The following is a 115,340-nucleotide window of genomic DNA, read 5'->3' as shown; positions in this document are numbered from 1 at the left end:
AGGGCAGAGGTGGAAGCGCAGTAATGCGTGAAGCTGACTGTTACTAATAGGTCGAGGGCTTAACCAAGAGGTTTAGGGTAAAGGTTTTGGAAAGAAAAAGTATTGACTGTATGCAGTTTTGAAGGTACAATATCTTCATATTCCTCGATAGCTCAATGGTAGAGCACACGGCTGTTAACCGTGGTGTTGTAGGTTCGAGCCCTACTCGGGGAGCTGGTTTTTAAAACTATTAAAATTTTATATTCGGCTCCATGGTCAAGCGGTTAAGACACCGCCCTTTCACGGCGGTAACAGGGGTTCAAATCCCCTTGGAGTCATTGCCTATAATAAGGGCTGAAATATGCCGATGTGGCTCAATTGGCAGAGCAGCTGATTTGTAATCAGCAGGTTATCGGTTCGAGTCCGATCATCGGCTTCTTGGACCCATAGCTCAGTTGGTTAGAGCTTCCGGCTCATAACCGGATGGTCCCGGGTTCGAGTCCCTGTGGGTCCACTTATAATGAACCTGTAAGAACTTGAAGAGCATATTTTATATGGCCTGGTGGCTCAGCTGGTTAGAGCGCCGCCCTGTCACGGCGGAGGTCGTGGGTTCGAACCCCATCCGGGTCGTTTGAAGCGTATGCTTCATTTAATTGCATATGGGATCTTAGCTCAGCTGGGAGAGCATCTGCCTTACAAGCAGAGGGTCATAGGTTCGAGCCCTATAGGTCCCATTTTACAGAGTAATCTGTAGATGCCGGCGTGGCGGAACTGGCAGACGCACAGGACTTAAAATCCTGCGGGACTTACCTCCCGTACCGGTTCGATCCCGGTCGCCGGCACTTGCGTGAGTTTCCATCATGCAGATATCTACTTACTAAATTATATATGTGCGCGTAGCTCAGCTGGATAGAGCGTCTGACTACGGATCAGAAGGCCGGGAGTTCGAATCTTCTCGCGCACGTTTAAGACCATTTGGAATTGACCAGATGGTCTTTTTTTTGTATAATCGGCCTATGAGAAGGAGATTGATATGAACAGACAGACATTTATTGACACTTTAAGACGTGCATTATATGGAAGAGTCAGCGACTATGAGCTGGCGGATCATATACGATATTACGAAGATTATATTCAACAGGAGATCATGAAAGGAAGAAGTGAGCAGGAGGTTCTGGGAGAGCTGGGTGATCCAAGGCTGATTGCCCGGACGATTCTTGAGACTTCCGGTTTGGAAACTCCGAATGTGGAATACACCATTGACGAAGACGGCAGAGAGGATTCCGGCTATACGTCATCAGATGGACAGATAAAGGTTCATGCATTTACCGGATGGAAAGCGGGGCTGGTAATGGCGCTGATTGCTGTGGTGATTATTGCGATTATTGTGATGGCACTGGGGCTGTTTATTTATCTGTTACCGGTACTGTTGATTTTCCTGGCCATCTCCTGGTTTGTGAAAAAGTTTTTGAGATAAAACGACGTATAATTTGACTGAAGAAGACTCATACTACTGCTGTAAATCATATTACAGGAGGAAATGATTATGAGTTATGAGAGTGATTCCAGAGACAAGAGCAGCAATGCGAAAAATGCCAGAAACTGCAGCAATGCAAAAAATTCTTCCAAGAGCAAGTCTCAGAACAAATCTATGGACAAATCTGAGAACAGAACAGAAAACAAATCAGAAGATCGCGAATATTAAGGAAAGAAAAGAGAGGGTGCGGCCATGTGGCGTACCCTCTTATACGTAACACGGACAGAAGAGCGGCTGCATAGACTGAATATAAGAGAGAGCGTAATCAGAAAGGAAAATGTCTATGGAGACAATTTCAGCCAGGGAAATTGACCGTTATATTTTTGACCGGAACTACCTTCTCGTGGATGTGAGGCAGCCGGCAGACTATCGTAGAATGCATGTCCGTGGGGCTGTCTGCATTCCATATGAGACACTGAAAGCACGGATCCGGGGACTTGGATCAACGATTCCAATCCTGTATTGTGAGAGAGGCGGACTGAGCATGCAGGCGGCGAGAGAACTGGAAAAAGAGGGATATCGGGCACTGTCTGTTGTAGGAGGAATCAGAGCCTACCGCGGAAAATATCTTGAGGGCAACAAATCCTGAGAAGGGATTGACAGGCTTTCACGGGACAGATAAGATAGAGGAGAAATGAGGAGAACGGAAAGGACATAAGATGAGCAGAATAGAACTGGTAGCGCCATGCCACTTTGGCCTGGAGGCAGTATTAAAGAAGGAAATCGTGGATCTTGGGTATGAGATCGTACAGGTGGAGGATGGCAAGGTAATCTTTGCCGGGGATGAGGCGGCTGTCTGCAGAGCCAATATTTTTCTCCGTACGGCAGAGCGTGTATTATTAAAAGTAGGAAAATTCAGAGCTGTTACTTTTGACGAGCTTTTTGAGAAAATTAAAGCCCTTCCATGGGAAAACTATATACCGTCGGACGGAAAATTCTGGGTGGCTAAGGCTTCTTCTGTGAAGAGTAAACTGTTCAGTCCGTCCGACATTCAGTCCATTGTGAAAAAAGCCATGGTGGAACGTCTGAAAGGTGTATATGGCCTTCAGTGGTTTCCAGAGACCGGTGCAGAGTATCCAATCCGTATTTCCTTTATGAAGGATGAAGCACTGGTGTGCCTGGATACGACGGGACTCTCCCTTCACAAGAGAGGGTATCGTACTATGGTGAGCAAAGCGCCGATCAAAGAGACGCTTGCAGCGGCTCTGATTCTGCTGACACCATGGAAGAAGGATCGGATACTGGTAGACCCGTTCTGCGGAAGCGGTACGTTTCCTATCGAGGCAGCAATGATTGCAGCCAATATGGCGCCGGGCATGAACCGGTCATTTACCGCCGAGAAGTGGACGAATTTTCTGCCAAGAAAAGGCTGGTATGAAGCGGTGGACGAGGCCTTTGATCTGGTAGACGACCAGATTGAAACCGATATTCAGGGATATGATATTGACGGAGAGATTATCCGTGCAGCCAGACAAAATGCTGAGGCAGCGGGTGTGGATCATTTGATTCATTTCCAGCAGCGGCCGGTGAGCGAACTGTCTCATCCGAAAAAATATGGATTTATTATCAGTAACCCGCCTTATGGAGAACGTCTGGAAGAAAAGGAAGCACTGCCGGGATTGTACAGCCAGATTGGAGAGCGGTTCCGTACACTGGACAGCTGGTCTATGTATCTAATTACCAGTTACGAAGATACGGAAAAATATATCGGGAAAAAAGCGGATAAGAACCGGAAGATTTATAATGGAATGCTGAAGACATACTATTATCAGTTTCTTGGGCCGAAGCCACCGAAAGGAAATCGACAGGAGAGAGACAAATGAAGATAGAGAAGATGATATTTGCTACCGGAAATGAAGGAAAGATGAGAGAGGTCCGTATGATTCTCGGAGATCTTGGAGCTGAGATTCTGTCACTGAAGGAAGCCGGGATTCAGGCAGAAGCGGAAGAGAACGGAACAACATTTGAAGAAAATGCTGTGATCAAGGCGAAAGAAATTATGGAGAAAACCGGTGCGCTTGTGCTGGCGGATGATTCCGGACTCGAAGTGGATGCGCTGAACGGTGAGCCAGGTATCTATTCCGCACGCTATATGGGACATGAGACTTCCTATCATATTAAAAATAAAAATCTCATTGAACGGCTGGAAGGAAAGACAGGTGAGGAGAGGAGTGCCCGTTTCGTGTGTGCCATAGCTGCATGTTTTCCGGATGGCAGAGTACTGACCACCAGAGGAACAATGGAAGGACAGATTGGTTATGAGGAAAAAGGAGAGAACGGGTTCGGATATGATCCCATCTTCTACCTGCCAGAATATCAGTGTTATTCCGGTGAACTTCCGCTGGAGGAAAAAAATAAATTAAGCCACAGAGGAAAGGCGCTTCGTCTGATGAAGGAGCAGCTGGAGGCTTTATGAAAGTTCTGATTGTAAGTGATACCCACGGCCGGGAACAGAATCTTGCGGAAGCACTGGAACAGACCGGCTCCATCGACCAGCTCATTCATCTGGGGGACGTGGAAGGTGGAGCAGAGCATATCCGGGAGCTTGCCGGAGACGCGCCTGCCGCGATCATTGCCGGAAATAACGATTTTTTCTGTGATCTTCCGAATGAGCGGATCTTTACACTTGGCGGACACCGGATTTTTATGACGCATGGCCACGGCTACTTCGTCCACAGTGGAACTCTGTATCTGAAACGGGAGGCCAGAAAGAAGGGCGCAGATATTGTTATGTTCGGCCATACCCATAAGCCATATATGGAAGAAGATAACGAACTCTTAGTCCTGAATCCGGGCAGTCTGTCCCTGCCGAGACAGGAGGGACACCGTCCGACTTACATCGTCATGGAGATTGCTGACGATGGTCAGATCTCATATGAACTGTGTTATCTCTAATAGAAAACTGGCCTAAAAATGTGATCGAAAAAAGTTTGAAAAAAATTAAAAAAGTTGTTGACTTTTCCCGTCTAAGTGTATATAATACTGTTTGTGTCCGAACGAGGGCAACGGGAACGGGGTGTGGCTCAGCTTGGCTAGAGCGCCTGGTTTGGGACCAGGAGGCCGCAGGTTCGAATCCTGTCACCCCGATTAGCATACAATTTAAAAACACCTTGCGGGTGTAGTTCAATGGTAGAACACTAGCCTTCCAAGCTAGATACGTGGGTTCGATTCCCATCACCCGCTTTGGATAGCAATTATCCATAAAATGTGTCCGTAGCTCAGCTGGATAGAGCAACGGCCTTCTAAGCCGTGGGTCGGGGGTTCGAATCCCTTCGGGCACATTTGAAGCTTTGCTTCATGAAAAAGTTGATATGGTGGGTATAGCGCAGTTGGTTAGCGCGCCAGATTGTGGCTCTGGAGGCCTAGGGTTCGAATCCCTATATCCACCCTGAATCAAAGATAATGGGCTATCGCCAAGCGGCTAAGGCACAGGACTTTGACTCCTGCATTTCGCTGGTTCGAATCCAGCTAGCCCAGTTGGGTAGAAGAAATGCTACATAAGAATGGGATATTAGCTCAGTTGGTAGAGCACTTGACTTTTAATCAAGTTGTCCGGGGTTCGAATCCCCGATGTCTCACTGATCAGACACTGGTTTTCCAGTGTCTTTTTTGTTTCTGGCATGCTGACGAAAAATGACGGATCAGGAGGCAATCCGTTGACAGGACAAGGCAGTATTTGGATCTTTTGTTTGGAAAAAAGTCTAAAAATGTCGAAATTTTATGTGTTTTGTCAATGTACATATGCCCGTCAGGGACGTATAATAGGTTCAACAAGTGAGAACGATACCACAACAGTTTGGTTTCCTTTCTTACCTGTTCAATTAAATATTTATAGATGGTACCGTACCCCCCTTAATCCCCCTTAATGAATAAACCCTCCCTTTTTTGATTATTCTTTAATTGCGGTAGCATCATAAATATACGAAAAGTTGTTATAGAAAGACCAGAGGTCCCCCGCCTCTGGTCTTTCTGTGTCTGAAAAAATTTTACATAAATTTTACATTTCTATCTTTCTGCCTTTACATTCCACGAATAATATGTTAATAGATAAATTAGGTTTATAAGGTAGATGAAAGGCAGAGGTTTGGTGTATGGCATTGATTTATATTGTGGAGGATGACCAGAACATCCGGGAGATTGAAAGTTTTGCTTTGAAAAACAGTGGTTATACGATAATGGATTTTGAATGTGCGAAAGATTTTTACCATCAGTTGGCGGAAAAAGTTCCGGATTGTATTTTGCTGGACATTATGCTTCCAGATGAGGATGGTCTGGAGATACTGAAAAAGATAAGATCGATTCCGGATACCAGAAAGGTTCCGATTATGATGATTACGGCCAAGACTACAGAACTTGACAAAGTCAAAGGACTGGATCTGGGAGCAGATGATTATATTACCAAGCCTTTCGGAATTATGGAGCTGATTTCACGTGTAAAAGCACTTTTGCGTCGCAGCATGAATATGGAAGATGAGAAGTTCCTTTCTGCAGGAGATATTTTCCTGGACGGTGAGAAGCATATGGTATATGTGAAGGACGAGCCGGTAGATCTTACTTTTAAAGAATATGAGCTCTTGAAACTGCTTATTCAGAATCAGGGAATTGTTATGTCCAGAGATGTAATCATGGAGCGAATCTGGGGAATTGATTTTGAAGGAGAGTCAAGAACTCTGGATGTACATATCAAGACATTGCGCCAGAAGCTGAAAAATACAGGTACGCTGATTAAAACCGTGAGAAATGTGGGGTATATGATCGAGTGAAAAAGAAGATACGCCGGGAATTTATATTAGTTGCTCTCTTTACGATTACGCTGACTACCCTGCTGGTAACAGCGGTTTTCTATGAATTTTTTAAAAAAGAAGTGATGGATGAGCTGGATATCGATATACAGGTGCTGCAGGAAACAGGGGTTTTCGAAACGGCAGACATAGAAAATGGTCTGCGGGAAATGCCTCTGGATGATTTGAGAATTTCATTAATTGCCCAGGATGGTTCTGTCCTTTATGATAATGATGCGAATGTGGGAAATCTTGGTAATCACGGAGACCGTCCGGAAGTGTCGCAGGCCTTACGGAGTGGAGAAGGACAGTCCGTCAGACGTTCAGATACCATGGATGAGAGTGCTTTTTATTATGCAGTCCGGCAGGAGGATGGAACAGTTCTTCGTGTAGCCAGAGAGACTTCCAGTATCTGGAGAATGTTTAAAGATGCTTTTCCGATGGTGTGTGTGATGGCGCTGGCTATTTTTTGCATGTGCTATGTGCTGGCGACCCGTGCAACAAAAACATTGATGAAACCAATTGACTATCTGGGGTGTCATCTGGATGAATGCGGCGAGATAGAGACATACGAAGAACTGGTGCCCTTTGTGCAGACCATTAAGAAACAGCATGATGATATTATGAAAAATGCTCAGATGCGGCAGGATTTTACAGCAAATGTTTCTCATGAGTTGAAAACACCGCTGACATCGATATCGGGTTATGCAGAACTCATTGAGCACCGTATGGCTTCTGCTCAGGATGTGCCGCGTTTTGCGGGGGAGATTCACAGAAGTGCCAATCGGCTTCTGAGCATGATTAATGATATTATCCGGCTGTCAGAGTTGGATGTGATGGAGACAGAGGATATGGTATTTGAGAGGGTGCCTCTCTATGTTCTGGCAGAAAGCTGTGTGGATATGCTGCAGTTAAAAGCGGAAAAGCATAATGTAACGCTGGAATTGAAAGGCACACCCTGCCATATGGCCGGAAATCGGGAGATGGTGGAAGAGATACTTTATAATTTATGTGATAATGCCATTCGTTATAATAATCCGGGTGGAAGTGTGACCGTGACGGTGGTGCCAAAAGGAGAAAAGGTAATGCTTCAGGTGGCAGATACAGGAATCGGTATCTCCAAAGAGCATCAGCAGAGAGTCTTTGAACGTTTTTACCGAGTGGACAAGAGCCGCTCCAAAGCAACCGGAGGTACCGGGCTTGGTCTTGCCATCGTAAAACATATGGTAGCGCAGCATCATGCAGAGCTTACGTTAGAGAGTGAGGAAGGAAAAGGAACGACCATCACGATTCTGTTTGAAAAAGCAGATTAGTCTGCTATAATGGAACATAAGTAGATGCAGAACGAATGTGAGGAAAAGATTATGAACTATATCCATCAGGCACAGTATTATGAAACAGACCAGATGGGCATCATCCATCACTCCAATTATATCCGGTGGATGGAGGAAGCTAGGATTGCCTATATGGATGAACTGGGATTTCCGTATAAAAAGGTAGAGGAAGCTGGCATTATCAGCCCGGTTTTAAGTGTGCAGTGCGATTACAAAGCCATGACATATTTTGGTGACCGGGTGTGTATTGATGTAAAACTATCTTCTTTCCGCGGAGTAAAATATGAGATTTCCTATGAAATGAGGGATGAGAAGACCGGTGAACTGCGGGCATCTGCTACATCTGCTCATTGCTATCTTGGCAAAAATGGAAGACCATCTAACATTAAGAAAGAGCTTCCGGAACTGTATGCAAAAATGATGGAAGAATTGCAGAAGGTGGAAAAGAAATAGTGAAAGAACGATATGTCCTTCTGGACAGTATCAGGGGGATCACTCTGCTCAGTATGATTTTGTATCATGGCATGTTTGATCTGGTAGAGATTTATGGACTGTATGTTCCATGGTTTGTGGAGAGACCGGGATATATCTGGCAGCAGAGTATCTGTTGGATTTTTATTCTGCTGTCCGGCTTTTGTTGGAATCTTGGAAAAAGGCATCTGAAACGGGGGCTTGTGATTTCAGCGTGGGGTCTTCTGATCACTGGGGTGACGTATGCGTTTATGCCATCGGAAAAGATTCTGTTTGGAATCCTGACTTTTACCGGAACGGCTATGCTGCTTCTGATCCCGCTGTCAAAAGTGTTGGAACGGATTCCATCATGGATGGGATTCGCAGGAAGCTTCCTGCTTTTTGGACTGACAAGAAATGTGAACAGAGGAATTTGGGGCTTTGAATTACTTCATTTTGGAAGGGTGCCGAAAGTCCTGTATCGGGGACTCTTTATGACGTTTCTTGGTTTCCCGGATCCTGAATTTTTTTCCGGAGATTACTTTCCTTTGTTTCCATGGATTTTTCTTTATCTGACCGGATATTTCCTGTATGGAATGTTTATGAAGTTTCCAGAAGTGAAGAATGCTCTGAGGATACATTTGCCGGTTCCTTTTTTGGAGGCAGCAGGCAGACATAGTCTGCTTTTGTATCTTTTGCACCAGCCATTGCTTATGCTGGTATTTACAGCGGCAGATGTGTTGAAAATTCTGTAATTGACTTTTTGGAGTGCAGATGATAACATATGGGACATGAGCGGAACTGATGGAATTGGCAGACATGCAAGATTTAGGTTCTTGTGCCGTGAGGCGTGTGGGTTCAAGTCCCACGTTCCGCACTGAAATTAAGCAAAGAAAAGGAGAATCCCAATTTCGGATTCTCCTTTTTGCAATCATGATTATTTCATCAACCCTTTTTGTTTCAGGTACAGTTTGATCTGTTCAGCAGCTTCCTCGATGGTCATGTCACCGGTATTCAGGCACAGATCATAATTGGATGCGGTATCCCAGGTTTTCCCGGTATAGTAGTTGTAATATTTATGACGCTGTTTATCTGTCTCACGGATCCGCTCCTCGGCCACCTCTTTTTCCAGAGAAAATGTCCACATCATTCGATGAATTTTACTCTCCATATCACCACATACAAAAATATTCACCACATTATCGTAATCCTTTAATACATAATCTGCGCATCGGCCGATGATGATGCAGGATTCGTTTTCTGCCAGTTCTTTGATCAGTTCAGACTGGAAGCGGAAGAGGTTATCCGGGGAAACGATATCTTTTCCAAGAGATGGTTTCTGACTGGCCGGTTTCAATTCTTTGATCAGTTTGTACAGCAGGTTGTTTCCAGGGCGCTCATCATTTACATGAAAAAATTCTTCCAGAACACCGCTTTTGTCAGAGACCATGCGGAACATGTCTTTGTCATAGTAGGGAATGTCAAGTTCTTTGGACAGAAGCTTTGCAATGTTGGTAGCGCCTGCGCCGCATTCACGGTTTAATGTAATGATAAAATTTTTTGACATGAACACCACTCCTTCAGATTGTGCAATATAATCTAGTTTTTTCTTTATTATAGCATAGGAACTGTGCAGAAACAACAAAAAATACGAGCAGATTTAACTGCTAGCACTCAACTTTGATGAGTGCTAAAAAATCCTTGACTTTTGGAAAGAGTGGGATTATAGTACATAGTAATGAAATTATTTGAAAGAAAGGCAGTGTATAATATGAGCGAAAAACATGGATCACTTTCCATTAACAGCGACAATATTTTCCCGATTATTAAAAAATGGTTGTATTCTGACCACGATATTTTCTTCCGTGAACTGATTTCCAACGGATGCGATGCTATCACCAAGCTGAAGAAGCTGGATATGATGGGTGAGTATACACTTCCGGAGAAATATAAACCGCAGGTACAGGTTCTGGTGAACCCGGATGAGAAGACTCTGAAGTTCATCGATAACGGACTTGGCATGACCGCAGATGAGGTGGAAGAGTATATCAACCAGATTGCATTTTCCGGCGCAACGGATTTCCTCGCACAGTATAAGGACAAGACAAATGAGGATCAGATCATCGGTCATTTTGGACTGGGATTCTATTCCGCATTCATGGTAGCAGATGAGGTGCATATTGATACTCTTTCTTATAAGGAGGGAGCAGAGCCGGTACACTGGGAGTGCGACGGTGGTACAGAGTTCTCCATGGTAACCGGCGAGAAGAAGACCGTTGGTACCGAGATTACCCTGTTCCTGAATGAGGAGAGCCTCGAGTTTGCCAACGAGTACCGTGCCCGTGAAGTCATCAGCAAATACTGTTCCTTTATGCCGGTCAACATTTATCTGGCAAAAGAAAATGGGGAACAGGAATACGAAACCATCGATGAGAGTGAACTGACCGAGGATGATGTAGTTGTAGAACATATTCATGAGGATGCCAAGACGGAAGAAGTCGAAAAAGAAGATGGCACCAAGGAAACGAAAGAAGTTTCTCCTGCCAAAGAACTGGTGAAGATTAACAAACGTCCGGTTTCCTTAAGTGATCCGCAGCCGCTGTGGACCAAACATCCCAATGAGTGTACCGAAGAAGAGTATAAAGAGTTCTACCGCAAGGTATTCAACGACTATAAGGAGCCGCTGTTCTGGATTCACCTGAACATGGATTACCCGTTCAATCTGAAGGGAATTCTTTATTTCCCGAAGATCAATATGGAGTATGAGTCCATTGAGGGAACTATCAAACTGTATAACAATCAGGTATTTATCGCTGATAATATCAAAGAAGTCATTCCGGAATTCCTGATGCTCTTAAAAGGTGTCATCGACTGTCCGGATCTGCCGTTGAATGTATCCAGAAGTGCGCTGCAGAACGACGGTTTTGTAAAGAAGATTTCTGATTACATTACCAAGAAAGTAGCGGATAAGTTAAGCGGTATGTGTAAGACAGACCGTGAGAACTATGAGAAATACTGGGACGATATCAGTCCGTTTATCAAATTCGGCTGCATCAAGGACGAAAAATTCTGTGAGCGTATGATGGAGTATGTACTGTTCAAGGATCTGGATGGTAAATATACGACCATGAACGAGTATCTGGAAGCAGAGAATCCGACTGATGGTGATGCTGACAAGGTGGAAGAAAAGACCGAAGAGAAGACGGAAGAAAAGGCTGACAGCGATGAGAAGGAAACTCCGAAGACCACCATCTACTATGTAACGGATGAGATCCAGCAGAGCCAGTACATCAACATGTTCCGTGAGCAGAAGATGAATGCAGTCATCCTGAAAGACAACATTGATAATCCGTTTATCAGCCATCTGGAAGCAAAGAATGAGAAAGTCAAATTCCAGCGTATTGATGCTGATGTGACCGATTCCATGAAGGAAGAAGTATCTGAGGAAGAGCTGAAAGGGGAAACCGATGCATTGACTGCACTGTTCCGTAAAGCACTGAACAATGACAAACTGGAAGTAAAAGTGGAAAAACTGAAGAATGAAAAGGTTTCTTCCATGATCACGCTCTCTGAGGAGAATCGGAGAATGCAGGAAATGATGAAGATGTACAATATGTACGGTATGGATCCGTCCATGTTCGGCACAACTACGACTCTGGTTCTGAATGCAAACAATGCTCTGGTGAAATATCTGTTCCAGAATCCGGAGGGTGAGCACAGCAATATGATCTGTGAGCAGCTCTATGATCTGGCCATGATCAGCCACCAGCCTCTGAATCCGGAAGCCATGACCAGATTTGTGAACCGCAGCAATGAAATTATGATGCTTCTGACAAAATAAAATACCTACATCTGCTGGAAAGGAATTTCCTGCTGATGAAAATATTTCCGGACCATGTCATCCCAGGCATGGTCCAGTTTTTTGTCCAGAGTAAAGACAGAAAGAGATGTTCCTGTGGTGCAGGTGAGCGTATGCCCGTCATAACGAAGATTCATGAGCAGACCGCGGATCTGCTCAGGTGGAAGGTCAATCCCTGTTTGGGCAAGCAGACGGATTACATTGGAGGCGGCCAGCTGAAAGGTGAAATGAAAAGCGAGGGGCGTCTTCTTACCCTTGATGAGTTCAAAGCAGAAAGGACGTACTTCACTCCAGAGAGAAAGAGAGCGGTCTCCTATCTGGTCCTGTTCTTCGGCAGAATAGTATGCTTTTTGAAGGGTACCGTCTATTTCAAATGTATTAAAAGTAGTAATGCTGCCTTCCAGAAGAAGAAAACGGTCAAAGGTTTCACTGAGCAGCAGTTTTTTCATAAAGACCCGGATATCGGCGATCTGAAGTGCAATCATAAAAAACCTCCATGGATAAGATAGCTTTATTATAGAAGAAATGGAAAGGATTTGCTATACTAGATTTATAAAGATACAAAGGAGCGTTCGATGGAATTGAGGATAAAAAACAGAACCGAAGAGTTGAAAGATTTTATTATGAAAGGAACCTCTCCGTTCCATGTGACGGCAGAGGCTGCCCGGAAATTAAAAGAGGGTGGATATGAAGAACTGAATTTCCATTGTCCATGGCAGCTGGAGAGGGGCGGACGTTATTATGTGATGCACCGGGATTCGACACTTATTGCATTTTCTGTGGGAGAGGACTGGGATGGTCAAAATGATTTCCGGATGGCAGCAGCTCATACAGATTTTCCAAATCTCCGGATCAAGCAGAATGCAGAGATGCAAAAAGAAGGCTACGGTCTTCTGAATGTGGAAGTTTACGGAGGGGCCATCTTAAATACATGGCTTGACCGGCCATTGTCTGCAGCTGGCCGCGTAGCCCTGAAGAGTGATGATGTATTTCGGCCGCAGATGCGCCTCATTGATCTGAAAGATCCCATGTTTATCATTCCGAATCTGGCAATCCATCTGAACCGGGAGGTAAATAAGGGAACAGAGCTGAATAAACAGAAGGAACTGCTTCCGATTGCAGGAGTGTCCGGAGCAGGATTTTCGGAACATTTCTTCAGGGAACTTCTGGCGGAGCGGTTATCTGTCCGTCCGGAGGAGATTCTGGATTATGAGATTGGTCTTTATAATGCAGATCAGCCGGTCTATACAGGAATGAACAAAGAATTGTTCAGTGCGCCGCGAATTGACAATCTGTCCAGTGTGCTGGCTATTCTGAACGGACTTATGGAAGGAGGACGGGATGCTGTGAATGTGGCAGCGTTCTTCGACCATGAAGAGATCGGCAGCAGAACCAAGCAGGGAGCCGGTTCTATGGTGCTCTCCATGGTACTGGAGAAAATAAGCAGTGGTCTCAACCTTGACAGAACCCAGTTTCTGCAAGGGCTTTCCGAGAGTATGCTGCTTTCTGTGGATGTGGGACACGCATTTCATCCGAATTATGCAGAGAAGATGGATCCCACCAACCACAGCCCGCTGAACGGTGGATTTTGTATCAAGGAGGCGAGCGCTCAGTCTTATGCCACAGACTGCGGTGCAGTAGCCATCATTGAGCAGATCTGTATGCAGGAGGGAATTGCCTATACGAAATTCTTTAACCGTTCGGATGGAACGTCCGGAAGTACGCTTGGTTCCATTGCATCCAGCCTCGTTCCGGTACCGACGGTAGATGTGGGACTTCCGTTGCTGGCTATGCATTCTTCCCGGGAACTGATGGGTGTGAAGGATCTGGATGCTCTGACGGATATGATCCGGGCTTATTATACCTTATAGTTGAGGGATTTTCATATTGCATATAATATCATAGTGTGGTAATATTATCTGGTATTAAAAACTACGTCGAAAAAGATGATATGGCTGAAAAGCTGTTTTTATAATCAAGAGAAGGAACAAAGGTGGTATCAGATATGAGTTATCGTATAGTAGTTGACAGTTGTGGGGAATTTACGGAGGAGATGGCAAAGGATTCGCATTTTGTGCATGCGGCTCTGAATCTGGAGATTGACGGAAATCATTTTGTGGATGATGAGACGTTTGACCGGCTTCGTTTTCTGGATCTGGTGGAGAAAAGCCCGAACTGCCCGAAATCAAGCTGTCCGTCTCCGGAAGTCTACAGGAGTGCATTCGACTGCGGAGCTGACCACCTGTATGCAGTAACTCTTTCAGCAGAACTGAGCGGCTCTTATAACAGTGCAGTCTTAGGACAGAATCTGTATCTGGAAGATCATCCGGATGCAAAAATCCATGTATTTAATTCCTGTTCCGCATCTGTAGGAGAGACGCTTCTGGCAAAGAAAATTCAGGAATGCGAAGAAGCAGGCATGGAGTTTGAGGAAGTTATCAAAGCGGTGGAAGCATATCAGGCAGAACGTCAGACTTTTTTTGTACTTGAATCTCTGGATCATTTAAGAAAGAATGGGCGGTTAAGTGCGGTGAAAGCGTTCGTGGCATCCGCCCTTAATATTAAGCCTGTCATGGAAGGCAATAAACAGGGTATCATTGAGCAGGCGGGTCAGGCGAGAGGTATGCAGAAAGCACTTCGCATGATGGTGGAACTCTTAGTGGAACGTATGAACAAACCGGAGGAGAAGACCGTGGCGATCGTCCACTGCAACAATGAAGCGCGTGCGCAGTTCGTAAAGGAAGAGATCGAGAAGCGGACGAAGGTAAAAGAGATCATCATTCTTCCAAGCTCAGGAGTCAGTACGTTGTATGCTGCTCAGGGTGGAATTATTCTGGTAGGTTAAAATAATGAAAAGGAGACTTTCAAAGTCTCCTTTTTGTGTTATAATGAATAAAGAGACTATTAACAGGATGGTGTATTGCGAATGGCCAGAGAACAAATGAGAATTCAAAGTCCGAACGGAATTGACCTGCGTTCTGCAGGAATGCTGGTAGGGGAAGCCAATAAATTCCAGTCATATATTATGATGTATCATGGTGAGTATAAAATGAACTGCAAAAGCCTGATGAGTATGCTAGCATTTCCGGTAGGACCGGAGGCAGATGTGGTAATCGAGTGCGAAGGAGAAGACGAAGAAGAGGCTTTGAAGCATATAACCGAATTTATTAAAAATCTGAAACAGTAGAAGCGTAGAGATACGCTTCTTTTTGCTTTTTAAAATCATACATTCTGTATTGACAAAATGATAATATTCAGTATACTGGAAGTATCTTAAAAATTATTCATCAGTTGCATTTCAGCAGCTAAAAATCCCAGTTTTTAGTATAATAAGAGTGGTTCGTATCGCGCGGAAAAGGATGAGGGAGGAAACGCTATGATACAAAAGGAAGATCGATGGATTATGGAGGAGATTTTTCGACTGTCGGACCAGGCATTGGTCAGGATGATCAACGGACTTTTTGGTACGGAATATCAGGATGAGGAGAAAATCTGGAAAGAATGGCGGGATCAGGAAGCATTGAGTGTCTGCCTGAAAGTAGGGGGCATGAATCGTTATGAGTTTTCGCTGCGGAGGCTGGATGGATGCCTTCAGATCTGTGCAGAAAACAGAGGAAATATATTTGTATATGAGAAAATGGCGGTCGGAGATGTGATGCAGATCCGGGAGCCGCAGATCCTGTATTTTGGGAAAAATCATCGGGAAGAGTACAGCAGGACATTGGAATTTCCGGGAAAAGAGCGGGTAGAACTGCCTATCAGAGTGATTACTCTGGAAGACTGCTCAGCCAGAAAACTGGAAGAAAATGGGATGATTCTTTTCCTGCCATTTTTGTTTTATTGTATCTGTGAGCTGGAAGTATCGGATCGGAAGAAGGAGAGGATCTGGAAAGAATTTATCTGCCATGATATTGTTGAAGCATTGGATCGGAGTTTTAAAAAGGGAAGCCTGACGGCATTTGATGTGCAGCGGATGAAACAGCTGTGCAGGCATATGGCATGGAAAATGCTGGTTCGGGAAAAATGGATGCAGGAACTGGAAAATCAGGAAGAAATGTTGTCATCGCTGGAAGCGGATGTGAAATTCCTGGAACGGGTACATGAAATGGAGATGAACAAAAAGGAGCAGCAGTACGCTACTCCTCGATGTGTTCCAGTCCCTGATTCAGAATTGTGACCACATGGTCATCAGCCAGAGAATAGCAGATCGTCTTGCCATCGCGGCGGTATTTTACCAGACGGTGCTGTTTCAAGATCCGCAGCTGATGAGAAATGGAACTGGGGGTCATGGATAGCTCGGCAGCAATATCATTGACGCACAGTTCCTGGTTTAAAAGTGCGTACAGGATTTTGATCCGGGTGGAATCTCCGAATACTTTATAGAATTCAGAGAGATCGTAGATTTCTTCCTCGGCGGGAATCATTATTTTTTCTGACATGGCGAATCCTTTCTAAAAGAGGAATGCGGATCAGACAATGGAAATCTGGTTCGTATTCCTTTTTATAGTATAGCAGAACATCTGAATAAAATCAATAACTGTTCATATATTCATAGATAAACAGATAGTAAATTCACCAATCAAACACAGATTAAACACAAGTTAATCAACTTTTTGACACAAATTTCCACTATGATAATTTGGAGAGTAAATATGGCTTTGATAGGGAAAGAGAGCCTGGTAAGGAGGAAATTTGTGAACGTACCAAAATTACTGAATGTGGTGCAAAAATTAGGAAACAAGAAAAAGATGCTGATTCCGGTAGTGATAGTGCTGGTTCTGGCAGGAGGATTTGGTGTACATGGGCTGAACCGACATAAGGCAAGAAAGGCCATGGCGGAGAAGATGAGCCAGGTGGAAACGACGACTGTGACAAAGCAGAATCTGGTGGATTCTATCAGCGTGACCGGAACCGTTAACAGTGCAGATGCAAGAGATGTGTCTGCAATCGCCTCTAATGTGGAAGTGGAAACTGTTAATTATAAAGTCGGCGATTATGTCAATGAAGGGGATGTAGTGGTCGTCCTAGACAGTTCCGAGCTGGAGCGAAAGCTGAAAGAGGCACAGAATAGTCAGGCCCTCAGTGAGTATAATGAGAACAAGTCTATTGAGACAGCTTCTGAGAGTTATACCCAGGCTGTGGAAGATGGAACGGATGATTATAACAAAGCGGTAAAAAATGAATCACAGGCAAAAGAAGATCTGCAGGATGCGGAGGATGATGCAAGCAGTGCAGCCAGTACTCTGAAGAAACGGGAGAAAAGTCTGAGCGCAGCAAAAGAGGCGTTGAATGCATTGACAGATCCGACAGAAAGCTACACTGCGGCAGCAAACGCACTGGAGAGTGCGAAGAGCACACTGGCAGATGCACAGGCTGCACTGGCAAAACTGGAGGAGACAGCTCCAGGTTATGCAGATGCGAAAGCAGCTGTTGACACCGCACAGCAGGAAGCAGATGCCGCTCAGGCAACCTATGATTCGGTATCAGCAGAAAAAGCCACTTATGATGCAGCTGTGCAGGCAGTAAATGAAGCTCAGGCATCTTATACAGAAGCGCATCAGGCTTACATCGCGGCAGCCGACGCAGAAGAAAAAGCGTCCGATGCTTACGAAACTGCATCCGACAATCTGACCGATGCGTCTAAGAATAATGACCGCAATATTTCCAATGCGGCGGATTCCCTGGAAAAGGCGCAGAAACAGAAAGAATATTCCAATGACAGCAGTGCTCAGACGATTGAGGACTATCAGGAACAGATCACAGCCTGCACGGTAACGGCACCGATCTCCGGAGTCATTACGGCTATGGAAGTAGAGGAAGGGGATACCTATCTGGGAGAAGGAAAGACTCTGTTCAGTATTGCCAACAGTCAGAATTTTATTGTATCTGCCAGTGTGGATGAGTATGATGTAAGCAGTATCAGCAAAGATATGACAGCTGCAGTTATCGTGGAAGCACTTGGGGACGATGAACTTCCGGCAAAAGTGTCTTATATTGCACCGACGGCAACGACATCCACATCCGGAAACAGTGCAGGAAGCGCCAGCTATGATCTGGAAATTGCATTGGATGATGAAAATGCGGATCTGCGTATCGGTATGACAGCCAAGGCAAGTATTGTAAAAGAAGCGGTATATGATGTCCTTACTGTGCCCTATGACTGTGTGACAACAGACGAAGATGGAAATTCTTCTGTTACGATTGATAAAGATGGAGAAAAGGTTCAGATACCGGTAACTGTCGGTATGCAGAGTGATTATTATGTAGAAATCTCAGGAGATAATATCGAAGAAGGCACTGTGGTATACTACAGTACACCTATGGTAAATAATCCGTCTTCGGGTGACAGCTCCTCTGAAAGTTCTCAGGACGGCGTTACTTTTAATATGGGTGGAGGCAGCATGGGCGGCGGTGGTAATCCCGGCGGCGGTGGAGCGCCTGGCGGCGGCCCTGGTGGATTTTAGACCGGGAGGCAGCTATGGAAGAACAACACAGTATGATTGAATTGCAGGGAATTATTAAAAGATTCTATATCGGGCAGCCCAATGAGCTGGAAATTCTGCATGGAATTGATCTGAAAGTAAACAGAGGTGAATTTGTCTCTATTGTAGGTTCTTCTGGTTCAGGAAAAACGACCATGATGAATATTATCGGTATTCTGGACCGGCCTACGGAAGGGGAATATATGCTGGACGGAGTGGATGTAGCCCATGCAAAGGACCGGGATCTGTCCATGATCCGGAATAAAAAGATCGGATTCGTTTTTCAGACTTACAATCTAATCAGTCGGACCAGTGCCCTGAAAAATGTAGAACTGCCCATGCTCTATGCGGGAATCGGCAAAAAGGAGCGTACAGAACGGGCAAAGGAACTTTTAAATATGGTAGGAATGGGAGAACGGATGTCGCACACACCGGATGAATTGTCAGGAGGACAGAAGCAGCGCGTGGCCATTGCAAGAGCTATGGCTAATGAGCCGTCTATCATTTTGGCTGATGAGCCCACCGGTGCATTGGATTCCAAGACTGGCCGGATGATCATGGATATCTTCCACCGGCTCAATGAAGAACAGGGAAAAACCATTGTGCTTATCACTCATTCCCAGGAACTGGCGGAGGAGACTCAAAGAATCGTGACATTGAAAGATGGTATAATTATCGGTGAAAGGAGAAGAAGCGGATGTTAATAGGTGAAAATATACTGTTGGCATTGAACGGTCTTCGTGCCAACAAAATGCGTTCTCTTCTGACCATGTTGGGTATTATCATCGGCATCGCATCGGTCATTGCCATCATGACACTGGGAGATTCCATCAGCAGTTCCGTTACAGACTCTATGGCATCCATGGGTGCCAACAACATTACCGTAGGTGTATCTCAGAAAAGTACGTCACAGGAGACGACATCCAGCGGAATGACCTTTTCTATGGGCCCCAGATTCACGAAGATGACCGAGGATGATTATATCTCAGATGAGATGCTGGATAGTCTGGAAGAACGATATGGAGATTCTATCCAGGGATTTTCGCTTACGGAATCTGTGGGCAGTGGAACTGCACAGCTTGGCAGTCTGTATGCTTATGTAAATGCAACGGGAGTGAATGAGGCAAATCTGGAGAATACAGATCTGACACTTCTGGCAGGAAGAACGCTGACAGAGCGTGATCAGATAGAAGCGAAAAAAGTATGTCTGGTATCCGATTATCTGGTTAACAACCTTTTTAATGGAAATAATATGGCTGCAGTGGGACAGACGGTGGATGTACTGTTCAATAGCAGGTATTATACCTATACCATTGTCGGGGTCTATAAATACGAAGAATCTGATATGGGATTTTCCAGCAGTTCGGAGGAAGACACGGAGACAACTCTCTATCTGCCTTTGCAGACAGCAAAAAATCAGACCCATAATACCAATGGCTACAGCCAGTTTACCATTCTGACGGCATCAGGTGTGAGCGCCACCAGTTTTTGCGATACGGTGGAGAATTACATGAATGAGCGTTACTATCAAGATAATGAAAGCTTTGAGATCAGTGCCATGAGCATGGAATCTATCGTGGAGAGCATGACTTCCATGTTGTCTACCATTTCGTTGGCCATTGCAGCCATCGGCGGCATTTCCCTTTTGGTAGGCGGTATCGGCGTTATGAATATTATGCTGGTATCTATCACGGAACGTACCAGAGAAATCGGCACCAGAAAAGCACTGGGAGCAACCAATGGCTCCATCCGTCTTCAGTTCATCACCGAATCTATCGTGATCTGTATCGTGGGCGGTATGCTTGGAATTATTCTCGGAATGATCATAGCGACAGTGGCCACCAATATGATGGGCTACGCGGTCAGTCCGTCCATCACCGGTATCGTGGTGTCCGTCACCTTCTCATTGCTGATCGGTGTGTTCTTCGGATATTACCCGGCCAATAAGGCGGCGAAGCTAAACCCGATTGAGGCGCTGAGATATGAGTAAACTGCTGGCTGGAAGATCCTTCCGGGGACGAACATACGGTTGAAAAAAAGGGATTTTTATGCTATCCTGTTATTCGGAGGTTCTTACGAATGAGAGGAAAAAAATTATGCAGTCTGGTACTGGCAGCAGTGATCCTTGCAACAGGAGTTCCGGCGTCAGCAACCAGTATTAAGAGTATACAAAATGAAAAAGCAAAAAATGAAAGTGAACTGAAGAATATTCAGTCCAAGATCAGTGGCATTGAGAGCCAGAAGAGTGCTCTGAGCAGTGAGGTCAGCAGTCTGAATGATGATCTGACTGATACGCTTCTGAATATTCAGGTACTGGAGAGTGACCTGGCAGATAAGGAAGTGGAGATTGAGCAGGCTCAGAAGGATTATGAGGCAGCGAAAGCGACCGAAGAACAGCAGTACGATTCTATGAAAAAGCGTATTCAGTATCTGTATGAGACCGGCCAGGAAAGCTATGTGGAAATGCTTCTGACTTCTGAAAGCGTGGCAGATCTGGTGAATAAGGTAGATTATGCGGAGGAACTGCAGGCATATGACCGCAGACTTCTGGATGAGTATAAGGCTGCCAAACAGGCAGTGATTGATCTGCAGGCACAGCTGGAAGAAGAAAAACAGGAACTTCTTGAGATGGAAGAACAGCTGAAAGAAGAAAAGGCTAATCTGGAGAGTGTCATTGCACAGAAAAGGAGTCAGATTGCCGATTTTGACAGCCAGTTAAGTGCAGCCAAAGCGAAGGTCAGTGAATATCAGAAGAAGATCAAGGAGCAGAATGCCCAGATCAAACAGCTTCAGAAGGAAGAAGCAAAGCGAAAAGCGGCAGCAGCTCAGAGCAGCACTTCTTCTTCCGGAAGCAGCACGGCTTCTTCCGGCAGTACGTCGGGATATTCTTCTAAGAGTTCCGGTAAGACAGCAACGGTATCAGGAGGAGGCGGTGGTTCTTCCATCGCATCCACAGGACTCCGTTATGTCGGCAATCCTTATGTATATGGAGGAAACAGCCTGACCAACGGAACGGACTGTTCCGGTTTTGTTCATCTGATCCATTCGGCATGTGGTATTTCCACACCCCGTGATTCCAACTCTCTGGCAGGAGGCGGACGTGCAGTCAGCGAGTCGGAGATGCTCCCGGGGGATGTGGTCTGCTATTACGGTCATGTGGGTATTTATATCGGTAACGGACAGATTGTACATGCAAGCACACCGAGCAGTGGTATTAAAGTCAGCAATATGTATTACCGCAGTATCCGGTGTGTCAGAAGATACTGGTAATAAAAAAATTGAAAAAATGAATTGACAAATCATAGTTGAAAGATTATCATGATAACCGATACAGAAATTCATGTATCGGTTATTTTTATAATTTGAGGAGGAAACAATTATGAAAAAGTTAGTAAGTCTTGCTTTATCAGCAGTTCTTGCACTTTCTGTTGTTGCCTGTGGCAGCAGTGATACTGCAGCATCCACAACAGAGTCCACTTCTGAAAGCTCTGATGCGACTGCATCTGCAGACGGAGCCTTCAAGATCGGTGGAATCGGACCGATCACCGGTGGAGCAGCAATTTATGGCCAGGCTGTTATGAATGCAGCTCAGATGGCAACGGATGAGATTAACGCAGCAGGCGGAATCAACGGATATCAGGTAGAGTTCCGTTTTGAGGATGACGAGCATGATGCAGAGAAGTCTGTCAATGCTTATAACACTTTGAAAGACTGGGGTATGCAGATGCTTATGGGTACTGTAACCTCTACACCGTGTACTGCAGTTGTAGCAAAGACTGCAGAGGATAATATGTTCCAGCTGACTCCTTCAGGATCTGCTGTAGAGAGTATTGCACAGCCGAATGCTTTCCGTGTATGCTTCTCTGATCCGAACCAGGGTCTTGCATCTGCACAGTATATTGGAGAAAATCACCTGGCAACCAAAGTTGCTGTTATTTACAACAGTTCTGATGTATATTCCAGCGGTATTTATCAGAAGTTTGCTGAGGAAGCTCCGAATCAGGGTATTGAAGTAGTATCCGCTGAGGCATTTACTGAGGACAGCAAAACTGATTTCTCCGTACAGCTTCAGAAAGCAAAAGAAGCAGGCGCTGAGCTGGTATTCCTTCCGATCTATTATACCGAGGCTTCCATCATCCTGACTCAGGCAAACAGCATGGGTTATGCACCGATGTTCTTCGGATGCGATGGTCTCGACGGTATTCTTGGTGTTGAGAACTTTGATACTTCTCTTACCGAGGATGTTATGCTTCTGACTCCGTTCGTAGCTGATGCACAGGACGAGAAGACACAGGCATTTGTATCTGCTTACGAAGAAAAATTTGGTGAGACTCCGAACCAGTTCGCAGCAGATACATATGACGCAATGTACATCATCAAAGCTGCAGCTGAGAAGGCTGGTGTGACTCCGGATATGAGTGCATCTGATATCTGCGAGGCAATGAAGACTGCTATGACAGAGATTACTTTCGATGGTCTGACCGGCGAAGGAATGACCTGGGATGCTGATGGTGAGCCGAGCAAAGCTCCGAAGGCAATGAAGATCGTAGATGGTGCTTACACCGCTATGTAATTAGAATTACACGATAGTTCCGGCCAAGAGCCGATTGGAACAGAGACGTTCTGATAAAGGGCGTCTCTGTATTTTTTACAGTCAGGTTTATCCACTGTAAACACAATAACTATTAAGAGGAGTTGAATGAGTATGAGTTTTGTATCCTACATATTAAATGGCATCAGCCTTGGCAGTGTGTATGCGATCATTGCACTGGGATATACGATGGTATACGGTATTGCCAAGATGCTGAATTTCGCTCATGGTGATATCATCATGGTAGGAAGCTATGTGGCATTTATAGCCATTAACAGCATGGGGCTTCCGGTTCCGGTATCTATCCTGCTTTCCGTTGTAGTCTGCACGGTGCTTGGTATGGTAATTGAGAGGGTGGCATATAAACCACTTCGTCATGCCTCCAAACTGGCAGTACTGATTACAGCAATCGGTGCCAGCTACTTTCTCCAGAATGTAGCACTTCTTATTTTTGGTGCAAACACAAAATCTTTCACTTCCATCGTAGGAAATGGTTCTGTTCAACTGGCAGGAGGAGCACTTTCGGTTACTATGGTGACGATTGTTACGGTGATTGCCTGCGTCGTAATCATGATCGGCTTGATGGCATTTATGAAATATTCCAAAGCAGGTCATGCAATGCTGGCCGTATCTGAGGATGACGGCGCTGCACAGCTGATGGGTATCAATGTCAATGCGACAATTGCACTGACCTTTGCCATTGGTTCCGGACTGGCAGCCATTGCAGGCGTTCTGCTCTGTTCGGCTTATCCGTCTCTTACTCCCTATACTGGTTCCATGCCTGGTATCAAAGCATTCGTAGCAGCAGTATTTGGTGGTATCGGATCTATTCCGGGAGCATTTATCGGCGGCATTCTTCTGGGAGTCATTGAGATCCTTGGAAAAGCTTATATTTCTTCACAGCTGGCAGATGCCATCGTATTTGCTGTGCTGATTGTAGTGCTGGTAGTAAAGCCGACAGGACTTCTTGGAAAACAGATCCAGGAAAAGGTATAAAGGAGGCTGCGGAACATGAAGAATTTATCAAAGAATACAAAGAGCAGTCTGACAACCTATGGAATGGTTGTTGCAGCTTATATCATATGTGAACTTTTCCTTCAGACCGGTCATATGACCAGTCTTCTGAAAGGACTTTTAGTACCGCTTTGTGTCTATGCAATTCTGGCTGTATCCCTGAACCTGACGGTTGGTATTTTAGGAGAGTTAAGCCTTGGTCATGCGGGATTTATGTGTGTGGGCGCATTTACCAGCGCGGTATTTTCCAAATGTGTCATGAATACGATTACAGTTCCGACGGTGCGTTTCCTTCTGGCACTGCTGGTAGGAGTCGTTTGTGCAGGTATCTGTGGTGTACTGATTGGTATTCCGGTACTTCGTCTGAGAGGAGATTATCTGGCCATCGTAACCCTGGCATTTGGTGAAATCATTAAGAACCTGGTCAATGTTATTTATCTTGGAAAAGACAGTGCAGGATTCCATTTCTCCATGAAGGATATTATGTCCCTGAATATGGAAGCAGATGGTGACGTGATCATCAAGGGAGCACAGGGAATTACCGGTGCGCCGACGGATTCCAACTTTACCATTGGTATTATTCTACTGTTGATCACTCTGTTTGTAGTTATGAATCTGGTAAATTCCAGATCCGGACGCGCCATCATGGCCATCCGTGACAATCGTATCGCAGCAGAATCCATCGGTATCAATATTACAAAATACAAAATTCTTGCATTCAGTATTTCCGCAGCTCTGGCCGGAGCCGCAGGTGTGCTGTATGCCCATAATCTGTCTACTTTGACAGCTTTGCCGAAGAACTTCGGTTACAACATGTCCATCACCATCCTGGTATTCGTCGTACTGGGAGGTATCGGAAATATCCGCGGATCTGTGATCGCAGCCGTTGTTCTGACACTGCTTCCGGAACTCTTACGTTTCTTAAGTGACTACCGTATGCTGATCTATGCAGTTGTCCTGATTGTAACCATGATCCTGGTATGGAGTCCGGGCGGTATTGCATTCAGAGAGCGTCTGGAGAACATGAATCCGTTTCGTAAAAAAGAGAAAGAGGTACAGTAGTTATGGCAGCATCTGAAAATACACCTATGCTGGAAGTCAAGAATCTGGGTATCTCCTTTGGAGGACTTCGTGCAGTAGATAATTTTAATATGACCATCGAAAAGGGACAACTTTATGGTTTGATCGGTCCGAACGGTGCCGGAAAAACAACTATTTTCAATATGTTAACCGGAGTTTACAAACCGACCGATGGAAAGATCTGTCTGGACGGTGAAGATATTACCGGAAAGAGTACGATGGAGATCAATAAGGAAGGAATTGCAAGAACCTTCCAGAACATTCGTCTGTTCTCTGACCTGACCGTGCTGGATAATGTAAAAGCAGGTCTGCATAATCAGAAAGAATATATTTATTCTACTCTGTCAGGAATTCTTCGTCTGCCGTCTTATCATAAAGCAGAGAAAGCCATGGACGAGCGTGCCATGGAACTTTTAAAAGTATTTGACCTGGAAAAAGAGGCAGATTATAAAGCATCCAATCTTCCTTACGGAAAACAGAGAAAGCTGGAGATTGCCAGGGCACTGGCTACGAATCCGAAGCTCCTTCTGCTGGATGAACCGGCAGCAGGCATGAATCCCAATGAGACTCAGGAACTGATGAATACCATTCATTTCGTAAGAGATGAGTTCCATATGACGATTCTTCTGATCGAGCATGATATGAAACTGGTATCCGGTATTTGTGAGAAACTGACGGTACTGAACTTTGGTCAGGAGTTGGCCAGCGGAGATACCTCCACCGTTCTGAACGATCCGAAGGTTATCACGGCATATCTTGGTGAGTAGAGGAGGAACGACAATGGCAATGCTTGAGATTAAAGACCTGGAAGTATATTACGGAATGATCCAGGCAATCAAAGGAATCTCCTTTGAGGTAAATGAAGGCGAGGTTATCGCCCTGATCGGTGCCAACGGGGCCGGAAAGACGACCATTCTTCACACCATTTCCGGACTGATCGCTCCAAAGAAAGGAAGCATCACTTTTGAAGGACAGGAGATCACAAAGATCCCGGCTCACAAGATCGTAGAAAACGGACTGGCACAGGTACCGGAGGGCCGCCGTGTATTCCCGTCCTTAAGTGTTCTGCAGAACCTGAAGCTGGGTGCTTATACAAGAAAAGATAAAAAAGAGATTGACGATACATTGAAGATGATCTATGAGCGTTTTCCGCGTCTGGAAGAACGTAAGAACCAGCCGGCAGGAACTCTCTCCGGAGGTGAGCAGCAGATGCTTGCCATGGGACGTGCCCTCATGTCCAAGCCACGGATCATCCTTATGGATGAGCCCTCCATGGGTCTCTCCCCGATCTTCGTAAACGAGATTTTCGATATTATCAAACAGGTCAGCGCCAGCGGAACCACTGTTCTTCTGGTAGAGCAGAACGCAAAGAAAGCTCTGTCCATCGCAGACAGAGGTTATGTTCTGGAGACCGGTAAGATTGTAAAAGAAGGAAAAGCTTCGGATCTTCTAAATGATGAGGCAGTAAAGAAAGCTTATCTGGGAGAATAAAACAGACATACGAAAAAAGACCACGATCAAGAGATTGATTGTGGTCTTTTTTGCATAATTTACAGGTGCTTTAACTAATCAGGAGTGACAGAATGTCACTCCTGACATTCTGGTTCTTATTTTTAGGAGAATGCAGTATGGGTTTGCTGTACCGTTTGGGCATATGCAGCCGGCAGCTGTGCCTATACCCGGATGAGACGGAATATCTCCGATTATTCATGCATTTTTCTGGACTATTTCAGCCTGGCGGGCAGATAGCCAGGAAAGTTCGTCAGACATCCAACAATTGTTCTTACCGTGGGTGCGGGGGTCAGTATAGTGATCTTCCTGCCCGAACTATCTGCAGATTTACTGGAAAAGGCGGTTAAGGCAGGCACAGAGCAGGAAAAATGGGTGGAACGTACGAAAAGGATTTTTATATGCCCAGATCATACCTAGATGGTGCCAGGAAAAGTAATTTATTTTTATCGGGTATTTCTTGTAGGTGTTACGAAGCAAAATATTTCCCTGCATTGAATGATTATTAGTCAAAATCACCACATTCTTGAATTTACTACTGGGAAAAACCGGCAGAATGTGATAAAATGATCCTATCATGATAAAAATCGGACAAGGGGTAACTATGTCCGGACAGAGGGGAACGTATATGAGTAAAAAATCAGTCAGTGAAGCTGCTGTAAAACGGCCATGGTGCATGATTACAGACATGGATCAGTATCTGTTCGGGGAAGGCACACACTATGAGATATATAAGAAGCTGGGTGCGCATCCGACGGAGTATAACGGCGAACAGGGAGTTTATTTTGCAGTATGGGCACCCCATGCAAAGGGTGTGCGCGTAGTTGGGGAATTCAACTGCTGGGGAAACGACGGATATCCTATGAAACGTCTGGACCCATTGGGAATTTACGAAGTGTTTATTCCGGGACTCCGGGAAGGCAGTATGTATAAATATCTGATTGAGACGGAAAGTGGAGATTATCTTTACAAAGCAGATCCGTTTGCATCTTATGCGGAAAAACGTCCGGGTACGGCATCCAGAGTGGCAGATATCAGTCAGTTTATCTGGCATGACGAGCGCTGGATGGAGAAGAGAAAGACATGGAACAGTGCAGAGGAAGCATTGTCCATCTATGAAGTGCATCCTGGTTCCTGGAAACGTCATCCCCATGAAGAGGATGAGGATGGCTTCTATAATTATAGAGAACTGGCGGAAGAGCTGACGGCGTATGTGAAGGATATGGGATATACCCATGTGGAACTGATGGGAATCGCAGAGCATCCATTTGACGGTTCCTGGGGCTATCAGGTAACTGGATATTTTGCACCGACATCCCGCTATGGAACGCCGGAAGATTTCCAATATATGATGGATTATTTTCATAAGCACGGCATCGGTGTCATTCTTGACTGGGTTCCGGCTCATTTTCCGAAAGATGCGCATGGTCTTGCGAATTTTGACGGGCAGCCCCTCTTTGAGCATCCGGACAGCCGAAAGGGGGAGCATCCGGACTGGGGAACCAAGATTTTTAATTATGAGAAATCAGAGGTACGGAATTTCCTGATTGCCAATGCGCTGTTCTGGCTCAATGAATATCATGTAGATGGTCTTCGTGTGGATGCGGTGGCATCCATGCTGTATCTGGATTATGGAAAACAGGACGGTCAGTGGGTGCCGAACAAATATGGCGGCAAGGAAAATCTGGAGGCCATCTGGTTCTTTAAACATCTGAATTCCCTCATCCGTGGAAGAAATGACGGAGCAATGATAATTGCGGAGGAATCCACTGCATGGCCGGGTGTTACGAAGGATGTTAAAGATGACGGTCTTGGATTTACCTTCAAGTGGAATATGGGCTGGATGAACGATTTCCTGGAATATATGAAGCTTGACCCGTATTTCCGGAAAGATAATCATAATAAGATGACCTTTGCCATGAGTTATGCGTGCAGTGAGAATTATATTCTGGTACTGTCCCATGACGAGGTAGTGCATCTGAAATGTTCCATGATCAACAAGATGCCAGGTTATATGGATGACAAGTTTGCAAACCTGAAAGCAGGTTATGCGTTCATGTTCGGACATTCAGGCAAAAAGCTTCTGTTTATGGGAAATGAGTTTGCACAGCTGCAGGAATGGAGCGAAGAACGTGAGCTGGACTGGTTCCTTCTGAAAGAAGAACGTCATCAGGGCATGCAGAATTTTGTGAAGGCACTGCTTCACATGTATAAGAAATACCGCTGTCTCTATGAGCTGGATGACAGCTGGGATGGCTTCCAGTGGATCAATGCAGATGACTGCTATAGAAGCATTTTCAGTTTCGTAAGATATAGCAAGAGTAAGAGAAAGAGTCTGCTTTTTGTTGTAAACTTTACGCCGATGGAGCGTCCGGATTACCGTGTTGGTGTGCCGAAGAAGAAAAAGTATAAACTGATTCTGGACAGTGATGCGAAAGAATTCGGCGGAAAAGGACGGAAGCGTCCGGAAGTATATGAGGCAAAAAAAGGCGACTGCGATAACCAGAAATATTATGTGGAGTATCCGCTGGGTGCATATGGAATTGCAGTCTTTGAGTTTTAATTTTTTCGAAAATCTTAAAGAAATCCTAATTTTTTGGACACAAAATGGACACAAAGATTCGGTATCCTGTCACACGTAGTAAAAAATAAGCCTAACGAGGAGGAAAAGACTATGAAAAAGAAATGGCTTGTATTATGCTGCGTAGGAATGTTAAGTGCATTTGCTATGACTGGATGCGGATCTTCCGCAGATACCACTGCTCCGGCTGAGGAGACCCAGGAGGTAGAAGATACCACAGAGGCAGAGGACACTACAGAAGCAGAAGATGCAACTGAGAAAGAGACTGCTGTAGAGGAGGAAACTCCGGCAGCAGGTGAGGAGACCGAGGAAGCAGCAGAGGACGCTGATGCAGCAGATGCAGAAGCAGAGGATGCAACCGAGGAAAATGCAGCAGCTGATGATGCACAGGAAGAAGTTCCGGCAGAGGATGCTGAGGCAGCTCAGGAATAATAGAAAGAATAAGAAAGGGACCGCTTCGTATGGAGCGGTCCTTTTTCAATATGTGTGATTATTTACTCAGAATCTCTTCTTTTCTTTCCAACAGTTCATTGGAGAGCAGCTGTTTTTCTACATTATCGAATCCAAGACGGTCGATGGTGCATGCAAAACGCTCGCCCGGTTTGCCCTGGTCACGGAACAGAAGAATAGCTTTCTCGATGACATCGAGAGCTTCCTCCTTGGAAGTGAATACTTTGTGGAGTGCTTTTCCATGGGAGATCTGTTTGCCCCAGCGTCCGCCGATGTAGATCTTGAATCCATATTCTCCATCGGTGATGGAGTCGAAGCGGCAGTGTCCGACACAACGACCGCAGTTTTTACAGATATCTTTATCAATCTGCATGACGCCGTCGACCAGTTTTGGAGCACCGTTGGGACAGGCTTCTGCTACAGAACATTTCTTACATCCTTTGCAGAGGGATGCATCATAGGTCGGAATTCTCTGACCGATAATACCCAGGTCATTTAAGTTTGGTTTTACACAGTTGTTGGGACATCCGCCCACTGCAATTTTAAATTTGTGCGGAAGTTTGTAAGCACGGTATCCTTTGTAGAAACGTTTGTGGATTTCCTCGGAGAGTGCGAAGGAATCCAGAAGTCCATACTGGCAGGTGGTTCCTTTGCAGGATACAATCGGACGTATCAGTGGACCGGTTCCTCCTGTTTCCAGACCTTCTTTTGCCAGATATTCCTGGAATGCGTCAATATTTTCATAGGGGATGCCCTGTACCTCCACGGTCTGACGGGTAGTGAATGTAAGAATGCCGTTTCCGAATTTTTCAGCGGCTTCTGCAAGACAGCGCTGCTGAGCAGCGGTTACCTTTCCATTGACAGTGATGACACGGGCTGAGAAATTGTCGGTTCCCTTGTTGCTCAGAAATCCCATGCCTTTTAAGCGTTTTTCTTCCTCTTTGCTGACGGTTAATGTTGCCACGATGGTTCCTCCTTTTTTGTATGTACATTCACTATAGCACTTGTTGATATATTTGAAAAATGATATTATTTGATAGAAATAATAGGTTTTACCTATAGATAAAAGAGAGGAAATACATATGACTATTCGGCATCTGAATATATTTTTAGCCTTGGCAGAGTATGGTACTATGAGCGCGGCGGCGGAGCATCTTTATCTGTCTCAGCCGACGGTGAGCCAGGCTGTTCGAGAGCTGGAGCAGCACTATCACTGTCTGTTATTTGAACGTCTGGGGAAGAAACTGTATCTGACTGATCAGGGAAGACTGCTGCTCGATAAATCCCAGGAAGTGGTCATGCAGTTCCGGGAGCTGGAGGAACTCATGTGGAATCAGGGACAGACACCGGTGTTGAAGCTTGGCAGTACCCTGACGGTGGGAACCTGTCTGACGCCGAAGATCATTCTGGAGCTTGAGCAGGCGGTGCCGGGATTGGAAGTGCATTCCTTTGTGAGTAATACAGTGGAAATTGAGCAGAAGCTTCTGAAAGCGGAACTGGATGCAGCAGTCGTGGAAGGAGAGATTCATTCTCCGGATCTCATTGTGATTCCGATTATTGATGATTCGCTGGTGCTGACTGCGGGGGTGCATCATCCGTTTTACGAAAAAGAAATGCTGCATACGGAAGAACTGGATGGTGAGAGCTTTGCCATGAGAGAGCAGGGAAGCGGAACAAGAAAGCTGTTTGAAGAATATACCGAACGGCACGGGTTGTCGATCAAAGTGACCTGGGAGGCGAACTGTCCGCGAACCATCATCAATGCGGTGCTTTATCATAAAGTATTGTCGGTGATGTCCCTGCGTCTTTTAAAACATGAGATACGGCATCAGCGCGTCCGGATTTTTTATAATGAACATAAAGAATGGGACCGGAAGTTCAAGCTGGTCTATCATAAAAATAAATTCCTGACGCCGGCCATTTATGAATTGGAAAAACTCCTCTGGCAGTATAAAACCATGGAACTGCCGGAGGAGTGTGGGGTGTTACGTTAGTATTTATTATTGTTTACAGGTGATGACGCAGACAGGGAAGGGTGACAGCATGTGAAAGGAACGTCCGCAGTCCCTTCTCACATGCTGTCACCTTTATATGCCTGGTTCAATTACCTGTGAGCAGGAATCTATATTACTCTCCCGCAATCACCTTCGGAATATGGTGCATATCCGCTGCGATGTCCGTAAAAGAACTGAAAAAGCTTCCGATGATCTTTCGGGTGGAAGCAAGGCAGTAGAGGTCGAGCAGGGCGTCGTGCATGCCATCTACGCTGTCGCGGCGGAGGCAGCGGTTCTCATTGGAGAGAATCCGTCCCGGGAATGCTTCCCGAAGCCGTTTCTCTTCTTCCATATCATCGGTGGCCAGATAGAACATCGTCGCCGGATCAGCCTCCAGTTCCTGCTTCATGGAATGGATAAAGGCATCCGTGGAGCTTTTGCCGATGGCGGGCTGGTTGTCTGTGCGGCGGATGTGCACGCCCACGCAGGAAGAGCCAAAGCGGGAAGTGATGTCGTCGATCCGTTTCTGAAGCCGCTCGGTGGGAACGAAGAGGTGATAGTCTTCGGAGGGATAAAACCATTCCCAGGTAAAAATATATGTTTTTCCGGTAAGAGATGCCACATAATCTGGATCCAGACACCCATCGGAATTCCGGTGTGCCAGAATGGTTTCATTGGTCAGATAATTTTTTGCCGTCTTCTGGTGAAAGAGCTTTCGCGGATCAGCCACGGAATGAATGCTGGTGATTTTAAATCCGGTCACCGGCTGAAATAATGACTCAAAGGGGCAGTTCAGCTCTGCATTGCAGTTCCACAGAATCTGAAGCTTTTCTTTCCGTTCCCGGGCCAGTTTCCATCCGGAATTAATCACCCGCATTCTATTGCATAAACCGCCGGAAGGTTGTATGATTATCATTGAATTACCTCGCTTATACTAAAGTTAAAAAGAGTATAGCACAGAAAGGTCAGGAATGAAAGTTTTACAGATCAGCACCGTATGCGGCAGCGGCAGCGTAGGGCGCATTACTGTGGATATTTATCATACATTGGAAAAACAGGGGGATGACTGCCTCATTGCCTATGGCAGAAGAACCGCGCCGAAAGGTGTACATGCATTTTGCTTTGGCTCTCCGGTCAGCATGGGAATTCATGTGTTGTCTACGTTTTTTAAGGGCGAGCATGGATTCGCATCGGCATCAGCTACCAGAAAACTGATCCGTAAGATCGAGGAATGGAATCCGGACGTGATTCAGCTTCACAACATTCATGGATTTGTCCTGCAGACGGAACTCTTATTTGACTATCTGAAAAAAGCGGGAAAGCCGGTGGTGTGGACCCTTCACGACTGCTGGCCTTACACCGGGCACTGTGCGTTCTATGATTATAACAATTGTGGACAGTGGCGGGATGGATGCAAAGACTGCAAAGAGTATCGAAATACTTATCCTTATGCATTATTTAAAAATAATACGGCGAACAATTATAAAAGAAAAAAGGCGGCATTTACCGGTGTGGCGAACCTTACTATTGTGACACCCTCCCGATGGCTGGCGGACGAAGTGAAACAGTCTTTCTTAAAAGACTATCCAGTCCAGGTCATTCCTAATGGGGTAGATCAGACGATTTTCCGACCAACAGAAAATGATCTCCGGAAAAAACTGGGGTTGGAGCATAGTTTTGTGATTCTCGGTGTAGCCAATGTGTGGGAGCGGCGGAAAGGACTATCTTATTTCTGCGGGCTTGCGAAAAAACTGCCGGAAGACTGTAAGATCATTTTGATTGGATTAAACGAAAAGCAGATCAGGGAACTGCCAGAAGAGATCATTGGCATTACCCGGACGGAAAATGCGGAAGAACTGGCTGGATACTATTCCATGGCAGATGTGTTTGTCAATGCCACGCTGGAAGATAATTTTCCGACCACCAATCTGGAGGCATTATCCTGCGGAACGCCGGTCATTACCTTTGAGACCGGAGGAAGCCCGGAGAGTCTCGATAAGACCTGTGGCCGGGTGGTGAGAAAAGGAGATGCAGAGGCATTGCTGCAGGCAATCTTTGCCGAGAGGGAGCATCCCATGAGAAAAGAAGACTGCCTTACGAGGGCGGTACAATATGAGAAAAATGACCGTTTTATGGAATATGCAGCGCTGTATCACAGGCTGTGGGGTCAGGGAGAATAGATGAATACATTTCCAAAAGTATCGGTAGTAACCACTACCTATAATGATATTGAAAATCTGAAGCGGATTCTCGCAGAGGTGAAAAAACAGACCTATCCGAATATCGAGCACATTATTGTGGACGGCGGGTCCACGGACGGCACGGTGGATCTTTTAAAAGAACTGGAAGAAAAAGAGCCGGGCCGCATTTCCTGGATGTCGGAAAAGGACAATGGTATCTACGATGCCATCAATAAAGGCATCTGCATGGCAACAGGGGATATTGTGGGCTGCTGTTTTGACCGGTATGCAGACGAGGGCGTACTCATGCGCATGGTGGAGATCATGGAAAAAGAGGGTACGGATGGCGTGCATGGAGATCTCTGCTATATGGATGGTGATCGGATCGTCCGGAAATGGCATCAGGGCCAGGGTGTAATTCGAAGCGGCTGGATGCCGGGACATCCGACCTTGTATCTGAAAAAAAAGGTTTACGACAGGTTCGGTCTGTACCGGACAGATTACCGGATTTCCGGGGATTATGAATTTATGGTCCGCATTTTATACCGGAAAGAGGTAACACTTTCTTATTTACCGGAAATACTGATTTATATGTCCCATGGAGGTACCAGCACCAACAGTCTGGGGGCCTATGTGGAATCTATGATGGAAGGACACCGGGCGCTGGTGGAAAATCATGTTCCTTTTGCATGGGTAACGGATCTGTGCAGGGTAGTGCGGGTGCTGTCACAGTTTGTCATCCGGTAAGATCTGTGGTACAATAAAGGGTAGTGAACCTAATCAGGAGAAGAAAAAAGTATGAAAAAACTTGTAATTATTCCGGCTTTCAATGAGAGTGGGAGTATTTTGCGGGCAGTACAGGATATAAAAGAACACGCGCCGGGTTTTGATTATGTGGTCATCAACGACTGTTCTACAGATGATACGCTGCAGGTATGCCAGAAAAACGGATTGAATCATGTGAATCTTTCCGTGAATCTTGGCATTGGCGGAGCGGTGCAGACGGGATACCTTTACGGCTGTCAGAACCATTATGACGTGGCAGTGCAGTTTGATGGGGATGGACAGCACGATGCGGCTTATCTCGAGCAGATGTCGGAAGAACTGGTGCGAACAGGCAGTGATATGGTCATCGGCTCCCGCTTTATTGAGAAAGAAGGATTCCAGTCTTCCGGATTGCGGAGAGTGGGCATCCGGTATTTTTCCACCCTGATCCGTCTGGTGACCGGGGCGAGAGTGACAGATCCCACATCCGGCATGCGGATGGTGAACCGGGATGTCATGAAGATTTATGCGGAGAATTATCCGAAAGACTATCCGGAACCGGAGAGTGTGGTGGCGATTCTTCGGAAAAAGAAGAAAGTAACGGAGCTTCCGGTGATTATGAGGGAGAGAGAAGAGGGAACTTCCTCTATTGCAGGACCGAAATCCGCTTATTATATGATAAAAGTAACCCTTGCAATTTTTATGGAAATCTTAAGACGCTAGAGAGGAGAGTGGGATTATGATGACACTGAAACTTCAGATCGTCATTGCAATTGCCATTCTGGCGATTCTGGCGGTTCTGGTTAATATGATACGGAAACGGAGTCTGGAGCTGAAATACGCACTGGTCTGGATGATGGTGCTGGCGGCACTGTTGATCTTTGACTGTGCTCCGGTACTTTTAAATATCGTATCGAATTTTCTGGGAATCTATGCACCGGTAAACATGATCTTCTTTCTGGGATTTTGTTTTTCGCTGTTGATTATATTTTCGCTGACAGTAGCGCTGTCCCGTCTGTCCAACAGTGTGCGGACACTGGATCAGATGGTGGCACTGAATGAAAAAAGACTGCAGGACCTTGAGCAGGAACTGAAAAAGGAGAAGGAAAAAAATGAAGAAAAAACTGATCATCACAGGATGTAACGGACAGCTTGGAAGAGCAATCAATAAGGAACTGGCGCCCCACAGCGAGTATGAACTGGTGAATACCGATGTGGCAGAACTTGACATCACCGATATTGACAAAGTCATGGAGCTGGCAAGAGAGGTAAAACCCTATGCAATCCTGAATTGTGCTGCATTTACCAATGTAAACGGATGCGAGACTGCCGGTGACATCGTATGGAAAATCAATGCATTAGGACCGAGAAACTTAAGTATCGCAGCAACAGAAGTCGGTGCAAAGATGCTTCATATTTCTACGGACTATGTCTTCGACGGACACGGAACCAGACCCTACACCGAATTCGATACTCCGGATCCCCAGAGTGCTTACGGTGTGACAAAACTGGCCGGTGAGAAATTCGTACAGCAGTTTGCAAAAGAGTTCTTTATCATCCGTACTGCATGGCTCTACGGCGATGGCAATAACTTTGTAAAGACCATGCTGAAACTGTCCGAAAACCATGACGTGGTCCGCGTGGTGAAAGATCAGCTGGGAACTCCGACCAGTGCAGCAGAGCTGGCAAAGGCTATGGCTTATCTGCTTCCGACGGAGAACTATGGCATTTTCCACGGTACCTGTGAAGGAGATACCAACTGGGCAGATTTCACGGACGAGATTTTCCGCCTGGCAGGAAAGAGCACCAAAGTTGACCATATTACCACGGAAGAGTATGTAAAAGACAACCCGGCATCTGCCAATCGTCCGGCTTACTCGATTCTTGATAATTTCATGTTCCGTCTGACCGGAGATTTCCGTTTTGCAGACTGGCATGATGCCATTGAGGAATATATCCGCGGACTGTAAGGAAGAGAATGATGGAAAGAGAAAAGAATGATATTTTGTATCTGGTAGTGCCCTGCTATAACGAGCAGGAAGTGCTTCCGGAGACTTCCAAAAGGCTGAAAGAAAAGATGGAAAGTCTCATGGAACGGAATATGATTTCCAGAGACAGCCGGATTATGTTTGTAAATGATGGTTCCAAAGACCGTACCTGGTCCATGATCGAGGAGCTTCATGAGCAGGACCCAATCTTTGCAGGAGTCAAGCTTTCCAGAAACAGAGGACATCAGAATGCGCTGCTTGGCGGACTGATGACTGCCAAAGAGTATGCAGATATGACCATTTCCCTGGATGCAGATCTGCAGGATGATATCGACGTCATCGATCAGATGGTGGAGAAATATTATGATGGCTGTGAGATTGTCTATGGTGTGCGTTCCGCGCGTACGACAGATACCTTTTTCAAACGGTTCACAGCAGAGAGTTTCTATCATATGATCAGTATGATGGGCGGAGAGATCGTTTTCAATCATGCAGATTATCGTCTCATGAGCAAACGTGCGCTGGAAGAGATGGCGAAGTATAAAGAAGTAAACCTGTTCCTCCGCGGTATCGTTCCCATGATCGGATTCAAGACGGATGTGGTGACTTATGAGCGCCATGAGCGTATGGCAGGAGAGTCCAAGTATCCGCTGAAGAAGATGCTGGCACTGGCTATCGACGGTATTACATCCCTGTCCACGAAGCCGATCCGGTTTATTGTATTTCTGGGATTGTTTATCTTCCTGTGCAGCATCGGTATGCTGATCTATTCTCTGGTACAGCATTTTCTTGGACATACCAGTATCGGATGGACGTCCCTCATTGTATCCATCTGGGCCATCGGAGGCCTGCAGCTTCTGGCCATCGGTGTGATTGGTGAGTATATCGGCAAGATCTACCTGGAGACCAAAGCGCGTCCGAGATATATTATTGAAAAAGTACTGAATTAGTAAATGGTCGCCGGCAGGCGGAAAGAGGATTGCGTCTTTCGTCTGCCGGCTTTGTATACAGGAGTTTATTTTATGAATCAGGAGAAAAAAACAAAAAAATCGGACCTTTTGTTTCTGGTACTGATTACCATACTGGCAGTGGCAGTCCGGCTGGCGGTCCGCACCTTTGTGGCGGAAGACTGGAGCGTCTACTGGAGTGACTGGCTGACCCGGCTTTCCGAAGGGGGATTCAGGGCACTGGCAGATGATTTTTACGACTACGCGCCGCCGGTTATGTATATTTTGTATTTCATTACACTGCTCCCGGTCAATGCCATGACTGCTTTTAAAGGACTCTGCTGTCTGCTGGATTTTGCAGGGGCGGCCCTTATCGGACGGATGGTGACAGAGTGCAGCGGCAGCAGAAAGCGGGGATATCTGGCTTATGGCGTGTTCCTGTTCCTTCCAACGGTGATTTTAAATGCAGCAGTCTGGTCCCAGTGCGATATTATTTACACGCTGCTTATTCTGGCCAGTGTATATTATCTCATGAATAACCGGACCTGGATGGGGATGTGGTTCTACGGAGCGGCTTTTGCGGTAAAATTACAGACGCTGTTTATTTTTCCGTTTCTGGTGATTCTCTGGGTGAGGAAAAAGGTGGATCTAAAACATTTTATCACGATTCCGGTTATGTATTTTGTGGGCATTCTTCCGGCATGGATTGCCGGACGTCCTTTTAAGGAACTGATCGGCATTTATGCATTTCAGGGGGGAAAGGACCGATGGTCTCTGTCCATCAAGTTCCCGAACATTTATCAGATCATAGGAAATAATTTCTTCCTGGATGAGTATGTGAAAGCAGGTATGCTGCTGATCCTTGGAATTCTCATGATGGTCATGTTCTATCTGGCCTATCAGAAGGTGCAGGTCACAAGGGAATATGTGATTTTGATGGTTATCTTTTTCGGTATGCTGACTACGTATTTCCTTCCCCATATGCATGAGCGGTATCTTTATGTGACGGATGCATTTTTACTGATCTATACGCTGCTACGACCGAAGCGTTTTCCACTGTTTGTCACGGCCTCCTTTCTGACGGTAGTGGGCTATGCCCAGTATCTGACCAAACAGCCGCCCCTGGTATCCTACGGAGCGCTGGCATTTATCCAGCTGTTTCTTCTGGTGCGGATCGGTCTTGATCTTTGGGAATATATCCACGACCCGGGGAATATTCTTGCAGACAATGTGGAAGAAGGGAGGGAGATTCTTCGATGAAGGTGGATAACTTCTTAAGAGAGCTGCTATTTCGGAAATTCCGGATTGCAGGAATGACCTTTGATTTTCTGGAAGCATTATTGGCGGTCTGCATCACGGGCGTGGGACTGGTGCTTCGCACTTCGTTCCCGGACAGCGGTATGCCGCATCCCCTTTATCTGCTGGCAGAATGGTATCTGGCGGTGGCAGGTGCCGTGCTTGTCCATCAGATCACTGGAAATGGACGAAAGAGTCTTCTGACCTACAGTGTGTTACTGATTCTTCCGACGGTGATTGCGGATGGAACGATTTTAAGAAATAATGCCTGTGTTGGAGCCCTGCTTATAGTAAGTGCGCTTCTTTTTCTGGAAAATGGCTGTGGATGGCTGTTTTCGGTGGTATTGTCAGCGGCACTGCTTCTGCATGTGCGGTATGTGGGATTCCTTGCAGTCTGTATGCTGCTGTGGCAGATGAGAAAACTGAACAATCTGCAACTGGTGCTGCCGATTATGGCGGCTGCAGCCCGTGCTGTATACAGTTACCGGGCATGGATGGGAGCTGGATATACGCTGACGACCTTCCACTGGCCCAATATCTATGAGATCATTGGAAATACGTCCATGCAGGGGCAGTCCTTCGAACCGCTTGCCACGGTAGGCCTTTTCCTGACTTTGGGACTTCTGGTGATCGGTGTGTGGGTATTTTCCCAAAGCAAATGGGAAGAACAGAAGTCTCCCATGATTCTGGAACTGATGTTGTTCTTTGGCCTTGCTGCCGCATATTTCCTGCCCTATATGGATCAGACCGCAGGTTATCTGTTCTGTGTGCTGGCGGTGATTTTTGTATTTACAGAGCCGAAATGGTTCCTGGTGCCGGTATTTTTACAGATCGTAACCTTTGCCGGATACCAGGAGGCGGTGAATGGGGAATCCATGATGCCTATGTGGGTATTTGCAGTGATTCAGCTTGGAATTCTGGTAGTGTTCGCAGCACACCTTCTGAAAAAAGCGAAAGTGGTGGATCTATGCAGCAGAATAAATTAGTCTACCTGGACGGATTGAAGGGGTTTGGATGTGTGTGCGTGTTCCTGACCCATTTTGTCTTTGCCTTTTATTATGGCATGTATCATTATCAACTGGAAGCCTGTCATTTGCCGGACAATCTGGATATTGTCATTGGAAAATCACCGCTCAATCTTCTCTTTAACGGAAATACAGCGGTACGGCTGTTTCTTGTGATCAGTGGCTTTGTATTGTGCAGAAGTTTTTTCGCGACCGGGGATAAGAGCCGCCTGAAGAAAAGTGCGGCCAAACGGTATTTCCGGCTGATGCCGACGGTACTGGTGGTAAATATGGTCATCTGGTTTGCCATGGTGCTGGGGCTCTATCAAAATGGTTCTGTGGCAGCACTGGCCGGTTCTGAAGAGTGGTTTGCCGGGTTCAATGCCTTTGCACCGTCTTTTGTGGAAATGCTTAAGGAATCCCTGTATGGCTGCTTTTTATTCGGAACAAACAAATATAATGGAGTGCTGTGGACCCTGCAGATGCTGTTTCTTGGTGCTTACCTTGATTATGGATGCGCGGCATTGCTAAGTGGGAAAAAATGGCGCTGGATTGTTTACGGAGTGCTGGCAGTGGCGCTGCTCAGAACAGATTTTATCGGTATTTTCCTCGGATATGTGCTTTGTGATTTTATGTATACAAACTGGAAAGTGAAAGAAAATATATGCAGTAGTAAAGTGCTGAACTGGGTGTTTTTTGCAGTAGGACTTTACTTCATGTGCTACCCTTCTGCAGGATTTGGCTATGAGGGAACGATCTGGGGAATTCTGCCTTTTGTATTTGTCAATTACTATCACCTGTTTGGGGTATTGTTGTTTGTGTTTTCTGTGCTTAATCTGGAGCCGGTGCAGCAGTTTTTCTCCTTGGGAGTATTTCAGTATCTGGGACGAATTTCCTATTCCCTGTATCTGATTCATTTTCTGGTCATTGCCACATTGGGGTCCTGGTTTTTCCTGATGGCCGAGCCGCTGTATGGTTATAATCTGACCTGTTTCCTGAATCTGATTCTGATCAGTGCAGTTACCGGGCTGCTATCGGAATTATCTGTACGATATGTAGAACCGTTGGGAAAGAAAGGAGAAGCCTTCATTGAAAAACGGATGTTTAGAAAACACGAATAATGCCCATCCTAAGAACTTTGGGCTGAATTCTTCCGGACGGCTGGAATGGCTGGATTTTGGAAAAGCTATGGGCATCCTGGTGGTGCTGCTGGTGCATGCTGGCTGCAGACTTGGACTTGTCACTTACTATGGCGGCATGTTCTATATGCCCATTTTCTTTGTGGCAGCCGGTTATACCTTTCGGGTAAAAGAAGGAGAATCCTATGGAACGTTTCTTCTGAAAAAAGCAAAACGCCTCCTCATTCCCTACTTTGGAACCAGTGCCTTTCTCTGGGTGTTTTTCTGGGTAAAGGATTGTGTGCTGGGCGGAATACCGGGAGATTTAAAACTTGCTTCTCTGTTCGGAATCCTCTATTCCCGGAATCAGATGTGGAGAAGTGGTTATGCCGGTTCAAATCCTGTACTCATGGATATTCTTAATTCGCCGCTTTGGTTTCTGACGGCACTATTTCTGGTCTATGCCTGGTACGGACTCATCAGCAGGAGTCAGAAAAAATACTGGCTGCTGGGAGGAGGTCTTGCCGTATCAGTGATCTGGCATTATGCGACGCCGCTGTTATTGCCCTGGAGTCTGGAAGCAGTGCCCTATTTTACCGTGTTCTTTGCGGCAGGGGAGAAATTAAAAGAATGGGGTGGTGTGAAGACGCTGACCAACGATATCCGTCTTGGAATTGCGTGCCTGAATTTCTTTTTACTGCTGGGATTTTTAAGCGGTAGTGTGAATCTGTCCTGTGGAAATTATGGAGTGAGCATGCTTCTCTATCTGGCGGTAGGAATCTTTGGTTCCTACACTATATTCGTCATCGGAGACCGGCTGGAAGTAAGATGTCCGCAAGTGATACGGGCATGTGGTCTGGTGGGCCGGCAGACGTTACCGATTCTGTGCTTTCACATGTTCCTCTATATGTTCCTCCAGACCGGAGCAGGTGTGCTGGGGCTGGGAGACGGACTGACCAAAACAGTGATGGTGGTGGGAAGTCTGGTGGCGCTGACGGTGGCCGGATGGGTGAAAAACACAAAAAGATAGATGAAATAGTAATCAGAAATGCAATCTAAGCAAAGAAATCATTTGTGTTCAATTTTTCTGCTGGAAGTTCTGGGCATATGGCACACTTATTCTGTGTCATACCCAAATATATTATCAGAATCCTTGAAAATTCACTTCAGCTGTCATATATAAAAGACATTTGGAGATACAGACGGCCTCGCTTTTTTCTCTGCCCAGATGTTAGTGTTTTCATGGGTAGAGGATATTACATTTTTCCTATATATCCAATTGACGACTTGAATATAGTTTCTCTGGGGGATTTTCAGATAATTGTGTTGACTCATCGGGCAGAATATAAGGTTTTGTTGCTATCTGCCCGGAAGAATAGAAAGTGACTGTTTGTCAGAACCATAAAAAGGGGCAGCCGCAGAATAGATGATTCATCTGTTCTGCGGCTGCCTCGTACTTTGCATTATTTTAAATTCAAAATATAATCAACTACCGCTTCTGCCGCGTGACCGTCATCGTAATAATCCATTTTTTTCATGAAAGTCTTTCTTTTTTCTTCGTATTCCTCCCATGAGAAATCAAGAATATTTTTGAGCATCTGCCCATTATTAAAGGCGATGGGGGACGGAAGCTCAGAGAGCTCCATATAGTATCCTTTGTCACGCTTCATCTGATCATAGTCCTCTGCATAGAAAAAGGACAGGCGGTCAAGCTGCAGATAATCAAATCCGCAGGAGGAGTAGTCTGTGATGACAGCGTCTCCGGCAGCTAAGAGTTCCTGGCTGTTCGGATACGGAGAAGCATTGATGATCCGGTCCGTGTAGTGAATGTCGAAGTCTGCTGCATTTACATTAGGATGCATGCGGACCAGCATGGCCCATTTGCCGCCGAAGCGTTCCTCGAAGGCTTTGATACATCCATCAAAATCCAGATGATAAGCATTGAGTTTCCGGTTCTCACGCCAGGTCGGTACATAGAGCACCAGATTCATATCCTGAGGAAGATGGTAGTAATCACGGATCATGCTGCGAAGAGGGGTCTGATCCTGGAAATACAGATCATTTTTGGGAAGTCCCTTTTCCATAATCGGACCATCGTACCAGAAGCAGCTCTTAAAACACTGGGTCCAGAATCTGCAGTTGGACAGAAGCAGGTCGATAGCCTTGGAGTCTTTTTTGGCATAGGCAATGTATTCTTTGGAAAGTCCGCTGCCTGCATCACGTTCGATTCGCTTCAGACCGGGACCTGCATGCCAGGTGTGGATGTAAGTCTGACTTTTTTTCTTTTTGAAATAATAAAGCTTTCTCGTATTGTCCACCCAGACACCGGCGGTTACCATGTGATAGACAAAAGCTGCTGTGTTGGGTCGGATGATGGTTAGTTCAGGCGGAAATGTGCAGCCAGGCTTTTCACAGACCCAATACATTTTATAAGGAATCTTCCGGCGGATGCATTCCTCTGCAATATAGCGGGTGTTGTCGCCAAAGCCGCCACCGTTAAAGTTGCTGAAGACGATTTTTTTATGCTCTACCGGAAGCAGGTAACAAATCTGCCATACCAGCCAGATATAGATCTTGTGAATCCGCGGATAGATGCCCGCCAGAATCGGATAGAGCGGTGTTTTCTTAATCTTTTCTATCATAGTGTGTTTTCTCCATGTGAATGTGTATAACTCTAAATAGTCTAACACATTCCTTGCCGGGTGACAATCACTGTGATAAACTGAAATGTAAGATTAATAGTGAAAGTGGCGGGCAAACGGGTATGGGGATATAAGCGTCTGTGAAAGGAACGTCCGCAGTCCCGGCACTTCACGAGAACGAGCAGTATGCGATGTTCGAGTGTTAGTGCCGCTGGATCGAGGACTTAGCGGAAGCGGTTCCGCTCACAGACGCTTATATCCCCATACTCGGGTGCCCGTGGATTGAAGATAATGAGGTATCTACATGAAAGAACGGAACGAATCTCTGGACTGTCTGAAAGGAATTGCCATTTTGCTGGTCATGTTCGGACACGTACAGGTCCATAATCATATGACCGATCCCTATCTCTATGATGTGATCAAATCCATCCAGATGCCATTATTTTTCCTGGTCAGTGGATATCTGGCAGGAAAAGGGACGAAAATACAGAGTGTAGAACAATTCTATGCACGCATGAAAAAGCGGGCAGCAGCTTATCTTCTTCCATTCTTTTCCTGGCTGGTGCTGCAGCATCTGACTTATGTGCCGCGGGCATTGAAGACGGTATTGTTTCAACTGGACTATGGTTTGTGGTTTTTAATGACACTGTTTTTATTTACACTGCTGGCTTATGCAGCACAACTGATTCAGAATCTGTGGGGCAGAGGCAAAGAAATGGTGTTCTGGGTGATCTGGTTCCTGGGATGCGGTGTGATTCTGGCAGCATATCTGGTAGGTGTGACGTTCTTAAGTCCGTCCATACTGGTAATTTATCTCCCCTATTACACCGTGGCATATTTTGTTGGAATGCATGAGGAGTCGGTGGGAAAGTATGTACCGGTGCAGCAGCAGCGGTGGACAGCCTGGATTGGCGGCATTGTATTTCTAATGATGGTCGTGAAACTGGATCTGGTGACGGTGACTGGCATTGTGATGCTTGGGGTACAGACCATTGCTTCCTTCCTTGGATGTTTCTGGCTGATTCGGGCAGTTCTGGATTGGAAAGACTGCCGGGCAAAACAGAAACTTGCACAGCTGGGACTTTATACGCTGGAAATCTATGTCCTTCATTACCAGTTTGCAAAAGTGCTGAATCCGGAGGGGATTATTTATACTTTCTGGAGCATGGAAGGACTGCTCTATGCAGGCGCAGCATTTGTAGTCATGAGCGCTATCACGGCAGTACTTATCTATATCATTGACCATGCGGGAATATTACGATTGTTTTTGTTTGGAAAATATAAAAAATAAGGATTATGAAAATATCAGGGGCTGTAGTTTCACAGATCAGTTTGTCAGTGAAACTACAGCCTCTGTTTTTTAACTTTATGCAAAAAGAAATGAAAACGTTTGTGTAACTAAAATATTGTTGAATATTTGTGAAAAATGGAATAAACAGGAAAATAAATGGTAAAAATATGCAAAAAATTAAAAAAATATAAAGTATTTTCGTACATCATACACAAACGTTTGCGTAAATACGAATTGAATATAATAAAATTGTAAGATAACATGAAATCATCAACAACGAGCTTTCTTGGAAGAAGGGAAGAAAGAAAATTTTATCAAAGGAGGAATTTTTTAATGAAAAACAAAAAACTGGTCGCTACACTTCTGGTCGCAACAATGGCTTTATCCATGATTGGATGCGGATCATCAACACAGGAAACAACATCGGATAAAACGGAGCAGACAGAAACGACAGCAGCTTCAGATGCAAATGCAGGGGATGCATCTGCAGATATTGATTTTCCGACAAGAGGATTTAATATTATCTGTCCGTGGGCAGCTGGTGGCAGTTCGGATCTGATTTGCCGGACATTTGCAGAAATGATACCAGATTATATGGGACAGTCCTGTACTGTAACGAATCAGGAAGGTGCAGGTGGAACAATTGCGGCAACAGATTTCCTGACAGCAGATGCAGACGGATATAATATTATTCAGTTTGCAAGTGGTGTTTTTGAAGCACAGCCTCTGATGAGAGATGTAACTTATAAAATTGAAGATTATACAGCAATCGCATGTGTAACATATGAGCCGTTAATTCTCTGGGTTAATAAGGATCTTGGCGTAACCAATGCAGAAGAAATGGTTGCGTATGGCCAGACAAATGATGTAAATATTGGACAGTCAGGAGCAGGAGGACTTCCAGATTTTGCAGCGCAGGGTATTTTGAAACAGATGGGAATCAATGGAGTATCTACACCGTTTGATGGTGAGTCGGAAGCAATTGCACAGCTTCTTGGCGGGCATGTGCAGGCAGCAGTTACGCATCCGACAGCAGCTCTTCAGTATTATAAAGACGGTACATTTGTTCCGATTATGATTTTTGCAGAAGAAAGAGATGAGAGAGAAGAACTGAAAGATATCCCGTGTTCCGGTGAACTTGGATATAATGTGAATTTCTCTGTATGGAAATGGCTTGCTGTACCGAAGGATACACCGGATGAAATTGTAAGTTATTTAAGAGAAAAATTTGATGAAATGCAAAAAGATGACAGATGGAATGAGTTCCTTGAAAATAGTCAGCTTGCTGGAATCGATATGGACCCGAATGATGTGACAGACAGAATTAATACAGAATTTGGCGAGATTAAAGAGATTATGGGGATGTAGTAAATAATCACGGCAATGACAGTCCGAGCCGTACAGTTATGTACGGCTCAAACTGTCTCCAGAGAATGGAGAAGAAAATGAAAAATAAAAGAAATGATTTGATTTCAGGCATTTTTCTGGCGATATTTGGAATCGCAATATATATCTGTACACCGATGCTTGTAAAAACAAAAGGACTTGGAGATGTAAGTGGTGCCATTTTATTTCCGAGATTTCTTGGAGTTGCACTGATAATTGTGAGTGCTGCATTGATTATTGAATCTGCAATTGCTCTTTCAGGGTTAAAGAAACAGAATATAAGCGAAACAGCAGAAAAAATTTCTTTTCAGGAAGCGATAAAGAAAGAATGGAAAGTGGCAGTTCTGATGGGGCTTATGATTCTGTATCTGCTGGCTTTTAAGACGATAGGCTTTATGATTTCCAGCTGTGTGATCACAGCATTGGTACTGTTTTTACTGGGAGAGAGGAAAATAAAAAACTATATCATCTGCTTTATTGTAATTTTCCTGATTTATTTAGGATTTACAAAAATTTTAATGGTACGTCTGCCATAAAAAGGAGGGACAGATATGAAAGAAATGGGGGAAGTATTTTTCAGCCTGCTTACTCTGAATAATCTGCTTTATATGAATATTGGACTTTTGGGCGGAATTGTGGTCGGAGCGCTTCCCGGATTAACGGCAACAATGGCGGTCGCTTTGCTTGTTCCAATGACATATGGACTGGACGCTACGACAGGAATTTTAATGCTGCTTGGTGTGTACTGTGGAGGCACTTATGGAGGAAGTATTACTGCAATTCTGATTAATACGCCGGGAACACCGGCAGCGGCGGCAACTGCATGGGATGGCCACGTGCTGGCTAAGAAAGGACGGGCCGGAGAAGCACTTGAAATGGCACTGGTGGCATCGGTATTCGGAGGACTTTTTTCTACATTGGTGCTTATGTTTGTGGCACCACAAATTGCAAAACTCGCTTTAAAATTTGGCCCGGCGGAATATTTTGCTCTGGCAGTATTTGGACTTACAATCATTGCCAGTGTAAGCAAGTCACTGGTAAAAGGACTGATAATGGGAATTCTGGGAATTCTCGCAACATGTATCGGTGTTGATCCGGTGTCCGGTATTGAACGTCTTACTTTTGGTAATTTGCGGCTTACGTCAGGAATTCAGTTGATCCCGGCCCTGATTGGCCTGTTTGCAATTACTGAAATTCTGAATAAGGCAAAGAATTCACAGGAAGCGGCGGGAACACTGGAAGCATATAAAAAAGTAACTTTAAAACTGAAAACGATCCTGCAGTACTGGAAAATACTTATAAAATCTTCCTGTATTGGAACATTTATCGGAGCAGTACCCGGAACGGGAGCGGCAATTGCATCTTTTATCAGTTATAACGAAGCCAAAAGAGCATCAAAAGAGCCGGAGTTATTTGGAAATGGATCTCTTGAAGGCGTTTGTGCATCTGAATGTGGAAATAATGCAGTTACAGGAGCAACTCTTATTCCGCTTCTGACACTCGGAATTCCGGGAGATGCCATTACGGCAGTGCTGATTGGAGCACTTACTATGCAGGGACTGGCTCCGGGACCGCAGCTGTTTGTGGATCACAAAGAATATGTGTATGGAATTATGCTTGGGTTAATTCTGGTGAATATATTTATGTATTTCCAGGGACATTTTCTTCTCAAATTCTTTGTTAATATTACAAAAGTACCGGAAGTAGTTATGGTACCGATCTTATTAGTACTTTGTACAGTGGGTGCTTACGCTGCTAAAAATGCAGTGTTTGATGCATGTGTTATGGTGATTTTTGGAATTATGGGATATTTTCTGAAAAAACTGGATTTTCCATTAACTCCTATGGTAATCGGAATTGTACTGGGAAGCATGGCAGAAAAAAATTATCGTCGTGCACTGATGATTTCTAATGGAAGCGCTTCTATTTTCCTTCAGAAACCGATTGCATTATTTTTCCTTATTCTGGCAGCAGCCATGCTGCTGATGCCAATTATCAGAAACAGAAAGGTGAAAAAAGTATGAAAGTATTAGTAACATCTGCAGCGTTTGGTCAGCCTGCAATGCAGGAAAATATTAAATATTTGAATTCTGTTGCGGATACGGTTGTTATGAAACCAAGTCAGAAACCGCTTACTGCGAAAGAAATTGCAACATGTTGGGATGGCGTTGACGGAATTATTGCAGGAATGGAACCGTATACAAAAGAAATACTAGCTCAGGCTCCGGAAAATCTGAAAGTGATTTCACGATATGGAGTTGGATATGACAGGATTGATACGGAAGCGGCAAAAGAAAAAGGAATTTCCGTCTGCATTACACCCGGAGCAAACAGTAAAGCGGTTGCAGAACTGACGATGGCGATGATGCTCGCATTATCGAGAGGAATTGTAAATCATGATAAAAATGTAAAAGAAGGAAAATGGATTCGTCCTATCGGATTTGGCCTGGAAGGAAGAACGCTGGGAATTCTTGGATTTGGAGCAATTGGAAGAGAAGTTTCGCTGATGGCGAAAGTGATGGGCATGACTGTGATTGCATACGATCCATTTTTTAATGAGGCATTTGCAAAAGAAAATGGAATTTTAAAAGGTACATTGGATGAAGTTTATGAAAAGTCTGATTTTATTACCTTACATATGCCTGTAACTACAGATACAAAATACATGATCAATAAGGAATCTATTGCCAGAATGAAAGATGGAGTATATTTGGTCAACTGTGCCAGAGGTGAGCTTGTAGATTGTGAAGCTGTATATGAAGCATTGAAGAATGGAAAAATTGCCGGTTTTGGTGTTGATGCATATGAGCAGGAGCCCCCGGTGATTACGGATCTGTACAAACATCCGAATGTAATTGCAACACCTCATGTGGGCGGACATTCTGTAAAGGCAGCAGAAAGAATGGGGCGTATGGCGATTGATAATATGCTTGAAGTGCTGGAAAAAGGCGAATGCAGATTTTGCGTAAATAAATAGAAACCGGAGGGACAGATAATGGAATATTTGGGAAAACTTCATGAGACAGTGGTTAAATTTCCACAGACAGATATCTGGATGGATTCCTGTGGAGCAGAGGAACTTGATTTTGGAATGCAGAGGGGAATTTCCGGAGCAACAAGCAATCCGGTGATTATCGGCGGAGTGATAAAGAAAGAATTGCCGGAGTGCGAAAAACGAATCTGCAGACTGATTGAAACGATGCCGAATGCATCAGAAGATGATATTGCTTGGGCATTGATGTATGAGATTTCAGGAGAAAGATCAGCAAAATTGCTCCCGGTTTTTGAAAAGCATGCAGGAAAAAAAGGAAGGCTCTCTCTTCAGACAAATGCAAAAAATTACAGAAACAGTGAGAGAATGCTGGAGCAGGCGAAAGTAATTCATGCACTTGCACCGAATATGCAGGTGAAGATTCCGGCAACGGCAGCAGGAATCAGAGCAATGGAAGAAGCAACCTATGCAGGAATCAGTATTAATGCAACAGTTTCTTATACTGTTCCGCAGTATGTGGCAGTTGCAGAGGCCGTAGAAAGAGGTTTAAAGAGAAGAAAAGAAGAAGGTCTTGATACGGACAAAATGTCACCGGTGTGTACTTTGATGCTTGGCCGGCTGGATGACTGGGTAAAAGCAGACAGCTCCAGCAAAGGAATGGTTCTGAATGCAGATGCTGCAAACTGGGGTGGCGTAGCTGTCTGCAAGGAGGCATACAGACTGTATAAAGAAAGACATTATACGACACGTATTCTGACAGCGGCAGTCAGAAATTCCTATCACTGGTCAGAGTTTATCGGCGGAGATATTTGTCAGACGATTAATTATTCCTGGTATAAAAAGCTGAATAACAGTGATGTGAGCGTGGAAGAACGGATGAGTATTCCGGTAAAAGAAGAATACCTTACGGAACTGATGAAATCAGAGGAATTCAGAAAATCTTTTAAGGAAGATGGAATGACAGTGCAGGAATTTGATAAATATGGGGCAGTCAGAGATACGCTGTCCGGGTTTATTGCCGGCTATGATGAACTTTGCGCACTGATCAGAAAATATATGATCTAAAGCTATGACATTGAAAGAGATTGCTGCACTTGCGAATGTTTCTCCGTCTACAGTATCTCGGGTTTTACGAAAGGATGGAGAGAAATACGCAAGTAAAGAGGTACGGGACAGAATTTGGAAAATTGTGCAGGAAACCCAGTATTCCCCGAATGTAAATGCGCAGAAACTGAAGATGAACAGCAAAGAAGAGACAGAGCAGAAAAAATATAAAATTGCATGCATTTATGGAAGAGGAAAAGAGTTTTTCGATGATCAGTTTTTCTATGAGATTTTTAAAGGAATTGAGCAGGAAATTTATAAAAATGGAGGCGTGATCTGCAGTTCTTTTGCATTATCACCGCATAATCAGACGATGACATTCGAAGCATTGAAAAATGAAAATGTAGATGGTGTGATTGTTCTGGGGCGATGTGGCAGAGAAATACAGAATCAGCTGGTGAAAAAACTGAAAAATATCGTATTTGTATCCTTGAATCCATCTGATGTGGAAGCTGATCAGATTTTCTGTGATGGTAAAAGATCTGCAGAGACTGTTGTGGAATTCCTGTATCAGCAGAATCATAAAAAAATTGCATATATCGGAGAACTGGACAATGAACAGAGATATCTTGGATATTGCAATAAGATGAAAGAATTAAAGCTTCCGTTGAAGCGGGAATGGATTCAAAAGACAGAATTGACGATTTCTTCGGCATATGAGAATGCAAAACAGATGTTGGAAAATGACTCATCCATGTCAGCTATCTTTTGCTGTAATGATAATGTTGCAATTGGAACTTTTAAGGCAGTAACAGAAAGAAAGCTGAAAATTCCGGAAGATATTTCGATTATTGGAATTGATGATACGGAGATGTCACAGTTTACAACTCCTATGCTTACAAGTATCCGTATTCCTAAAAATGAAATGGGAGTAGTCGCTGCACAGACTTTATTAAACAGAATTGAAAAAAGACATAAACTTCCCATGAAAATAGAACTGCCATTTCGGCTGACAATCAGGGACAGTTGCTGCCGATATTCTGACAGAAAGGAAAAATAAAATGAAGATGCAGGATGTGTACCAAAAACTGGAAGAAGCAGCATTGGTCCCGGTTCTCGTGATTGATCAGGAAGATAAAGCAATTCCTGTTTGCGAAGCTCTGATAAAAGGCGGCATCCGCTGTGTGGAAATTACTTATCGAACGGCAGCAGCATCGAAAGCCATGAGGCTGGTTCGAAAAAATTTTCCTGAGATACTGTTGGGAGCAGGGACTGTTTTGAACAGAGGACAAATAGATGATGCAGTGGATGCCGGGGCAGATTTTATTGTATCACCTGGATTTGTAAAGGAAAATGTGGTCTATGGCATGAAAAAAGGGGCAACGATGATTCCTGGTTGTGCTACACCGGGAGAAATGGAACAGGCAATGCAGTTGGGTGTTAAAGTTGTGAAATTTTTTCCGGCAGTGTCTTTTGGCGGAGTTGAAGCTTTAAATTTAATCGGTAATGTATATGGAGATCTTAAATTTATGCCGACCGGCGGGATCAATTATTCCAATATGAAAGAATTCTTAAGCTGTCCTTATGTAATTGCAACAGGAGGAATCTGGATGGCAACCAGACAGATGATCAACGAAGGAGCCTACGAAGAAATTACTGAAAATGCCAATTTGGCTGTGACCAGAAAGAGTGAAATCCGATGAAGCATATTTATCTGAATTTGAAGCGGTTTGAAATTCCCAGAGAATTTGGAGGTGTAAATGGTATTGCCAGGCCTGCAGAATGGGCCGGTAAAATATATGAGGAGACAGACAGGGCAATTTGTCAATATTGTGAAGATGACATTGATTTTGCAATGTATCTTCCGGAAGCGCATATATTACAGGCAATTCAGAAGAAAGAAACAGAATCCATGATGCGAATCGGCTGTCAGGGAGTAGGCATTGAGGATGTAGAAGCGGGAAAGAATTTTGGAGCTTTCACATCAGTCCGTACGGCAAAAGCAATGAAAGTTATCGGGTGCACAGATGTGATTATCGGTCACTGCGAAGAAAGAAAGGCAAAGCGTCAGATACTGGAAGAAGCCGGAGTGGAGGACGAGTCTGCTGTTACGCGGGTGTTAAATGCGGAAATTCTGCGTGCGCAAGAAGCCGGATTAAAAGTCTTGTACTGTATTGGGGAATCGGATAAACAGAGAGACAGCTGGCGTCAGGTATTAAGTGAACAGCTGATGGCTGGGTTAAACAATACAGATTTATCTGAAATCATTGTTGCATATGAACCTGTTTGGGCAATTGGACCAGGAAAAGTACCTCCGGACAGGGAACAGATCAGGGAGAGAGTATCTTTTATTAAAGAATGTGTACCGGGAATTGAAGTTTTATATGGAGGCGGATTGAAAAAAGAAAATGCTGCGATGATTGCAGAAATTGAAGAACTGGATGGGGGACTGATTGCACTTACAAGATTTACAGGAGATTTTGGTTTTTATCCGGATGAATATCTGGAAATTGTAAGAAATTATATGTCAGTCAGGAGGAATAGAAAATGAAGAAAAATAAACTGAGAGAACATTTGAACAGCGGTAAACCATTACTGTCTACCAGAATGTGGAGTACAAATCCTTTATTCTGGGAAATTGTCGGACAGACCGGGAATTTTGACTATGTAGAATTCCTTGCAGAGTATGCACCGTTTGATTTTACCGATCTTCCGAATATGGCAAGAGCTGCAGAATTAAATGATATGGGAACAATGATAAAACTTGATTTTCAGGGGCGGGGATATGTGGCACAGAAAGCTGTTCAGAGTGGATTCCAGAGTATTTTATTCGTAGATCATGTAAATCCGGATCAGGTAAGAGAAAGTGTCAGCCTGATAAAACCGAAAACAGCGGGCAGTGTGGGAAAATTCGGATATCCAAATGGAAGATATATAGGAAATCAGTCACATATTCCGCCGCTTGAGCATGTAGATAGGCTGAATGAGGTGGTTCTCTGCTTTATGATTGAAAAAGAAGAAGCGGTTATGAATATTGAAGAGATTTGCTCCATTCCGGGTGTGGATATGATTCAGTTTGGACCGAATGACTATTGTATGAGCAAAGGATGGAATCGTCTGGATCATGTGCGTGAATTTAAAGAAGCTGAACGAAAATGTATTCAGGCAGCACTTGACCATGGAGTACGGCCAAGATGTGAAATTGCAACGCCTGCAGATGCAGAATATTACATCAAACTTGGTGTGAAAGATTTCTCACTGGGGGATCAGGTTGCAAAGTATAAAGCATTTCTGAATGGAGAAGGAAAAGAAATGCGGGATATGGTAAATGACATAAGATAGGACAGGCGGAAAATGGAAAAAGGAAAAGTATTGCCTTTATTGATTCTGCCGGTAATCTGGGGAAGTTACTATGTGGCCAGTCAGAAAATTATTGGATATACATCCGCATTTACAGCCGGAGTCGGAATTCGTTTTATCACAATGATTTTTCTGACAGTTATCATGTACAGACGAAGTGAATTGCAAAAATTAACGAATACAAAAGGAGTTCTTATACGTCTGTTATTGATTGGAACACTGGGCTTTTTGCTTGACATTACGGCATTTATCGGCCTTTCACTTTCTTCAGCAGCAAGCGGAACGGCACTGCTGAAATGTGATGTCCTGATGGTAAATATTTTGTCCATGATCATCTATAAGCAAAGATTTACATGGAAAGCATGGGCCTGTACAGGAGTGATGCTGTTGGGTGTATTTATGGTCATGGGAATTGATTTTACGACTTTCAGAGTATCGGATCCTGGAAATATATTTTTTCTCTTAAGCGCTTTCTTTGTATCCTGTAATGCATTTGTAATTAAAAGTGTGCAGCTGGATAAAAAGAACCCTGTCTGTGATGACGTGGTTGCATACTACAATAATTTTGTGACTCTGTTATATTTTCTGATCACTTCAGTTATCATGCGGACACTTCCGCAGGCAGCTATAGTTTTTACAGACAGGAATGCTGCACTGGCACTCATTTTTGCAGCATTGGGACAGACTCTGATTTATGTTGTGTATTATCATAATCTCAGACATTATCCAGTATGGCTTGTGAAAACATTTTTACTTTTAATGCCAATTGTATCAACCATTATAACTTTTCTGGTGTTTCATGAAAAAATGGTACGGCTGCAATATCTTGGAATGGGAATAGTTATTGTGGGTGCTTTGGGAATTTTACTGGAACAGAATAAGGAGAAGAAAAGATGAAAATAGTAATCGGTTCTGATAAATCAGGATTTTCTTTAAAAGAAGCAGTAAAAAAACATCTTATAGATGCAGGACATATGGTGGAAGACTGTGGAACTGCAGATCTGGATCATGTAAAACCTTTTTTTGAAACAGCACCAATTCTTGCAGAAAAGATGCAGACAGGAGAATTTGACAGAGGAGTACTGATCTGTGGTACAGGTGCAGGAATGGCAATTGTGGCAAACAAATACCAGGGTGTTTATGCCATGCCATGTTCGGATATCTATGATGCAAGAATGTGCCGCGCAATTAATGATGCTAATGTAATTACGATGGGAGGATGGAAGACAGCCCCGGAGGTTGGATGTGAAATGGTCGATGTATTCCTTGCCACAGAATTTACACAGGGACTGGAACCTTGGCGTCAGGAGTTTTTAAAAGGTGGCAAAGAAAAAGTAAAAGAAATTGAAAAAGCGATTTATGAGAAATGAACTGAGGAAGAAAGGTAAGAAATGAACAATTCAGTAAATTTGAAAGAATTTGCAATTGAGATTCGAAAAGAAACGATAAAAAGCATTGGGAATTTAGGAGTTGGACATATTGGCGGTTCTCTTTCTATTGTTGACTTGCTGGCAGTGTTGTATGGAAAAGAAATGAATATAGATCCCCAAAATCCGAAAAAAGATGACCGAGACATGCTGGTAGTATCCAAAGGACACTCAGGACCTGCTGTGTACGCAACGCTGGCTTTAAAAGGATTTTTCCCAAAAGAGATGCTGTTGAATCTTAATAAACCGGGAACTAATCTTCCCAGCCACTGCGATATGAATCGAACTCCGGGAATTGATATGACGACAGGTTCACTTGGTCAGGGGGCCAGCACTGCAATGGGAATTGCATGTGGAAATCGATTGAAGGGTTATGAAAATTACACATATTTGATTCTCGGAGATGGTGAAATTGAAGAGGGACAGGTATGGGAAGCTGCGATGTTTGCAGGAGCGAAGCAACTGAGACATGTGATTGCATTTGTGGATTATAATAAATGCCAGATTGATGACTATGTAGAAAATCTGTGTGCATTGGGGGATGTGTCAAAGAAATTTGAACAGTTCGGATGGTATGCACAGAATGTAGAAGACGGAAATAATGTGGATCAAATTGAGGATGCCATAAGGAAGGCGAAATCTCAGCATGAGAAACCATCAGTCATTATCCTTAATACGAAAAAAGGAAAGGGATACAGCAAAATAGAAGGCAAATTAAGCTGCCATAATATGCCGGTGACACAGGACATGGTAATAGAAGCATGTAGGGAGCTGGATGAAGAATTACGGAAGCTGAAAATTCAGGAGGGACAGTAGATGAATGAACTCAGTAAAAGGGAAATGAGAACGGTTTTCTGCGAAACCTTAATGAATATGGCTGAAAATGACCAAAAAGTAATTGTGCTGGATGCGGATCTGATGCTGGCGATGGGAACAATTCCATTCAGAGAAAAATATCCGGAGAGAACGTTTGACTGTGGAGTTCAGGAAGCAAATATGATTGGTGTTGCAGCCGGACTTTCAGCAACAGGATTTATTCCATTTGCCCATACATTTGCTCCGTTTGCTAGCAGGCGTGCATGCGACCAGATATTCATGTCTTGCGCGTACGCAAAACAAAACGTAAAAATTGTGGGTTCTGATCCGGGAATTACAGCGGCTTTAAATGGGGGAACGCATATGCCATTTGAAGATCTTGGAATTATGTCAACAATTCCGGAGATTACTGTGGTGGAACCATGTGATGAGATTTCTCTTGAGAGAGTCCTACAGTTGGCAAAGGAAACTTACGGAACATGGTATATCCGGCTCAGAAGGAGACAGGCTCCAATCATATATGGTACCGGGGCTAAATTTGAGGTTGGAAAATCTTGCATGTTAAAAGACGGGACGGATGTGACAATTATTGCAATGGGATATATGGTGGACAAGGCATTGGAGGCAGCAGATATTCTGGAAAAACAGGGAATTCATGCCAGAGTCATTGATATGTGGTGTCTGAAACCGATTGATGAAAATGCAATTATCAAGGCGGCAGAGGAGACAGGCGCAATTGTTACTGCGGAAAACCATAATATAAGAAATGGGCTTGGCTCTGCTGTAGCTTCGGTTCTGGCATTGAAATATCCGGTTCCGTTGGAGATGACGGGGGTACAGGATGAATTTGGTGAAGTTGGTCAGGAAGCTTACCTGGAGGAAAGATTTGGCCTGACTTCGGAAAATATTGTTCATAAAGTTAACATGGTTCTTAAGAGAAAGTAGAAGGGGGAAAAGGACATGGCATGGGAATATTTACAGCCGGTAACGATCAGATTTGGCGAAGGTTCTGTAGGAGAACTGGAGAAAGTAGCCAGTGAATTGAACTGTAAAAGAGGCTTACTTGTGAGTGATCCGTTTTTTGTTAAAAGTGGACTTGCACAGAAAATAGTAGCCGGAAGCAATGGAGTACTGGTGGATATTTACAGTGAAATTTCTCCGAATCCTGAAGTGAGGGAAGTGGATGCATGCGCAAAACTGATCAAAGAGAAAAAGGTTGATTTTCTGGTAGCACTGGGAGGCGGAAGTGCATTAGATTGCGCAAAGGCTTCAGGGACGATCTGTTTTACGGAGGATTCCATTTGTAAATATCATGGAACAGGAGAAGTCTTACCGAAGCAGCATTTACCGTTGATTGCAATTCCGACGACTGCAGGAACAGGAAGTGAAGTTACCTGTGTTGCTGTACTCAGTAATAAAGAGTTGGGGAAAAAGGGACCGATTAACTGTAATAATTTCTATCCTGCGGTTGCATTAATTGATCCGGAACTGACCTATACACTTCCGCCATATATGACGGCAAGCACGGGTATTGATGTATTATGCCATGCGCTGGAAGGCTTCTGGAGCAAAGGCCATCAGCCAGTTTGTGATGCACTGGCACTCCATGCAAGTCATATTGTATTCCAGTATCTCAGAATTGTCTGCAAAGACCCTTCTAATAGGGAAGCACGTGCAAAGATGGCAGAAGCGTCAGTGATTGCAGGAATGGCATTTACACTGCCGAAGACAACCAGTTCACATGCGTGCTCATTCCCGTTGACCAATATGCTGCATATTCCTCATGGAGAAGCATGCGGTTTGACTCTGGATTATTTTGCGAGAATTAATGCGGATGCACAAAATGGAAGAATTCATGAATTTGCAAAGAAACTTGGCTTTAAAGATATGTATGAAATGGCGGATGCAATTTATGATCTCAAAAAAGAAATTGGACTTCGTACTGATCTGAAAGAGTATCATCTTACCGATGAACAGATTCAAGATCTTGTTGATGGAAGCACGCATCCGAATCTTTATAATAATCCGGTTGAAATTACGAAAGAAATGCTGCAGGAAATGTATCAGTCTATGAGATAACAGGGAATATGATATGAAATTAAATTTTGAATATGGACATGGATTGATGGAGGCAGAACTTCCGGAAAATACAGATGTGTTTATACCAGGGGAAACAATACCTGATCCGCCTTGTCTGCCTCAGGATATGGATTCTCTTATGAATATTACCAGAGAATCGGTTCAAAATCCCATTGGAATGCTTCCGATTTCGAAACTGGTACATAAAGGAAGCAAAATAACCATTGTCATTCCGGACATTGTAAAGGGAGGCTGTCAGCCAACATCGCATCGAAAAGTAGCAATAAAGGTGATCCTGGAAGAGCTTTATGCAGCAGGCGTTGAGAAAAAAGATATTCTGCTGCTGTTTTCCAATGGACTTCATCCGCGGACGACCGTTCCGGAAGCAAAGAAAATTCTGGGAAAAGAAATTTTTGAGGAATTTTATTCATGCGGTCAGATTACCAGTCATGATTCAGAAGATTATGAACATTTGGTAGATCTGGGATGTACAGAACGTGGCGATCGGGTGATTATGAATAAATATGTGTATGACTCAGATCTGGCAATATTGATAGGGCATACGCAGGGAAATCCATATGGGGGATATTCTGGCGGATATAAGCATTGTGCGACAGGAATTACACACTGGAGATCAATTGCAACACACCATGTTCCGGAGGTTATGCACAGAAAAGATTTTACACCGGTATCTGGACACAGCCTGATGCGCACGAAGTTTGATGAAATCGGTATGTATATGGAAGCGTGTATGGGGAAAAAGTTTTTCTGCTGTGATGCAGTTCTAGATACGTATTCCCGCCAGATTGCCGTATTTTCCGGATATGCAAAAGAAATGATGCCGCAGTCCTGGAAGATTGCGGACAAAAGGACATATGTACCATGGGCAGAAAAGAAATATGATGTACTTATTTTCGGAATGCCGCAAGATTTCCATTATGGAGACGGAATGGGAACCAATCCAATTCAGATGATGCAGGCATTGTCGGCACAGGTAATCCGACATAAAAGAATTATGAGTGATCGCTGCGTGATCATTTGTGCATCCGTCTGCAATGGATATTTTCATGATGAAAGATGGCCGTATTTAAGAGAACTGTATGAAATGTTCCAGCATGACCATATGCAGATTCTTCCGGATATGAACCGTTATGGGGAATACTTTGCAACAAACGAAGAATATATTCGAAAATATAGGTTTGCCAATGCATTTCACCCGTTTCATGGTTTTTCTATGATGTCATGCGGACATATTGCAGAAATGAATACATCGGCAATTTATATTGTCGGGGCGCAGGAACCGGGGATTGCCAGAAGTATGGGATTAAAAACCAGGGAAACAGTGGAAGAAGCACTGGAAGATGCAAAGAAAAAATATGTGGGAGATCATCCGAACATTCTGGCATTGCCAAAAACATTTAAAACCGCAGCAGTTCATCTTTGTATGAAATAAAAAGAAAAACTATTGTTTCAGAAATTGGAGCAATAGTTTTTTTATGTCTTGTTATTTTGAAAAAAATGTGGAAAACTAGTAAAAAAGGGGGTACACACATGCTGAGAGAATGGAAAGCTACAGAGAAACCAGAGGAAGGGGAGCTGAAAAAACGTCTTATTGCAGCGAGGGATAAGCTGGCGCGGCAGCAGATGCTCATTAAAGAAAAGAAGGTTCCGGTACTGGTACTTATGGAGGGTTGGGGAACGGCTGGAAAGGGAAGCTGCATCGGAGAGATTATCCAAAACATTGATCCGCGGTTCTTTAAAGTGGAATCTATGGAGAAGAAAACTGAGGAAGAGGAGCGGCGGCCGTTTCTGTACCGGCATTTTGCAAAGATTCCGGAAGCGGGAAAATTTGTATTTCTGGATTCTGGCTGGATGGGTGAAACGGTAGGCGATTACCTGCGCGGCGAACTGAAGGAATCAGAATATACGAAACGGATCGAGAGCATTCGCCGGTTTGAGCGTCAGCTGACGGATAATGGATATCTGGTTATGAAATTTTTCCTGCATATTTCAGAAAAAGAGCAGAAGAAACGAATCAAACATCTGGCAGAGGAAAAAGACACTATGTGGCGTGTCAATAGAAATGACATGTGGCAGAATCACCATTATGAAAAATGTGTGGATGCATTTTCTTCCTATATGAAAGATACCAGTATGCCGTCGGCACCCTGGTACATCATTGATGCCAAATCAAAGAAATGGACGGAACTGCAGGTGTTGGAGACACTGACCCAGGGAATTGACATTGCATTTAATAACCGGGATATGGCGGTGCCGCTTCTGCAAAATGTTTTTCCATTGGAAAAGATGCCGCTGCTCTCCGAGATCCCGCTGGACAAAGAGCTGGCAGATGAAGAATATCAGGAAGAGTTAAAGCAGCTGCAGACCCGTCTTGGAGAGCTTCACAATCGTCTGTACCGGAAGAAAGTGCCGGTAATCATTGCTTATGAAGGCTGGGATGCAGCAGGAAAAGGTGGTAATATTAAACGAATTACAGGAGCGCTGGATCCGAGAGGCTACGAAGTACATCCCATTGCCAGCCCGGAGCCTCATGAGAAGGCAAGGCATTATCTGTGGCGGTTCTGGACAAGACTTCCTAAGACCGGGCATATAGCCATCTTTGACCGGACCTGGTATGGCAGAGTCATGGTGGAGCGTCTGGAAGGCTTCTGCAGTGAAAATGACTGGAAACGTGCTTACAATGAGATCAATGAATTTGAAAAGGAACTCTATGACTGGGGTGCCGTGATTATCAAGTTCTGGGTACAGATCGACAAAGTGACCCAGCTGCGCCGTTTTACAGACCGACAGAATACGCCGGAAAAACAGTGGAAAATTACCGATGAGGACTGGCGTAACCGTGAAAAATGGGATCAGTATGAGGATGCGGTCAACGAAATGATTGCAAAGACTAGTACCACTTATGCACCATGGCATGTGCTGGAGTCCGTAGATAAGAAATATGCCCGGATCAAGGCACTGAAAATCGTGATTGAGGAACTGGAAAAGGTGCTGGATACGCATTGAAATCACGGAACAGTTATGCTACACTAGAACGCAGTAGAAATTTTTAAGACCAAAGAAGGAGATTTCCATGATTAACAAACTGATCAACAAGATTCAGAAAACAAAGGCACCTATCGTGGTAGGACTTGACCCGATGCTTTCTTATGTACCGGAGCATATTCAGAAAAAAGCGTTTGACGAGTTTGGAGAAACTCTGGAGGGAGCGGCAGAAGCAATCTGGCAGTTCAACAAAGAGATCGTAGACAAAACCTATGACCTGATTCCGGCAGTCAAACCGCAGATTGCCATGTACGAGCAGTTTGGCATCGAGGGCCTGAAAGCATATAAGAAAACTGTAGACTACTGTAAATCCAAAGATCTGGTAGTAATCGGTGATATTAAACGTGGTGACATCGGTTCCACTTCTGCAGCTTATGCAACCGGCCATCTTGGAAAGGTGCAGGTAGGAAGCAAAACCTATGCAGGCTTTGACGAGGATTTTGCCACGGTTAATCCATATCTGGGATCTGACGGTGTGAAACCGTTCATTGATGTCTGCAAACAGGAGAAGAAAGGTCTCTTCATCCTTGTAAAGACTTCCAACCCATCCAGCGGTGAGTTTCAGGATCAGCTGATCAATGGAAAACCGCTGTATGAGATGGTAGGTGAGAAGGTTGCTCAGTGGGGCGAAGACCACATGGGTGACAGTTACAGTTATATCGGAGCTGTAGTAGGTGCCACCTATCCGGAACAGGGCGAGATTCTTCGTAAAGTAATGCCGAAGTCCTTCATTCTGGTACCTGGGTACGGTGCGCAGGGCGGAAAAGGAAAAGACCTGGTTCATTTCTTCAATGAAGACGGTCTGGGTGCAATTGTCAATTCTTCCAGAGGTATCATTGCCGCTTACAAACAGGAAGCATATGCAAAATTCGGAGCAGAGAATTTTGGAGATGCATCCCGTGCGGCCGTAGAGGCTATGATTGCAGATATTCAGGGAGCTTTGGACGCAGCACTTTAATAGATGATAATACGGGCGGAATGCGTAGGACGTGTTCCGCCTGCGTCGAAGAATGGAGAAAATAAAGACATGAAGAACAGAGAATTTGCCACCGTTCTGGAGCAGAAAGAGATTGCTTCCGGAATTTTCAGCCTGTGGCTTCAGACCGAGCAGATTGCAAAAGACGCAGTTCCGGGACAGTTTGTATCTGTATACTGCAGTGACGGAAGTCATATGCTGCCGCGTCCTATCAGTATCTGCGAAATCAATGCAGAGGAAGGAAAACTTCGCCTTGTATATCGGGTAGTCGGAGAAGGAACTGCAGAATTTTCCGGACGGAAAGCCGGAGATAAACTGGAGATCTTAGGACCTCTGGGAAATGGATTCCCGTTAAAAGGAAAGAAGCCGCTTCTGATGGGCGGAGGTATCGGCGTGCCGCCGATGGTACAGCTGGGAGCTGCATTGAAGGCACAGGGCTGTACGGGAGTGCAGACAGTAGCCGGATACCGGGATGAACTGTTCCTGACAGAAGAACTGTCCGCATCCGGAGACTTCTATATCGCAACGGAAGATGGAAGTGCAGGAACGAAGGGAAATGTCATGGATGCTGTCCGTGAGCATGGAATTGAAGCAGATGTCATCTATGCCTGCGGTCCGAAACCGATGCTCCGTGCCATCAAGGCTTATGCGGAGGAAAAAGGCATCGAGTGTTACATTTCCATGGAAGAGCGTATGGCCTGCGGCATCGGAGCCTGTCTTGCCTGTGTCTGCCAGTCAAAAGAGATGGACGGACACTCCCATGTGCACAATAAGAGAGTCTGCAAAGATGGACCGGTATTTTTAAGTACGGAGGTGGAACTGTAATGAATACAAAAGTAACCATCGCAGGTGTGGAGCTTAAAAATCCAGTCATGACTGCATCCGGAACCTTTGGATCCGGTGCTGAGTACAGTGAATTTTATGACCTGGGGGCATTGGGTGCCGTAGTGACCAAGGGCGTGGCAAATGTGCCGTGGCCGGGCAATCCGACACCTCGAATTGCAGAGACCAGAAGCGGCATGCTCAATGCCATTGGTCTGCAGAACCCGGGGATTGATGTATTTGTAAAAAGAGATATCCCGTTCCTGAAGCAGTACGATACGAAGATTATTGTCAATGTTTGCGGAAAGAGTGAAGAAGATTACTGTGAGGTGGTAGAACGTCTGGCGGAGGAGCCGGTGGATCTGTTGGAGATCAATGTTTCCTGCCCAAATGTAAAGGAAGGCGGCATTGCCTTCGGGCAGGATCCGAAAGCACTGCAGCATATTACTGAGCAGGTAAAAAAACGGGCAAAGCAGCCGGTCATCATGAAATTAAGTCCCAATGTGACGGACATTACCGTCATGGCAAAGGCTGCAGAGGCAGGAGGAGCAGATGCCCTGTCTATGATCAACACTCTGACCGGTATGAAGATTGATATCAACAGAAGAACCTTTGCTCTGGCAAATAAGACCGGCGGTATGTCCGGTCCGGCTGTGAAACCGGTGGCAGTCCGGATGGTTTATCAGGCAGCTAATGCAGTGAAGATTCCGATCATCGGTATGGGCGGTATCACGAACGCAGATGATGCACTGGAATTTATCCTGGCAGGAGCAACCGCGGTTTCTGTGGGGACTGCTAATTTTGCCAATCCCTATGCCGCAAAGGAAGTGGCAGAAGGCATTGAAGCTTATATGAAAAAATATCAGGTAGAAGATATCAAAGATCTGGTCGGCGCAGTGCGCTAAAGGACACGGACATAACACAGGAGGATGAAAGGATGGAACAGTATAAACAGGAATTTATAGAATTTATGGTAGATTGTGACGTGCTGAAATTCGGCGAGTTCACATTAAAGAGCGGAAGAAAATCCCCGTTTTTCATGAATGCAGGTGCATATGTAACGGGTTCCCAGTTAAAGAAGCTGGGTGAGTATTATGCAAAAGCCATTCATGATAAATATGGTGATGATTTTGATGTGCTTTTCGGACCGGCATACAAGGGCATTCCGCTGAGTGTAGTCACTGCGATTGCATACAGTGAACTGTTTGGCAAAGAGATTCGTTACTGCTCCGATCGGAAAGAGGAGAAGGATCATGGCGCTGACAAGGGAAGTTTTCTGGGAAGCAAATTAAAAGACGGTGACCGCGTTGTCATGATCGAGGATGTTACCACTTCCGGAAAATCCATGGAGGAGACCGTGCCAAAGGTAAAAGGAGCAGCCGATGTAGAAATCGTGGGACTCATGGTATCCCTGGACCGTATGGAAGTTGGAAAGGGCGGCGTAAAATGTGCCCTTGATGAGGTAAAAGATCTCTACGGATTCCCAACCAATGCTATCGTAACCATGGCAGATGTGGTAGAATATCTGTATAACCGTCCGTACAAGGGCAAAGTCATCATCGACGACACATTAAAAGCTGCCATTGATGCATACTATGAACAGTACGGAGCAAAATAAGGGAGGTAACTTCTGCATGAACAATGAGAAAACCTATAAATTAATGGGACGTGTAGGCGGCGGTACGCTGGCGCTCGGCATTATTGTGCTGGTAACAGGTGTGGTCACCGGAATTCTGATGATTGTAAATGGCGCACGTCTTTTAAAAGGAAAATCTGATTTGATGTTTTAGGCTGGGAGGGGCATGATGCGCCCCTCCCTTTGACGCCTTGTAAAGGAGATTTGGTGAAAGAAAAAACGGAGAAAAAAATCCGGTTCTGGTGCAGAATTTTTCTCGGTGTCTATCTGGTTTTACTGGTCTATTTTCTCATTTTTTCAGAAGAATGGGGGCGGACATTTCTGGAAGGAGAATATCGGTACAATCTGGTCCCGCTTCAGGAAATCGGCCGATATCTTCGCTATCGGGAACAGATCGGAATTGGATATGTATGTTTGAATCTGGGTGGAAACGTCATTGGGTTTATCCCCTTTGGCGCATTACTGCCGTCGATCAGTCGGAAGCCGTCCGGATTTTTCAGAACGACGTTTATCGGATTTGAACTAAGTCTGATGATAGAATTATCACAGCTGGTATTGAAAGTGGGCAGCTGCGATGTGGACGATGTCCTGTTAAATACATTGGGATGCTGTCTGGGATACGGATTGTACCGTCTGCTAAAATGGCATCGGAGGGTAGAGAAACATGTGGAATAAGAAAAAAATCCGGTTCACGGATAAAAAGCATTCCCGTCAGGGAATCATATCCAGTGGACTAGGTGGGGCTGCGCTGCTGCTCTTTGCGGCATCTGTTGCGGCAGCTTATATACGAAGCGGCCAGGCAGGAAGAATCATTGCAGTGACCGGATTTCTGGCCATGCTGTGTGCCTGTGCCGGATTATATTATGGAATTATGGGATACCGGGAGGAAGGAACCTACCGGTTATTTCTGCGGCTTGGCTGCGGGTTGAATTTTCTGCTGCTGGCAGGTTTTGTATCAATTTATATACTCGGATGGTGAGAAGATGGAAGAAAGAGAAGATTTAAAGGAACGCATGGATCTGGCGGTGGAGCGTATCCACCAGATCGCCGCAAATCCGGAAGTGGAAGGTCCCGCAGGGGATTATTTTAAAAGAACGGCACAGTTTATGGAACTGTTACTGGAGAAAAAAGACTGGAAACATGCCTCTCTTACAGAACTTCAGAAATGGAACAAGGAGCTGTATGGAGATATTGAGGGCGAGGCATATGAAAAGAGCTTTGCTAATCCGGCCTATGCAGCAAAAATGCTGGGAGAAGGTGTGGGACAGATTTTATCCTTTATCTATACCGAGATTCGCGGTATGATCGTCTATGCATTTGAGGGAAGAGAAGAGGAACTCCTCATTCATATGGAACTGTTCCTGCAGATTCACAGTGAATATGCGGACGGTGAGCAGCCGGAAGAGGAACGTCTCCGTCAGGATGCTTACTGGTTTATCAGCGACTACAGCGATGTGATGGCGGCATACCGGGTTCGTGAGCAGGTAGATCCATCCCTGTCTTTTGCAAGAGACATTATCATGGAAGCGGATTTATCAGATCCGCGCTATCTCTATCAGTTTGGCGAGTACATCAGTGAGACAGAACTGAAGACCAGCACCTTTTTAAATACCCTCCCGGAGGAGGAGATCCGGAAGCTGGCATCTGTATTCACAGAAGGTTATCGGATTGGATTTGTGGCCAACGGCAAAGACTTGTCAAAGAAAAAGACCGTGAACATCCGTTATTGCCTAGGATTTGAACGTATCATCCGTCAGGCAGTGAAGAATTTTGCGGATATGGGTCTTGAGAGTATTATTTACCGGGCGGCTGTGAGCAGAGTCAATATGCGGGAAAATAACAAGATCGGTTATTATGCAAGTTCTCCTAACCGGCAGTATGATTATGATCATAAAGGTGATGCAGCCCTCTTTATGGACAAGGCTTTCGTGGAGCGGAAGCTGGGAGTAATGAAGACTACCTTTGAAGAATATAAAGAACTGTCCAAAGGTCATGCAGGTCCTGCTGTTATGGAGATTTTCGGAGAGAAAACCTTTGAGCCGAAAGGAAAGGAAGAAGCACTGAAGCTGAACGAAAAACAGCAGAAAAATCAGGTGCTCTTAAACAGTAAGGCAGGCCAGATGACCAATGAATATATTCCGGGTGAGGAGCGGAGCTTTACCATTATTGCCTTCCCGGTACCGGATATTGGCGAACATTTTGAAGAGATCTTTACGGAGACTGTGAAGATCAATACATTGGACTATCACACCTATCAGAGAATCCAGCAGACGATCATCGATGCGCTGGATAAAGGAACTTCTGTCCACATTCAGGGAGCTGGTGCCAACCGGACTGATCTGACTGTGGCGTTGGCAGAGAAGCAGGATGCAGAGAAGGAGACTGCCTTTGAAAACTGTGTGGCAGACGTTAATATTCCGGTAGGAGAAGTATTTACCTCTCCGAAACTGACCGGAACGGAAGGACTTCTCCATGTGACAGGGGTCTATCTCAACGAATTATTTTACCGGGATCTGACCCTCACCTTCAGGGATGGCATGATCCGGGATTACACCTGCGGCAACTATGAGAAGGAAGAGGAGAACCGCCGTTATATTCATGAAAATGTGCTGTTCCATCATGATACCCTCCCGATTGGAGAATTTGCCATCGGAACCAACACCACGGCTTATGTCATGGCAAGAAAATACGGCATCGAGGCATGCATGCCGATTCTCATTGCAGAGAAGACCGGACCCCATTTTGCAGTGGGTGACACCTGCTACTCCTGGGAGGAAGATACAGATACCTTCAACCCGGATGGCAAACGGATTGTGGCAAAGGAAAATGAGTGCTCTGTGCTTCGAAAGGAAGATCCGGGCAAGGCATATTTTAACTGCCACACGGACATTACTATTCCTTATGATGAACTGGAGTCCATCGCGGTTATCCACGCTGATGGAAGCACTGAGGATATCATCCGTGACGGAAGATTCGTCCTGCCGGGAACGGAGGAATTAAATGTGCCGTTGGATGCGTACAAGTCTTGACAATTATAGAAAGTCCTTGTAATATAACTTATAAGTAGAGACAATATTATTAATATGACTTATAAAAGAAACTAATAAAAGTTCCACGAGTCCACGGGACGGAAGTGGGAAATGTTTCATTACATGGAGGAGATTTACGATGGCAAAAGTAGGAATTGTCATGGGCAGCGATTCAGATATGCCCATCATGAGCAAAGCAGCAGATGTACTTGCAAAACTGGGTGTGGAGTTTGAGATGACGATCATCTCCGCTCACAGAGAGCCGGACGTATTCTTTGAATATGCGAAAAGCGCAGAGAGCAAAGGCTTCAAGGTGATTATCGCAGGCGCTGGAAAAGCGGCTCACCTTCCGGGTATGTGTGCGGCAATTTTCCCGCTTCCGGTTATCGGAATTCCAATGAAGACTTCTGACCTGGGCGGTGTGGATTCTCTTTATTCCATCGTGCAGATGCCGACCGGTATTCCGGTAGCAACCGTAGCCATTAACGGCGGAGCCAATGCAGGTATTCTGGCAGCAAAGATTCTGGCAGCTTCTGATCCGGAGCTTCTGGAGCGTCTGAAAAAATATTCAGAAGATATGAAAGAAGAAGTAGAAGGTAAGGCAAAGAAACTGGACGAGATCGGATATAAAGAATATCTGAAACAGATGTAGAACGTGTACAGGGAAAAGGAGGACTACAGAATGGATTACAAAAACGCAGGTGTGGATATTGAGGCTGGTTACAAATCAGTAGAGCTTATGAAAGAGCATGTAAAGGCAACCATGAGACCGGAAGTCCTTGGCGGACTGGGAGGCTTCTCCGGTGCATTTTCCTTAAATGCCATCAAAGACATGGAAGACCCGGTGCTACTGTCCGGAACCGACGGATGCGGAACCAAAGTAAAGCTGGCATTTCTCATGGACAAACATGATACCATCGGTATCGATGCAGTTGCCATGTGCGTCAACGATGTGGCATGTGCAGGCGGTGAGCCGCTGTTCTTCCTCGACTATATTGCCTGCGGCAAGAACTATCCGGAGAAAATCGCAGAGATCGTAAAAGGTGTGGCAGAGGGCTGCAAACAGGCTGGCGCTGCATTGATCGGCGGTGAGACTGCAGAGCATCCGGGACTGATGCCGGAAGACGAGTACGACCTGGCAGGATTTGCAGTTGGCGTTGTTGATAAAAAAGATCTGATCACCGGAGAGACCATCAAACCGGGCGATACCCTCATCGGTATTGCATCTTCCGGAATCCACAGCAACGGATTCTCTTTGGTAAGAAAAGTGTTTCGTATGAATGAAGAAGCACTGAATACATATTATGACAATCTGGGCGCTACCTTGGGTGAGACGCTGATCACTCCGACCAGAATCTATGTGAAAGCATTAAAGAGTGTCAAAGAAGCAGGCGTGACTGTGAAAGGCTGCAGCCATATCACCGGCGGCGGATTCTATGAGAACATTCCGAGAATGCTTCCGGACGGCGTGCGTGCGGTTGTGAAGAAAGACAGTTATCCGGTACTTCCGATCTTCAAGATGCTGCAGGAAGAGGGAAATATTACCGAAGAAATGATGTACAACACCTTCAACATGGGACTTGGCATGGTATTGGCCGTTGATCCGGCAGATGTGGACAAGACGATGGAGGCACTGAAGGCAGCAGGCGAGACCCCGTATGTGGTTGGTTCTGTAGAAGCAGGCGAGAAGGGTGTGACCTTATGTTAAAACTGGCAGTTCTGGTATCCGGCGGAGGAACCAATCTGCAGTCGATTATCGATTCCATTGCAGACGGACGGATTACCAATGCGGAGATCAAAGTGGTCATCAGCAATAATAAAAATGCCTATGCGCTGGAGCGGGCTGCCAAAGCAGAGATTCCGGCAAAGGCATTAAGCCCGAAGGATTTTACGGACAGGGAAGCTTTTAACGATGCGCTTCTTCAGGCACTCATTGATTCAGAAGCAGATCTTGTAGTGCTGGCAGGCTGTCTGGTTGTCATTCCGCCAAAGATTGTGGAACATTTTAAAAACAGGATCATTAACATTCATCCGTCTTTGATTCCTTCTTTCTGCGGAAAAGATTATTACGGACTGAAGGTACATGAAGGCGTATTGAACCGAGGCGTGAAAGTGACCGGAGCCACCGTACATTTTGTGGACGACGGAACCGATACAGGACCAATCATTCTGCAGAAAGCAGTGGAGGTGCATCAGGATGATACACCGAAGTCCCTGCAGCTGCGGGTAATGGAAGAGGCAGAATGGGTGATCATGCCCAGAGCCATTGATCTGATAGCAAACGGTAAAGTGAAAGTAGAGGGCGGCAAAGCTCTGATTGAACAATAAGAGAGGCATTCATATGAAAATTTTGATTGTTGGAAGCGGCGGAAGAGAACATGCACTGGCATGGAAGATTGCACAGAGCCCGAAGGTAGAGAAGATCTACTGTGCACCGGGAAATGCAGGAATCGCAGAGTATGCGGAGTGCGTGGATATCACTGCCATGGAGTTCGATAAACTGGCAGCATTTGCAAAAGAAAAAGAGATCGACCTGACGGTCATCGGTATGGATGACCCGCTGGTAGGCGGTATCGTGGATGTGTTTGAGGCACAGGGACTGCGCGTCTTTGGACCGCGGAAAAATGCGGCAATTCTGGAAGGTTCCAAAGCATTTTCCAAAGATCTCATGAAGAAATATGACATTCCGACCGCAGCTTATGAGAATTTTGATGATCCGGAGAAAGCCCTTGCTTATCTGGAACATGCAGATTTCCCGATTGTTCTGAAAGCCGATGGACTGGCACTTGGAAAAGGCGTACTCATCTGCAATACGCTGGAAGAGGCAAAAGATGGAGTGAAATCCATCATGTTGGATAAGAAATTCGGCAGCGCCGGCAATCAGATGGTCATCGAAGAGTTCATGACCGGACGCGAGGTGTCCGTGCTCAGCTTTGTAGACGGCAAGACCATCCGTATCATGACCTCCGCGCAGGATCACAAACGCGCACTGGACGGCGATCAGGGTCTCAATACCGGTGGTATGGGAACCTTCTCCCCGAGTCCGTTCTATACAGAAGAAGTAGATGCATTCTGCAGGAAATATATTTATCAGAAGACGGTAGATGCCATGGCAGCAGAGGGAAGAGAATTCAAAGGTATCATTTTCTTTGGCCTTATGCTTACCCCGAAGGGACCGAAGGTTCTGGAGTACAACGCCAGATTCGGTGATCCGGAGGCACAGGTTGTCCTGCCTCGCATGAAAAATGATATCATCGATGTCTTTGAGGCATGTGTAGATGGTACACTTGACCAGATTGAGCTGGAGTTCGAGGACAATGCAGCAGTCTGTGTAGTACTGGCATCCGACGGCTATCCGGTGAAATACGACAAAGGTCTGGAGATCAGAGGTCTTGAGAATTTCAAGGACAAGGAAGGCTATTATGTATTCCATGCCGGAACAAAGTTCAAAGACGGCAAGATCGTTACCAACGGCGGCCGCGTCCTTGGCGTGGTAGCAACCGGAGACGACCTCAAAAAGGCTCGCGCCAATGCCTATGAGGCAGTCAAACTGGTAGACTTCGATAATAAATACTGCAGAAGTGATATCGGAAAAGCTATTGATGAAGCATAAATGAAAATGGTGGGAGCCGCTGCTTATGGGCAGCGGCTTCTTTTAAATCTGGAAAGGACGAAGAAAAGATGACTTATGTAATGCTTATACTGGGGTTTGTGCTGCTCATCAAAGGCGCAGATTTCTTTGTGGAAGGAAGTTCCGCAGTGGCGCGGAAACTTCACATCCCTGCCATGGTGATCGGAATGACCATTGTGGCCATGGGTACATCCCTGCCGGAATGCGCGGTCAGTGTGACGGCATCCATTGCCGGAAGCAATGAACTGGCAGTCAGCAATGTGGTGGGATCCAATATTTTTAACCTGATGGTCGTATGCGGGGCATGCGCTCTGTGGACGCCCATGGCGGTGAGCCAGAGTACGTTGAAGCAGGAACTGCCCTTTTCTATAGCCATGGGACTGATCCTTCTGATCCTCGGCTATTCCGGTATGGAGATCAGCCGGGCTGATGGATTGATTTTCATTGTGATTTTTGTCTGTTTTCTCATGTGGATGGTGCGTGCAGCAAAGGTGAATCCAGTACAACAGGAAGAAGAGGAGGCAAAGATGCTTTCTGGCTGGAAATGTGTGCTTTACATTCTCCTGGGCGGAGCTGCCATCATGTGGGGCGGTGATCTGGTCGTGGATTCTGCTTCCGCCATTGCAGCAAACTTCGGATTAAGTCAGAATCTTATCGGCCTGACAATTGTAGCCATGGGAACTTCCCTGCCGGAGTTAGTTACTTCCGTGGTCGCTTCCAGAAAAGGTGAGGTAGACATGGCTCTTGGAAATGTGCTGGGATCCAATGTGTTTAACATTCTGATGGTGCTCGGTGCGGCTGCGGCCATCAGTCCTATTACATTTGTGCAGGAAAATATGATGGACATCATTCTGCTGACCGGCATGAGCCTTATTGTGTGGGTATTTGCATGGACCAAAAAACAGGTGCGCCGCAGTGAAGGAATCATCATGCTGCTGGTGTATGCAGCATATATGGTGTACATCTGTGTCAGAAATTGATAAAACTACCGGTTGAGTTTTTCGAGAGAATCTAGTATGCTTATATCCAGCAGACAAGGAGGAGCAGATTTGAAACTTCAGGTACTTTTTCTTGATATTGATAATACATTGCTGGATTTTGATGCAGGTGCGGAGCAGTCCATGAAACACTGCTTTCAGATGTTTGGCCTGGAATATCAGCCGGAGATGTTTTCGGTATTCAATGAAGAAAATCATAAGCTATGGAGAAAGATTGAAAGACGGGAACTCAATGTAGCGGATCTTCGGACGGTTCGCTGGCAGACAGTTCTTAAACGTCTTGATCTGGAAGCTGACGGCGCAGCTATGGAAGATGAATTTAAGAGATGTCTTCACACCAGTGCGGTTCCGGTGGAAGGAGCTGTGGAGATACTGCCGTATCTTCATGAAAGATATTGTCTGTGTGCAGCAAGCAATGGACCGTATGAACAGCAGATCAATCGATTGAAAAAAGCGGATATGCTGAAATATTTTACACATTGTTTTGTATCGGAACGGATGGGCATGGAGAAACCGGCCCGTGAGTTTTTTGAAGGATGCTTTGCAGCACTTCCGGGTATTTTGCCGGAAGAGACCATGATCATCGGAGATTCCCTGACGGCGGACATCGCAGGTGGACGGAAGATGGGCATGAGAACCTGCTGGTATGACCGGGAGAAAACAGGACGTTCTGATGAGGCTGACGTTACCATTCAGAATTTGTGTATACTAAAGAAAATTTTATAAGGGAGAGAAGACATGAGAAAAGGATTTGATAATGACAAATATCTGGCGATGCAGTCAGAACACATCAGAGAGCGGATCCAGCAGTTTGACAACAAACTGTATCTGGAATTCGGCGGAAAACTGTATGACGATTACCATGCATCCCGCGTACTTCCAGGATTTGAACCGGACAGCAAACTGCGGATGCTGATGCAGCTGGCAGATCAGGTGGAGATCGTGATCGTCATCAGCGCAGAAGATATCGAGAAAAATAAAGTACGGGGTGACCTGGGCATCACTTATGATTCCGATCTGCTTCGTCTGAAAGCAATTTTTGAATCCAAGAATCTGTATGTAGGAAGTGTCTGCATCACCCATTATGCCGGACAGTACAGCGCACAGATGTTCCAGACCCGTCTGGAGAAAATGGGTGTGAAAGTATACCGCCATTATCTGATTCCGGGTTATCCGAACAACATTCCACTGATCGTCAGCGAGGAAGGTTACGGACATAACGACTATATTGAAACCACCAAACCGCTGGTAGTTGTGACAGCTCCGGGACCGGGAAGCGGAAAGATGGCAACCTGCCTGTCTCAGCTCTATCATGAGCACAAGAGAGGCGTGCGGGCAGGCTATGCAAAATATGAGACCTTCCCGATCTGGAATCTGCCGTTAAGCCATCCGGTAAATCTGGCATATGAGGCAGCAACCGCAGACCTGAACGATGTCAATATGATTGACCCGTATCATCTGGAAGCATATGGGAAAACAACTGTAAACTATAACCGCGACGTGGAGATTTTCCCGGTGCTGCGTGCTATGTTCATGGAGATCTACGGCGACTGTCCGTATAAATCCCCGACCGATATGGGTGTCAATATGGCCGGCAACTGTATCATAGATGACGAGGCATGCTGTGAGGCATCCGGTCAGGAGATTATCCGCCGTTACTATCAGACACTGGTCAACATCGCCAGAGGAAAATCGAAAGAAGAAGAAGCTTATAAGATCGAGCTTCTTATGAATAATGCAGGTGTTAGTGTGAAAGACCGAAAGGTAGTGGATGCAGCTAACAAGCGTGCGGAGGAGACCGGACATACGGCAGCAGCCATCGAACTTCCGGATGGGACCATCCTCACCGGCAAGACAAGTGATCTTATGGGAGCATGCTCTGCGCTGCTCATTAAGGCACTGAAACATCTGGCAGGCATTGACGAGGATGTGCTTCTGATCACCCCCAATGTGATCAGGCCGATCCAGAAACTGAAAGTTGATTATCTTGGCAGCCGCAACCCGCGGCTTCATATGGAAGAGGTGCTCATTGCCCTTTCATCCAGTTCTGAGAGCAATCCGCTGGCAGATCTGGCACTCCGCCAACTCCCGCATCTGAGTGGAAGCCAGGTGCATACTTCCCGTATGTTGAGCGCGGCAGATGAGAAGACCTTCCAGAAGCTGGGCGTGATGCTGACCTCCGAGGCAAAATAAATGAAAGCAATTATATTTGATATGGACGGGGTTCTGGTAAATACAGAACCTCTTCATTATGAATGTTGGAAAGCAGCGCTGGCTGACGAAGGGGTGGATATGTCCTATGAGGTCTACAAACCCTGCATCGGTTCTACAGTCGGTTATCTGATGAAACTCTTAAAAGCGGCATACGGAGAAAATATTTCCGATGCGGAGACGCTTCGGGCACGGATGTATGCGAAGAAAGAAGAGATCGTGCAAAAGGATGGATTTCCACAGATTCCAGGTGTGAAAGAAGCTATAAAACGTCTTCATGACGAAGGTTTCCGTCTGGAAGTAGCGTCATCCTCCGCAGGATACTATATTGGCCGGGTACTCGATGCGCTGGAGATTCGCCAGTACTTTGAGTGCTATACCAGCGGTGAAGAAGTGGAACATCCCAAGCCTGCCCCCGATACCTTCCTGCGCGCGATGGAAAAACTGAACCTGAAGCCGGAAGACTGTATCATCGTGGAAGATTCTACGAACGGCGGAAAAGCAGCAGCAGCGGCCGGTGCAAAGTGCGTCTGGTTCCATAATCCCGATTCAGGAGATCAGCAGATTCCCCATGCGGTGCTCACCATTACTTCCTGGAGTCCGGAGAATGTTGATAAACTGATAGATCTGATGCATGCATGATGATAGAAGTAAAAATTGGAACTTTACATAAGAACATATGTTTGCTATAATAAATGCAAACATATGTTCTTTTTGCGCATGTAAGGAGATATTTTCATGAATTATCAGATTGAAAAACCGATGACACTTTTTCAGAAGTTAGAGATTCTTGCCGATGCGGCAAAATATGATGTGGCATGTACATCCAGCGGTGTAGACCGCAGGAATGACGGGCAGGGGATCGGCAACTGCATCAAAGCCGGCATCTGTCACAGCTTCAGTGCGGATGGACGCTGTATTTCGCTTTTGAAAATCCTGATGACCAACGAATGCATCTATGACTGCAAATACTGCATCAACCGCAGGAGCAATGACGTTCCGCGGACTACCTTTACTCCGCAGGAGATCTGTGATCTGACCATCGGATTTTATCGGCGCAATTATATCGAGGGACTGTTTTTGAGTTCTGGAATTGTGGTCAGTCCGGATGTTACCATGGAGCTTCTGTATCAGACTTTGTATAAACTGCGGACAGAATATCATTTTCAGGGTTATATTCATGTGAAAGCCATTCCGGGCGCGTCACCGGAGCTGATAGAGAAGACCGGTTATCTGGCGGATCGTATGAGTGTAAATCTGGAATTGCCGACTGCAGAAGGACTGAAGGTGCTGGCTCCGCAGAAGAAACGGGAACGGATGCTCGCGCCGATTCAACAGGTGCAGACCATGCGGCGTTCCAATAAAGAAGAGCTGATACTTTACCGCCATGCACCAAAGTTTGTTCCGGCCGGACAGTCTACCCAGATGATCATAGGAGCTACTGGGGAGAGCGACTATCAGATCATGAAAGTAGCGGAGCATATGTATCAGAAGTATGATATGAAGAGAGTCTTTTTCTCAGCATTTGTGCGGGTGAATGATGATCAGCTTCTGCCTGCGATTCCTGGCGGACCGCCGCTTCTCCGGGAGCACCGGCTTTATCAGGCGGACTGGCTGCTGCGTTTTTATGGATTCGGGACGGAAGAGCTGTTGTCCGCGGAGAAGCCGGACTTCAATCTGCTGCTGGATCCCAAGTGTGACTGGGCGCTCCGGCATCTGGACCAGTTTCCGGTGGAAGTGATGAAAGCAGACTATGATACCCTTCTGCGGGTGCCGGGGATCGGTTATAAATCTGCACAGAGGATTGTAAAGGCGAGACGTCTTGGATCACTGGACTATGGGATGCTGAAGAAGATGGGAGTTGTGCTGAAGCGTGCCATCTACTTTATTACCTGTCAGGGAAAGCAGATGTATCCGGTGAAACTGCAGGAAGACTTTATCTTAAGAAACATTCTGGATGGAAAGGAGAAGCTGCCGATGGGACTGACCGGAGAACCGGAATTTCGGCAGCTGTCATTGTTCGATGATCCACGTTTTTCAGTGTGAGGATAATCTGACCGGGATTTTGACGGGAGTCTATGATGCCTGGCAGGGGGGAAAAGGGTATGACGGAGTGCGCCTGACGGCCGGCCAGGAAGATCCGTCATTATTCTGCTGCTATGAGGAGGTGGCATCAGATGTGGAGAAGGCACAGAAAGTATGGAATACGGTCCACAGAAGGATGGGAGAAGAATCGCAGGAGATGATTGCCCGTGCGGCATCCTGTCCGAATCCGGAAAAAGCAGATGCGATATTCCGGATGATTGTGCTGGGACTCCATCTGCCGGACGGAAGGGAAACTCCCCGTTATTTAAGCCGGCCGGAGATTATGAAAATGATGGAGCTGGGGCGGAAAGCCGGAAATATTGCCATGCGCTATATGGAGATCCTTCGATTTGAAGAACTGGAGAATGGAGTTCTCCTTGGAAAAGTAGATCCGGAAGCGGATGTACTGACACTGATGGCTCCTCACTTTGCCGACCGGTTTCCGATGGAGAACTGGATGATCTATGATCGCAGGCGGAAGAAGGCGGTGGTCCATCCCAAAAGAAAGAGCTGGTATCTGGTGGAGGAGATTCCGGAAGAAGTTCTCGACAGCCAGCAGCGATCTGCGGCAGAACAGGAGATGGATACTCTGTGGAAGTGTTTCCATCAGGCTGTCGCTATTCCGGAGCGGGCAAACGAAAAACTTCAAAATTCACTGATTCCACTGAAATTCCGGGAATTTATGAATGAATTTCAAAAAATATGATTTTGTAAAAAGTGCAAAAAAACAAGAGAGAATACGTATTCTTATTAAAATTGTTAAAAGAATACAGAGGAGAATTTTGGTCATACCATTTTCAAATTATGCAAAACCAGTAAAAGAAAGCTATGGTTTTCAACAACATGCACAACAAAACAGAGACTGGCGCATCTTGTCGGAATTTGACAGATGAAATCAAAACTGTATAATAAAGCACCAGAAAGAGAAAGGAAGGCTGTGAAACGATGAAAGTAACAAAAATCAAATTAGGTCTTGATGATGTGAATGCTTTTGTAAATGCCGCCACCGAATGTGACTTTGATATAGATGTAAATTATAACCGTGTGATCATTGATGCAAAATCAATTCTCGGTGTACTTGGACTGGATCTGGGAAGAGTGCTGACAGTTACCTGTCATGGGGAAAGCCAGAAATTTGACAACTTTCTGCAGCAGTATGCAGTCGCTTAAAATTGGAATATAATCTTATTATTTGTTTTTATACCCCCCTTTTTTTGAGGACAGTTTCCGAAAGAAACTGTCTTTTTTTGACTGTTCGGAACTATGCAGAAATACAGATGAAAGAGGCTCATTTTTGTGGTACAATGGATGAAAATGAGGTGTAAATATGAAGCAGCAACTTCGGATCTCTGTGCGGGATCTGGTTGAGTTTTTAGAGCGGAGCGGTGATCTGGACAGCCGGAGCGGCCGCGGAGGAGATGCAAAAATCATGCAGGCAGGAAGCCGTCTGCACCGGAAGATTCAGGGACGGATGGGAAGTGGTTACCATGCGGAAGTCCCTTTAAAATACCGGAAAGAGTGGGAACGGTTTTCCTTACTGATCGAGGGAAGAGCCGATGGGATCTGGACGGAAGAAGCCTTTACCACGATTGACGAGATCAAGGGCACTTTCCGGGAAGTAGACCGGATGACGGAGCCGATGCGGGTTCATCTGGCGCAGGCAAGATGCTATGCGTATATCTACAGCGAACAGAATCAGCTGGATAAGGCAGGAGTACGGATGGTCTATGCAAATCTGGAAACGGAGGACGTTCGCTATTTTACAGAAAACTGGGAATGGCCGGTCTTGAAAGCATGGTTTGATGACTTGATGGAACGCTATTATCGGTGGCTTTCCTTTCAGGCAGACTGGACGGAACAAAGAGAAGCATCCCTTAAGAAACTTGTTTTTCCTTATGAATACCGGGAAGGACAGCGGGAACTGGCAGCCGGGGTATATCGAAGTATTTTGAGAAAGAAGCGTCTGTTTATCCAGGCACCAACCGGAGTCGGAAAGACCCTTTCAGCCCTGTTTCCGGCGCTGAAAGCCGTGGGAGAAGGACTTGGGGATAAGATCTTCTATCTGACAGCCCGGACGATTACCAGAATGGTGGCAGCAGACACACTGGATCTTCTGCGGGAACAAAAGATGCGGGTGAAATCCCTGGTGTTGACGGCGAAAGAAAAGCTCTGCATTTGTCAGGAAGTACAGTGTGACCCGGATCACTGCCCAAGGGCGAAAGGACATTATGACCGGATCAATGATGCTGTCTATGACCTGTGGACGAAGGGACCAGATTCATGTACCAGAGAAGTGATTCTTACACAGGCGGAGAAGTATCAGGTCTGTCCCTTTGAACTGAGCCTTGACCTTTCCTTGTGGATGGATGTGATCATCTGTGACTATAATTACGTCTTTGATCTGAATGTCTATCTGAAGCGCTTTTTCGGGGAAGGAGTGAAAGGAGAATATTTATTTCTGGTAGATGAGGCTCATAATCTTGTGGAACGTGGCAGGGATATGTACAGTGCGGCGGTCTGCAAGGAGGAGATTCTGGAGATCAGGAAACTGATCAGGGGAAAAGATCCAGTACTGGTAAAGGCACTTGACAGGTGTAACAAATATCTTCTGACACTGAAACGGGAATGTGAAAGTGGGTATCGGAGGCTGGAACAGGCGGGCGGATTTGTGCTGCCTATGCAGCAGCTGTCAGGAGAACTGGACAGGTATCTGGAACAACCCATGGAAGAAGAACAGAAGAAAAAATTGCTGGAATTCTATTTTCAGGTACAGAATTTCCTGAATGTCAGTGATCTGGTGGATGAAAATTATGAAGTTTATACGGAACTGGCAGCGGACGGCAGGTTCTTCCTGCGTCTGTACTGTGTCCGCCCGGCGGAAAATCTGAAGCTTCGGCTGGAACGGGGCAACAGTACGATTTTCTTCTCTGCGACACTGCTTCCGGTTAATTATTATAAGGATCTCCTTACAGGCGAACCGGATGACTACGCAGTTTATGCACAGTCGCCCTTCGATGTGGAGAAGCGGGCCCTGCTCATCGGGACGGATGTGAGCAGCCGATATACGCGAAGAGGAGAGCAGGAATATGCGAAGATGGCAGAATCTATTTCCCTCACAGTGACGGCCAGAAAGGGAAATTATCTGATCTTTTTTCCGTCCTATCAGCTGATGTGGGATGTGTATGAACGGTGTGAGCAGATGAAGGGGTTTACCTGTGTCTGCCAGAATCCGGATATGAAAGAACAGGAACGGGAAGAATTCCTGAAACAGTTTCAGGAGGAACGCGGGACAAGCCTTGCGGCATTCTGTGTGATGGGAGGAATCTTTTCAGAAGGAATCGACCTGACTGGAGAACAGCTGATCGGAGCAGTGATCGTGGGAACCGGTCTGCCGCAGGTCTGTCTGGAGCGGCAGGTGCTGAAAGAATATTTTGACAGGAAAGGAATGGATGGGTTTGCCTATGCCTATCTCTATCCGGGAATGAATAAGGTGCTGCAGGCGGCCGGAAGAGTCATTCGAACGACAGAAGACCGGGGCGTCATCGTCCTTCTGGACGAGCGCTTCCGGTCTCCGGCATATCAGAATCTGTTTCCGAGAGAATGGTATCCGCATACATTGTGCAGAGTCAGCGAACTCTCAGGTTATCTTGAAAGCTTCTGGAAAGAAACTTCCTAGAAGTAGCTCATGAACTGTCTGGCTGCATTGCTGACTGGCATCTGCTCACTGTGGATGATGGCCAGCTGTCTGCCGGGCAGTTCGTTTTTCAATGGAATCTGGAACAGGTCTCCGCTGGTACGTGAGACGCAGAAATCAGGTACAAAGGCAATGCCAAGGCCGATGCTCGCCAGATCGATGAGCAGGTCATTGGAACTCAGTTCGATCTCCGGCACCAGATCCAGCTGATTTTGCTGGAACAGGGAATGCAGGAACTCGCTGGTTGTACTGTTACGGTTCAGCATCAGGATCGGGTAGTTCAGAAGATCTTTAAAAGAAAGGGGCTGATGCTCCAGTTCCCCATAGTATTTCCGGCTGGCGATGAAGCAGTCCTTGAAATCCTTGATAAAACGGATGTGGGTGCCGTGTCCCAGACGGGAATTGGGATAGTTGGTGAAGATCAGATCCACTGTACCGCTCTCCAGCAGGTCCACACATCCGATGGAAGTCTGGTTGGTGACCTTGATATGGATGTTCGGGTATTCCTTGTGGAAACGGCTCAGGTACGGGACCAGAAAATACCGGCAGATGGTATCACTGGCGCCGATACGGAGTTGTCCTCCGCCGAGAGAACCGGTCTCCATAATCTGCATCTCTCCGCGTTTGATGAGATTCATGGCAGGTTCAATGTGACGCAGAAGAATCTCCCCCTCCGGTGTCAGCTGTACCTTTTTTGTGCTGCGGATGAAAAGGGGCTGGTTCAGTTTCTTCTCCAGTACCTTGATGGACTGGCTGACCGCTGACTGGGAGATAAAAAGTTTCCGTGACGCTTCGGAGAAGCTTAAGGAAATTGCCACATAGTAGAACACTTTATAAAGTTCGTAGTTAATATCCATATTATTAGTACCTCTTATGAACCAAGACTATTTATAATGATAATAATAGATGCAAATATATTTTTCAAGAGAAAACTGTTATCTCGTGGAAAACCAGTACCAGAGACCGACCTGAATAAAAAGAATCAGCGGCATGCCGAAGACAAAATACCAGTGTTTCGTCTTGTGGCGAAACAGGTTCATACCGAAGATGGCACCCGCAGAACCACCGATGATGGCAGAAAGAAAGAGGGTTTTCTCCGGAATTCTCCACAGGTGATGCTGCGCCTTGTATTTATCAATACCCATCAGTGCAAATGCCAGTATATTGACAGCAATCAGATAATAGTAAAACACTATGAAATCCTCCTTTTTGTGTCTGTGATTTCTTTATCATACTCCATTCTCGGGAAAAAAAGCAAGTAGGATGAAATATCGCTTTGCATGTAAATCTGAATGCGTTATAATAAAAATTCAGGAGGCAGTTATGGGAGAAACAAGAGAAGAATTTATAAACGGCTTCTGCCGGACCACCAATGAGTCAAGAACCGTCTGTTGCGAGTATGAAAGGCAGCCGGATGGTGAATGGACACTGACAGATTATGAGTGCAATGTGGATAAATGTCCAAACAGCGCAGCCTGTCAGATCTATAAAGAAGCGAGAGAAAAGGGGAATACTTATGAAAAACTTTTTCAATGAGTTTAAGAAATTTATTTCCAGAGGAAATGTTATTGATCTGGCAGTTGGTGTTATCATCGGCAGTGCGTTCACGGCATTTGTTGTGTTCTGCATGGTCAAAGCCATTAACACTGTACAGGATAAAATGACAAAGAAACCGGAGAAGGAAGAGACTCCGGCAGAACCGACGAAAAAGACCTGTCCCTTCTGCCTGTCCGAGATCGATATCAGAGCCATCCGCTGTCCCTTCTGTACTTCCGAACTCGACAAATAAAACGTTCCGCCTGCTTGCAGGTGGAAGAAGATAAGCTATAATGGCTTACAAATACAAAATCAACAGAATTGAGGATATTTCATGAGTTACGCAGATACCCTGTTTAAAAATATGTGCCGTGATATTCTGGAAAATGGCACAAGCACCGAAGGAGAAAAGGTGCGCCCCCACTGGGAGGACGGAACCTCCGCCTATACCATCAAACGGTTCGGTGTGGTGAACCGGTATGATCTGAGAAAGGAATTTCCGGCACTGACCCTTAGAAAGACAGCCTTAAAAAGCTGTATGGATGAGATTCTGTGGATCTATCAGCGGAAATCCGCCAATATCCATGATCTGAACAGCCATGTCTGGGATGAATGGGCAGATGAGACCGGTTCCATCGGAAAAGCCTACGGCTATCAGATCGGTGTGAAGAGTCAATATAAAGAAGGCATGATGGATCAGATGGACCGGGTGCTGTATGACCTGAAGAACAACCCCTTCAGCCGCAGAATCATTACCAATACTTATGTCCATGAGGATTTAAGCGAGATGCATCTTTATCCCTGTGCTTACAGCACCACCTGGAATGTGACCGAGGAGAAAGGGTCTGACAAACTGGTGCTCAACATGGTATTAAACCAGCGGTCCCAGGACGTGCTGGCGGCCAACAACTGGAATGTGTGTCAGTATGCCATTCTTCTCATGATGGTGGCGCAGGTCTGCGACATGGTTCCGGGAGAACTTCTGCATGTCATCGCGGATGCCCATATTTATGACCGGCATGTGGATGCAATCAGAAAACTGATTGGCAGAGAAGAATATCCGGCTCCGAAGGTACATTTAAATCCTGAGGTAAAGGATTTCTACCAGTTCACAACCGCGGACCTTCTGGTGGAGGATTATCAGGCAGGACCGCAGATTAAAAATATTCCCATCGCTGTATAGGAAAAGCAGGAGGACGAACAACATGAATTTAATAGTGAATGTGGACAGTAACTGGGCGATCGGCCATCAGGGAAAACTTCTGGTGACCATCCCGGAAGATATGAAATTTTTCCGTTCCGAGACCAGCGGAAAAGTCGTAGTTCTCGGCAGAAAGACGCTGGATACCTTTCCGGGCGGACAGCCGTTAAAGAACCGGACCAATATTATATTAAGCCACAATCCGGATTATAAGGTTAAAGGTGCGATTGTCTGCCACAGTGTGGAGGAAGTGCTGGAAGAACTGAAAAAATATAACAGCGAAGATGTCTATATCATCGGTGGAGATTCCATCTACAAGGCATTTCTGCCCTACTGTGATGTGGCCCATGTGACGAGAACAGACCATGTCTATGATGCAGATGCATGGTTCCCGAATCTGGAAGAGGATCCGGAATGGGTGCTGACTGGCGAGAGCGAGGAGAAGACTTATTTCGACCTGGAGTTCAGATTCTGCCGATATGAGAGACGGGAGGCCTAGGATGTCCAAAAGACAGAGGCTGTTCCAGCCGGGGACACGCGGGCTGGATACCAATCTTCTGGTAGTGCTGATCTTTATCATGGTGTTCGGATTTGTCATGATCTACAGTGCCAGCTATTATACGGCAGGCATGAGCAAGGCTTACAATAATGATCCCATGTATCTTCTGAAAAATCAGATCATCTATTCGATGCTTGGAATTATAGCAATGCTGGTGGTGGCTTCCATCAATTACCATTTCTGGTGCCGGTTTGCGACCATTGGTTATATTGCCTGTATCGGACTGATCTTTCTTCTGAAGACGCCTCTGGGTGTCACGGTAAAAGGTGCGACCCGCTGGATTCGAATTGCGGGTGTGCAGTTTCAGGTGGCGGAGCCAGTGAAGCTCATTATGATTGTCTTCATGGCAACGCTGATTGCGGCGAAGGGACGGCACCTGAAAGGCTGGATTCCCATGTTCCGCCTTCTGATTCCGAGCGGCATTATCGCAGTGATGCTCTGGAAGATCAGTGACAACATGAGTACGGCGACCATTCTTCTGGGAACAGCGGTATTCATGATCTACGTAGTGCATCCGGATCAATGGAAATTTATTTTATGTGCGCTCGGCGTCGCCATTTTCGTAGGACTGGTGATCCACTATGTGCAGAGCCTGGATCCGGCGACCATGGATGAGATCAACTTCCGTTTTGCCCGTATCCGTGCATGGCTGGATCCTTATGAATATGAAGACGGAAAAGCATATCAGTCCCTGCAGGGACTTTATGCCATCGGTTCCGGCGGACTGTGGGGCAAGGGGCTCGGCAACAGTATCCAGAAGCTGGGTAAGATCCCGGAGCCTTATAATGACTATATTTTTGCAATCATCTGTGAAGAGCTGGGAATTTTCGGCGCAGGACTGATTGTGCTGTTGTTTATCTACCTGCTGTACCGGATCTATATTATCTCCCAGACTGCGGAGGATCTGCTGGGAAGAATGATTTCCATCGGAGTCTTCTCGCATATTGCGCTGCAGGTAATCTTAAATCTGCTGGTCGTGACAGGACTGTTCCCGACGACCGGTGTGACTCTGCCGTTCTTCAGTTACGGAGGTACCGCTACGGTATTTCTGCTCATGGAGATCGGTCTGGTGCTCAATGTGAATAAATACAGTGTGAAGAAGCGTCTGGATGCGCTCCGGGACGCAAGGTTATAACAGGAGGATGTTATGTATCGAGATCATACAAAAGTAGTAAAAATCGGTGATCGGGTCATCGGTGGGGGAAATCCCATTCTGATCCAGTCCATGACCAATACAAGAACGGAGGATGTGGAGGCGACCGTTTCACAGATTCGTCGTCTTACCGCAGCCGGATGTGAAATTATTCGCTGTACGGTTCCTACGATGGAAGCGGCGCTGGCGTTAAAAGAGATCAAGAAGCAGATCTCTATTCCGCTGGTGGCAGATATTCATTTTGACTATAAGATGGCCATTGCAGCCATGGAAAACGGCGCAGACAAGATCCGTATCAATCCGGGAAATATCGGAAGCTATGAGCGCATCAAAGCGGTTGTAGACACGGCAAAAGAAAGAAATATTCCCATTCGTGTGGGGGTGAACAGCGGTTCCCTGGAAAAAGAACTGGTGGAAAAATACCACGGCGTCACCGCAGAGGGAATTGTGGAGAGTGCCCTTGATAAAGTAAAAATCATTGAGGATATGGGATATGACAATCTGGTCATCAGTATTAAATCTTCCAATGTACTTATGTGTGCAAAAGCCCATGAGCTGATTGCTCAGAAGACGGATCATCCGCTGCACGTGGGAATTACAGAGGCAGGCACACTGTATTCCGGAAATATCAAATCCGCAGTCGGCCTTGGCGTGATCCTCTATCAGGGCATCGGTGATACGATCCGTGTCTCTCTGACCGGGGATCCGGCAGAGGAAGTAAAATCTGCGCGTCTGATCTTAAAGACCCTGGGACTCAGAAAAGGCGGTGTGGAAGTTGTTTCCTGCCCGACCTGCGGAAGAACCAAGATTGACCTTATCGGTCTGGCAAATAAAGTAGAAGCCATGGTGGCCAACTATCCGCTGGACATCCGCGTAGCTGTTATGGGCTGCGTGGTGAACGGACCTGGTGAGGCAAGAGAGGCGGACATCGGAATTGCAGGCGGCGACGGCATCGGTCTTCTGATCAAACATGGTGAGATTGTTCAGAAGCTTCCGGAGGATCAGCTTCTGGATGCTCTTCGTACAGAACTGGAGAACTGGAATGAATGAAAAACCGTTTTTTGAAGTGTTTCGCACACTGCAGGTAGACGGACAACTGCATAGTCTCTTTGAGCAAGTCATGGTAACCAGGGTATCAACAAACCCTGGGCATGATGTGCTCAGAGTGTACATTGTGAGCAAAAAGCTGATTGCAAAAGATCAGCTTTTTCATATTGCAAAACAGATTCAGCGTCAGGTCTTTGGCACCAGGAAGACGCAGGTCTATCTCTTTGAAAAATTCCAGCTGTCAGAGCAGTACACGCCGGAGAAATTATGGGATCTCTATGAGGACAGTGTGCTCACAGAACTGGAAGCTTACAGCCCCTACAAAAGAAGCATTATGAAAAATGCGAAGGTGGAGTTTCCGGATGAACACAACATGCGGGTGACGGTTTCTGATCAAGTCTATGACAAGGAAGCAGTGGATGATATTTTACGGATTCTGGACCGGGTGTTTAATGAGCGTTGTGGCTTTCAGGTGAAGGTGGATGTGAACTATGTCGATCTGAAAGAACACAAGAGCCTGGAGAAGAGCGAGGCGCAGATGCGCCAGCGGATCAGCTTTCTGACGGAAAGTCTTATGAAGGAAAAGGAAGCCAAAGCTGAGGCGAAGGCGGAGCGGAAAGCAGCCAGGGAAGAGGCAAAGGCAGCAGGCGCTTCCGGTGGGAAATCATCGGGAAATAGTGCCGGAGCAGCATCCAGTGCTGGTGGAAGTGCACCAACCGAAAAAGATGCAGGCAGCTTTGGAGGTAAGAAATCTTTCGGCGGCGGACGGTTCGGCGGAGAAGGCCGCAGCGGCAGTATCCGGAGAAGTGATAACCCGGATGTGCTTTATGGACGTGATTTTGAGGATGAGCCGATTCCGTTGGAGCAGATCGTCGAGGAGATGGGAGAGGTAACCGTCCGCGGCAAGATCCTCAATATGGAGGAGCGGGAGATCCGTGGAGAACGTACCATTGTCACCCTGACAGTGTCGGATTTTACAGATACCATTCATATTAAGATGTTTACCAGAAATGAGCAGCTGGAAGAACTGCGGAGTAAGATTTCAGCAGGCGGTTTTGTAAAGCTCAAAGGTATGACGACGCTGGACCGGTTTGATCACGAGCTGACTATCAGTTCCGTGGTGGGTATTAAGAAGATTGCAGACTTTACCACTTCCCGTATGGATTATTCCTACAAGAAGCGTGTGGAGTTGCACTGCCATACGAAGATGAGCGACATGGACGGCGTTACCGATGCATCGGTTCTTCTGAAGCGTGCCAAAGCATGGGGAATGCCGGCCCTTGCCATTACGGATCATGGCTGCGTGCAGGCATTTACGGAGGCTAGCCATACGATTTCCAAGGATGAAGACTTTAAGGTCATTTACGGAGTGGAAGGTTATCTGGTGGATGACCTGAAGGAATTGGTAGAAAATTCCAAGGGGCAAAGTCTCGATGATCCCTATGTAGTATTTGACCTTGAGACCACCGGACTTTCCGCGGTCAACAATAAGATCATTGAGATCGGTGCGGTCAAGGTGGAAAATGGAAAGATCACCGACCGGTTCAGCACTTTTGTCAATCCGAAGGAGCCCATTCCCTTTGAAATCGAAGAACTGACCAGTATCAGTGATGAGATGGTCATCGGCGCACCGGCCATCGAAGAAATTTTACCGGATTTCCTGAAGTTTTGTGAAGGCTGTGGGCTGATTGCCCACAATGCTTCTTTCGATGTGGGATTTATCGAGGAAAACTGTCGCCGTATGAATATTCCTACAGATTTTACGGTAGGAGATACAGTGGCTATGGCAAGACTTCTTCTTCCGGCCCTTAATAAATTTAAGCTGGATACAGTAGCCAAGGCACTGAATGTGTCTCTTGACCATCATCACCGTGCGGTGGATGATGCGGCCTGCACGGCGGAGATTTTTGTAAAATTTATCGAGATGTTCAAGGCAAGGGACGCTTATAATCTCGATCAGGTCAACGAGATGGGACGAACCAATGAGGATGCCATCCGAAAGCTTCCGACTTACCATGTTATTATCCTGGCAAAAAATGACATCGGGAGGGTGAATCTTTATCGTCTGGTATCCTGGTCACATCTTAAATATTTTGCCAGAAGACCGCGGATTCCCAAGAGTCTTCTGAATGAATACCGGGAAGGTCTGATCGTAGGCTCTGCCTGCGAGGCAGGAGAACTGTACCAGGCAATTCTTAGAGGAGCGCCCAGCCAGGAAGTGGCGCGAATCGTGAATTTCTACGATTACCTGGAGATTCAGCCACTGGGCAACAACGGTTTTATGCTGCGGGATTCCAAGAATCCGGTAAACTCGGAGGAAGATCTCCGGGAAAATGTCCGGAAGATCGTGCGCCTTGGTGAAGAATTTAAAAAGCCGGTCGTTGCCACCTGTGATGTACATTTTATCGATCCGGAGGATGAAGTATACCGACGGATTATCATGGCAGGAAAAGGCTTTAGCGATGCCGATGAGCAGGCGCCTTTATATCTTCGTACTACGGAGGAGATGCTGGCAGAATTTGAATTCCTCGGTGCGGAGAAGGCAGAAGAGGTGGTCATCACCAACACAAATAAGATTTCCGATATGTGCGAGCATCTGTCACCGGTGCGTCCGGATAAGTGCCCGCCGGTCATTCCAAATTCAGACAAGACGCTGCGTGAGATCTGTTACAACAAAGCCCACGAGATTTACGGAGATGATCTGCCGGAAGTGGTAACGGAGCGTCTGGAGAGGGAACTGAAGTCCATCATCGGAAATGGATTCGCCGTGATGTACATCATTGCCCAGAAGCTGGTGTGGAAATCCAATGATGACGGCTATCTGGTAGGCTCCCGTGGATCTGTAGGTTCCTCGTTCGTTGCTACCATGGCGGGAATTACGGAAGTAAATCCGCTGCGTCCTCACTATATCTGTCCCCAGTGTCATTATAGTGACTTTGACTCGGATGATGTGAAAGCTTATGCAGGAATGGCGGGCTGCGATATGCCGGACAAGGACTGCCCGGTGTGCGGTCATAAGCTATTAAAAGAGGGATTTGATATTCCCTTCGAGACCTTCCTTGGATTTAAGGGAAATAAAGAGCCGGATATCGACCTGAACTTCTCCGGTGATTACCAGTCCAAGGCGCACAAATATACGGAGGTTATCTTCGGTGCAGGACAGACTTTCCGTGCAGGAACCATCGGTACGCTGGCAGATAAGACGGCATTTGGCTATGTAAAAAAATACTATGAAGAGCGTGGCACCAGCAAGCGGAACTGTGAGATCGACCGGATCGTGCAGGGATGTACAGGTGTCCGCCGAACCACAGGACAGCACCCGGGAGGTATCATTGTACTTCCCTTGGGCGAAACGATCTATTCCTTTACTCCGGTGCAGCATCCGGCCAACGATATGACGACGGATACGGTAACGACTCATTTCGATTACCATTCCATCGACCATAACCTGTTGAAGCTGGATATTCTGGGACATGATGATCCGACGATGATCCGTATGCTGGAAGACTTGACCGGCGTGGATGCAAAGACGATCCCGCTGGATGATCCGGAAGTTATGTCCCTCTTCCAGAGTACGGAAGCCCTGGGCGTGAAGCCGGAGGATATCGGGGGTACCCGTTTAGGTTCTCTTGGAATTCCGGAGTTTGGTACGGAATTTGCCATGCAGATGTTGATTGATACCCACCCGACCCATTTTTCCGATCTGGTCCGCATTGCCGGACTGGCCCATGGAACGGACGTATGGCTGGGCAATGCCCAGACGCTGATTCAGGAAGGAAAGGCGACCATTTCTACGGCCATCTGTACGCGAGACGATATTATGACGTATCTCATTGGTATGGGACTGGACAGTGAGATGTCCTTCAAGATCATGGAGGCTGTCCGGAAAGGAACCGTTGCAAAAGGAAAATGTGACAACTGGCCGAAATGGAAGGAAGAGATGATTGCCCACAACGTACCGGACTGGTACATCTGGTCCTGTGAGAAGATCAAGTATATGTTCCCCAAAGCCCATGCGGCGGCTTACGTTATGATGGCATGGCGAATCGCCTGGTGTAAGATCAATTATCCGCTGGCTTACTATGCGGCATATTTCAGTATCCGTGCGGATGCATTTAATTATGAGATCATGTGCCAGGGCCGGGATCGACTGGAATACTATATGGCAGATTATAAGAGAAGAAGTGATTCCTTATCCCAGAAAGAACAGGAGACGCTGAAGGATATGAAGAGTGTACAGGAAATGTATGCCCGCGGCTTTGAGTTTATGAAGATCGACGTCTACCGGGCCAATGCCCATGAGTTCCAGATCATTGACGGAAAACTCATGCCCTCCCTGTCCACCATTGACGGACTGGGTGATAAGGCGGCGGATGCCTTCGTGGAAGCCGCGGCGCAGGGACCGTTCCTTTCCAAAGATGATCTCCGTCAGCGAAGTAAGCTCAGTAAGACGGTGATTGATCTGATGGCGGATCTGGGTCTTCTGGAAGGATTGCCAGAATCCAACCAGCTTTCGCTGTTTGATTTTGGCTGATTTAACAGGAATAAGTGCTTTACTTATTAAGGTTAATAAGATATACTAAGCTGTGTGTGCGGTCAATTTTAATAACCTGGGACCGCAGTTGTTTATATAGGACAGGCAAGAGAGCCTGTGAAATGGAGGAAGTTATCTATGGTAAGAGCAGTTGTAGGAGCAAACTGGGGTGACGAAGGAAAAGGAAAGATCACCGATATGCTCGGCCAGGAGTCTGATATTATTGTAAGATTCCAGGGAGGAGCCAATGCGGGACACACAATCGTCAATGATTATGGAAAGTTTGCATTACACACCCTGCCGTCCGGAATTTTTTATGGTCATACGACCAGTATTATCGGAAACGGTGTGGCACTGAATATCCCGGTATTTTTCAAAGAGCTTCAGAGCGTTGTGGATCAGGGCGTGCCGATGCCGAAGATTCTGGTATCTGACCGTGCGCAGATGGTAATGTCTTATCATATTCTTTTTGATAAACTGGAAGAGGAGCGTCTGGCAGGAAAGTCCTTTGGATCTACCAAATCCGGTATCGCACCGTTCTATTCAGACAAATATGCAAAGATCGGTTTCCAGGTCAGCGACCTGTTTGCCGATGAGAAAGAATTAAGAGAAAGAATTGCTAATGTAATTCTGAAGAAAAATGTTCTCCTTGAGAATCTGTATCATGCAGAACCCCTCAAAGAGGACGATATCTACGAAGAGCTGATGGGCTACAAGAAGATGGTAGAGCCGTATGTGTGCGACGTATCCGCATATCTGTGGGAAGCTATCAAAGAAGGAAAGAACATCCTGCTGGAAGGTCAGCTGGGAACCCTGAAGGATCCGGATCATGGAATTTACCCGATGGTTACCTCTTCTTCCACACTGGCAGCTTACGGTGCCATCGGAGCAGGTATTCCGCCTTATGAGATCAAACAGGTTATCACTGTATGTAAGGCATACTCCAGTGCAGTAGGAGCAGGTGCATTTGTCAGCGAGATTTTCGGTGAGGAAGCAGACGAGCTCAGAAGACGCGGCGGAGACGGCGGAGAGTATGGTGCAACTACCGGACGTCCGAGAAGAATGGGATGGTTCGACTGTGTGGCTTCCAAATACGGATGCCGTCTGCAGGGTGCTACTGATGTGGCGTTTACCGTACTTGACGTACTTGGCTATCTGGATGAGATTCCGGTATGCGTAGGTTATGATATTGACGGAAAAGTAACGACTGATTTCCCGACCACTCATCTGCTGGAGAAAGCAAAACCGGTATACGAGGTTCTTCCGGGATGGAAATGTGATATCCGCGGTATCAAGAATTACGAAGAGCTGCCGGAGAACTGCCGCAAATACATCGAGTTCATTGAGAAACAGATTGGATTCCCGATTACTATGATTTCCAATGGACCGGGAAGAAACGACATCATCCACAGAAATGTGAAATAAGAAAATCATGATCAGAAATATTGTATTTGACATCGGAAATGTGCTGGCAGAGTTCAGCTGGCGGGAACACCTTGCCCGTTTCGGATTTACCGGAGAAAAGGCAGAGCGCATCGGAAAAGCCATGATGCTGAATCCTACCTGGAACGAACTGGACCGCGGTGTGTGGAGCAGGGAAAAACTGCTGCAGTCCTTTATCAAGGAGGCACCGGATCTGGAACAGGAGATTCGTCTCGTATTTTCAGATCTGTCCACGATTGTGCGGAAATTTCCAAAGTCCGACAGCTGGGTGCAGAGTTTAAAAGACAGAGGATATCATGTATACTATCTGTCTAATTACAGCAGCCATGTCCGAAAAGATACGGAAAAAGAGCTTACTTTTATGAAGCTGATGGATGGCGGAATTATGTCCTATGAAGTGCAGCTGATTAAACCGGATCTGGCAATCTATCAGACACTGATGGAACGTTATGACCTGCAGCCGGAAGAATGTGTATTTCTGGATGATACAAAAGCCAATATTGACGGGGCACTGCGTGCAGGCATGCAGGGAATTCTCGTTAAAACACAGGAGCAGGCCATGCAGGATCTGGATGAGCTGTTGAAGACAAACTGATAATAAAAGGGAGCAGGAGGGGAGACTTTTCTGCTCCTTGTCTTATCCAATGAAGATGACGAAAGGACAAACGGAAGATGAGAGATATACTGGATGTGCACACCCATACAGTTGCCAGCGGCCATGCATATAACAGCATGATGGAAATGATCCATGCAGCGCAGGAGAAGGAACTGGAAGTGTATGGAATTACGGAGCATGCGCCGAAAATGCCGGGAACATGCGGTGAGTTTTACTTTCATAATCTGAAAGTGGTGCCGCGTAAGCACGGAGATCTGGAGCTGCTGCTCGGCGTGGAACTAAATATTCTGGATGAAAAGGGAACAGTAGATCTGGAAGAGCCCAATCTGGGAAGAATGGATGTGGCGATCGCGAGCCTTCATACACCCTGCATCAAACCTGGCAGCCGGGAGTGGAATACGGAATGTCTGATTCAGGCTATGAAAAATCCACATATTAATATCATCGGCCATCCGGATGACGGACGTTATCCGCTGGATTATGAGGCAGTGGTGCAGGCAGCAAAAGAAACTCATACATTGCTGGAGATTAATAATAACTCTCTGAATCCCCGCTGTTTCCGTCAGAATGCCAGGGAAAATGACCTGACCGTGCTCCGGCTCTGCAAGCAGTACGGCGTATCCATCATCATGGGAAGTGACGCTCACTGGATGGATGATATTCTGGATCACGGACGTGCCATGGAGCTTCTGGTGGAGACAGATTTTCCGGAAGAACTGGTGGTTAATACGCAGAAAGAGCGTTTATTCAAGTTTATCAATAAGTACCTGTAGAAGACTGGACTTTATAGTTTTACTGTGTTAAAATTATAAAGCATAAGGGTTTTAGAAAATCATGATGTAGAACAGGGGAAATGCATGATGAACAAGAAGATCAGAAATGAAGCGACAGACGGTTTGTTTCGTGCCATACTGAATCTGAACAGTCTGGAAGAGTGCTATACATTTTTTGAGGACGTATGTACGATCAATGAGATCCAGTCATTGTCCCAGCGGTTTGAAGTAGCCAAGCTTCTCAGAGAGAAGCGGACGTATCTCGAGATCGCAGAGCAGACAGGCGCATCTACAGCGACTATCAGCCGCGTGAACCGGTCCCTGAATTATGGTAACGACGGATATGACATGGTATTCCGACGGATGGAGCAGGAAGATCAGGAAAACAAATAAGAAACAAAAGAATCTCCGGCAGGGCATTTGGCTTTGCCGGAGATTTTACATGTATCAGTCTTTGCGTTTTTTTGCCGGTTCCTTTTTCGAAAGGCCGTCGATCAGTTTTTCAATCACCTGTTTTTTGACATAGACATCAAAGCTTAATAGGCAGATAAAGGAGAAGGTCTGAAGGAACTGCCGGTCTTCCTCAGCTGCATCAGGGAAAATATCGGAAGCAATGTGGTATTTGTCGATCACATCCTGCTTCATCTTTTCCACCTGGCTCTTTTCCAGACTGAATACTTCCTCATAGATGGACTGCATGTTGAATTCGCCCTCATTGTGAAAATAGCGGTCGGTCAACGGTTCCAGCAGACTCTGGATATCGCCGATAGAGAGAATGGACTTGTAATAGTAAATATAAATCAGGAGCAGCATGTGCTCTTTGGAATATTTCTTCTTCTCCGGGGAGGGAAGAAGACGGTTCTTTGCATAATTGTTGATCATGGTTTTAGTGAGGATCTTGTCCTCCGGATAACGCTTGGAGGCGTTTAAATGCTCTTCCATAAACGTCGTCACCTGATCCATATAGAGATCAATGTTCGGAATCTCCTTTGGCTTGATGTAATCAATCCGGTCAAGGCTTTCCAGAATACTGTTAAGGATGTCCTGCTGGTTAATTGTCATAAGTAATCACCTCGTCTGTCTATTATATAGTATTTAAAACTACATAACAAGTCTTTTTGCACAAAAAAATCGGGAGGATTTACGTATAAGAAAGAGATTGCAGGGTATACTGTAAGTGTACGGAAGATAAATTGAATACTTATCCTCCCCTTTGAAGGTCCGTCTGCTGTGGAACACCATGGCAGGCGGATTTTTATTCATACAGATGGATTTTACGAATAAAATTGTTGACATTTTTATCAATATCGAATACTATTCTACATAGTGATATTGGCACAGGAACGAAAGGCAGTGACGTCAAGAAACGAAAGGCATCTTGACATTACTGCCTTATTTTTATGCGTTCCTGTGTACAAATCTGTAATTCATTTTTCACGAAGGAAAGGAGCTGGGAGCCGTACCATGTCAGTTGAACATATTATTGAACTGAAAGGAATTAAAAAGCGCTTCGAGGATAATTTTGAAGCGGTGAAGGATTTTGATCTCCAGGTTAAAAAAGGAGAATTTGTGACGTTCCTGGGGCCGTCAGGCTGTGGCAAGACCACGACTTTGCGTATGATAGCCGGATTTGACATCCCAACAGAAGGACAGATTTTGTTAAATGGGGAGGACATCAGTAAACTTCCTCCTAATAAGCGACCGATTAATACGGTATTTCAGAGATATGCGTTATTTCCGCATCTGAATATTTTTGATAACATTGCTTTCGGCCTGAAGCTGAAAACAAAAAATGTAACTTATAAAAATGCGGCAGGAGAGACCGTCACCCGTCAGGAAAAACTGACGAAGGAGGAGATCCGTGCCAAAGTAAGCCGTGCGCTGGAAATTGTAGACCTGGAAGGCTTTGAGAAGAGAAGTATTTCCACCCTGTCCGGCGGTCAGCAGCAGCGTATTGCCATCGCCAGAGCCATTGTCAATGAGCCGGAGATTCTGCTTCTTGATGAGCCGCTGGGGGCGCTGGATTTAAAGATGCGGAAAGAGATGCAGCTGGAGCTGATGGCCATGCACAAAGAGCTGGGTATCACCTTCATCTACGTTACCCATGACCAGGAAGAAGCCCTGACCATGTCTGATAAGGTTGTTGTTATGTCTGACGGTAAGATTCAGCAGATCGGTACGCCGGAGGAGATTTATAATGAGCCGCATACAGTATTTGTTGCGGACTTTATCGGTGAGAGCAACATTTACACCGGTCATATGTGCGGTATCCGCGAAGTGGATTTCTGTGGTGCGAAGTTTGCATGTCTTGATGATCTTCCGGTGGGAGCAAAAGTCGATGTCATCGTGCGCCCGGAGGATGTGATCATGACGGCACCGGAAGACGGTACGATTACGGGTGTGGTACAGTCCGTGATTTTCAAGGGTATGCACTATGAGATTATCGTGGAGTCAGGAGATAACGAGGTTGTGATCCAGAGTACCAGAAGTGCAAAAGAGGGCGATACCATTGGTATGTGTCTGGAGCCGGACGGCATCCATGTAATTCTGGCCGATACCAACCAGAATATTTTCGAGGGCGAGCTGACGAAACATTATACTGTGGAATTTGCAGGAGGCGAGTATGCCTGTGATGTGACGCAGCTGTATGCGGGATCTTCCTTCAATGGAGACGGCGTCCTGGTGGATGCAGAGGGGCAGGAGATCGAGACTGCAGGCGTGAAGGTCAAAGTCAAGGTTCCGGTAGAATCCATCGACATGAGCGACGATACAGAAAATGGAGATGGGGTCTGCGGTCATATCATTTCTCTTATTTACAAAGGTGACCATTACCATTACGTGGTCAGAACGAAGGACGATTATGACTTCCATCTTCATGACGAATATCTGTGGAATGAGAACGACTATGTACGTCTTATCATTCCGAAGGAGAGCATTGAGATGTCCCTGTTGGGAGAAAACTGAAAGGAGACCGAAGAATGAACCTGCGTTTTTCAAGAAAACAGCTGGGTATCCCCTATGCGGTATTTTTGATCTGCTTTGTTGTTGCTCCGCTTCTGGTGGTACTCTACTATGCATTTACTAACGGCTCCGGACAGTTTACTGCCGGTAATTTCATCAATTTCTTTACCGATGAAAATACCATCGGAACCTTGTGCTACAGTCTGGTGGTAGCGGTAACCGTCACAGTATGCTGCACGCTGGTGGCTTATCCGGTGGCCTATATTCTGGCGCGGAGTGATATTAAGAAAAAAAATGTTCTGCTGGTGCTCTTTATTGCACCCATGTGGATTAACTTTACGCTTCGTGTGGTAGCTTTAAAAGAAGTGCTGACCATGATAGAAGGCAATCTGGCCTATCATCCGTTCCTCAACACGGTGATCGGTATGACCTATGATTTCCTGCCTTTTATGATTCTGCCCCTTTATACAACCCTTGGAAAGCTGGATAATTCCTTCCTGGAGGCAGCGGCTGACCTGGGAGCAGATCCGGTGCGGACTTTCCTGAAGGTAACACTTCCTTTAAGTGTACCGGGACTGATCAGCGGTGTAACCATGGTATTCCTGCCCTCCATGACGAACTATGTCATTCTGGATATGCTCTATAACAGCACTTACATCATGGGAAGTCTGATCGGAAGTTACTTTAATGCCTATGACTGGCACAGTGGTTCCATGATATCTATCGTGCTGCTGGCAATTATCTTCCTTGTGACCTGGGCAACCAATGGCTTCAGTGAAGAGGAGACAGGACGGGGGACAATCTTATGATAAAAAAGACGATGAGATCTGCCTGGCTTGGCATTGTATTATTATTTATGTATCTTCCGGTAATGATTCTGGCTGTATACAGCTTTACGGATACGGCAACCATCGGAACCCATGGAAATTTTTCTCTGCAGAATTATAAAACCCTGTTTACGACAGGCGAGCTGCTGGGAATGATTGGCGGCACCTTTGCGCTGGCTATTGGGTCTGCCTGCATTGCGACGATTCTGGGAACCATCGGAGCCATCGGAGCCTTTTACAGTAAAAAAGGAACCAGAGGAGCCATTGATTTTGTCAATCAGGTTCCGGTAGTGAATGCGGAAGTGGTAACCGGATTTTCTATCTGTGTCCTGCTCATTGTAGTTCTGGGACTCAGCAAGGATTCCTTTTTCCCGTTGATCGTGGGGCATGTGGTACTGGAAGCGCCCTTTGTGTATCTGTCTGTTCTGCCAAAATTAAAACAGATGGATAACAGCATTTATGAGGCAGCGCTGGACCTGGGAGCAAATGCCAGTGTGGCATTGCGGAAGGTAGTTATTCCCCAGTTGATTCCGGGCATTGTATCCGGTTTTATGCTGTCCGTGACTCTGTCACTGGATGATTATTTTATTACGACTTATACGAAACCGGCCACCTTTGATACCATCAGTACTTATGTGGTCAATGCCACCAAGGGGTCCCATACGGAGATCAAGACCGCACTCTGGGCGCTGTCGACTCTGATTTTTGTGATTATCGTGGCAGGTGTGCTGGTATGGAACCTTCTTAGTGAGAAAAAAGGAGGTGCGGATAATGAATAAAAGAATTTCAGCAGCAGCTATGGCAGCAGTCATGGGCGCGTCTGTCGTGTCCGCCATTCCGGTACAGGCAACAGGCGGTCAGACGGAAAATGACACCATTGTCCTGCGGGTCTGCAACTGGGAGGAATATATCGACGAAGGCGGCTGGGAGGATGACGAGGTCATCGATCTGGACAGCGGCGATATCTTTGGAGAGAATTCCATGATTCAGGATTTTGAACAATGGTATCAGGATACTTATGGAAAAAAAGTGAGAGTGGAATATTCCACTTTTGGAACCAACGAGGAACTGTACAGCCAGCTGAATCTGGGAAATGTCTATGACCTGGTGTGTCCTTCTGACTACATGATCATGAAGCTCCTGAAAGAAAATAAACTGGAGCCTCTGTCTAAAGAGTTTTTTGATGCGGAAAATGAGAACAACTACTACGTAAAGGGAGTATCTCCTTATATCAACGGCGTATTTGAAGAAAATCAGATTGACGGAAAACCATGGGTGGATTATGCAGCAGGTTATATGTGGGGCATTACCGGTATGGTCTACAATCCGGAAGAGGTAACAGAGGAAGAAGCTTCCACCTGGACGATCCTGGAAAATCCGAAATTCTACCGTCAGGTTACCATTAAGGACAATGTGCGTGATGCTTATTTTCCGACACTGGCGATTCTGAACCGGGATCAGCTTCTGGATCCTTCTTTTAGAAACAGTGCAAATTATGAAGCTCAGCTCTCTGCCATCATGAATGATACAAGAAAAGAGACCATTGATGAGGCAGAAGAAAAATTAAAAGAGATCCGTGCCAATGTCTACTCCTTTGAGACGGACAGCGGTAAAGCAGATATGGTCAGTGGAAAGGTAGTTGCCAATCTGCAGTGGTCCGGAGATGGTGTCTATGCACTGGATCAGGCAGAGGAGGATGATTTTTATCTGAATTGGGCGGTGCCGGAAGAATGTACTAACCTGTGGTTTGACGGGTGGGTTATGTTAAAGAGCGGCATCGGTCAGGATGCAGCAAAGAAACAGGCTGCTGAGGCATTTATCAACTTCCTGTCAAGACCGGATAATGCTGTCCGCAATATGTACTATATCGGATACACTTCTGCCATTGCAGGCGGTGACAGCAGCGTAATTTTTGACTATCTGGACTGGACTTACGGTGCGGAAGAAGATGAGGAAGATACCATCGAATATCCGGTAGGATATTTCTTCTCCGGTGACAACAGTGATGAGGACTATGTCATCACCGCACCGGCTGAGCAGGCGCACCGCCAGCTTTCTGCCCAGTATCCCAGTGAGGAAGAGATCAGCCGGAGTGCGGTCATGCTGTATTTTGACGACGAGGGTAATAAGAACATCAATCAGATGTGGATCAATGTGAGATGCTTTAATTTAAGCATGTTGAGCATAGCACAGTGGATTACGATTGCAGTGATCGTGCTTGCAGCAGCACTTCTGGTACTGTTTGTGAAGTTTGGCGATGATATTTTCCGCAGAAAACCGCCGAAAGGTTACAACTAAAAAAGTTTACCGGAAATCCCGGTAAAAATCAATTCGCCATGCGCTTTTACGCTATGTTAAGTAAGAGGTGTAAGAGCGTGTACAGGCGGATAAGAGATCTGAGAGAAGATCGTGACTTAAAACAGAGACAACTGGCAGAACAGCTTGGCTGCAGCCAGAAGACATATGGTGATTATGAGACGGGTAAAACGCATGTACCGGTAGAAATTCTGATGGGACTGTCAGAAATATATGGGACAAGTGTGGATTATCTGGTTGAACTGACTGACGAGAAAAAACCATATCCAAGACAGAACCGGCATGAAAGGTTGTTTTAGAATATATGGCAGAACTTAGTCGCAGTGAACAGAGATTTCTTGATTCATACTGGAATAACAGGCAATACGAAGGAGGGAGAATGTACCGTTGTTCCTTCGCAAATGCCAGATTGTCCAATATCGGACTGAAGAAAGAGATCGATATTCAGTCCAGCGTCTGGTTCTGGAGCAAGCTGACCAATATCCGGTGCAGCGGTCTTCGAATGGTAGTTGGGCACTGTGAAGAGTGCACATTCTGGAGCGTGATTCTGGATGATACGGTAATGGCAGGATTCCGCTTCGTGAAATCTGTCATACTGGGATGTCAGTTCACCGATACTGCTCTGAGCAATCTGAGATTGAAGAAATGTGAAATGTCACATCTGAAGCTTTCCAATGTGATGCTGACAGATGTGGTATTCGACCGGTGTATATTCAAAGAACTGGATCTGGAGCATATTACCTTTGAAAAAGTAAAGTTTAAGAACTGCTACTTTGACAAACTGCCGGAAACCATTCCCGAAGGCTGCAAATTTAAACACTGTATGGAAATTCCTGAATAAAGAACAGGCATAAACAGACGCCGGACAGAACTGCCGAGAGACAGTTTTGTTTGGTGTCTGCTTTTTTGGGAGAAGTGGCTTGTGATATCCGTTACGCGAGCAGAACATCCGGGCGGTTGGGCAGATAGGCTTGTCGAGGCCTGTGATACCCGTTTCACGAGCAGAACATTCGGGGATTTACCCCATTGGGAGCGAAGTGCGCCCGGGCGGTTGGGCAGATGGAGATGCCATGAGCTGTGCTGCCCGGATGTGCTGCAAATTCGACGGATTTCTGTGCCTGGAGTGGGTGTTTTGGCTATACGGAGTCAGCAGAGACCCTGGCACCCATATAGAGAAAGCAAGTTGGGTGCTAGGGAAACTTCTACGGCCATCTGCCCACAACCCTGGCAAAAATCGCAAAAAAGCCTTGTAATAGCTCTTTACAAGCGCTTTAGAGCGTTTGGTTGGGCAGAGAAGATTAGTTCAGATCTATCTGCCCGGGCGGGGGGACAGAGCTTTCATGCCAGCACTTTGGAAGAGAGGATAGATAAGAAAGCAAGACGCGGAGGAGTGTGTGTCCGGGGAAAACGATCTCCGCGTGAAATATTATTTGTGTTTACAAGCAGTTGCAGATATGATTTAATAGATGTATAAAACAGAATAACTCATTGTACAATTGAGAGGAGGGTATATGACTCAATTAGTTCAACAAGTTCTCGACAGACGAAAAGAACTTGACGAGAAAACATCCGCTATTCGCCGGAAGCTTCAGACCTATCCGGACGGCAAACTTATCTGTACACGCAATGGCAGGTATATCAAATGGTATCACAGTGATGGTCGCATTCAGACCTACATCCCCAAGAAGAAAAGAGAATATGCAGAGCAGCTTGCGGAAAAGAAATACTGGACATTGCGTCTCAATGAGCTTGTTCGGGAGCAAAAAGCAACAGAAGCTTATCTGCGGCACTATGAGGTGGAACTTTTATCGTCCACTGCTGATCCATCAGAATTATTTTTGACAGATTCTCCGGCATCAGGAGAACTTCTTACAGGCATTCAGTCAGACAATTCACAGACTATTCAGGAATGGTTAAACTCCCCTTATCAACAAAATGAAAAATATCCGGAACAGCTGATTCACAAGACAGCAGGAGGAATCTACGTACGGTCAAAATCAGAATCATTAATTGCATTGCTGCTGCATATGCATGGAATCCCATTTCGGTATGAATGTGAACTGCAGCTGGGAGAGATTGCAGTTTATCCTGATTTTACAATTATGCATCCCAAAACAGAAAAAATTTATTACTGGGAGCATTTTGGATTAATAGATGACAGCTCCTATGTCCGAAGTGCCATGGCCAAGCAGCAGAATTATATTGCAAATGGAATCATCCCCACAATTCAATTGATTACAACTTATGAGACAAAGGCAAATCCGCTGGATACAGAGACTGTGGAAAAGACAATTGAGCGGTATTTTAAGTAGAATGAACAGACCATCCGGGTGGTCGTGACTTTTGGCCTCCATTTCGCGAACAAATATCCAGGGCGGTTGGGCAGATAAGCTTGTCGAGGCCTGTGATACCCGTTTTACGAGCAGAACATTCGGGCGGTTGGGCAGATAGGCTTGTCGAGGCCTGTGATACCCGTTACGCGAGCAGACATCCGGGGCGGTTGGGCAGATAGAGATGCCATGAGCTGTGCTGCCCGGATGTGCTGCGAATTCGACGGATTTCTGTGACTGGAGAAGGTGTTTTGGCTATATGGAGTCAGCAGAGGCCCTGGCACCCATATAGAGAAAGCAAGTTGGGTGCTAGGGAAACTTCTGCGGCTATCTGCCCACAACCCTGGCAAAAATCGCAAAAAAGCCTTGCAATAAGCTCTTTACAAGCGCTTTAGAGCGTTTGGTTGGGCAGAGAAGATTAGTTCAGATCTATCTGCCCGGGCGCGGGGGGACAGAGCTTTCATGCCAGCACTTTGGAAGAGAGGATAGGTAAGAAAGCAAGACGCGGAAGAGTGTGTGTCCGGGGAAAACGATCTCCGCGTGAAACTTTTGAAAGACGGACAATAATAAAAATTCCCTGCCAGCTAAAAATGGCAGGGAGTTTTTTATGGACTTATGGATTGCATACACTACAGGGTGTATAACCTTGGGCAACGGCATCATCTTTATCAATAGCAATCTGACTTTTCTTCAGATAACGGCAGCCATCGCGATGATACTTTTCCCCTGTCTTGGTGATGTATACCGTATAGCTGGTACTGGGAGCAGACTCCTGCACAGTTGCTGAACTGGAAACCGCGGTTGATGAAGAAGAACTGCTTTTTTCGGAAGAAGTTGAAGAAGAACTATTCTTGACGGAAGAAGCTTTGGCTGTATTTAACTGCGTTTGCAGATCGGCAATTTCAGATTCTTTTTCAGCAGCCTGCTCATTCAATTCCTGAATCTGGCTGTTCAGATCATCAATGACGGATTGCTGATTTTCCAGTGAAGACAGTTCTGCGATCTGAGCATTCGCACTATCCAGATCATCCTGAAGCTGTTCATTCTTTTCCGTCAGCTCATCTACAGTGGAAGTGAGATCCTGGATTTGTTGTGACAACTCATCATTCTGACTGGATGAGGCATTCAGTTGCTCGGTAGCCTGAGTAAGCTGGTCTTTTAATTCCTGATTGTCAGAACCTGATGCACCGCCAATGCCAAGAAGCAGAACACATACAGCAATGGCAATCAGGGCCGGTTTGGATTTTAGTATTTTTTTCATAACATACCCTCCTTTGTGTGATACATGTATTTTATATCGGTGAAATAAATTTGAACGGTTTTGGAAGGAAAACTACTAAGAATTTATGTATCCGGGCGGGCGTGACTTGTGGCTCCTCGTTTCGCGATCAGACATTCGGGTGATTGGGCATATAGAGCTGCTGTAATCCGTGATGCCTGGATGTAGTGCAAATTCGACGGATTTTTGCGCCTGGAGTAGGTGTTTTGGCTATATGGATGCAGTAGAGGGCCTGGCACCCATATAGAGAAAGCAAGTTAGGTGCGAGGGAAACTTCTACGGCTATCTGCCCACAACTCCGGTAAAAACCACGAAAAAGCCTTGTAATAAGCTCTTTGCCAGCGTTTTAAAGCGTTTGGTTGGGCAGAGAAGATAGCAATGATTCTATTTGCCCAGGAGAAGAGCCTTTTGTTTGGCTTTGTGTGGTGACTGAACTGCGAGTCCGGGGAAAGAGTCTTTTGCCTTGTTTTGTATTGCGGAGGAGACATACAGGAAAGCAAGACGCGGAGCAGTGCGTGTCCAGGGAAAACGATCTCCGCGTGAAATTTTGTGTTGCACTACGTACAAATGTTCGATACAATAAAATAATAGTAAATGCTTTGAACAGCTGGGGGAAAACATGATTACACGGGATGAATATAAAACAATACGGCAGGAAAGACATCTGATTGTGCTGGATACCAATATTTTGCTGGAATTATACAGCCAGCAAATGTCAGCCGGGACATTATTGCCGGATTTCAGAAGATTGCAGATAAGGTGTATATTCCACATCGGGTATATGAGGAATATCTGGAAAATCGGCAGAAAATCTGCGGGGATGAGCAGAAAAAGTACAAGATCATGAAGCATGAACTGGACGATTCGACAAGCAGGTTTAAAGAAAGTATTCGGAAAAAGACAAATGAATATCGGAAACATAATTACAGCGGTATTACAAAACTGCAGAGAGACATTGAAAGAAAACTGGACGAGATCAAAGAAACGATAGTAGCGTACGAAGATGCACATGAAGAACAGTTTCAGTCAGATCTGGATTTTCTGAAAAATGATGAAGTATATCAATTTGTACAGTCATTAAAGGAGCAATCAAGAGTCGGGAGCGAAATCCCTTTTTCCGAGAAACTGAAAATCATTCAGGAAGGGGAACTCCGGTATAGAAATGAAATCCCACCGGGATATAAAGATATTGAAAAAGCCGGTACGGAAAAGTATGGTGATCTGATCATCTGGAAAGATATCATAAAAACAGCTTACAAAGAGCGGGCACACATTTTATTTATCAGCAATGATACCAAGGAGGACTGGTGGAAATCAGAAAAGAATGAGCCTGATGATCTGCGAGAGGAACTGCAGGAAGAATTTCTGGAAACCAATCCATTTTGGCAGATACATTTTCTGACATTATCTAAATTTTTCGGCTACCTTTCTGATGAGCTCGAAATCGGAGAATCTTTAAGTGCACTGCAGCTGACTGCACAGGGAGATGCAGCGGATCTCCTGAAAAAACTGGATGAAAAAATTAGAAAACAGATTTGTGAGCAGCTTGCTACAAAAGTAGATCAGACCGTTTCGACGCCGGAAAATATATATTTGCAAACGATCAGCGCATTTGTGGAAAAAGAAGAAAAGATGAATGTCTATCATGTACAGATGGTTTGTGTTTTTATGAAAGAAAAAAGAGGAATCCATTTTTTGTTGGAGGCAGAGATTGAAAAAGAAGAGTATGACACAGAGTGTGAGCTAAGAAAAATAGAAATCCATAACGTAACAACAACTGCTTTCAGTGATGAAGCATGGGAAGGTATGATAAAGGCAAAGAATAAACATCTGGCATGGAGAAAATATGCACAGAGCATTCGGCATGAAATTGATTGCCCGATTGAATATAGCAAAGATGATAAAAATGTTTATGAGATATTGATAGAGGCCTTGAGAAATGATTTCAAAATAGAGCGTTTCAATGCGAATCATAGAGCAGAACAGTGCAGGTGGCTGTATGATTATCTCATGCATTTTTATGATGAAGACAATAATGAATCGTCTTCAGAAAATGAGAAAGAATGAATTTGAACAAATGGGCAGATAGAATCTTTAATCCCTGCGCTGCCCGGCTGTAGTGCAAATTCGACTGATTTCTGTGCCTGGAGCGGGTGTTTTAGCGATATGGGGTCAGCAGCGGCGCTGGCACCCACAAAGAATAAGCAAGTTGGGTGTGAGGGGAACTTCTGTGGCTATCTGCCCGTCGTCCCGGAAAAATCCACAGAAAAACAGCCTAAAAAGCTTAAAAACAGTATCAGAAAGCCAGCCACTGGACAGAGCTGGCAAAGACAAACCTATCTGCCCAACCGGGCAGCATATGTGGCAATTGACATTTTAGAGAACTTTACATATGAAAAATGGGTATCTCTGCCGAACCGGCTTGTCATTCAAATCGTTCAATGTTAGAATCAAAATTAGTAAATACGCCAATTTCGAAAAGAGTCCGTGAATTTGGGGATATACAGAACTATGAGATAAGGGAGCGGCATCATCAATGAAGAAGTGCAAAGTGAAATTAGAAGACATCATAAATGAGTATCCGGAGCTGGACTATCCGGAGCTTTGCGCGCAAGTGGCACAGCTTATTGATAGTGGAGCACTTCTGCCTGTAAAGTGTGCAAAGAACAATGGAAGAAAGCCGGCACTGCCGCTCCGTTTCTGGAAGCTGGAAGAAGAGCCGGATTTCACAGAAATATATGAAGAACTGAAGTACAAATATCATCCACTGATCAATACTTCCTATTACAGAACTCATCCGGAGCTTTATGAAGCAGACCGGTCAAAACTTCAACTCCTGAGCAATTATCTGAAAGATCATTCTGATCTGCTGGCAGTGGAAGAGACTATGAATGAGCGAAGCTTTGAGATTTTTCACCGGGAAAAGTTTTTCCAGAGGGAAGGCGGTCTTGAGTTTTGCAGAAAAGCAGGAATTGAGGCGGAAAAACTTTCTTTTTATGAGACATCAGAGCCTCTTTCTTATTATTCCTGTTCCAAACAATCCCCTCAGAATATTTTAATCATAGAAAATAAAGATACTTTTTTTGATATCCGGCAATGTATGAATAAAGGAAGCAACCGGATACTTGGCACAGAATTTGGTACGGTGATCTATGGAGCAGGAAAAGGCATTTGGAAGACATTTGCGGATTATGTCAATGGCGCGGAAAATTATTTTCTGGAAGATAACACCTTGTTTTATTTCGGAGATCTTGATTATGAAGGAATCCTGATCTATGAGCATCTGATTGCTCAGAACTGGAATCCACGAACTGACAGAGCGGGGGAGAAAAGATCGGATATGGCGTGGACAGTCGATATTCAGCTTTTTATGTCAGCTTATGAGAAAATGCTGGACAAGGCATTGAAAATAGGCTTCAACAATCTTCCTGATATGAAAGAAAAGCAGAACGCAAATATCGGAACAGCATTCCTGAAGACTTTCAATACAGTCTGCAGATCGCAGATAGAAGAAATCCTGAATTCCGGAAAATATATTCCACAGGAAATTTTGAACGAACATGACTGGTGACTGTGCAGGCGGCGCAGCCTATATAAAACATGACTGGTGATGGGTGAAAAATAGTGAACGAGACAGATTTTCTGAAAAATTTTGAGCAGCGTATGAAATGTGTCGGACGATATACGGTGCTCTGTAGCAACAGTTTTGATAAAAAGTTATGGAAAGAATATGGAATCGAGACGCGGGATGAGCAGATGAATATGCTGTTCACACTGCTTCTTTTTATTATGGAATACTCGCTCAGGGAAGAAAACTGTACCATGGATGAGATCGCAGCGTTTGTGGGAGATATCAGTTATGAATATTTTGCCCACAGGCTGAATTTTGAGCAGAGCAGGGATTTCGCAAGATTTATGGTGGAAGACATCCTTGGAAATGGCGGTTCCTCCATGTATTTTAAGGCTTTTGATTATGAAGAACGGACATACAAAGACATCAATATCCGGTATATTGACAACAAAGTGGTGTACCTGGACAGCGGTGTTCGAAGGACTTCGTACTATCTGACAGATGAAGGATATAATATGGTGCTGGCAACCATGGAGATGGAAAATAATCTGAAGTTGTCCATTCATGAAATGCTGTTCAAACTCCATCTGGAAAAGGCAGATTATAACCGGGCAGTGGACGATATTAAAAATATTTTCGGTCAGCTCAGAAAACAGAGCCAGAAGATTGAGGAAGCGATTCTGTCAGTCCGGAGAAATGCACTGTCCTACTCGGTGGAAGAATACGGGCAGCTGGTGGAGGATAATATCAGTACTGTCGTAGAAACAAGGGAAAAATTTCGACTGCATCGGCAGTTTATTGATGAAAAAATTGGTGAGTTTGAAGAAAAGCAGATGAATGCGGAAGATTTTACTGCAAAAGAAAAGGATAATCTCAATAATCTCCGTACCATTGGCAGATATCTGACGAGAACTCTGGACGAGCATCAACGGATTCTCGGACAGCATTTTGATCTGAAGAAACTGTATGACGAGGAACTGGAAAATTACTCCAATATGACGCTTGTACAGCGTTTTCCGTTTCGGAGTGATGTCTATGATGTGATTTTGAAGGATGTATCCCTACTGCAGAATATTGATAAAGTGTTTAATCCACTGTTCATCGGACAGGTAAATAAAATCTTTAATCCTGAGAAAATGCTGGAATATCAGAAAAAGCTTAAAAAATCCGGAACGGAGGATGAAGATCTGGAGCTGGATTTTGATGAAGAAGCATATAGCCGGGAAAAAGAACAGCGCAGATTAGAGCGAATGAAGAAATACGAAGGCTGCGTAAGTACAATTCTTGAGCAGCTTTTAAAGCACAGAGAGCTGACGCTGGAGACGCTCAATACCGGGTGTGATGAGGAGGCGTGGAACCGGCTGCTCCCGACAGCTGAGATTTTCCGGGAAGTGATGATTGAATTTCTGACAGCCGGAACCATTGATATTCAGGCACTTCAGAGAGAGCAGACAGACTATCTTATGGATGCATCGAATGGATTTGTACTCAATGAAACGCTGCTCAGTCTGATGGAAGACCGGAAGTTCCGGAAGATTGGGAAAATTCTGATCTTCCCAATCGAAGATGGTGGGCATGTACATTTTAAAAATGTGATGGATGAATTCGGAAACCGCAGGAATTTTAAATGTTCCAATATAGGATTCCGGTACGAGGAGAGATAAGGATGGCATACGAAGCAGAGATAATTGCGTACAGTCAGAAAATATTTTATTACCTGCTGTGTCATGGGGCATTGAGCGATCTGGATACAGGAGTAAATGACCTGTACCGTGCTTATGTGGAACATGAGGAAGTCATGAATCTGGTGAAAAATCAGGCGGAGATTGCGGATTGCAAAATTGAACGGTATGGTACGACGATCTATCTGATGCCGGATATTGACAATAAATATCTGGGATTTACCAAAGCGGATCTGAAGAAAGAACTTTGCAAATCCAATGCCACTGACAGGGATTATTATCTGGCACAGTTTGTGATCCTGACCCTGCTGGTGGAATTTTATGACGGACAGGGAAGTACGGCAAAGTCGAGAGAATTTCTGAAGCTGGGAGAGCAGCAGAATATCGTGTCTGAGCGGCTAAAAACGGGACTTTCATTTGAGCAGGAACGTGAGCAGGACGACACCAACCTCTATACAGAAATGTATGAAAATGTTCTGGATTATAAGAGCATGAGCGAGGCATATGAGTCGCTCCGAAGTGTGGAGGCAGGAAGCCGGTCGAAATACACGAAGGAAGGCTATGTGAGTATTATCTGTAATTTTCTGGACCGGCAGGGATTGATTATTTTTATCCCGGAGGATGAGATGATCAAGACGACTGCGAAGCTTGACAATATTATGGAATACAAGATCCTCAATAAAGAAAATTACGCAAGAATCATGGAGGCACTGGGAGCAGCACATGAGTAAGATATCGAGAATTCGTATTTTAAATCTGAATTACAACAATAATACGATCAAAATTGATGACGAAACGTTCGATCTCGGAGGACAAAATACGCTCATTTCTCTGCGAAACGGCGGTGGAAAAAGTGTGCTGGTGCAGATGATTGTGAGTCTTTTTGTCAACCGTACTTTCCGTGATTTCGGAGACAGGCCGTTTAAAAGCTATTTTACAACAAACCGACCGACATTTCTTATGACGGAATGGCAGCTTGACAATGGTAGAGACCGGTTTCTGGCCGGCATGATGGTACGGAAAAATCAGAAAGAAGATAATGATGCGGAAGCGCTGGAAATGTATACCTTTACCGGCAGTTATTCCCATGCCTGCAAATATGATCTTGATAATATCCCGGTGGTCCGGCAGGATGGAAACAGGAAGATTCTGAAAGGTTTCAGCGAGTGCAAAACGCTCATGGAGGATCTCTGTAAAAAAGAAACAGGAGATTTCCGTCTGTATGATATGACGAGCCAGTACGGAAGACGCCAGTATTTCGCCACGCTCCGGCAGTATCAGATTAACAACAAAGAATGGGAGAGTATTATCCGGAAGGTGAATCAGAAAGAGTCCGGCCTTTCCGAACTGTTTCAGAATGCCAAAGATGAAAAAGACCTGGTGGAGAACTGGTTTTTGCGTCCCATTGAGGAAAAGTTGAATCAGGAAAAAAATAAGATTGACGAATTTAGAAAGCTCTCTTTTCAGTTTGTGGAGCAGTACCGGAGCAATCAGACAAAAATTCAGCGAAAAGGAATGATTGAGCGGTATTTTGAAGATACAAAACCATTGCAGCAGGAAATAGAGGATTATATGCAGACAGATCAGACGGCTGTCAATCTGAGAACAGAGATGATTCTTTATGTGAAGGCATTGCAGGCAGAGACTGTGGGGCTGGATGAAAAAATCGCAGCTGTGCAGGAAAAGCTGGAGCAGATCAGAAAAGAACAGGAACGGATTGTCTATGAGCAGCTTTCCTGCAAGATCTATGATTATGAGGATCAGAAAGCAGGGCTGGTAGCAGAGCGGGTAGATCAGGAACAGGAAGTGATCCGCCTAGCAGGGGTGAAAGACAGCCTGCAGAGAAAGCTGCTGACCTGTGAGCTGAACCGGCTGTATCAGGAACTTCGAAAGTTTGAGATGAGAAAAGCAGAGGTGGATGAGAAGATTCAGGCGCTTCTGCAGAAAACGGAAGATTCCAGAGAAGAGATCGAGACCATCGGTCATCAGCTGCATCAATGGTATACGCAGGAAACAGAGCGTTGGAATGTCAAAAGAGCGGCAGAGGAGGAAGCTTATCGAAATGCTTCAGAAAAAGAACAGAACGCAGTCGATGAGCAGAAGAAAAATGAGCAGCAGCTTTTCTCGCTGAGCGGAAAAATCGGCGGTCTTAAAAGTCAGATCAAACATTATGACGAGACGGAGGAGGCGTTTAACAGAGAGTTCGATGCCGGTATCCACAGAAATATACTGGGATTTTATGAAGAAGGATTTTTGGAGATCCGTAAAAAAGAGATGGCAGCAGAGCTTTTGAATCAAAAAAATCAGCTGGCCAGATCCTCCGGTAAGAAGAATGATCTGGAGCAGATTTTAAATAAACTTGCCCAGGAATCATCGGACACGGACCTGAAAATCCATGACAGAACATACCAGATTCAGCAGACACAGCAGAAACTGACAGATCTGGAACAGCAGAAAAATGTTCGTCTAAAAATTATGAAATATGTTGGCATGGAGGAGTCAAAGATCGATCAAAAGGTGCAGATTCTGGATCATCTGGATGGTAAAATCAGGGAACTGGATACAGCCAGAAACGGTCTTCTTCAGAAAATAGCGGAGCAGGACAAACATTTCCGGCAGCTGAAAGAGGGAAAAACTTCCGAACTTCCGGCAAATATCCGCGCGTATATGGAGCAGAACGGAATTGACCTTGTCTATGGTATGGAGTGGCTTGCCAGAAATGAGAGAACGGTACAGGAAAATACGGAGCTGGTGAAGAAAAACCCATTTCTGCCTTATGCAGTCCTTATGGAAAGGGATGTATTTGAGCGATTTCGTAAGAATGAAGAAGAACTGTACACCAGCTTTCCAATCCCTATTATGATCAAAGAGGAACTGGAATCCGCGGAAACGACAGGAAATGAAAAGATTGCCACATTTGGAAATGTCCATTTTTATGTGATGTTCAATACTCACCTGCTCGATCCGGATGAACTGGAAGAGATTTTAAAAGAAATTCGTCAGAGTATGGATCTTTTGCGAAAATTCGTAGAAGAGAAAGAGGCTGATCTTAGAACTTACCGGGACTACAGGAGCGTAACGGAGCAGCAGACATTCAGTACAGAACTGTATCAGAAGACGGAAAACGAACTGGAGACTCAGAAAGAACAAAGACTAAAGCTGGAGAAACGGATATCTGAAATTCGACAGGAACGAAAAGATCATGAAGAAGAAAAGAAACAGATTGAAAAACTGCTGGAAACTTTAAAGAAGACCATTCTGCAGATGGAGACAAGAGAACGCCGCTTTGAAATGCTTTGTGAAAAATATGAGCAGTACGAGACAGACCGGGCAAGTCTCTTAAGACTTGAGCAGGATCAGGAACAGCTCACCGGACGTCAGAATACACTGATGGCTTCTATCGAAGAACTGCGAGAGCAGAAAGCCGGGCTTCAGATGCAGATCAGGGATTGTCAGGAGCAGGTAACGAGTTTCCAGAAAAAAGTAGAGAAATTTGCAAATTATGCAGAAACAGATGTGCTGAAACAAGAAGAAATCACAGATCCTGCAAGACTGGAAGCCAGATACCGTGCACTGACAGAAGAAATTTCGAAAAGCATTAAAGAATTTCAGGGTGACCAGGAATGGCTTCAGGATACGATTCATAAGAAAAAGGAAGATTTGGATCGAAAAAATGAAGATGGAAGAATTCCTGCATCTGCATATGAAAATCTGATTTTCTCTGAAGAACAGTATGACAACTGGACACGCCAGAGAAAGCAGGCAGAAAAAGAGTGGAACCGTGCCAGTGAAGCTCATGTGACACTGGAACGTAAGATTGAATCCTGCGAGACCAGTATTCGGTTCTGCATGGAAGATCTGAAAAAACAGACTGGTTTTGAAGAGCCGGCGGAACGGAAGACAATTACAGATACCGAGTTTGAAAAACGCCTGAATCTCAGAAAACATGATTTTAAAGTGCTGGAAAAAGAACAGAATGAGCTGAAGAAGCGGAATGAAAAACTGTCCATACAGGCAGTAGGCGTGGAAGAATATGCGGATGAATCATTGCCGTTGGAAAATGAAGAAGAACTTACGGCCATCGGAGAGCATATTCCGGATATTAGGACGGAAGAAATAGACACGATCAAAGAATACCAGAAAGAAATCCGTAAAAAGATAACCGGGATTTCCAAATCACTGGAAAACTGCAGAATGAATCTGTCAGAATTGATTCGTGATATGGCATCCAGAAAAGAGTATGCGGATGACTATTTCAAAAAGACATTTGACAGCCTGCTCTCCCAGACAGGAAATCCGCAGAATCTTAAGCAGCAATTCGAGATGAACCGGATGGCGTATGAGAACCAGCTGGAAAAACTGAAGATTGATCTGGCACATATTGACGATGAACAGAAGAATCTGGAAATGACGTTTCTGGAATATGTGGAGCAGATCAATGCCAATATCGGCATGATTGACCGGAATTCAACGATTACGGTGCGCGGAAGAAATCTCAAAATGCTTCGTATTCAGGTTCCCGACTGGGAAACCGAGAAAGAACATTTCAGACTGAAACTGCATGACTATTTTGAACATGTGGTAAAGATGGGAATAGAGACGATTGAGAAAAATGGAAACCTGACTGAATTTCTGGGAAGAATGATCACTACAAGAAAACTCTATGACGATATCGTGGGTATTCAGAATGTGAAGATCAAGCTCTATAAGATCGAAGCAGAGCGGGAGGTTCCTATCTCCTGGTCAGAAGTCTCCGCCAACTCCGGCGGTGAAGGTTTTCTGTCTGCATTTGTCATCCTGACTTGTCTCTTAAGCTATATGCGAAGAGATGAGACCGATCTCTTCAGCTCAGGAGAAGAAGGAAAAGTGCTGATCATGGACAACCCGTTTGCTCAGACCAACGCAGAGCATCTGCTGAAACCACTTATGGAGATGGCAAAGAAGACCAATACGCAGCTTATCTGCCTCTCCGGCCTCGGCGGAGATTCCATCTATAACCGCTTCGATAACATCTATGTGGTGAAACTCCTCGAATCCAGCATCCGCAACGGCGTGCAGAGAGTGGAAGCAACCCATATGAAAGGTGAGGAAGTGAAACGACTGGTGCTGTCGGATTTTAAGATGGAACAGGTCAGCCTGTTTGACTTTATGGAAGAATAACGAAATGATATATGCCCGGAGCAGATCCTGAAATGTCTGCTCCGGGTGTTATTATGTGGGGCTGATGTCAGAATAGATTGTGCTTGTCATTTGGAGAGCGGTGCGTCGGGGTGGCTGGGCAGATAGAGCTGTCGGGGATTGTGTTTGTCATTTGGAGAGCGGTGCGTCCGGGTGGCTGGGCAGATGAAGATGCCGGGGATTGTGTTTGCCATTTGGAGCTCGACGCGTCCGGGCGGTTGGGCAGATAGAGATGTTAGAGGTTGCTCTGCCCGGACGCACTGCAAAATCCAGTGAATATCCTGTCCTGAGCAGACGTTTTGGCCAGATAGAGCCAGCAACGGCTCTGGCACCCACAAAGAATAAGCAAGTTGGGTGCCAGGGGAACTTCTGTGGCTATCTGCCCGTCGTCCCGGGAAAATCCACAGAAAAACAGCCTAAAAAGCTTAAAAACAGTATCAGAAAGCCAGCCACTGGGCAGAGCTGGCAAAGACAAACCTATCTGCCCAGGCGGTTAAACGTGAGCGATGGCTGAAAATCCGAACCTGAATACACAGGAGAAGATTGTTAACCATATGAAATCACTTTTAGGTGAGAAACAGCTGAACGGTAAGACACCGGAGAAGCAGAATATGGCAGTTTATGATGTCCTACTTCTTAATAAAGCTGCAAATGGTGTATGGGACAGAGTAACAGATGAGAATTTCCCGGCAGCTGGCGTAACAGTCACTATTCTCTATCCGGAAGATACCAATGCAAGTGATTATGCATTCCTGGCAATGAATATGCTGACCATGAGCCGTACCGGAAGTGATGGAAAACAGTACCGCGCAGGAGACGTGGAGATCCCGTCCCTGACTCTGACTGATGACGGTATTGAGATGACGCTTAACAGTCTCTTTCCGATCGCTCTGTCATGGGCAAAGATTGATAAGTCTGCAGAGAATCCGAATGATCAGAATAAAGATGACCAGAATAAGGATAATCAGAACTTACAGATTACCTCAGGAGATCAGAACAAGAACGATCAGAATTCTCAGAACACAACAATAGATCAGAAGAATACTTCCAAGAAGAAACATAAACATTCCGGAAGTTCTTCTTCGATTTCTGAATCCACAGTAGTTGCTGTTACAGCAGCATCTTCTGATGCAGCGACGGTAACAAGCGCACAGACCAATGACAGCAATGCACTGATATTCTGGGCAATGCTTGCACTGGTAAGTGCCATGGCAGCAGGAGCTGTGATTTACAGAAGAAGAAAAGAAAATATGAGATAAAACAGGGTTGGAAAAGGCCGCGCACGGGAATGTGCACGGCCTTTCTGGCAGCTTGTATGAGTTCAAAAAAGGTAGTAATATATAATTACTGAATCTGGTAAAGGAGACAAAAGCCAGGGTGGTAATAGAAGCGATAGGTGTCGTTTTTAAAGAGTAATTATCTCAAAAATATGGCAAGATGAACAGTGGAATATGGGTGCAACAAATAAAGCATGCAGCACGTTAAAATGTATGCAAAACAGAATGTTGTTATTGTGAAACAGAAAAAGATATGTTATGCTGAAGACAGGAAAACAACCGTGTTACAGGGTGGCTGACCTCTATTCTACATAGGATGGGGGTGGTGCTGATGAAACATTTTGATTTTAAGGATCTCATGGCCTTTGGAATGTTCATTTTGGCATTACTGACATTCGTTTTCACGTTTATCAGATAGTGTTTATGGCATAGAAAAACCACCCCAAAACTTTGGCTGAGTGCGGGGTGGAATTTCTTAAAATTCTTTAACTAATCGAGGCCAACCCCTTGTGGGCGGTTGTTTTTCCTCTTTTATGTTTTCAATATAGCATATCTGACAGCAAGATACAAGGGATTTTACTTATTTTAAATAAAATGGATTCAGCTCAACGGAAAAGATTCTGATACAGACAGCAGAGAATTGATGGAGAGGTAGCCCGAAAGAACCCACAGGATTGTTGTAATCCCTAATTTAATAGGATATAATGATAACAAACAGTTTTGTGGATTATGGGATAGGAAAATAATATGAATTCTTCTATGATAATTAAGGGCAATAAGCTTACGGATTAGGCTTATCGCCCTTGTTTTATATATAACAGTTGCTTACAGGCATGTCAAGGTCAGGCGGTTTCCCGCCTGTCTTTTTAAGCTGTCTTTTGATTATTCAGGTAAGCGTCCTTCGTACATAATACTCAGTTCTCCATAGACCTG

The 115,340-nt window shown here is 45.4% G+C and carries 109 protein-coding genes and 15 tRNA genes; 114 read left to right on the top strand and 10 right to left on the bottom strand.

What is annotated here, in order from left to right; all coding sequences use genetic code 11:
* Positions 1–141: 141 nt before the first annotated feature.
* The 25 genes from LKD36_RS11260 (at position 142) to LKD36_RS11140 (ending at position 8,958) form a co-directional block, all read left to right on the top strand.
* Positions 142–213 (top strand) — tRNA-Asn (locus tag LKD36_RS11260).
* Positions 214–245: 32 nt separating this feature from the next.
* Positions 246–317, top strand: a tRNA-Glu gene (locus tag LKD36_RS11255).
* A 25-nt stretch (positions 318–342) separates the two neighbouring features.
* Positions 343–415, top strand: a tRNA-Thr gene (locus tag LKD36_RS11250).
* Between the two features lie 4 nt (positions 416–419).
* A tRNA-Ile gene (locus LKD36_RS11245) sits at positions 420–493 on the top strand.
* Between the two features lie 42 nt (positions 494–535).
* Positions 536–609 (top strand) — tRNA-Asp (locus tag LKD36_RS11240).
* 31 nt (positions 610–640) lie between these two features.
* Positions 641–713: transfer RNA gene (locus LKD36_RS11235), tRNA-Val, on the top strand.
* Between the two features lie 22 nt (positions 714–735).
* Positions 736–821, top strand: a tRNA-Leu gene (locus LKD36_RS11230).
* A gap of 48 nt (positions 822–869) precedes the next feature.
* A tRNA-Arg gene (locus LKD36_RS11225) sits at positions 870–943 on the top strand.
* A 69-nt stretch (positions 944–1,012) separates the two neighbouring features.
* On the top strand, positions 1,013–1,456 hold the full coding sequence (locus LKD36_RS11220) for a DUF1700 domain-containing protein (RefSeq protein WP_308459645.1): 444 nt from the start codon (positions 1,013–1,015) through the stop codon (positions 1,454–1,456).
* 69 nt (positions 1,457–1,525) lie between these two features.
* Positions 1,526–1,684 (top strand): hypothetical protein, encoded by a 159-nt coding sequence (locus LKD36_RS11215; RefSeq protein ID WP_308459644.1) that lies wholly within the window; start codon positions 1,526–1,528, stop codon positions 1,682–1,684.
* Positions 1,685–1,799: 115 nt separating this feature from the next.
* Positions 1,800–2,105, top strand: coding sequence for a rhodanese-like domain-containing protein (locus LKD36_RS11210; RefSeq protein WP_118770392.1), 306 nt, complete (start codon positions 1,800–1,802; stop codon positions 2,103–2,105).
* 70 nt (positions 2,106–2,175) lie between these two features.
* Positions 2,176–3,339: a THUMP domain-containing class I SAM-dependent RNA methyltransferase gene (locus LKD36_RS11205; RefSeq protein ID WP_118770391.1), complete on the top strand. Its 1,164-nt coding sequence runs from the start codon at positions 2,176–2,178 to the stop codon at positions 3,337–3,339.
* Complete coding sequence (locus LKD36_RS11200) at positions 3,336–3,932, top strand: XTP/dITP diphosphatase (RefSeq protein ID WP_118770390.1); 597 nt, start codon at positions 3,336–3,338, stop codon at positions 3,930–3,932. Before LKD36_RS11205 ends, LKD36_RS11200 begins: the two co-directional genes overlap by 4 nt.
* Positions 3,929–4,411, top strand: a complete 483-nt coding sequence (locus LKD36_RS11195; protein ID WP_308459643.1) for a metallophosphoesterase family protein — start codon at positions 3,929–3,931, stop codon at positions 4,409–4,411. The genes LKD36_RS11200 and LKD36_RS11195 overlap by 4 nt, the downstream gene beginning before the upstream one ends.
* A 117-nt stretch (positions 4,412–4,528) precedes the next feature.
* Positions 4,529–4,603, top strand: a tRNA-Pro gene (locus tag LKD36_RS11190).
* A 25-nt stretch (positions 4,604–4,628) separates the two neighbouring features.
* A tRNA-Gly gene (locus LKD36_RS11185) sits at positions 4,629–4,699 on the top strand.
* A 24-nt stretch (positions 4,700–4,723) separates the two neighbouring features.
* A tRNA-Arg gene (locus LKD36_RS11180) sits at positions 4,724–4,797 on the top strand.
* Positions 4,798–4,830: 33 nt separating this feature from the next.
* A tRNA-His gene (locus LKD36_RS11175) sits at positions 4,831–4,904 on the top strand.
* Between the two features lie 15 nt (positions 4,905–4,919).
* Positions 4,920–4,993 (top strand) — tRNA-Gln (locus tag LKD36_RS11170).
* Between the two features lie 28 nt (positions 4,994–5,021).
* Positions 5,022–5,094 (top strand) — tRNA-Lys (locus LKD36_RS11165).
* A 513-nt stretch (positions 5,095–5,607) separates the two neighbouring features.
* Positions 5,608–6,279 carry a response regulator transcription factor gene (locus LKD36_RS11160; protein WP_118770388.1) on the top strand — a complete coding sequence of 224 codons (672 nt, stop codon included), beginning with the start codon at positions 5,608–5,610 and terminating at the stop codon, positions 6,277–6,279.
* Entirely contained in the window at positions 6,276–7,610 is a 1,335-nt protein-coding gene (locus LKD36_RS11155) for a sensor histidine kinase (protein ID WP_308459642.1), read from the top strand. The genes LKD36_RS11160 and LKD36_RS11155 overlap by 4 nt, the downstream gene beginning before the upstream one ends.
* A 24-nt stretch (positions 7,611–7,634) precedes the next feature.
* Positions 7,635–8,084, top strand: a complete 450-nt coding sequence (locus LKD36_RS11150; RefSeq protein ID WP_118770387.1) for an acyl-CoA thioesterase — start codon at positions 7,635–7,637, stop codon at positions 8,082–8,084.
* Positions 8,084–8,836: a heparan-alpha-glucosaminide N-acetyltransferase domain-containing protein gene (locus LKD36_RS11145; protein WP_308459641.1), complete on the top strand. Its 753-nt coding sequence runs from the start codon at positions 8,084–8,086 to the stop codon at positions 8,834–8,836. The genes LKD36_RS11150 and LKD36_RS11145 overlap by 1 nt, the downstream gene beginning before the upstream one ends.
* A 40-nt stretch (positions 8,837–8,876) precedes the next feature.
* A tRNA-Leu gene (locus LKD36_RS11140) sits at positions 8,877–8,958 on the top strand.
* A 60-nt stretch (positions 8,959–9,018) separates the two neighbouring features.
* Here the strand turns inward: LKD36_RS11140 and LKD36_RS11135 are convergent.
* Positions 9,019–9,648 (bottom strand): cytidylate kinase-like family protein, encoded by a 630-nt coding sequence (locus tag LKD36_RS11135; RefSeq protein ID WP_118770386.1) that lies wholly within the window; start codon positions 9,646–9,648, stop codon positions 9,019–9,021.
* Positions 9,649–9,852: 204 nt separating this feature from the next.
* Between LKD36_RS11135 and htpG the strand changes: the two genes are divergently transcribed.
* Positions 9,853–11,922 (top strand): molecular chaperone HtpG, encoded by a 2,070-nt coding sequence (gene htpG / locus LKD36_RS11130; RefSeq protein ID WP_118770413.1) that lies wholly within the window; start codon positions 9,853–9,855, stop codon positions 11,920–11,922.
* Between the two features lie 5 nt (positions 11,923–11,927).
* Here htpG and LKD36_RS11125 read toward each other — a convergent pair whose 3' ends face one another.
* The gene (locus tag LKD36_RS11125; protein ID WP_308459640.1) at positions 11,928–12,425 is read right to left on the bottom strand and encodes a DUF5721 family protein; all 498 of its coding nucleotides are present in this window, start codon (positions 12,423–12,425) and stop codon (positions 11,928–11,930) included.
* Positions 12,426–12,515: 90 nt separating this feature from the next.
* On the opposite strand from LKD36_RS11125, the gene LKD36_RS11120 reads away from it, so the two are divergent.
* The 4 genes from LKD36_RS11120 to LKD36_RS11105 all read left to right on the top strand — a co-directional run bounded on the left by LKD36_RS11120 (position 12,516) and on the right by LKD36_RS11105 (position 16,117).
* The gene (locus LKD36_RS11120; RefSeq protein ID WP_308459639.1) at positions 12,516–13,811 is read left to right on the top strand and encodes a M18 family aminopeptidase; all 1,296 of its coding nucleotides are present in this window, start codon (positions 12,516–12,518) and stop codon (positions 13,809–13,811) included.
* Between the two features lie 134 nt (positions 13,812–13,945).
* Positions 13,946–14,785 (top strand): DegV family protein, encoded by an 840-nt coding sequence (locus tag LKD36_RS11115; RefSeq protein ID WP_118770383.1) that lies wholly within the window; start codon positions 13,946–13,948, stop codon positions 14,783–14,785.
* Between the two features lie 81 nt (positions 14,786–14,866).
* Complete coding sequence (locus tag LKD36_RS11110; RefSeq protein WP_308459638.1) at positions 14,867–15,127, top strand: HPr family phosphocarrier protein; 261 nt, start codon at positions 14,867–14,869, stop codon at positions 15,125–15,127.
* Positions 15,128–15,316: 189 nt separating this feature from the next.
* A complete protein-coding gene (locus tag LKD36_RS11105) occupies positions 15,317–16,117 on the top strand; it encodes a hypothetical protein (RefSeq protein WP_118770381.1) in 801 nt (266 codons plus the stop codon).
* Here LKD36_RS11105 and LKD36_RS11100 read toward each other — a convergent pair.
* The gene (locus LKD36_RS11100; protein ID WP_118770380.1) at positions 16,077–16,379 is read right to left on the bottom strand and encodes an ArsR/SmtB family transcription factor; all 303 of its coding nucleotides are present in this window, start codon (positions 16,377–16,379) and stop codon (positions 16,077–16,079) included. The two genes, LKD36_RS11105 and LKD36_RS11100, sit on opposite strands and share 41 nt — an antisense overlap.
* 255 nt (positions 16,380–16,634) lie before the next feature.
* Here LKD36_RS11100 and LKD36_RS11095 point away from each other — a divergent pair, with 255 nt between their 5' ends.
* From LKD36_RS11095 to LKD36_RS11045, 11 genes are all read left to right on the top strand, one after another.
* The gene (locus LKD36_RS11095; protein ID WP_308459637.1) at positions 16,635–18,404 is read left to right on the top strand and encodes an efflux RND transporter periplasmic adaptor subunit; all 1,770 of its coding nucleotides are present in this window, start codon (positions 16,635–16,637) and stop codon (positions 18,402–18,404) included.
* A 14-nt stretch (positions 18,405–18,418) separates the two neighbouring features.
* Entirely contained in the window at positions 18,419–19,126 is a 708-nt protein-coding gene (locus tag LKD36_RS11090; RefSeq protein ID WP_308459636.1) for an ABC transporter ATP-binding protein, read from the top strand.
* Entirely contained in the window at positions 19,120–20,412 is a 1,293-nt protein-coding gene (locus LKD36_RS11085) for an ABC transporter permease (RefSeq protein ID WP_118770377.1), read from the top strand. The genes LKD36_RS11090 and LKD36_RS11085 overlap by 7 nt, the downstream gene beginning before the upstream one ends.
* 89 nt (positions 20,413–20,501) lie before the next feature.
* Positions 20,502–21,692: a C40 family peptidase gene (locus LKD36_RS11080; protein ID WP_308459635.1), complete on the top strand. Its 1,191-nt coding sequence runs from the start codon at positions 20,502–20,504 to the stop codon at positions 21,690–21,692.
* Between the two features lie 109 nt (positions 21,693–21,801).
* On the top strand, positions 21,802–22,995 hold the full coding sequence (locus LKD36_RS11075) for an ABC transporter substrate-binding protein (RefSeq protein WP_331465222.1): 1,194 nt from the start codon (positions 21,802–21,804) through the stop codon (positions 22,993–22,995).
* 132 nt (positions 22,996–23,127) lie between these two features.
* A complete protein-coding gene (locus tag LKD36_RS11070) occupies positions 23,128–24,009 on the top strand; it encodes a branched-chain amino acid ABC transporter permease (RefSeq protein ID WP_118770374.1) in 882 nt (293 codons plus the stop codon).
* Between the two features lie 15 nt (positions 24,010–24,024).
* Positions 24,025–25,089 (top strand): branched-chain amino acid ABC transporter permease, encoded by a 1,065-nt coding sequence (locus tag LKD36_RS11065; RefSeq protein ID WP_308459634.1) that lies wholly within the window; start codon positions 24,025–24,027, stop codon positions 25,087–25,089.
* Positions 25,090–25,091: 2 nt separating this feature from the next.
* Positions 25,092–25,874: an ABC transporter ATP-binding protein gene (locus LKD36_RS11060; protein WP_308459633.1), complete on the top strand. Its 783-nt coding sequence runs from the start codon at positions 25,092–25,094 to the stop codon at positions 25,872–25,874.
* Positions 25,875–25,887: 13 nt separating this feature from the next.
* Complete coding sequence (locus tag LKD36_RS11055; RefSeq protein ID WP_118770372.1) at positions 25,888–26,598, top strand: ABC transporter ATP-binding protein; 711 nt, start codon at positions 25,888–25,890, stop codon at positions 26,596–26,598.
* Between the two features lie 646 nt (positions 26,599–27,244).
* Positions 27,245–29,179, top strand: coding sequence for a 1,4-alpha-glucan branching protein GlgB (gene glgB / locus LKD36_RS11050; RefSeq protein WP_308459632.1), 1,935 nt, complete (start codon positions 27,245–27,247; stop codon positions 29,177–29,179).
* Between the two features lie 111 nt (positions 29,180–29,290).
* Positions 29,291–29,629: a hypothetical protein gene (locus LKD36_RS11045; protein WP_308459631.1), complete on the top strand. Its 339-nt coding sequence runs from the start codon at positions 29,291–29,293 to the stop codon at positions 29,627–29,629.
* Positions 29,630–29,687: 58 nt separating this feature from the next.
* On the opposite strand, the gene LKD36_RS11040 is transcribed toward LKD36_RS11045, so the two are convergent.
* Positions 29,688–30,611: a 4Fe-4S binding protein gene (locus tag LKD36_RS11040; protein ID WP_118770369.1), complete on the bottom strand. Its 924-nt coding sequence runs from the start codon at positions 30,609–30,611 to the stop codon at positions 29,688–29,690.
* Between the two features lie 118 nt (positions 30,612–30,729).
* On the opposite strand from LKD36_RS11040, the gene LKD36_RS11035 reads away from it, so the two are divergent.
* The gene (locus LKD36_RS11035) at positions 30,730–31,641 is read left to right on the top strand and encodes a LysR family transcriptional regulator (protein WP_308459630.1); all 912 of its coding nucleotides are present in this window, start codon (positions 30,730–30,732) and stop codon (positions 31,639–31,641) included.
* 133 nt (positions 31,642–31,774) lie between these two features.
* Here the strand turns inward: LKD36_RS11035 and LKD36_RS11030 are convergent, their stop codons facing one another.
* On the bottom strand, positions 31,775–32,557 hold the full coding sequence (locus tag LKD36_RS11030; RefSeq protein ID WP_308459629.1) for an O-fucosyltransferase family protein: 783 nt from the start codon (positions 32,555–32,557) through the stop codon (positions 31,775–31,777).
* A gap of 55 nt (positions 32,558–32,612) precedes the next feature.
* Between LKD36_RS11030 and LKD36_RS11025 the strand changes: the two genes are divergently transcribed.
* The 10 genes from LKD36_RS11025 to LKD36_RS10980 all read left to right on the top strand — a co-directional run bounded on the left by LKD36_RS11025 (position 32,613) and on the right by LKD36_RS10980 (position 41,969).
* Positions 32,613–33,821, top strand: coding sequence for a glycosyltransferase (locus tag LKD36_RS11025; RefSeq protein ID WP_118770366.1), 1,209 nt, complete (start codon positions 32,613–32,615; stop codon positions 33,819–33,821).
* Positions 33,822–34,568 carry a glycosyltransferase family 2 protein gene (locus LKD36_RS11020; RefSeq protein ID WP_118770365.1) on the top strand — a complete coding sequence of 249 codons (747 nt, stop codon included), beginning with the start codon at positions 33,822–33,824 and terminating at the stop codon, positions 34,566–34,568. It abuts the gene before it with no gap.
* 51 nt (positions 34,569–34,619) lie between these two features.
* The gene (locus LKD36_RS11015; RefSeq protein WP_118770364.1) at positions 34,620–35,309 is read left to right on the top strand and encodes a glycosyltransferase family 2 protein; all 690 of its coding nucleotides are present in this window, start codon (positions 34,620–34,622) and stop codon (positions 35,307–35,309) included.
* 16 nt (positions 35,310–35,325) lie between these two features.
* A complete protein-coding gene (locus LKD36_RS11010; RefSeq protein ID WP_308459628.1) occupies positions 35,326–35,730 on the top strand; it encodes a DUF2304 domain-containing protein in 405 nt (134 codons plus the stop codon).
* The gene (gene rfbD, locus LKD36_RS11005; RefSeq protein ID WP_118770363.1) at positions 35,699–36,556 is read left to right on the top strand and encodes a dTDP-4-dehydrorhamnose reductase; all 858 of its coding nucleotides are present in this window, start codon (positions 35,699–35,701) and stop codon (positions 36,554–36,556) included. The genes LKD36_RS11010 and rfbD overlap by 32 nt, the downstream gene beginning before the upstream one ends.
* An 8-nt stretch (positions 36,557–36,564) precedes the next feature.
* A complete protein-coding gene (locus LKD36_RS11000) occupies positions 36,565–37,524 on the top strand; it encodes a glycosyltransferase family 2 protein (protein ID WP_118770362.1) in 960 nt (319 codons plus the stop codon).
* A gap of 72 nt (positions 37,525–37,596) precedes the next feature.
* Positions 37,597–38,781, top strand: coding sequence for a hypothetical protein (locus LKD36_RS10995; protein ID WP_118770361.1), 1,185 nt, complete (start codon positions 37,597–37,599; stop codon positions 38,779–38,781).
* Positions 38,778–39,803: a hypothetical protein gene (locus LKD36_RS10990; protein WP_308459627.1), complete on the top strand. Its 1,026-nt coding sequence runs from the start codon at positions 38,778–38,780 to the stop codon at positions 39,801–39,803. The genes LKD36_RS10995 and LKD36_RS10990 overlap by 4 nt, the downstream gene beginning before the upstream one ends.
* Positions 39,785–40,942, top strand: a complete 1,158-nt coding sequence (locus tag LKD36_RS10985; protein WP_308459626.1) for an acyltransferase family protein — start codon at positions 39,785–39,787, stop codon at positions 40,940–40,942. Before LKD36_RS10990 ends, LKD36_RS10985 begins: the two co-directional genes overlap by 19 nt.
* Positions 40,911–41,969: an acyltransferase family protein gene (locus LKD36_RS10980; RefSeq protein WP_308459625.1), complete on the top strand. Its 1,059-nt coding sequence runs from the start codon at positions 40,911–40,913 to the stop codon at positions 41,967–41,969. The genes LKD36_RS10985 and LKD36_RS10980 overlap by 32 nt, the downstream gene beginning before the upstream one ends.
* A gap of 433 nt (positions 41,970–42,402) precedes the next feature.
* Here the strand turns inward: LKD36_RS10980 and LKD36_RS10975 are convergent, their stop codons facing one another.
* Entirely contained in the window at positions 42,403–43,581 is a 1,179-nt protein-coding gene (locus LKD36_RS10975; RefSeq protein WP_308459624.1) for a CDP-glycerol glycerophosphotransferase family protein, read from the bottom strand.
* 304 nt (positions 43,582–43,885) lie between these two features.
* Here LKD36_RS10975 and LKD36_RS10970 point away from each other — a divergent pair, with 304 nt between their 5' ends.
* The 37 genes from LKD36_RS10970 (at position 43,886) to LKD36_RS10790 (ending at position 80,106) form a co-directional block, all read left to right on the top strand.
* On the top strand, positions 43,886–44,872 hold the full coding sequence (locus LKD36_RS10970) for an acyltransferase family protein (RefSeq protein ID WP_308459623.1): 987 nt from the start codon (positions 43,886–43,888) through the stop codon (positions 44,870–44,872).
* Positions 44,873–45,205: 333 nt separating this feature from the next.
* The gene (locus LKD36_RS10965; protein ID WP_308459622.1) at positions 45,206–46,240 is read left to right on the top strand and encodes a Bug family tripartite tricarboxylate transporter substrate binding protein; all 1,035 of its coding nucleotides are present in this window, start codon (positions 45,206–45,208) and stop codon (positions 46,238–46,240) included.
* A gap of 77 nt (positions 46,241–46,317) precedes the next feature.
* The gene (locus tag LKD36_RS10960) at positions 46,318–46,794 is read left to right on the top strand and encodes a tripartite tricarboxylate transporter TctB family protein (RefSeq protein ID WP_308459621.1); all 477 of its coding nucleotides are present in this window, start codon (positions 46,318–46,320) and stop codon (positions 46,792–46,794) included.
* A 15-nt stretch (positions 46,795–46,809) separates the two neighbouring features.
* Positions 46,810–48,282 (top strand): tripartite tricarboxylate transporter permease, encoded by a 1,473-nt coding sequence (locus tag LKD36_RS10955; RefSeq protein WP_308459620.1) that lies wholly within the window; start codon positions 46,810–46,812, stop codon positions 48,280–48,282.
* Positions 48,279–49,235 carry a phosphoglycerate dehydrogenase gene (locus LKD36_RS10950; RefSeq protein ID WP_308459619.1) on the top strand — a complete coding sequence of 319 codons (957 nt, stop codon included), beginning with the start codon at positions 48,279–48,281 and terminating at the stop codon, positions 49,233–49,235. The genes LKD36_RS10955 and LKD36_RS10950 overlap by 4 nt, the downstream gene beginning before the upstream one ends.
* An 18-nt stretch (positions 49,236–49,253) precedes the next feature.
* Positions 49,254–50,315 (top strand): transaldolase family protein, encoded by a 1,062-nt coding sequence (locus LKD36_RS10945; RefSeq protein WP_308459618.1) that lies wholly within the window; start codon positions 49,254–49,256, stop codon positions 50,313–50,315.
* Between the two features lie 4 nt (positions 50,316–50,319).
* Positions 50,320–51,354 (top strand): LacI family DNA-binding transcriptional regulator, encoded by a 1,035-nt coding sequence (locus tag LKD36_RS10940; protein WP_308459617.1) that lies wholly within the window; start codon positions 50,320–50,322, stop codon positions 51,352–51,354.
* 1 nt (position 51,355) lies between these two features.
* Positions 51,356–51,997, top strand: coding sequence for a bifunctional 4-hydroxy-2-oxoglutarate aldolase/2-dehydro-3-deoxy-phosphogluconate aldolase (gene eda / locus LKD36_RS10935; protein ID WP_308459616.1), 642 nt, complete (start codon positions 51,356–51,358; stop codon positions 51,995–51,997).
* Positions 51,994–52,845 carry a triose-phosphate isomerase family protein gene (locus LKD36_RS10930; RefSeq protein WP_308459615.1) on the top strand — a complete coding sequence of 284 codons (852 nt, stop codon included), beginning with the start codon at positions 51,994–51,996 and terminating at the stop codon, positions 52,843–52,845. The genes eda and LKD36_RS10930 overlap by 4 nt, the downstream gene beginning before the upstream one ends.
* Entirely contained in the window at positions 52,842–53,636 is a 795-nt protein-coding gene (locus LKD36_RS10925; protein ID WP_308459614.1) for an HpcH/HpaI aldolase family protein, read from the top strand. The genes LKD36_RS10930 and LKD36_RS10925 overlap by 4 nt, the downstream gene beginning before the upstream one ends.
* 12 nt (positions 53,637–53,648) lie before the next feature.
* The gene (locus LKD36_RS10920) at positions 53,649–54,551 is read left to right on the top strand and encodes a DMT family transporter (RefSeq protein ID WP_308459613.1); all 903 of its coding nucleotides are present in this window, start codon (positions 53,649–53,651) and stop codon (positions 54,549–54,551) included.
* The gene (locus LKD36_RS10915) at positions 54,548–55,024 is read left to right on the top strand and encodes an RpiB/LacA/LacB family sugar-phosphate isomerase (RefSeq protein WP_308459612.1); all 477 of its coding nucleotides are present in this window, start codon (positions 54,548–54,550) and stop codon (positions 55,022–55,024) included. The genes LKD36_RS10920 and LKD36_RS10915 overlap by 4 nt, the downstream gene beginning before the upstream one ends.
* A 21-nt stretch (positions 55,025–55,045) precedes the next feature.
* Entirely contained in the window at positions 55,046–55,897 is an 852-nt protein-coding gene (locus tag LKD36_RS10910; RefSeq protein WP_308459611.1) for a transketolase, read from the top strand.
* Positions 55,898–56,842, top strand: coding sequence for a transketolase family protein (locus LKD36_RS10905; RefSeq protein ID WP_308459610.1), 945 nt, complete (start codon positions 55,898–55,900; stop codon positions 56,840–56,842).
* Positions 56,843–56,857: 15 nt separating this feature from the next.
* Positions 56,858–57,976 (top strand): iron-containing alcohol dehydrogenase family protein, encoded by a 1,119-nt coding sequence (locus LKD36_RS10900; RefSeq protein ID WP_308459609.1) that lies wholly within the window; start codon positions 56,858–56,860, stop codon positions 57,974–57,976.
* A 13-nt stretch (positions 57,977–57,989) separates the two neighbouring features.
* Positions 57,990–59,429, top strand: coding sequence for a lactate racemase domain-containing protein (locus LKD36_RS10895; protein ID WP_308459608.1), 1,440 nt, complete (start codon positions 57,990–57,992; stop codon positions 59,427–59,429).
* 98 nt (positions 59,430–59,527) lie between these two features.
* A complete protein-coding gene (pap, locus tag LKD36_RS10890; RefSeq protein WP_118770356.1) occupies positions 59,528–61,003 on the top strand; it encodes a polyphosphate:AMP phosphotransferase in 1,476 nt (491 codons plus the stop codon).
* Positions 61,004–61,070: 67 nt separating this feature from the next.
* Positions 61,071–62,000 carry an orotidine-5'-phosphate decarboxylase gene (gene pyrF, locus LKD36_RS10885; RefSeq protein WP_118770355.1) on the top strand — a complete coding sequence of 310 codons (930 nt, stop codon included), beginning with the start codon at positions 61,071–61,073 and terminating at the stop codon, positions 61,998–62,000.
* Positions 62,001–62,069: 69 nt separating this feature from the next.
* A complete protein-coding gene (locus LKD36_RS10880) occupies positions 62,070–62,843 on the top strand; it encodes a dihydroorotate dehydrogenase electron transfer subunit (RefSeq protein WP_308459607.1) in 774 nt (257 codons plus the stop codon).
* On the top strand, positions 62,843–63,745 hold the full coding sequence (locus tag LKD36_RS10875; protein WP_118770353.1) for a dihydroorotate dehydrogenase: 903 nt from the start codon (positions 62,843–62,845) through the stop codon (positions 63,743–63,745). The genes LKD36_RS10880 and LKD36_RS10875 overlap by 1 nt, the downstream gene beginning before the upstream one ends.
* 32 nt (positions 63,746–63,777) lie before the next feature.
* Complete coding sequence (gene pyrE / locus LKD36_RS10870; protein ID WP_118770352.1) at positions 63,778–64,458, top strand: orotate phosphoribosyltransferase; 681 nt, start codon at positions 63,778–63,780, stop codon at positions 64,456–64,458.
* Positions 64,459–64,474: 16 nt separating this feature from the next.
* A complete protein-coding gene (locus LKD36_RS10865; RefSeq protein WP_308459606.1) occupies positions 64,475–64,630 on the top strand; it encodes a hypothetical protein in 156 nt (51 codons plus the stop codon).
* A gap of 53 nt (positions 64,631–64,683) precedes the next feature.
* Positions 64,684–65,151 (top strand): VanZ family protein, encoded by a 468-nt coding sequence (locus LKD36_RS10860; protein ID WP_308459605.1) that lies wholly within the window; start codon positions 64,684–64,686, stop codon positions 65,149–65,151.
* Entirely contained in the window at positions 65,141–65,455 is a 315-nt protein-coding gene (locus LKD36_RS10855) for a DUF6142 family protein (RefSeq protein ID WP_118770350.1), read from the top strand. The genes LKD36_RS10860 and LKD36_RS10855 overlap by 11 nt, the downstream gene beginning before the upstream one ends.
* Before the next feature lie 4 nt (positions 65,456–65,459).
* Complete coding sequence (locus tag LKD36_RS10850; RefSeq protein WP_308459604.1) at positions 65,460–67,505, top strand: aminopeptidase; 2,046 nt, start codon at positions 65,460–65,462, stop codon at positions 67,503–67,505.
* A gap of 139 nt (positions 67,506–67,644) precedes the next feature.
* Entirely contained in the window at positions 67,645–68,157 is a 513-nt protein-coding gene (gene purE / locus LKD36_RS10845) for a 5-(carboxyamino)imidazole ribonucleotide mutase (RefSeq protein WP_118770348.1), read from the top strand.
* A gap of 30 nt (positions 68,158–68,187) precedes the next feature.
* Positions 68,188–69,213, top strand: coding sequence for a phosphoribosylformylglycinamidine cyclo-ligase (gene purM / locus LKD36_RS10840; RefSeq protein ID WP_308459603.1), 1,026 nt, complete (start codon positions 68,188–68,190; stop codon positions 69,211–69,213).
* Positions 69,207–69,833: a phosphoribosylglycinamide formyltransferase gene (purN, locus tag LKD36_RS10835; RefSeq protein ID WP_308459602.1), complete on the top strand. Its 627-nt coding sequence runs from the start codon at positions 69,207–69,209 to the stop codon at positions 69,831–69,833. The genes purM and purN overlap by 7 nt, the downstream gene beginning before the upstream one ends.
* Positions 69,834–69,846: 13 nt before the next feature.
* On the top strand, positions 69,847–71,118 hold the full coding sequence (gene purD / locus LKD36_RS10830; protein WP_308459601.1) for a phosphoribosylamine--glycine ligase: 1,272 nt from the start codon (positions 69,847–69,849) through the stop codon (positions 71,116–71,118).
* Positions 71,119–71,186: 68 nt separating this feature from the next.
* Entirely contained in the window at positions 71,187–72,116 is a 930-nt protein-coding gene (locus LKD36_RS10825; protein WP_118770344.1) for a calcium/sodium antiporter, read from the top strand.
* A gap of 69 nt (positions 72,117–72,185) precedes the next feature.
* Positions 72,186–72,860, top strand: coding sequence for a YjjG family noncanonical pyrimidine nucleotidase (locus LKD36_RS10820; RefSeq protein ID WP_308459600.1), 675 nt, complete (start codon positions 72,186–72,188; stop codon positions 72,858–72,860).
* A 12-nt stretch (positions 72,861–72,872) separates the two neighbouring features.
* Complete coding sequence (locus LKD36_RS10815; protein ID WP_118770342.1) at positions 72,873–74,327, top strand: DUF1846 domain-containing protein; 1,455 nt, start codon at positions 72,873–72,875, stop codon at positions 74,325–74,327.
* Positions 74,328–74,987 (top strand): HAD family hydrolase, encoded by a 660-nt coding sequence (locus LKD36_RS10810; protein WP_308459599.1) that lies wholly within the window; start codon positions 74,328–74,330, stop codon positions 74,985–74,987. It abuts the gene before it with no gap.
* 96 nt (positions 74,988–75,083) lie between these two features.
* Positions 75,084–76,391, top strand: a complete 1,308-nt coding sequence (locus LKD36_RS10805; RefSeq protein WP_308459598.1) for a putative DNA modification/repair radical SAM protein — start codon at positions 75,084–75,086, stop codon at positions 76,389–76,391.
* Positions 76,369–77,136, top strand: coding sequence for a TIGR03915 family putative DNA repair protein (locus LKD36_RS10800; protein ID WP_308459597.1), 768 nt, complete (start codon positions 76,369–76,371; stop codon positions 77,134–77,136). Before LKD36_RS10805 ends, LKD36_RS10800 begins: the two co-directional genes overlap by 23 nt.
* A gap of 239 nt (positions 77,137–77,375) precedes the next feature.
* The gene (locus tag LKD36_RS10795) at positions 77,376–77,600 is read left to right on the top strand and encodes an HPr family phosphocarrier protein (protein WP_118770337.1); all 225 of its coding nucleotides are present in this window, start codon (positions 77,376–77,378) and stop codon (positions 77,598–77,600) included.
* A gap of 157 nt (positions 77,601–77,757) precedes the next feature.
* Positions 77,758–80,106, top strand: a complete 2,349-nt coding sequence (locus tag LKD36_RS10790) for an ATP-dependent DNA helicase (protein WP_308459596.1) — start codon at positions 77,758–77,760, stop codon at positions 80,104–80,106.
* Here LKD36_RS10790 and LKD36_RS10785 read toward each other — a convergent pair.
* Positions 80,103–80,981, bottom strand: a complete 879-nt coding sequence (locus tag LKD36_RS10785) for a LysR family transcriptional regulator (RefSeq protein WP_118770335.1) — start codon at positions 80,979–80,981, stop codon at positions 80,103–80,105. The two genes, LKD36_RS10790 and LKD36_RS10785, sit on opposite strands and share 4 nt — an antisense overlap.
* 78 nt (positions 80,982–81,059) lie before the next feature.
* Positions 81,060–81,317, bottom strand: coding sequence for a DUF1294 domain-containing protein (locus LKD36_RS10780; RefSeq protein WP_118770334.1), 258 nt, complete (start codon positions 81,315–81,317; stop codon positions 81,060–81,062).
* 130 nt (positions 81,318–81,447) lie between these two features.
* On the opposite strand from LKD36_RS10780, the gene LKD36_RS10775 reads away from it, so the two are divergent.
* The 11 genes from LKD36_RS10775 to LKD36_RS10725 all read left to right on the top strand — a co-directional run bounded on the left by LKD36_RS10775 (position 81,448) and on the right by LKD36_RS10725 (position 93,379).
* Positions 81,448–81,660, top strand: a complete 213-nt coding sequence (locus LKD36_RS10775; RefSeq protein WP_308459595.1) for a hypothetical protein — start codon at positions 81,448–81,450, stop codon at positions 81,658–81,660.
* Positions 81,641–81,913: an MscL family protein gene (locus tag LKD36_RS10770; protein WP_308459594.1), complete on the top strand. Its 273-nt coding sequence runs from the start codon at positions 81,641–81,643 to the stop codon at positions 81,911–81,913. Before LKD36_RS10775 ends, LKD36_RS10770 begins: the two co-directional genes overlap by 20 nt.
* 81 nt (positions 81,914–81,994) lie before the next feature.
* Entirely contained in the window at positions 81,995–82,843 is an 849-nt protein-coding gene (gene thyA, locus LKD36_RS10765) for a thymidylate synthase (RefSeq protein WP_308459593.1), read from the top strand.
* Positions 82,844–82,865: 22 nt separating this feature from the next.
* Positions 82,866–83,360 carry a dihydrofolate reductase gene (locus LKD36_RS10760; RefSeq protein ID WP_118770330.1) on the top strand — a complete coding sequence of 165 codons (495 nt, stop codon included), beginning with the start codon at positions 82,866–82,868 and terminating at the stop codon, positions 83,358–83,360.
* Between the two features lies 1 nt (position 83,361).
* Entirely contained in the window at positions 83,362–84,555 is a 1,194-nt protein-coding gene (locus tag LKD36_RS10755; RefSeq protein ID WP_308459592.1) for an FtsW/RodA/SpoVE family cell cycle protein, read from the top strand.
* A 12-nt stretch (positions 84,556–84,567) separates the two neighbouring features.
* Entirely contained in the window at positions 84,568–85,623 is a 1,056-nt protein-coding gene (ispG, locus tag LKD36_RS10750; protein WP_308459591.1) for a flavodoxin-dependent (E)-4-hydroxy-3-methylbut-2-enyl-diphosphate synthase, read from the top strand.
* A complete protein-coding gene (locus LKD36_RS10745; protein ID WP_308459590.1) occupies positions 85,616–90,154 on the top strand; it encodes a PolC-type DNA polymerase III in 4,539 nt (1,512 codons plus the stop codon). Before ispG ends, LKD36_RS10745 begins: the two co-directional genes overlap by 8 nt.
* A gap of 138 nt (positions 90,155–90,292) precedes the next feature.
* Positions 90,293–91,579, top strand: a complete 1,287-nt coding sequence (locus LKD36_RS10740) for an adenylosuccinate synthase (RefSeq protein WP_308459589.1) — start codon at positions 90,293–90,295, stop codon at positions 91,577–91,579.
* Positions 91,580–91,586: 7 nt separating this feature from the next.
* Positions 91,587–92,192, top strand: coding sequence for an HAD family hydrolase (locus tag LKD36_RS10735; RefSeq protein ID WP_308459588.1), 606 nt, complete (start codon positions 91,587–91,589; stop codon positions 92,190–92,192).
* A 77-nt stretch (positions 92,193–92,269) separates the two neighbouring features.
* A complete protein-coding gene (locus LKD36_RS10730) occupies positions 92,270–92,986 on the top strand; it encodes a phosphatase (protein WP_308459587.1) in 717 nt (238 codons plus the stop codon).
* An 87-nt stretch (positions 92,987–93,073) separates the two neighbouring features.
* The gene (locus LKD36_RS10725; RefSeq protein ID WP_118770323.1) at positions 93,074–93,379 is read left to right on the top strand and encodes a YerC/YecD family TrpR-related protein; all 306 of its coding nucleotides are present in this window, start codon (positions 93,074–93,076) and stop codon (positions 93,377–93,379) included.
* 54 nt (positions 93,380–93,433) lie between these two features.
* Here the strand turns inward: LKD36_RS10725 and LKD36_RS10720 are convergent, their stop codons facing one another.
* Positions 93,434–94,048, bottom strand: a complete 615-nt coding sequence (locus tag LKD36_RS10720) for a DUF1836 domain-containing protein (RefSeq protein ID WP_118770322.1) — start codon at positions 94,046–94,048, stop codon at positions 93,434–93,436.
* 402 nt (positions 94,049–94,450) lie between these two features.
* On the opposite strand from LKD36_RS10720, the gene LKD36_RS10715 reads away from it, so the two are divergent.
* The 7 genes from LKD36_RS10715 to LKD36_RS10685 all read left to right on the top strand — a co-directional run bounded on the left by LKD36_RS10715 (position 94,451) and on the right by LKD36_RS10685 (position 101,402).
* The gene (locus tag LKD36_RS10715; RefSeq protein ID WP_308459586.1) at positions 94,451–95,950 is read left to right on the top strand and encodes an ABC transporter ATP-binding protein; all 1,500 of its coding nucleotides are present in this window, start codon (positions 94,451–94,453) and stop codon (positions 95,948–95,950) included.
* A 14-nt stretch (positions 95,951–95,964) separates the two neighbouring features.
* Positions 95,965–96,756 carry an ABC transporter permease gene (locus LKD36_RS10710; RefSeq protein ID WP_308459585.1) on the top strand — a complete coding sequence of 264 codons (792 nt, stop codon included), beginning with the start codon at positions 95,965–95,967 and terminating at the stop codon, positions 96,754–96,756.
* Entirely contained in the window at positions 96,753–97,553 is an 801-nt protein-coding gene (locus LKD36_RS10705) for an ABC transporter permease (protein ID WP_118770319.1), read from the top strand. The genes LKD36_RS10710 and LKD36_RS10705 overlap by 4 nt, the downstream gene beginning before the upstream one ends.
* Positions 97,546–99,072, top strand: a complete 1,527-nt coding sequence (locus LKD36_RS10700; protein ID WP_308459584.1) for an ABC transporter substrate-binding protein — start codon at positions 97,546–97,548, stop codon at positions 99,070–99,072. The genes LKD36_RS10705 and LKD36_RS10700 overlap by 8 nt, the downstream gene beginning before the upstream one ends.
* Positions 99,073–99,149: 77 nt before the next feature.
* Entirely contained in the window at positions 99,150–99,389 is a 240-nt protein-coding gene (locus LKD36_RS10695; protein WP_308459583.1) for a helix-turn-helix domain-containing protein, read from the top strand.
* Positions 99,390–99,469: 80 nt separating this feature from the next.
* Positions 99,470–99,931 (top strand): pentapeptide repeat-containing protein, encoded by a 462-nt coding sequence (locus tag LKD36_RS10690; protein ID WP_308459582.1) that lies wholly within the window; start codon positions 99,470–99,472, stop codon positions 99,929–99,931.
* 670 nt (positions 99,932–100,601) lie between these two features.
* Positions 100,602–101,402, top strand: a complete 801-nt coding sequence (locus LKD36_RS10685) for an ATPase (RefSeq protein ID WP_308459581.1) — start codon at positions 100,602–100,604, stop codon at positions 101,400–101,402.
* Positions 101,403–102,033: 631 nt separating this feature from the next.
* Here LKD36_RS10685 and LKD36_RS10680 read toward each other — a convergent pair.
* Positions 102,034–102,681 carry a hypothetical protein gene (locus LKD36_RS10680; protein ID WP_308459580.1) on the bottom strand — a complete coding sequence of 216 codons (648 nt, stop codon included), beginning with the start codon at positions 102,679–102,681 and terminating at the stop codon, positions 102,034–102,036.
* A 714-nt stretch (positions 102,682–103,395) separates the two neighbouring features.
* Between LKD36_RS10680 and LKD36_RS10675 the strand changes: the two genes are divergently transcribed.
* The 7 genes from LKD36_RS10675 (at position 103,396) to LKD36_RS10645 (ending at position 114,389) form a co-directional block, all read left to right on the top strand.
* Positions 103,396–104,766 (top strand): PIN-like domain-containing protein, encoded by a 1,371-nt coding sequence (locus LKD36_RS10675; RefSeq protein WP_308459646.1) that lies wholly within the window; start codon positions 103,396–103,398, stop codon positions 104,764–104,766.
* Positions 104,767–104,865: 99 nt separating this feature from the next.
* Positions 104,866–105,147, top strand: a complete 282-nt coding sequence (locus tag LKD36_RS10670) for a hypothetical protein (RefSeq protein ID WP_308459579.1) — start codon at positions 104,866–104,868, stop codon at positions 105,145–105,147.
* Positions 105,148–105,235: 88 nt separating this feature from the next.
* A complete protein-coding gene (locus tag LKD36_RS10665) occupies positions 105,236–106,270 on the top strand; it encodes a Wadjet anti-phage system protein JetD domain-containing protein (protein WP_308459578.1) in 1,035 nt (344 codons plus the stop codon).
* Positions 106,271–106,323: 53 nt separating this feature from the next.
* Entirely contained in the window at positions 106,324–107,934 is a 1,611-nt protein-coding gene (locus LKD36_RS10660; RefSeq protein ID WP_308459577.1) for a hypothetical protein, read from the top strand.
* A gap of 2 nt (positions 107,935–107,936) precedes the next feature.
* Positions 107,937–108,683 (top strand): DUF6063 family protein, encoded by a 747-nt coding sequence (locus LKD36_RS10655; protein WP_308459576.1) that lies wholly within the window; start codon positions 107,937–107,939, stop codon positions 108,681–108,683.
* Positions 108,676–113,112 (top strand): coiled-coil domain-containing protein, encoded by a 4,437-nt coding sequence (locus LKD36_RS10650; RefSeq protein WP_308459575.1) that lies wholly within the window; start codon positions 108,676–108,678, stop codon positions 113,110–113,112. The genes LKD36_RS10655 and LKD36_RS10650 overlap by 8 nt, the downstream gene beginning before the upstream one ends.
* Positions 113,113–113,684: 572 nt before the next feature.
* Positions 113,685–114,389, top strand: a complete 705-nt coding sequence (locus LKD36_RS10645; protein ID WP_308459574.1) for a hypothetical protein — start codon at positions 113,685–113,687, stop codon at positions 114,387–114,389.
* Positions 114,390–115,340: the final 951 nt, after the last annotated feature.

Origin of the sequence: Hominiventricola filiformis (assembly GCF_020686965.1) — a bacterium.
Classification (GTDB): Bacteria; Bacillota; Clostridia; order Lachnospirales; family Lachnospiraceae; genus Hominiventricola; species Hominiventricola filiformis.
This window is presented reverse-complemented; position numbering and strand designations above follow the sequence as displayed.

Bases quoted from the DNA above. Each gene is read 5' to 3' on its own strand.
- LKD36_RS11220 (WP_308459645.1), top strand. From the start codon at position 1,013: ATGAACAGACAGACATTTATTGACACTTTAAGACGTGCATTATATGGA.
- LKD36_RS11215 (WP_308459644.1), top strand. From the start codon at position 1,526: ATGAGTTATGAGAGTGATTCCAGAGACAAGAGCAGCAATGCGAAAAAT.
- LKD36_RS11210 (WP_118770392.1), top strand. From the start codon at position 1,800: ATGGAGACAATTTCAGCCAGGGAAATTGACCGTTATATTTTTGACCGG.
- LKD36_RS11205 (WP_118770391.1), top strand. From the start codon at position 2,176: ATGAGCAGAATAGAACTGGTAGCGCCATGCCACTTTGGCCTGGAGGCA.
- LKD36_RS11200 (WP_118770390.1), top strand. From the start codon at position 3,336: ATGAAGATAGAGAAGATGATATTTGCTACCGGAAATGAAGGAAAGATG.
- LKD36_RS11195 (WP_308459643.1), top strand. From the start codon at position 3,929: ATGAAAGTTCTGATTGTAAGTGATACCCACGGCCGGGAACAGAATCTT.
- LKD36_RS11160 (WP_118770388.1), top strand. From the start codon at position 5,608: ATGGCATTGATTTATATTGTGGAGGATGACCAGAACATCCGGGAGATT.
- LKD36_RS11150 (WP_118770387.1), top strand. From the start codon at position 7,635: ATGCAGAACGAATGTGAGGAAAAGATTATGAACTATATCCATCAGGCA.
- LKD36_RS11135 (WP_118770386.1), bottom strand. From the start codon at position 9,648: ATGTCAAAAAATTTTATCATTACATTAAACCGTGAATGCGGCGCAGGC.
- htpG (WP_118770413.1), top strand. From the start codon at position 9,853: ATGAGCGAAAAACATGGATCACTTTCCATTAACAGCGACAATATTTTC.
- LKD36_RS11125 (WP_308459640.1), bottom strand. From the start codon at position 12,425: ATGATTGCACTTCAGATCGCCGATATCCGGGTCTTTATGAAAAAACTG.
- LKD36_RS11120 (WP_308459639.1), top strand. From the start codon at position 12,516: ATGGAATTGAGGATAAAAAACAGAACCGAAGAGTTGAAAGATTTTATT.
- LKD36_RS11115 (WP_118770383.1), top strand. From the start codon at position 13,946: ATGAGTTATCGTATAGTAGTTGACAGTTGTGGGGAATTTACGGAGGAG.
- LKD36_RS11110 (WP_308459638.1), top strand. From the start codon at position 14,867: ATGGCCAGAGAACAAATGAGAATTCAAAGTCCGAACGGAATTGACCTG.
- LKD36_RS11105 (WP_118770381.1), top strand. From the start codon at position 15,317: ATGATACAAAAGGAAGATCGATGGATTATGGAGGAGATTTTTCGACTG.
- LKD36_RS11100 (WP_118770380.1), bottom strand. From the start codon at position 16,379: ATGTCAGAAAAAATAATGATTCCCGCCGAGGAAGAAATCTACGATCTC.
- LKD36_RS11090 (WP_308459636.1), top strand. From the start codon at position 18,419: ATGGAAGAACAACACAGTATGATTGAATTGCAGGGAATTATTAAAAGA.
- LKD36_RS11085 (WP_118770377.1), top strand. From the start codon at position 19,120: ATGTTAATAGGTGAAAATATACTGTTGGCATTGAACGGTCTTCGTGCC.
- LKD36_RS11080 (WP_308459635.1), top strand. From the start codon at position 20,502: ATGAGAGGAAAAAAATTATGCAGTCTGGTACTGGCAGCAGTGATCCTT.
- LKD36_RS11075 (WP_331465222.1), top strand. From the start codon at position 21,802: ATGAAAAAGTTAGTAAGTCTTGCTTTATCAGCAGTTCTTGCACTTTCT.
- LKD36_RS11070 (WP_118770374.1), top strand. From the start codon at position 23,128: ATGAGTTTTGTATCCTACATATTAAATGGCATCAGCCTTGGCAGTGTG.
- LKD36_RS11065 (WP_308459634.1), top strand. From the start codon at position 24,025: ATGAAGAATTTATCAAAGAATACAAAGAGCAGTCTGACAACCTATGGA.
- LKD36_RS11060 (WP_308459633.1), top strand. From the start codon at position 25,092: ATGGCAGCATCTGAAAATACACCTATGCTGGAAGTCAAGAATCTGGGT.
- LKD36_RS11055 (WP_118770372.1), top strand. From the start codon at position 25,888: ATGGCAATGCTTGAGATTAAAGACCTGGAAGTATATTACGGAATGATC.
- glgB (WP_308459632.1), top strand. From the start codon at position 27,245: ATGAGTAAAAAATCAGTCAGTGAAGCTGCTGTAAAACGGCCATGGTGC.
- LKD36_RS11045 (WP_308459631.1), top strand. From the start codon at position 29,291: ATGAAAAAGAAATGGCTTGTATTATGCTGCGTAGGAATGTTAAGTGCA.
- LKD36_RS11035 (WP_308459630.1), top strand. From the start codon at position 30,730: ATGACTATTCGGCATCTGAATATATTTTTAGCCTTGGCAGAGTATGGT.
- LKD36_RS11030 (WP_308459629.1), bottom strand. From the start codon at position 32,557: ATGATAATCATACAACCTTCCGGCGGTTTATGCAATAGAATGCGGGTG.
- LKD36_RS11025 (WP_118770366.1), top strand. From the start codon at position 32,613: ATGAAAGTTTTACAGATCAGCACCGTATGCGGCAGCGGCAGCGTAGGG.
- LKD36_RS11020 (WP_118770365.1), top strand. From the start codon at position 33,822: ATGAATACATTTCCAAAAGTATCGGTAGTAACCACTACCTATAATGAT.
- LKD36_RS11015 (WP_118770364.1), top strand. From the start codon at position 34,620: ATGAAAAAACTTGTAATTATTCCGGCTTTCAATGAGAGTGGGAGTATT.
- LKD36_RS11010 (WP_308459628.1), top strand. From the start codon at position 35,326: ATGATGACACTGAAACTTCAGATCGTCATTGCAATTGCCATTCTGGCG.
- rfbD (WP_118770363.1), top strand. From the start codon at position 35,699: ATGAAGAAAAAACTGATCATCACAGGATGTAACGGACAGCTTGGAAGA.
- LKD36_RS11000 (WP_118770362.1), top strand. From the start codon at position 36,565: ATGATGGAAAGAGAAAAGAATGATATTTTGTATCTGGTAGTGCCCTGC.
- LKD36_RS10995 (WP_118770361.1), top strand. From the start codon at position 37,597: ATGAATCAGGAGAAAAAAACAAAAAAATCGGACCTTTTGTTTCTGGTA.
- LKD36_RS10990 (WP_308459627.1), top strand. From the start codon at position 38,778: ATGAAGGTGGATAACTTCTTAAGAGAGCTGCTATTTCGGAAATTCCGG.
- LKD36_RS10985 (WP_308459626.1), top strand. From the start codon at position 39,785: ATGCAGCAGAATAAATTAGTCTACCTGGACGGATTGAAGGGGTTTGGA.
- LKD36_RS10975 (WP_308459624.1), bottom strand. From the start codon at position 43,581: ATGATAGAAAAGATTAAGAAAACACCGCTCTATCCGATTCTGGCGGGC.
- LKD36_RS10970 (WP_308459623.1), top strand. From the start codon at position 43,886: ATGAAAGAACGGAACGAATCTCTGGACTGTCTGAAAGGAATTGCCATT.
- LKD36_RS10965 (WP_308459622.1), top strand. From the start codon at position 45,206: ATGAAAAACAAAAAACTGGTCGCTACACTTCTGGTCGCAACAATGGCT.
- LKD36_RS10960 (WP_308459621.1), top strand. From the start codon at position 46,318: ATGAAAAATAAAAGAAATGATTTGATTTCAGGCATTTTTCTGGCGATA.
- LKD36_RS10955 (WP_308459620.1), top strand. From the start codon at position 46,810: ATGAAAGAAATGGGGGAAGTATTTTTCAGCCTGCTTACTCTGAATAAT.
- LKD36_RS10950 (WP_308459619.1), top strand. From the start codon at position 48,279: ATGAAAGTATTAGTAACATCTGCAGCGTTTGGTCAGCCTGCAATGCAG.
- LKD36_RS10945 (WP_308459618.1), top strand. From the start codon at position 49,254: ATGGAATATTTGGGAAAACTTCATGAGACAGTGGTTAAATTTCCACAG.
- LKD36_RS10940 (WP_308459617.1), top strand. From the start codon at position 50,320: ATGACATTGAAAGAGATTGCTGCACTTGCGAATGTTTCTCCGTCTACA.
- eda (WP_308459616.1), top strand. From the start codon at position 51,356: ATGAAGATGCAGGATGTGTACCAAAAACTGGAAGAAGCAGCATTGGTC.
- LKD36_RS10930 (WP_308459615.1), top strand. From the start codon at position 51,994: ATGAAGCATATTTATCTGAATTTGAAGCGGTTTGAAATTCCCAGAGAA.
- LKD36_RS10925 (WP_308459614.1), top strand. From the start codon at position 52,842: ATGAAGAAAAATAAACTGAGAGAACATTTGAACAGCGGTAAACCATTA.
- LKD36_RS10920 (WP_308459613.1), top strand. From the start codon at position 53,649: ATGGAAAAAGGAAAAGTATTGCCTTTATTGATTCTGCCGGTAATCTGG.
- LKD36_RS10915 (WP_308459612.1), top strand. From the start codon at position 54,548: ATGAAAATAGTAATCGGTTCTGATAAATCAGGATTTTCTTTAAAAGAA.
- LKD36_RS10910 (WP_308459611.1), top strand. From the start codon at position 55,046: ATGAACAATTCAGTAAATTTGAAAGAATTTGCAATTGAGATTCGAAAA.
- LKD36_RS10905 (WP_308459610.1), top strand. From the start codon at position 55,898: ATGAATGAACTCAGTAAAAGGGAAATGAGAACGGTTTTCTGCGAAACC.
- LKD36_RS10900 (WP_308459609.1), top strand. From the start codon at position 56,858: ATGGCATGGGAATATTTACAGCCGGTAACGATCAGATTTGGCGAAGGT.
- LKD36_RS10895 (WP_308459608.1), top strand. From the start codon at position 57,990: ATGAAATTAAATTTTGAATATGGACATGGATTGATGGAGGCAGAACTT.
- pap (WP_118770356.1), top strand. From the start codon at position 59,528: ATGCTGAGAGAATGGAAAGCTACAGAGAAACCAGAGGAAGGGGAGCTG.
- pyrF (WP_118770355.1), top strand. From the start codon at position 61,071: ATGATTAACAAACTGATCAACAAGATTCAGAAAACAAAGGCACCTATC.
- LKD36_RS10880 (WP_308459607.1), top strand. From the start codon at position 62,070: ATGAAGAACAGAGAATTTGCCACCGTTCTGGAGCAGAAAGAGATTGCT.
- LKD36_RS10875 (WP_118770353.1), top strand. From the start codon at position 62,843: ATGAATACAAAAGTAACCATCGCAGGTGTGGAGCTTAAAAATCCAGTC.
- pyrE (WP_118770352.1), top strand. From the start codon at position 63,778: ATGGAACAGTATAAACAGGAATTTATAGAATTTATGGTAGATTGTGAC.
- LKD36_RS10865 (WP_308459606.1), top strand. From the start codon at position 64,475: ATGAACAATGAGAAAACCTATAAATTAATGGGACGTGTAGGCGGCGGT.
- LKD36_RS10855 (WP_118770350.1), top strand. From the start codon at position 65,141: ATGTGGAATAAGAAAAAAATCCGGTTCACGGATAAAAAGCATTCCCGT.
- LKD36_RS10850 (WP_308459604.1), top strand. From the start codon at position 65,460: ATGGAAGAAAGAGAAGATTTAAAGGAACGCATGGATCTGGCGGTGGAG.
- purE (WP_118770348.1), top strand. From the start codon at position 67,645: ATGGCAAAAGTAGGAATTGTCATGGGCAGCGATTCAGATATGCCCATC.
- purM (WP_308459603.1), top strand. From the start codon at position 68,188: ATGGATTACAAAAACGCAGGTGTGGATATTGAGGCTGGTTACAAATCA.
- purN (WP_308459602.1), top strand. From the start codon at position 69,207: ATGTTAAAACTGGCAGTTCTGGTATCCGGCGGAGGAACCAATCTGCAG.
- purD (WP_308459601.1), top strand. From the start codon at position 69,847: ATGAAAATTTTGATTGTTGGAAGCGGCGGAAGAGAACATGCACTGGCA.
- LKD36_RS10825 (WP_118770344.1), top strand. From the start codon at position 71,187: ATGACTTATGTAATGCTTATACTGGGGTTTGTGCTGCTCATCAAAGGC.
- LKD36_RS10815 (WP_118770342.1), top strand. From the start codon at position 72,873: ATGAGAAAAGGATTTGATAATGACAAATATCTGGCGATGCAGTCAGAA.
- LKD36_RS10810 (WP_308459599.1), top strand. From the start codon at position 74,328: ATGAAAGCAATTATATTTGATATGGACGGGGTTCTGGTAAATACAGAA.
- LKD36_RS10805 (WP_308459598.1), top strand. From the start codon at position 75,084: ATGAATTATCAGATTGAAAAACCGATGACACTTTTTCAGAAGTTAGAG.
- LKD36_RS10800 (WP_308459597.1), top strand. From the start codon at position 76,369: ATGATCCACGTTTTTCAGTGTGAGGATAATCTGACCGGGATTTTGACG.
- LKD36_RS10795 (WP_118770337.1), top strand. From the start codon at position 77,376: ATGAAAGTAACAAAAATCAAATTAGGTCTTGATGATGTGAATGCTTTT.
- LKD36_RS10790 (WP_308459596.1), top strand. From the start codon at position 77,758: ATGAAGCAGCAACTTCGGATCTCTGTGCGGGATCTGGTTGAGTTTTTA.
- LKD36_RS10785 (WP_118770335.1), bottom strand. From the start codon at position 80,981: ATGGATATTAACTACGAACTTTATAAAGTGTTCTACTATGTGGCAATT.
- LKD36_RS10775 (WP_308459595.1), top strand. From the start codon at position 81,448: ATGGGAGAAACAAGAGAAGAATTTATAAACGGCTTCTGCCGGACCACC.
- LKD36_RS10770 (WP_308459594.1), top strand. From the start codon at position 81,641: ATGAAAAACTTTTTCAATGAGTTTAAGAAATTTATTTCCAGAGGAAAT.
- thyA (WP_308459593.1), top strand. From the start codon at position 81,995: ATGAGTTACGCAGATACCCTGTTTAAAAATATGTGCCGTGATATTCTG.
- LKD36_RS10760 (WP_118770330.1), top strand. From the start codon at position 82,866: ATGAATTTAATAGTGAATGTGGACAGTAACTGGGCGATCGGCCATCAG.
- LKD36_RS10755 (WP_308459592.1), top strand. From the start codon at position 83,362: ATGTCCAAAAGACAGAGGCTGTTCCAGCCGGGGACACGCGGGCTGGAT.
- ispG (WP_308459591.1), top strand. From the start codon at position 84,568: ATGTATCGAGATCATACAAAAGTAGTAAAAATCGGTGATCGGGTCATC.
- LKD36_RS10745 (WP_308459590.1), top strand. From the start codon at position 85,616: ATGAATGAAAAACCGTTTTTTGAAGTGTTTCGCACACTGCAGGTAGAC.
- LKD36_RS10740 (WP_308459589.1), top strand. From the start codon at position 90,293: ATGGTAAGAGCAGTTGTAGGAGCAAACTGGGGTGACGAAGGAAAAGGA.
- LKD36_RS10735 (WP_308459588.1), top strand. From the start codon at position 91,587: ATGATCAGAAATATTGTATTTGACATCGGAAATGTGCTGGCAGAGTTC.
- LKD36_RS10730 (WP_308459587.1), top strand. From the start codon at position 92,270: ATGAGAGATATACTGGATGTGCACACCCATACAGTTGCCAGCGGCCAT.
- LKD36_RS10725 (WP_118770323.1), top strand. From the start codon at position 93,074: ATGAACAAGAAGATCAGAAATGAAGCGACAGACGGTTTGTTTCGTGCC.
- LKD36_RS10720 (WP_118770322.1), bottom strand. From the start codon at position 94,048: ATGACAATTAACCAGCAGGACATCCTTAACAGTATTCTGGAAAGCCTT.
- LKD36_RS10715 (WP_308459586.1), top strand. From the start codon at position 94,451: ATGTCAGTTGAACATATTATTGAACTGAAAGGAATTAAAAAGCGCTTC.
- LKD36_RS10710 (WP_308459585.1), top strand. From the start codon at position 95,965: ATGAACCTGCGTTTTTCAAGAAAACAGCTGGGTATCCCCTATGCGGTA.
- LKD36_RS10705 (WP_118770319.1), top strand. From the start codon at position 96,753: ATGATAAAAAAGACGATGAGATCTGCCTGGCTTGGCATTGTATTATTA.
- LKD36_RS10700 (WP_308459584.1), top strand. From the start codon at position 97,546: ATGAATAAAAGAATTTCAGCAGCAGCTATGGCAGCAGTCATGGGCGCG.
- LKD36_RS10690 (WP_308459582.1), top strand. From the start codon at position 99,470: ATGTACCGTTGTTCCTTCGCAAATGCCAGATTGTCCAATATCGGACTG.
- LKD36_RS10685 (WP_308459581.1), top strand. From the start codon at position 100,602: ATGACTCAATTAGTTCAACAAGTTCTCGACAGACGAAAAGAACTTGAC.
- LKD36_RS10680 (WP_308459580.1), bottom strand. From the start codon at position 102,681: ATGAAAAAAATACTAAAATCCAAACCGGCCCTGATTGCCATTGCTGTA.
- LKD36_RS10670 (WP_308459579.1), top strand. From the start codon at position 104,866: ATGGGGTCAGCAGCGGCGCTGGCACCCACAAAGAATAAGCAAGTTGGG.
- LKD36_RS10665 (WP_308459578.1), top strand. From the start codon at position 105,236: ATGAAGAAGTGCAAAGTGAAATTAGAAGACATCATAAATGAGTATCCG.
- LKD36_RS10655 (WP_308459576.1), top strand. From the start codon at position 107,937: ATGGCATACGAAGCAGAGATAATTGCGTACAGTCAGAAAATATTTTAT.
- LKD36_RS10650 (WP_308459575.1), top strand. From the start codon at position 108,676: ATGAGTAAGATATCGAGAATTCGTATTTTAAATCTGAATTACAACAAT.
- LKD36_RS10645 (WP_308459574.1), top strand. From the start codon at position 113,685: ATGAAATCACTTTTAGGTGAGAAACAGCTGAACGGTAAGACACCGGAG.